101 protein-coding genes (1 of these 101 cut by a window edge) are annotated in these 102,705 nt (G+C 69.9%); 43 read left to right on the plus strand and 58 right to left on the minus strand.

What is annotated here, in order from left to right; all coding sequences use genetic code 11:
• Positions 1 to 3,247 carry the 3' portion of a thiol reductant ABC exporter subunit CydC gene (gene cydC, locus JOB34_RS01320; protein WP_208051030.1) on the plus strand. 86 nt of this gene lie to the left of the window's left edge, so only the last 3,247 of its 3,333 coding nucleotides appear in the window; its start codon lies beyond the left edge, outside the window; its stop codon occupies positions 3,245 to 3,247.
• The gene (locus JOB34_RS01325) at positions 3,216 to 3,626 is read left to right on the plus strand and encodes a BlaI/MecI/CopY family transcriptional regulator (protein WP_208051031.1); all 411 of its coding nucleotides are present in this window, start codon (positions 3,216 to 3,218) and stop codon (positions 3,624 to 3,626) included. The genes cydC and JOB34_RS01325 overlap by 32 nt, the downstream gene beginning before the upstream one ends.
• A 31-nt stretch (positions 3,627 to 3,657) precedes the next feature.
• Here JOB34_RS01325 and JOB34_RS01330 read toward each other — a convergent pair whose 3' ends face one another.
• The 3 genes from JOB34_RS01330 to JOB34_RS01340 all read right to left on the minus strand — a co-directional run bounded on the left by JOB34_RS01330 (position 3,658) and on the right by JOB34_RS01340 (position 7,938).
• The gene (locus JOB34_RS01330; RefSeq protein ID WP_208051032.1) at positions 3,658 to 4,578 is read right to left on the minus strand and encodes an alpha/beta hydrolase; all 921 of its coding nucleotides are present in this window, start codon (positions 4,576 to 4,578) and stop codon (positions 3,658 to 3,660) included.
• A gap of 58 nt (positions 4,579 to 4,636) precedes the next feature.
• The gene (locus JOB34_RS01335; RefSeq protein WP_208051033.1) at positions 4,637 to 5,515 is read right to left on the minus strand and encodes a M56 family metallopeptidase; all 879 of its coding nucleotides are present in this window, start codon (positions 5,513 to 5,515) and stop codon (positions 4,637 to 4,639) included.
• 98 nt (positions 5,516 to 5,613) lie between these two features.
• On the minus strand, positions 5,614 to 7,938 hold the full coding sequence (locus JOB34_RS01340) for an MMPL family transporter (RefSeq protein ID WP_208051034.1): 2,325 nt from the start codon (positions 7,936 to 7,938) through the stop codon (positions 5,614 to 5,616).
• A gap of 210 nt (positions 7,939 to 8,148) precedes the next feature.
• On the opposite strand from JOB34_RS01340, the gene bioB reads away from it, so the two are divergent.
• The 11 genes from bioB (at position 8,149) to JOB34_RS01395 (ending at position 18,667) form a co-directional block, all read left to right on the plus strand.
• Positions 8,149 to 9,168, plus strand: a complete 1,020-nt coding sequence (bioB, locus tag JOB34_RS01345; RefSeq protein WP_208051035.1) for a biotin synthase BioB — start codon at positions 8,149 to 8,151, stop codon at positions 9,166 to 9,168.
• A gap of 330 nt (positions 9,169 to 9,498) precedes the next feature.
• Positions 9,499 to 10,476 (plus strand): DUF4282 domain-containing protein, encoded by a 978-nt coding sequence (locus tag JOB34_RS01350; RefSeq protein WP_208051036.1) that lies wholly within the window; start codon positions 9,499 to 9,501, stop codon positions 10,474 to 10,476.
• 174 nt (positions 10,477 to 10,650) lie between these two features.
• The gene (locus tag JOB34_RS01355; RefSeq protein ID WP_208051037.1) at positions 10,651 to 11,967 is read left to right on the plus strand and encodes an adenosylmethionine--8-amino-7-oxononanoate transaminase; all 1,317 of its coding nucleotides are present in this window, start codon (positions 10,651 to 10,653) and stop codon (positions 11,965 to 11,967) included.
• Positions 11,964 to 13,082: an 8-amino-7-oxononanoate synthase gene (locus JOB34_RS01360; protein WP_208051038.1), complete on the plus strand. Its 1,119-nt coding sequence runs from the start codon at positions 11,964 to 11,966 to the stop codon at positions 13,080 to 13,082. Before JOB34_RS01355 ends, JOB34_RS01360 begins: the two co-directional genes overlap by 4 nt.
• Positions 13,079 to 13,774 (plus strand): dethiobiotin synthase, encoded by a 696-nt coding sequence (bioD, locus tag JOB34_RS01365; protein WP_208051039.1) that lies wholly within the window; start codon positions 13,079 to 13,081, stop codon positions 13,772 to 13,774. The genes JOB34_RS01360 and bioD overlap by 4 nt, the downstream gene beginning before the upstream one ends.
• A gap of 270 nt (positions 13,775 to 14,044) precedes the next feature.
• On the plus strand, positions 14,045 to 14,506 hold the full coding sequence (locus JOB34_RS01370; RefSeq protein WP_243757453.1) for a hypothetical protein: 462 nt from the start codon (positions 14,045 to 14,047) through the stop codon (positions 14,504 to 14,506).
• A 29-nt stretch (positions 14,507 to 14,535) separates the two neighbouring features.
• Positions 14,536 to 15,222 carry a DUF4142 domain-containing protein gene (locus tag JOB34_RS01375; protein ID WP_208051041.1) on the plus strand — a complete coding sequence of 229 codons (687 nt, stop codon included), beginning with the start codon at positions 14,536 to 14,538 and terminating at the stop codon, positions 15,220 to 15,222.
• A complete protein-coding gene (locus JOB34_RS01380) occupies positions 15,219 to 15,869 on the plus strand; it encodes a class F sortase (RefSeq protein ID WP_208051042.1) in 651 nt (216 codons plus the stop codon). The genes JOB34_RS01375 and JOB34_RS01380 overlap by 4 nt, the downstream gene beginning before the upstream one ends.
• 113 nt (positions 15,870 to 15,982) lie before the next feature.
• Positions 15,983 to 16,768, plus strand: coding sequence for a VOC family protein (locus JOB34_RS01385; RefSeq protein ID WP_208051043.1), 786 nt, complete (start codon positions 15,983 to 15,985; stop codon positions 16,766 to 16,768).
• A gap of 60 nt (positions 16,769 to 16,828) precedes the next feature.
• On the plus strand, positions 16,829 to 18,241 hold the full coding sequence (purB, locus tag JOB34_RS01390) for an adenylosuccinate lyase (RefSeq protein WP_208051044.1): 1,413 nt from the start codon (positions 16,829 to 16,831) through the stop codon (positions 18,239 to 18,241).
• A gap of 144 nt (positions 18,242 to 18,385) precedes the next feature.
• Entirely contained in the window at positions 18,386 to 18,667 is a 282-nt protein-coding gene (locus tag JOB34_RS01395; protein WP_208051045.1) for a metal-sensitive transcriptional regulator, read from the plus strand.
• 13 nt (positions 18,668 to 18,680) lie between these two features.
• Here JOB34_RS01395 and JOB34_RS01400 read toward each other — a convergent pair whose 3' ends face one another.
• From JOB34_RS01400 to JOB34_RS01425, 6 genes are all read right to left on the minus strand, one after another.
• A complete protein-coding gene (locus tag JOB34_RS01400) occupies positions 18,681 to 19,334 on the minus strand; it encodes a VOC family protein (RefSeq protein ID WP_208051046.1) in 654 nt (217 codons plus the stop codon).
• Between the two features lie 91 nt (positions 19,335 to 19,425).
• Positions 19,426 to 20,229 (minus strand): RNA methyltransferase, encoded by an 804-nt coding sequence (locus JOB34_RS01405; protein WP_347813681.1) that lies wholly within the window; start codon positions 20,227 to 20,229, stop codon positions 19,426 to 19,428.
• Between the two features lie 121 nt (positions 20,230 to 20,350).
• Complete coding sequence (locus JOB34_RS01410) at positions 20,351 to 21,679, minus strand: ROK family transcriptional regulator (RefSeq protein WP_208051048.1); 1,329 nt, start codon at positions 21,677 to 21,679, stop codon at positions 20,351 to 20,353.
• 22 nt (positions 21,680 to 21,701) lie between these two features.
• Positions 21,702 to 23,135, minus strand: coding sequence for an ABC transporter permease (locus JOB34_RS01415; RefSeq protein WP_208051049.1), 1,434 nt, complete (start codon positions 23,133 to 23,135; stop codon positions 21,702 to 21,704).
• Positions 23,132 to 23,851: an ATP-binding cassette domain-containing protein gene (locus tag JOB34_RS01420; RefSeq protein WP_233764634.1), complete on the minus strand. Its 720-nt coding sequence runs from the start codon at positions 23,849 to 23,851 to the stop codon at positions 23,132 to 23,134. Before JOB34_RS01420 ends, JOB34_RS01415 begins: the two co-directional genes overlap by 4 nt.
• A 206-nt stretch (positions 23,852 to 24,057) precedes the next feature.
• Positions 24,058 to 25,218: a substrate-binding domain-containing protein gene (locus JOB34_RS01425; protein ID WP_208051051.1), complete on the minus strand. Its 1,161-nt coding sequence runs from the start codon at positions 25,216 to 25,218 to the stop codon at positions 24,058 to 24,060.
• A 361-nt stretch (positions 25,219 to 25,579) separates the two neighbouring features.
• Between JOB34_RS01425 and xylA the strand changes: the two genes are divergently transcribed.
• The gene (gene xylA / locus JOB34_RS01430; RefSeq protein ID WP_208051052.1) at positions 25,580 to 26,773 is read left to right on the plus strand and encodes a xylose isomerase; all 1,194 of its coding nucleotides are present in this window, start codon (positions 25,580 to 25,582) and stop codon (positions 26,771 to 26,773) included.
• Positions 26,774 to 26,864: 91 nt separating this feature from the next.
• Positions 26,865 to 27,395, plus strand: a complete 531-nt coding sequence (locus tag JOB34_RS01435; RefSeq protein ID WP_208051053.1) for a helix-turn-helix transcriptional regulator — start codon at positions 26,865 to 26,867, stop codon at positions 27,393 to 27,395.
• Positions 27,396 to 27,454: 59 nt separating this feature from the next.
• On the opposite strand, the gene JOB34_RS01440 is transcribed toward JOB34_RS01435, so the two are convergent.
• Positions 27,455 to 28,372, minus strand: coding sequence for an SGNH/GDSL hydrolase family protein (locus JOB34_RS01440; protein ID WP_208051054.1), 918 nt, complete (start codon positions 28,370 to 28,372; stop codon positions 27,455 to 27,457).
• A gap of 185 nt (positions 28,373 to 28,557) precedes the next feature.
• On the opposite strand from JOB34_RS01440, the gene JOB34_RS01445 reads away from it, so the two are divergent.
• On the plus strand, positions 28,558 to 28,767 hold the full coding sequence (locus JOB34_RS01445) for a hypothetical protein (RefSeq protein WP_208051055.1): 210 nt from the start codon (positions 28,558 to 28,560) through the stop codon (positions 28,765 to 28,767).
• Between the two features lie 4 nt (positions 28,768 to 28,771).
• Here JOB34_RS01445 and JOB34_RS01450 read toward each other — a convergent pair whose 3' ends face one another.
• Positions 28,772 to 29,350 (minus strand): TetR/AcrR family transcriptional regulator, encoded by a 579-nt coding sequence (locus JOB34_RS01450; RefSeq protein ID WP_208051056.1) that lies wholly within the window; start codon positions 29,348 to 29,350, stop codon positions 28,772 to 28,774.
• A gap of 86 nt (positions 29,351 to 29,436) precedes the next feature.
• Between JOB34_RS01450 and JOB34_RS01455 the strand changes: the two genes are divergently transcribed.
• The 3 genes from JOB34_RS01455 (at position 29,437) to JOB34_RS01465 (ending at position 32,706) form a co-directional block, all read left to right on the plus strand.
• Complete coding sequence (locus tag JOB34_RS01455) at positions 29,437 to 30,318, plus strand: SDR family oxidoreductase (protein WP_208051057.1); 882 nt, start codon at positions 29,437 to 29,439, stop codon at positions 30,316 to 30,318.
• A 246-nt stretch (positions 30,319 to 30,564) separates the two neighbouring features.
• Entirely contained in the window at positions 30,565 to 31,944 is a 1,380-nt protein-coding gene (locus JOB34_RS01460) for an HNH endonuclease signature motif containing protein (protein WP_208051058.1), read from the plus strand.
• A 114-nt stretch (positions 31,945 to 32,058) separates the two neighbouring features.
• A complete protein-coding gene (locus tag JOB34_RS01465; RefSeq protein WP_208051059.1) occupies positions 32,059 to 32,706 on the plus strand; it encodes a dihydrofolate reductase family protein in 648 nt (215 codons plus the stop codon).
• Positions 32,707 to 32,715: 9 nt separating this feature from the next.
• Here JOB34_RS01465 and JOB34_RS01470 read toward each other — a convergent pair whose 3' ends face one another.
• From JOB34_RS01470 to serS, 3 genes are read right to left on the minus strand one after another with little or no spacing between them, the layout of a single operon-like run.
• Complete coding sequence (locus JOB34_RS01470; RefSeq protein WP_208051060.1) at positions 32,716 to 33,498, minus strand: HAD hydrolase family protein; 783 nt, start codon at positions 33,496 to 33,498, stop codon at positions 32,716 to 32,718.
• 34 nt (positions 33,499 to 33,532) lie between these two features.
• Entirely contained in the window at positions 33,533 to 34,156 is a 624-nt protein-coding gene (locus tag JOB34_RS01475) for a hypothetical protein (protein WP_208051061.1), read from the minus strand.
• 26 nt (positions 34,157 to 34,182) lie between these two features.
• A complete protein-coding gene (gene serS, locus JOB34_RS01480; RefSeq protein ID WP_208051062.1) occupies positions 34,183 to 35,490 on the minus strand; it encodes a serine--tRNA ligase in 1,308 nt (435 codons plus the stop codon).
• A gap of 121 nt (positions 35,491 to 35,611) precedes the next feature.
• Here serS and JOB34_RS01485 point away from each other — a divergent pair, with 121 nt between their 5' ends.
• Positions 35,612 to 36,544 (plus strand): diacylglycerol kinase family protein, encoded by a 933-nt coding sequence (locus JOB34_RS01485; RefSeq protein ID WP_208051063.1) that lies wholly within the window; start codon positions 35,612 to 35,614, stop codon positions 36,542 to 36,544.
• 3 nt (positions 36,545 to 36,547) lie between these two features.
• Here JOB34_RS01485 and JOB34_RS01490 read toward each other — a convergent pair whose 3' ends face one another.
• Positions 36,548 to 37,558 (minus strand): Lrp/AsnC family transcriptional regulator, encoded by a 1,011-nt coding sequence (locus tag JOB34_RS01490; protein WP_208051064.1) that lies wholly within the window; start codon positions 37,556 to 37,558, stop codon positions 36,548 to 36,550.
• A gap of 140 nt (positions 37,559 to 37,698) precedes the next feature.
• Here JOB34_RS01490 and JOB34_RS01495 point away from each other — a divergent pair, with 140 nt between their 5' ends.
• On the plus strand, positions 37,699 to 39,438 hold the full coding sequence (locus JOB34_RS01495; RefSeq protein WP_208051065.1) for an MFS transporter: 1,740 nt from the start codon (positions 37,699 to 37,701) through the stop codon (positions 39,436 to 39,438).
• A gap of 79 nt (positions 39,439 to 39,517) precedes the next feature.
• Here the strand turns inward: JOB34_RS01495 and pheA are convergent, their stop codons facing one another.
• On the minus strand, positions 39,518 to 40,450 hold the full coding sequence (pheA, locus tag JOB34_RS01500; RefSeq protein WP_347813682.1) for a prephenate dehydratase: 933 nt from the start codon (positions 40,448 to 40,450) through the stop codon (positions 39,518 to 39,520).
• A gap of 62 nt (positions 40,451 to 40,512) precedes the next feature.
• Here pheA and JOB34_RS01505 point away from each other — a divergent pair, with 62 nt between their 5' ends.
• Positions 40,513 to 41,142: a TMEM165/GDT1 family protein gene (locus tag JOB34_RS01505; RefSeq protein WP_208051067.1), complete on the plus strand. Its 630-nt coding sequence runs from the start codon at positions 40,513 to 40,515 to the stop codon at positions 41,140 to 41,142.
• Positions 41,143 to 41,192: 50 nt separating this feature from the next.
• Here the strand turns inward: JOB34_RS01505 and JOB34_RS01510 are convergent, their stop codons facing one another.
• From JOB34_RS01510 to JOB34_RS01520, 3 genes are read right to left on the minus strand one after another with little or no spacing between them, the layout of a single operon-like run.
• Positions 41,193 to 42,065: a DUF5926 family protein gene (locus JOB34_RS01510; protein ID WP_208051068.1), complete on the minus strand. Its 873-nt coding sequence runs from the start codon at positions 42,063 to 42,065 to the stop codon at positions 41,193 to 41,195.
• A gap of 43 nt (positions 42,066 to 42,108) precedes the next feature.
• The gene (locus JOB34_RS01515) at positions 42,109 to 42,525 is read right to left on the minus strand and encodes an ATP-binding protein (RefSeq protein ID WP_343048346.1); all 417 of its coding nucleotides are present in this window, start codon (positions 42,523 to 42,525) and stop codon (positions 42,109 to 42,111) included.
• A gap of 43 nt (positions 42,526 to 42,568) precedes the next feature.
• Entirely contained in the window at positions 42,569 to 43,390 is an 822-nt protein-coding gene (locus JOB34_RS01520; protein ID WP_208051070.1) for a glycerophosphodiester phosphodiesterase family protein, read from the minus strand.
• Between the two features lie 267 nt (positions 43,391 to 43,657).
• Here JOB34_RS01520 and JOB34_RS01525 point away from each other — a divergent pair, with 267 nt between their 5' ends.
• Both JOB34_RS01525 and JOB34_RS01530 read left to right on the plus strand, forming a co-directional pair.
• Positions 43,658 to 44,473 (plus strand): sigma-70 family RNA polymerase sigma factor, encoded by an 816-nt coding sequence (locus JOB34_RS01525; protein ID WP_208051071.1) that lies wholly within the window; start codon positions 43,658 to 43,660, stop codon positions 44,471 to 44,473.
• A gap of 142 nt (positions 44,474 to 44,615) precedes the next feature.
• A complete protein-coding gene (locus JOB34_RS01530) occupies positions 44,616 to 45,359 on the plus strand; it encodes a GAF and ANTAR domain-containing protein (protein ID WP_208051072.1) in 744 nt (247 codons plus the stop codon).
• A 4-nt stretch (positions 45,360 to 45,363) separates the two neighbouring features.
• On the opposite strand, the gene JOB34_RS01535 is transcribed toward JOB34_RS01530, so the two are convergent.
• The 4 genes from JOB34_RS01535 to JOB34_RS17275 all read right to left on the minus strand — a co-directional run bounded on the left by JOB34_RS01535 (position 45,364) and on the right by JOB34_RS17275 (position 49,780).
• Complete coding sequence (locus tag JOB34_RS01535) at positions 45,364 to 46,842, minus strand: UDP-N-acetylmuramoyl-L-alanyl-D-glutamate--2,6-diaminopimelate ligase (protein ID WP_208051073.1); 1,479 nt, start codon at positions 46,840 to 46,842, stop codon at positions 45,364 to 45,366.
• Between the two features lie 102 nt (positions 46,843 to 46,944).
• Positions 46,945 to 47,523 (minus strand): NifU family protein, encoded by a 579-nt coding sequence (locus tag JOB34_RS01540; protein WP_208051074.1) that lies wholly within the window; start codon positions 47,521 to 47,523, stop codon positions 46,945 to 46,947.
• Complete coding sequence (locus tag JOB34_RS01545) at positions 47,520 to 49,463, minus strand: ferrous iron transporter B (protein WP_208051075.1); 1,944 nt, start codon at positions 49,461 to 49,463, stop codon at positions 47,520 to 47,522. Before JOB34_RS01545 ends, JOB34_RS01540 begins: the two co-directional genes overlap by 4 nt.
• On the minus strand, positions 49,460 to 49,780 hold the full coding sequence (locus JOB34_RS17275) for a FeoA family protein (protein ID WP_343048345.1): 321 nt from the start codon (positions 49,778 to 49,780) through the stop codon (positions 49,460 to 49,462). Before JOB34_RS17275 ends, JOB34_RS01545 begins: the two co-directional genes overlap by 4 nt.
• Positions 49,781 to 50,037: 257 nt before the next feature.
• Here JOB34_RS17275 and JOB34_RS01555 point away from each other — a divergent pair, with 257 nt between their 5' ends.
• Positions 50,038 to 51,696, plus strand: coding sequence for an APC family permease (locus tag JOB34_RS01555; RefSeq protein WP_208051076.1), 1,659 nt, complete (start codon positions 50,038 to 50,040; stop codon positions 51,694 to 51,696).
• Between the two features lie 62 nt (positions 51,697 to 51,758).
• Positions 51,759 to 52,742 carry a cation diffusion facilitator family transporter gene (locus JOB34_RS01560; RefSeq protein WP_208051077.1) on the plus strand — a complete coding sequence of 328 codons (984 nt, stop codon included), beginning with the start codon at positions 51,759 to 51,761 and terminating at the stop codon, positions 52,740 to 52,742.
• A 28-nt stretch (positions 52,743 to 52,770) separates the two neighbouring features.
• Here JOB34_RS01560 and fumC read toward each other — a convergent pair whose 3' ends face one another.
• A complete protein-coding gene (gene fumC / locus JOB34_RS01565; protein WP_208051078.1) occupies positions 52,771 to 54,213 on the minus strand; it encodes a class II fumarate hydratase in 1,443 nt (480 codons plus the stop codon).
• 49 nt (positions 54,214 to 54,262) lie between these two features.
• Between fumC and JOB34_RS17985 the strand changes: the two genes are divergently transcribed.
• Positions 54,263 to 55,744: a cryptochrome/photolyase family protein gene (locus JOB34_RS17985; RefSeq protein ID WP_208051079.1), complete on the plus strand. Its 1,482-nt coding sequence runs from the start codon at positions 54,263 to 54,265 to the stop codon at positions 55,742 to 55,744.
• 54 nt (positions 55,745 to 55,798) lie between these two features.
• Here the strand turns inward: JOB34_RS17985 and JOB34_RS01575 are convergent, their stop codons facing one another.
• The 6 genes from JOB34_RS01575 to JOB34_RS01600 form a co-directional block, all read right to left on the minus strand.
• Positions 55,799 to 56,461 carry a class I SAM-dependent methyltransferase gene (locus tag JOB34_RS01575; protein WP_208051080.1) on the minus strand — a complete coding sequence of 221 codons (663 nt, stop codon included), beginning with the start codon at positions 56,459 to 56,461 and terminating at the stop codon, positions 55,799 to 55,801.
• Between the two features lie 77 nt (positions 56,462 to 56,538).
• Positions 56,539 to 57,471 (minus strand): aldo/keto reductase, encoded by a 933-nt coding sequence (locus tag JOB34_RS01580; protein ID WP_208051081.1) that lies wholly within the window; start codon positions 57,469 to 57,471, stop codon positions 56,539 to 56,541.
• 63 nt (positions 57,472 to 57,534) lie between these two features.
• A complete protein-coding gene (acs, locus tag JOB34_RS01585; RefSeq protein WP_208051082.1) occupies positions 57,535 to 59,514 on the minus strand; it encodes an acetate--CoA ligase in 1,980 nt (659 codons plus the stop codon).
• A 35-nt stretch (positions 59,515 to 59,549) separates the two neighbouring features.
• Entirely contained in the window at positions 59,550 to 60,152 is a 603-nt protein-coding gene (locus JOB34_RS01590; RefSeq protein WP_208051083.1) for an acetate uptake transporter, read from the minus strand.
• A gap of 323 nt (positions 60,153 to 60,475) precedes the next feature.
• Entirely contained in the window at positions 60,476 to 60,937 is a 462-nt protein-coding gene (locus JOB34_RS01595) for a hypothetical protein (protein ID WP_208051084.1), read from the minus strand.
• A gap of 55 nt (positions 60,938 to 60,992) precedes the next feature.
• Positions 60,993 to 61,694 (minus strand): metallophosphoesterase, encoded by a 702-nt coding sequence (locus JOB34_RS01600; protein WP_208051085.1) that lies wholly within the window; start codon positions 61,692 to 61,694, stop codon positions 60,993 to 60,995.
• A 121-nt stretch (positions 61,695 to 61,815) separates the two neighbouring features.
• Between JOB34_RS01600 and JOB34_RS01605 the strand changes: the two genes are divergently transcribed.
• Positions 61,816 to 62,511 carry a class I SAM-dependent methyltransferase gene (locus JOB34_RS01605; RefSeq protein WP_208051086.1) on the plus strand — a complete coding sequence of 232 codons (696 nt, stop codon included), beginning with the start codon at positions 61,816 to 61,818 and terminating at the stop codon, positions 62,509 to 62,511.
• 233 nt (positions 62,512 to 62,744) lie between these two features.
• Positions 62,745 to 63,362, plus strand: coding sequence for a hypothetical protein (locus JOB34_RS01610; protein ID WP_208051087.1), 618 nt, complete (start codon positions 62,745 to 62,747; stop codon positions 63,360 to 63,362).
• A 103-nt stretch (positions 63,363 to 63,465) separates the two neighbouring features.
• Here the strand turns inward: JOB34_RS01610 and JOB34_RS01615 are convergent, their stop codons facing one another.
• The 3 genes from JOB34_RS01615 to JOB34_RS01625 all read right to left on the minus strand — a co-directional run bounded on the left by JOB34_RS01615 (position 63,466) and on the right by JOB34_RS01625 (position 65,733).
• Complete coding sequence (locus JOB34_RS01615; protein ID WP_208051088.1) at positions 63,466 to 64,665, minus strand: ATP-binding protein; 1,200 nt, start codon at positions 64,663 to 64,665, stop codon at positions 63,466 to 63,468.
• Positions 64,666 to 64,795: 130 nt separating this feature from the next.
• Positions 64,796 to 65,239 carry a hypothetical protein gene (locus tag JOB34_RS01620; protein ID WP_208051089.1) on the minus strand — a complete coding sequence of 148 codons (444 nt, stop codon included), beginning with the start codon at positions 65,237 to 65,239 and terminating at the stop codon, positions 64,796 to 64,798.
• Between the two features lie 125 nt (positions 65,240 to 65,364).
• Complete coding sequence (locus JOB34_RS01625; RefSeq protein WP_243757456.1) at positions 65,365 to 65,733, minus strand: nuclear transport factor 2 family protein; 369 nt, start codon at positions 65,731 to 65,733, stop codon at positions 65,365 to 65,367.
• Between the two features lie 127 nt (positions 65,734 to 65,860).
• On the opposite strand from JOB34_RS01625, the gene JOB34_RS01630 reads away from it, so the two are divergent.
• Positions 65,861 to 66,610: a helix-turn-helix transcriptional regulator gene (locus JOB34_RS01630; protein WP_208051090.1), complete on the plus strand. Its 750-nt coding sequence runs from the start codon at positions 65,861 to 65,863 to the stop codon at positions 66,608 to 66,610.
• Positions 66,611 to 66,708: 98 nt separating this feature from the next.
• Here the strand turns inward: JOB34_RS01630 and JOB34_RS01635 are convergent, their stop codons facing one another.
• The 4 genes from JOB34_RS01635 to JOB34_RS17290 all read right to left on the minus strand — a co-directional run bounded on the left by JOB34_RS01635 (position 66,709) and on the right by JOB34_RS17290 (position 71,494).
• Positions 66,709 to 67,419 (minus strand): VC0807 family protein, encoded by a 711-nt coding sequence (locus JOB34_RS01635; RefSeq protein WP_208051091.1) that lies wholly within the window; start codon positions 67,417 to 67,419, stop codon positions 66,709 to 66,711.
• A gap of 101 nt (positions 67,420 to 67,520) precedes the next feature.
• Positions 67,521 to 70,055 carry an FtsX-like permease family protein gene (locus JOB34_RS01640; RefSeq protein ID WP_208051092.1) on the minus strand — a complete coding sequence of 845 codons (2,535 nt, stop codon included), beginning with the start codon at positions 70,053 to 70,055 and terminating at the stop codon, positions 67,521 to 67,523.
• A gap of 3 nt (positions 70,056 to 70,058) precedes the next feature.
• Positions 70,059 to 70,799, minus strand: coding sequence for an ABC transporter ATP-binding protein (locus JOB34_RS01645; RefSeq protein WP_179478149.1), 741 nt, complete (start codon positions 70,797 to 70,799; stop codon positions 70,059 to 70,061).
• A 440-nt stretch (positions 70,800 to 71,239) separates the two neighbouring features.
• Entirely contained in the window at positions 71,240 to 71,494 is a 255-nt protein-coding gene (locus JOB34_RS17290; protein ID WP_243757457.1) for a hypothetical protein, read from the minus strand.
• Between the two features lie 185 nt (positions 71,495 to 71,679).
• Between JOB34_RS17290 and JOB34_RS01655 the strand changes: the two genes are divergently transcribed.
• Complete coding sequence (locus JOB34_RS01655) at positions 71,680 to 72,036, plus strand: GNAT family N-acetyltransferase (protein ID WP_208051093.1); 357 nt, start codon at positions 71,680 to 71,682, stop codon at positions 72,034 to 72,036.
• Here the strand turns inward: JOB34_RS01655 and JOB34_RS01660 are convergent.
• Entirely contained in the window at positions 72,030 to 72,737 is a 708-nt protein-coding gene (locus JOB34_RS01660; RefSeq protein WP_208051094.1) for a L,D-transpeptidase family protein, read from the minus strand. The two genes, JOB34_RS01655 and JOB34_RS01660, sit on opposite strands and share 7 nt — an antisense overlap.
• A gap of 143 nt (positions 72,738 to 72,880) precedes the next feature.
• A complete protein-coding gene (gene pdxY, locus JOB34_RS01665) occupies positions 72,881 to 73,726 on the minus strand; it encodes a pyridoxal kinase PdxY (protein ID WP_208051095.1) in 846 nt (281 codons plus the stop codon).
• A 62-nt stretch (positions 73,727 to 73,788) separates the two neighbouring features.
• On the opposite strand from pdxY, the gene JOB34_RS01670 reads away from it, so the two are divergent.
• Positions 73,789 to 74,109 carry a rhodanese-like domain-containing protein gene (locus tag JOB34_RS01670; protein ID WP_208051096.1) on the plus strand — a complete coding sequence of 107 codons (321 nt, stop codon included), beginning with the start codon at positions 73,789 to 73,791 and terminating at the stop codon, positions 74,107 to 74,109.
• Between the two features lie 28 nt (positions 74,110 to 74,137).
• Here JOB34_RS01670 and JOB34_RS01675 read toward each other — a convergent pair whose 3' ends face one another.
• The 8 genes from JOB34_RS01675 to JOB34_RS01710 all read right to left on the minus strand — a co-directional run bounded on the left by JOB34_RS01675 (position 74,138) and on the right by JOB34_RS01710 (position 80,894).
• On the minus strand, positions 74,138 to 74,332 hold the full coding sequence (locus JOB34_RS01675) for a hypothetical protein (RefSeq protein WP_208051097.1): 195 nt from the start codon (positions 74,330 to 74,332) through the stop codon (positions 74,138 to 74,140).
• A 68-nt stretch (positions 74,333 to 74,400) separates the two neighbouring features.
• On the minus strand, positions 74,401 to 75,261 hold the full coding sequence (locus JOB34_RS01680) for an Fpg/Nei family DNA glycosylase (protein WP_208051098.1): 861 nt from the start codon (positions 75,259 to 75,261) through the stop codon (positions 74,401 to 74,403).
• 108 nt (positions 75,262 to 75,369) lie between these two features.
• The gene (locus tag JOB34_RS01685) at positions 75,370 to 76,071 is read right to left on the minus strand and encodes a DUF899 family protein (protein ID WP_208051099.1); all 702 of its coding nucleotides are present in this window, start codon (positions 76,069 to 76,071) and stop codon (positions 75,370 to 75,372) included.
• A 99-nt stretch (positions 76,072 to 76,170) separates the two neighbouring features.
• Positions 76,171 to 77,505, minus strand: a complete 1,335-nt coding sequence (locus JOB34_RS01690) for an MFS transporter (RefSeq protein ID WP_243757458.1) — start codon at positions 77,503 to 77,505, stop codon at positions 76,171 to 76,173.
• 58 nt (positions 77,506 to 77,563) lie between these two features.
• Positions 77,564 to 78,001: a MarR family transcriptional regulator gene (locus JOB34_RS01695; RefSeq protein ID WP_208051101.1), complete on the minus strand. Its 438-nt coding sequence runs from the start codon at positions 77,999 to 78,001 to the stop codon at positions 77,564 to 77,566.
• 87 nt (positions 78,002 to 78,088) lie between these two features.
• Positions 78,089 to 79,423: a hypothetical protein gene (locus JOB34_RS01700; RefSeq protein ID WP_208051102.1), complete on the minus strand. Its 1,335-nt coding sequence runs from the start codon at positions 79,421 to 79,423 to the stop codon at positions 78,089 to 78,091.
• Positions 79,420 to 80,073 carry an ABC transporter ATP-binding protein gene (locus JOB34_RS01705; protein WP_233764857.1) on the minus strand — a complete coding sequence of 218 codons (654 nt, stop codon included), beginning with the start codon at positions 80,071 to 80,073 and terminating at the stop codon, positions 79,420 to 79,422. The genes JOB34_RS01700 and JOB34_RS01705 overlap by 4 nt, the downstream gene beginning before the upstream one ends.
• Complete coding sequence (locus JOB34_RS01710; protein ID WP_179478127.1) at positions 80,070 to 80,894, minus strand: CPBP family intramembrane glutamic endopeptidase; 825 nt, start codon at positions 80,892 to 80,894, stop codon at positions 80,070 to 80,072. Before JOB34_RS01710 ends, JOB34_RS01705 begins: the two co-directional genes overlap by 4 nt.
• Before the next feature lie 176 nt (positions 80,895 to 81,070).
• On the opposite strand from JOB34_RS01710, the gene JOB34_RS01715 reads away from it, so the two are divergent.
• Together JOB34_RS01715 and JOB34_RS01720 are read left to right on the plus strand one after the other, a co-directional pair.
• A complete protein-coding gene (locus JOB34_RS01715; protein ID WP_347813683.1) occupies positions 81,071 to 81,739 on the plus strand; it encodes a YitT family protein in 669 nt (222 codons plus the stop codon).
• Positions 81,740 to 82,038: 299 nt separating this feature from the next.
• Positions 82,039 to 83,133 (plus strand): acyl-CoA desaturase, encoded by a 1,095-nt coding sequence (locus JOB34_RS01720; protein WP_208051103.1) that lies wholly within the window; start codon positions 82,039 to 82,041, stop codon positions 83,131 to 83,133.
• A 35-nt stretch (positions 83,134 to 83,168) separates the two neighbouring features.
• Here the strand turns inward: JOB34_RS01720 and fahA are convergent, their stop codons facing one another.
• Genes fahA through hppD form a run of 3 tightly spaced genes read right to left on the minus strand, consistent with a single transcriptional unit; the run spans position 83,169 to position 86,795 of the window.
• Positions 83,169 to 84,365 carry a fumarylacetoacetase gene (fahA, locus tag JOB34_RS01725; RefSeq protein ID WP_208051104.1) on the minus strand — a complete coding sequence of 399 codons (1,197 nt, stop codon included), beginning with the start codon at positions 84,363 to 84,365 and terminating at the stop codon, positions 83,169 to 83,171.
• Positions 84,362 to 85,567 carry a cupin domain-containing protein gene (locus tag JOB34_RS01730; protein ID WP_208051105.1) on the minus strand — a complete coding sequence of 402 codons (1,206 nt, stop codon included), beginning with the start codon at positions 85,565 to 85,567 and terminating at the stop codon, positions 84,362 to 84,364. Before JOB34_RS01730 ends, fahA begins: the two co-directional genes overlap by 4 nt.
• A 22-nt stretch (positions 85,568 to 85,589) precedes the next feature.
• Positions 85,590 to 86,795 (minus strand): 4-hydroxyphenylpyruvate dioxygenase, encoded by a 1,206-nt coding sequence (hppD, locus tag JOB34_RS01735; RefSeq protein ID WP_208051106.1) that lies wholly within the window; start codon positions 86,793 to 86,795, stop codon positions 85,590 to 85,592.
• Positions 86,796 to 86,925: 130 nt separating this feature from the next.
• Here hppD and JOB34_RS01740 point away from each other — a divergent pair, with 130 nt between their 5' ends.
• The gene (locus JOB34_RS01740) at positions 86,926 to 87,444 is read left to right on the plus strand and encodes an Lrp/AsnC family transcriptional regulator (protein WP_208051107.1); all 519 of its coding nucleotides are present in this window, start codon (positions 86,926 to 86,928) and stop codon (positions 87,442 to 87,444) included.
• Between the two features lie 162 nt (positions 87,445 to 87,606).
• The gene (locus JOB34_RS01745; RefSeq protein WP_208051108.1) at positions 87,607 to 87,903 is read left to right on the plus strand and encodes a hypothetical protein; all 297 of its coding nucleotides are present in this window, start codon (positions 87,607 to 87,609) and stop codon (positions 87,901 to 87,903) included.
• A gap of 34 nt (positions 87,904 to 87,937) precedes the next feature.
• Here JOB34_RS01745 and JOB34_RS01750 read toward each other — a convergent pair whose 3' ends face one another.
• From JOB34_RS01750 to JOB34_RS01760, 3 genes are all read right to left on the minus strand, one after another.
• Entirely contained in the window at positions 87,938 to 88,603 is a 666-nt protein-coding gene (locus JOB34_RS01750; protein ID WP_208051109.1) for an alpha/beta hydrolase-fold protein, read from the minus strand.
• A 31-nt stretch (positions 88,604 to 88,634) separates the two neighbouring features.
• The gene (locus JOB34_RS01755) at positions 88,635 to 89,372 is read right to left on the minus strand and encodes an MBL fold metallo-hydrolase (protein WP_208051110.1); all 738 of its coding nucleotides are present in this window, start codon (positions 89,370 to 89,372) and stop codon (positions 88,635 to 88,637) included.
• 163 nt (positions 89,373 to 89,535) lie between these two features.
• Positions 89,536 to 90,318, minus strand: a complete 783-nt coding sequence (locus JOB34_RS01760; RefSeq protein ID WP_208051111.1) for an alpha/beta fold hydrolase — start codon at positions 90,316 to 90,318, stop codon at positions 89,536 to 89,538.
• Positions 90,319 to 90,633: 315 nt separating this feature from the next.
• Here JOB34_RS01760 and JOB34_RS17990 point away from each other — a divergent pair, with 315 nt between their 5' ends.
• Both JOB34_RS17990 and JOB34_RS01770 read left to right on the plus strand, forming a co-directional pair.
• Positions 90,634 to 91,044, plus strand: a complete 411-nt coding sequence (locus tag JOB34_RS17990) for an ester cyclase (protein WP_208051112.1) — start codon at positions 90,634 to 90,636, stop codon at positions 91,042 to 91,044.
• A 64-nt stretch (positions 91,045 to 91,108) separates the two neighbouring features.
• Positions 91,109 to 91,315 (plus strand): hypothetical protein, encoded by a 207-nt coding sequence (locus JOB34_RS01770; protein ID WP_208051113.1) that lies wholly within the window; start codon positions 91,109 to 91,111, stop codon positions 91,313 to 91,315.
• Positions 91,316 to 91,369: 54 nt separating this feature from the next.
• Here JOB34_RS01770 and JOB34_RS01775 read toward each other — a convergent pair whose 3' ends face one another.
• Positions 91,370 to 93,169, minus strand: coding sequence for a glycoside hydrolase family 15 protein (locus JOB34_RS01775; RefSeq protein WP_208051114.1), 1,800 nt, complete (start codon positions 93,167 to 93,169; stop codon positions 91,370 to 91,372).
• A gap of 186 nt (positions 93,170 to 93,355) precedes the next feature.
• Here JOB34_RS01775 and JOB34_RS01780 point away from each other — a divergent pair, with 186 nt between their 5' ends.
• Positions 93,356 to 94,123, plus strand: a complete 768-nt coding sequence (locus JOB34_RS01780) for a glucose 1-dehydrogenase (protein WP_208051115.1) — start codon at positions 93,356 to 93,358, stop codon at positions 94,121 to 94,123.
• Between the two features lie 50 nt (positions 94,124 to 94,173).
• The gene (locus JOB34_RS01785; RefSeq protein ID WP_255696511.1) at positions 94,174 to 94,983 is read left to right on the plus strand and encodes an aquaporin; all 810 of its coding nucleotides are present in this window, start codon (positions 94,174 to 94,176) and stop codon (positions 94,981 to 94,983) included.
• Between the two features lie 55 nt (positions 94,984 to 95,038).
• Here the strand turns inward: JOB34_RS01785 and JOB34_RS01790 are convergent, their stop codons facing one another.
• Genes JOB34_RS01790 through JOB34_RS01800 form a run of 3 tightly spaced genes read right to left on the minus strand, consistent with a single transcriptional unit; the run spans position 95,039 to position 97,886 of the window.
• Positions 95,039 to 96,022, minus strand: coding sequence for an NAD(P)-dependent alcohol dehydrogenase (locus tag JOB34_RS01790; protein WP_208051135.1), 984 nt, complete (start codon positions 96,020 to 96,022; stop codon positions 95,039 to 95,041).
• A gap of 57 nt (positions 96,023 to 96,079) precedes the next feature.
• Positions 96,080 to 96,838, minus strand: a complete 759-nt coding sequence (locus JOB34_RS01795) for an iron-sulfur cluster assembly protein (protein WP_208051117.1) — start codon at positions 96,836 to 96,838, stop codon at positions 96,080 to 96,082.
• Positions 96,839 to 96,842: 4 nt separating this feature from the next.
• A complete protein-coding gene (locus JOB34_RS01800) occupies positions 96,843 to 97,886 on the minus strand; it encodes an amidohydrolase family protein (RefSeq protein WP_208051118.1) in 1,044 nt (347 codons plus the stop codon).
• A gap of 203 nt (positions 97,887 to 98,089) precedes the next feature.
• Between JOB34_RS01800 and JOB34_RS01805 the strand changes: the two genes are divergently transcribed.
• From JOB34_RS01805 to JOB34_RS01815, 3 genes are all read left to right on the plus strand, one after another.
• Positions 98,090 to 99,475, plus strand: a complete 1,386-nt coding sequence (locus JOB34_RS01805) for a helix-turn-helix domain-containing protein (protein WP_208051119.1) — start codon at positions 98,090 to 98,092, stop codon at positions 99,473 to 99,475.
• 21 nt (positions 99,476 to 99,496) lie between these two features.
• On the plus strand, positions 99,497 to 99,826 hold the full coding sequence (locus JOB34_RS01810; protein WP_208051120.1) for a putative quinol monooxygenase: 330 nt from the start codon (positions 99,497 to 99,499) through the stop codon (positions 99,824 to 99,826).
• Positions 99,827 to 100,075: 249 nt separating this feature from the next.
• Positions 100,076 to 101,140 carry a hypothetical protein gene (locus tag JOB34_RS01815; RefSeq protein WP_208051121.1) on the plus strand — a complete coding sequence of 355 codons (1,065 nt, stop codon included), beginning with the start codon at positions 100,076 to 100,078 and terminating at the stop codon, positions 101,138 to 101,140.
• A 75-nt stretch (positions 101,141 to 101,215) separates the two neighbouring features.
• Here JOB34_RS01815 and JOB34_RS01820 read toward each other — a convergent pair whose 3' ends face one another.
• The gene (locus tag JOB34_RS01820; protein ID WP_208051122.1) at positions 101,216 to 102,634 is read right to left on the minus strand and encodes an amidase; all 1,419 of its coding nucleotides are present in this window, start codon (positions 102,632 to 102,634) and stop codon (positions 101,216 to 101,218) included.
• Positions 102,635 to 102,705 lie beyond the last annotated feature (71 nt).

Genomic DNA, 102,705 nt, shown 5'->3' on the forward strand with positions numbered 1-102,705 from the left:
GCAGGGCATTGTCGCGATCGCTCAGGCCGTCGCGGTCGCCCACCTCGTGGTCGCGCTCGTCGAACGCCGATCCCTCACCGCCTGGGCCGTCACCGTGCTGACCCTGCTCGCAGTGCGCGGACTGCTCAGCGCGGCCGGGGAGGTCACCGCGGCATGGGCCGGCACGCGAGTGGCCGGGCTGCTGCGCCGTCGGGTGCTCACGGCCTGGCTGCACCGACCGGTCGACACGTCGCCCGACCCCACCACCATGCTGACCCGCTCCACCATCGGCGCAGGCAGCGTCGAGCCGTACGTCGCGCGCTACCTCCCCGCCCTGGTCAGCGCCGCCGTCGTGCCCCCATTGGCGATCGCCGCGATGGTCTGGGTCGACTGGGTCACCGCCCTCATCGTCGTGCTGACCGTGCCGCTGCTGCCGCTCTTCGCAGCCCTCATTGGGATGCACACGCGCGACGAGACACAGGCTCGCTGGGCCGAATCGCACCGGCTGGCAGGCCATTTCGTCGATGTCATGCGGGGACTCCCGACCCTGGTCAACTACCAGCGCGCCGACGCCCAGGTCGACGTCGTCGCGCAGGTCGGCGACCGGCATCGCCGGGCGACCGTGCGCACGCTGCGTACGGCGTTCCTCAGCTCCGCCGCTCTGGAGCTGCTTGCGACCATCTCGGTCGCCATCGTCGCGGTCGTCGTCGGCCTGCGGCTGACCTACGGCAGTATCTCGCTGACCGTCGCTTTGACGGCGATCCTGCTCGCGCCCGAGGCGTACTGGCCGATCCGCCGGGTCGGCCAGGAGTTCCACTCCGCCGCCGACGGCGCCGAGGCCGTCGACGGACTGCTCGCCGAGTCCGCGCAGCCGTCACGCCCCGCGCAGAGCGGATCGGCCGCCGGCACCACGGTGGTCGGTCTCTCCTACCGCTACCCCGGCACCGAGACCGACGTGCTGCAGGACGTGAGCCTGCACCTCCCCGCTGCGGGGATCACCGCCGTCACCGGCCCGTCGGGATGCGGTAAGACGACCCTGCTGGAGCTGCTCGCCGGACTGCGCACACCGACCTCCGGCGACGTGACCGCCCCCTCGTCGCATCTGGTCACCCAGCGCGCGTTCATCACGCCGGGGACGCTGCGGGACAACCTCGGCACCGCCGATCTCCCCGAGGGCACGAACTGGCTGCCGGCGCCGTTGCGGACGCTGCCCGCCGGGCTCGACACCCTCCTCGGCGACGACGGCTACGGACTGTCTGCAGGGCAACGCGCCCTGCTTGCGCTCACCCGCGCCCGCCTCGGCGACCAGCGGCTGATCCTGCTGGACGAACCCACCGCACACCTGGACGCTGCCGCGGCGTACGACGTACAGACCATGATCCGCGAGCTGGCGACCACGCGCGCGGTCGTGCTGGTCACCCACGACCCGGTGCTGATGGCGGTCGCCGACCGGCGCGTCGACCTTCCGCTCCGGCTCCCCGTCGCCACCGCCCGTCAGGGGGTGGAGCAATCGTCGAAGGGTGCGGATATGACCCCACCTCCCGGTGATGTCCCCACCCCCCGACGGGAGGAGCCTGCGGTGTGGGTCGGGCCGCACGCCCGCCGCTCGCTCCTGCGACCCGCTCCCGGGGTGCTGCGAGCCGCGGTCCTCGGCGGGTTCGCCGCCACCTGCGGGGTCGCACTGACCGCCACCTCCGGGTGGCTCATCGTGCAGGCCAGCACCCGGCCCGTCATCCTGACCCTGCTCACCGCGATCGTGGCCGTGCGCGCGTTCGGCATCGGCCGGCCGATCTTCCGGTACGTCGAGCGGATCCGCTCCCACGACGCGGCGCTGCACCTGCTCGCCGACCGGCGCACCGACCTCTACCGCACCCTCATCCCGCTGACGCCCGCGCGGCTGGGACGGCGCCGCCGCGCCGATCTGCTCGGCGCCGTCGTGCGAGACGTGGACGACGAGGTCGACGTGCAGGTGCGCGCCATCGTGCCGCTGCTGGCCGCCGCGATGACCTGTCTCGTCGCCACCTTCGCAGCCGCGATCCTCTATCCACCGGCGGCCCTCGTCGTCGTCGCGATCGCCCTGGTCGCGGCTCTGATCGGCGCGATCGACTGGTCCCTGGAGCGCGCCGGCCACGGCGTGAGCCTGAGCGCGCGGGGCGCCGTGACCTCCAGCGCCTCGACCATCAGCCTGAACAACGGAGCGCTGCAGGCGATGCGCGGAGGCGACGCCGAGCTCGCCAGGCTCGACGCCGCCCAGCTCGACCTGGAGCGCGCCGTGCGTCGGCAGGCCCGTGGGCGGGCGGCCGGCCTCGGTCTGAGCTTCCTGCTCACCGCGGCCGCGGCGATCGGGATCGCGATCCTCCTGCGGGGCGCCCTCGCGAACGGCGACGTCGCAGGCCCGTTCGCCGCGCTGCTGGTGCTCGGACCCGTCGCCCTGACCGACATCCTGGGCTCGATCCCGGACGCCGTCGGTGCGCTGGCCCGCGGCCAGGCAGCCCGCCGCCGCCTCGACACGCTCACCGGGCAGACGCCCGCCGTCCACGACAACGGACGCACCGCCGAGGTCCCCGCGCCGACCACCCTGCAGCTGTCGGACGTCGCCGCGTCCTGGACGGACGGGCCGGACCAGATCCACGGGATCGACCTGCGGGTCGCCCCGGGCGAGCACCTCGCCCTCACCGGGCCGAACGGCGTCGGCAAGTCCACCGTGCTCGCCGTCCTCGCCCGCCACCTCGACCCGAGCCGTGGTCGGTACGACGTCGTCGGGCGCGACGCCCTCGCGTGCCGGCCCGACGACGTACGCCGGCGTGTGGCCGTCGTCGACGATGAACCACACCTCTTCGCCGGCTCGCTGCGCGCCAACCTGCTGCTCGCCCGCCCGGGCGCGAGCGACAGCCAGGTGGCAAGCGCGCTGGTCGACGCGGGTCTCGGGCGGTGGGTCGCCGGGCTGCCTAACGGGCTCGACACGCTGCTCGGATCCGATGCCCGAGGGGTGTCCGGCGGCGAGCGCACCCGGATCGCGATAGCGCGGGCGGTGCTCGCGGACCGCCGCGTCATACTTCTGGACGAACCGGTGGCCCACCTCGATCACCCGACCGCGTCCGCATTGATGCGCGATGTGCACGATGCGACCCGCGACGCCTCGGTGGTCGTGGTCAGTCACCAGCAGATCGGCGTGCAGGGCTGCGACCGCGTGATCGAGCTCAGCCGCGAGGACATGGAAGACGGAGGTGGCGCGCATGCCCACGAGTGGGCGAGCGGAGCTCGGTGAGCTGGAGGGCGCGGTCATGTCCCGACTGTGGGACGCGCCGGCCGGTGGCACGTTGTCGGTGCGAGAGGTCTTCGAATCACTCTCTCGCGAGCGGGAACTCGCCTACACCACGGTGATGACGGTGCTCGACCGGCTGGCCAAGAAGGGCCTGGCCGACCGGGTCCGCGATGGACGCGCATGGCGGTACGCCGCCGCGGCCACCCGCGAGGAGATGACCGCCCGCGCCCTGCACCAGACGCTGGCGGCCCTCGACGGTGACGAACGGCAGGCGACGTTCGCGCACTTCCTGGGCGACGCATCGCACGCCGACCTCGCGGCTCTGCGGGCCGAACTGGATCGGATCGAGTCCGACGCACCCAAGCACGACGGCCGCCGCTGACCGCGGCCGCAGCACCTCTTCGTCGAGGGGTTCAGTCGGCCAGGAACGCGCGAACCCGCTGGCCGACCACCTCGTGCCGCCACAGACCCAGGTGGTCCGCCCCCGGCACCGCCACCAGCTGCGCGCCTGGGATGCGATCGGCCGCCGTCTGCGCCTGCGCGAACGGGACGTCGACGTCGGCGGTGCCGTGGATCACGAGGGTGGGCGAGCTGATCTGCTCGAACGGGTAGTCCGGCACGTCCTCGAAGAGGCGCATGTCAGCGGCGTACCCGGCCTTCCGGCGGTCGAATCGCACCGCGGCCGCTGCCACCGCTCGGCCGGGATCCGAGCGCGGCGTGACGAGCAGGTACCCGCCGATCACCGCATCGACCTGGGCCAGCCGCTCCCCGAGCCACTTGCCGACGCGCGCGAGGGGCTGCAGGGACGCGTACATCTCGTGCTCGGTGAAGGTCTGCACAAGCGACTCGATGAGCACCAGCCGGGCACAGCGGGAGGCGTGCCGCAGGGCGAACTGCACCGCGGCAGGGCCGCCGCCCGACACAGCGATGACCACGGCTGTCTCGATCCCGAGGGCGTCGAGCACCTCGGCGAAGAGGTCGGCCTGCTCCTCGGGAGTGGGACCGCTGTCCAGCGGGGTGCGTAAGTAACCGGGTCGCGACACCGACACCACCCGCCGGTCGTCGAGGCCGAGCCCGGAGGCGGTCACCTGAGCCAGGTCGTAACCGCCCGGTGTGCCGTGGACCACGACGACCGCCGGCTCGTCCGCCGTACGCCGGCCACCCGCCGGGACGCTGGAATCGCGCACCTCGACCGGCCCCCGAGACAGGTGCAGCACCCGGGCGCCCGCATCCTGTCGGTCCGCACTCACCCGACGCCACCGCTGCAGCCCGACAGCTGACGCCAGCAGGCCGACCGCGGCCGAGGCCAGGATCGACTCCCCCGTTCTGCGCATCGACCTCTCCTCGTGTCCGACGTACGACGACACCGGTCGGATGCCGCCCGCGCCGACCTCAGATATGCAGGATCACCAGCGCTGCCAGTGCCAACGGCGCCGCCACGGCAGCCATTCCGAGCAGCCCGGCACACGAGGCGAGGACGGGGTGATGCCGCTGCACCGTCAGCTGCTCCAGCCGGATGCGGGCGAAGTCCTCATGGCCGAGCGTGCCGTTCGGATGCTCGGACCGTGCGAGGGCCACCAGCGCCCGCGCCACCGGCACCCGGCCGACGGCGCGTTCGGCGCTGCGGTCCGCGAGCAGCTCGATCAGCAGGCGCACGGTCTCCAGGCCGCGGTCGCTGCGCAACCGCTGCGGCACCGCGGTGTGCCACACCGTGAAGAACTCCAGGACCAGGTCGTGGCGGTGGCGCAGATGCGCCAACTCGTGGGCGAGGACGGCGCGCAGCTCCGCCGGCGGAAGTGCCTCGATGGTGCCGCTGGTGAGCACGACCCGCCGTGAGGGCCCGGGGACGCAGTAGGCCGTCGCGGTGGGGTGGGAGAGCACGCGCACCTGCGCGGGGAGACCCTCGGCATGGACCGGTTCGTCGAGCAGGTCGACGAGCTCGCGGTGCTCACGGCGCACCTTCCGCAGCCGCCGGCCGACCACGTGTGCGCGTGCCAGCAGGCGGCCGATGAGCAACGCCGACACGAGGGCAGCGACCGCGGCGAGGGCGATGTGGTCGCGCGGAGCGGGCAGGCCGCGACCCACCCGCACGACGTACAGGACGGCCAGCGGCGCAAGCTCCAGGCCGGCGACCACCGCACCCAGCGACACTCCCTGCCACAGCCAGAGCGCGGGCCCGGGCACACCCCGCAGCGCGATCCACCGTGGAAGCAGCCGGGGTGCGGGCCAGGCGAGAGCCACTGTCAGCAACAGCAGCCACCCGAGGTACACCCCCGCATTCTGCGGCAGGCACCTCGCGATGAGCGCGCCGGCCGCGCAGGTCGCCGGCCGAACGCCCGGGAGACGACCTGCGCAGTCGGCGAGACGGGTCAGACCGGTGAGTTCTCCGGCTCGGCCAGGTGGGCGGGGTGCCGCTGCTCGTGTGGCGCGCCCGCGCCGGTGAGCTTCTCGCCCTCGACGTCGACCTTCGGCAGGATCCTGTCCAGCCACTTCGGCAGCCACCACGCGCGCTCGCCGAGCAGGAAGAGCAGCGCGGGCATGAGCGTCATGCGCACCACGAACGCGTCGAAGAAGACCGCGACCGCGAGGGCGAAACCGATCGACATGATGAACGAGACGCCCTGCAGGATGAACGCCGCGAAGACCGAGATCATGATCGCCGCCGCGGCCGCCACCACCCGGGCGCTGTTGCGGAACCCGTCGACCACGGCGTCACGCGCCGACATCCCGTGCACGTGCGCCTCCCGCATCCGGGTCACCAGGAAGACCTGGTAGTCCATCGCGAGCCCGAAGACGATGCCGATCAGGATGATCGGCATGAAGCTGACCAGTGGCGCGCCCTCGACGATCCCGAAGCGGCCCTTCTGGAAGACCTCGACGGTCGCCCCGAGCGTGGCCAGGATCGACAGCAGGAAGCCCAACGTGGCGACAAGCGGCACGAGCACCGACCGGAAGACGACCATCAGCACCAGGAACGCCAGCCCGATGACCACCGCTAGGTAGATAGGCAGCGCGCCGGTGAGCCGGTCGGACACGTCGGTCTGGATCGCCACCAGCCCGGTGACGCCGACCGTCGTACCCGTCGACTTCTCGATGCCGGACTGCCCGTCGCGCAACGCGTGCAGCAGCGACAGCGTCTTCTCGTCGTCCGCCCCCGACTTCGGGGTGATCAGCACCTGGGCGCCGGTGCCCGCCTTGTTGAGGCCGACGATCTGGGCGTTCGCGACGTCGGGCTTGGTGCCCGCCCAGGTCGCGACCTTCCCGTACGCCGTCGTACGCGCCTTGGCGCCTCCGGTCACGTTCGTGCCATCGACCACGACCAGCAGCGGCGCGGCACGACCCGGCCCGAAGGCCTCCGCCTGCAGGTCGGCGGCCTTGCGCTGGGTGGTCGACTTCGCGGCCGTGGAGTCGCTGGGCAGCGCCAGGTGCAGGCTCTTCGCGGGCACGGCGATGGCGCCGAGCACCACCACGACGAGCGCGACCACGATCGCCGGCTTGCGGCCGATCAGGCGGGCCCACCGGGTGCCGTTATTGACCGCGTGACCGTCCGCGTCGCGCGGGTCCTCGCGCTTGCGCACCTGCGCGCCGAACGCCTTGGACTTGAACATCCCGAGGACGGCGGGCAGCAGGGTGAGCGCGACCAGCACGGCGAAGAAGACGGTCTCTGCCGCGGCCAGACCCATCGCGGTGAGGAACGGGATGCCCACCACCGACAGCGCGATCAGGGCGATCAGCACCGTCAGGCCGGCGAAGACGACCGCCGTCCCCGCCTTGCCGACGGCCAACCCGACGGCGTGCGCCCGGTCGTCGGTCGTGCGCAACTCGGTGCGGTATCTGGACAGGATGAAGAGCGTGTAGTCGATGCCGACCGCGAGGCCGATCATGCTCGACAGGATCGGGGTCGTCGTGCCGACCGTGGTGAACGCGGTGGCGAGCTGCACCCCGATGGTGCCCATGATGACGCCGACGAAGGCCGACAGGATCGGCATACCGGCGGCGATGAGCGAGCCGAAGGTGATGATCAGGACGACGGCGGCGAACGCCACGCCGATCAGCTCACTGCTGCCGCCGGGATCGGGCGCGATCTGCATGCCGGCGCCGTTGACCTCAGCGGTCAGACCGGACGCACGCGCCTTCTTCAGGTCGTCGACGACCTTGTTCTGCGTCGCGGGCTTCACGTCCTGCACGGTCTTCACGTCGAACGCAAAGTCGATCGTGCCGATCCGCCCGTCCGGTGAGAGCGGCAGCAGCGCGTTCGCGTTGCGCTCGGCGACCGCCTTCGGCGTGCCCTGCTTGGCCGCTGCCGAGGTCGCCGCCTTGAACTGCGCGGCCGAGGCCGTCACCGGGTTGACCAGCTTGGTCTTGGGCATCTGCGGGACCTTCTGCAGGTCCGTGATCAGCGCGTCGACCGCATGGGAGTACTTGGCCTCCTTGAGGGTGTGCCCCTTCGGAGCACCCACCACCACCGAGACGCCGGCCTGGTTGACCGCGTCGCCGGTGCCCGGGAAGAGCTTCTGCTGCATCGACTGCGCCTTGAGCGACGGGATGCCCGGGATGGAGAAGGTGTCGACCAGCGGTTTGTGGATCGCCTGGGACAGTCCGCCCAGCCCGCCAAGCACAACCACCCAGCCGACGAGGAACAGCACCCAGTGCCGGTACGCCGTCCGGCCGAGTCGATACAGAGCGGTCGCCATCAGATGCCTTTCGTGGAAAACGTTCGGACGCACCAACGACTTCTCGCGCCCCTGCATCTCATGATGGGTCGCGGTGCGCGCTGGGCCAACCCGAGAGCGGCTCCCACGGAAGAATCGTGACGACTGTCACGCGTTCGGTGGTGCTGGCACTACCGGCGCGTACGCGACCACGCCGTTTCGCGGGTCCGGCCATGCAGCACAATCGCGTCCATGACTTCGACGACCACCCCTCGCGACACCTCCGTCCTGGACCGCGCCCGTGAGGTCGTGCTCGACCGGGGCGAGGCCCTCGGGTACGACGACATCGTCGCCGTGCTGAACACTCCCGACGAGCTGCTGCCCGACCTGCTCGCCCTGGCCCACGAGGTGCGCCTGAAGTACAACGGCGAGGAGGTCGAGGTCGAGGGCATCGTCTCCCTCAAGACCGGCGGATGCCCCGAGGACTGCCACTTCTGCAGCCAGTCGGGCCAGTTCACCTCCCCCGTGCGCTCGGTGTGGCTCAACATCCCCGAGTTGGTGCGCGCCGCCGAGCAGACCGCCGCCACCGGCGCCAGCGAGTTCTGCATCGTGGCCGCCGTCCGCGGACCCGACGCGAAGCTGATGAGCCAGATGCGCGAGGGCGTCAAGGCCATCAAGGAGGCCGTCGACATCGAGGTGGCCGCCTCACTCGGCATGCTCAGCCAGGAGCAGGTCGACGACCTCGTCGACATGGGCGTGCACCGCTACAACCACAACCTCGAGGCCGCGCGCTCCTACTTCACCAAGGTCGTCACCACGCACTCCTACGACGAGCGCTGGGACACCTGCACGATGGTCAAGGAGTCCGGCATGGAGCTGTGCTGCGGCGGCCTCGTCGGGATGGGCGAGACCGTCGAGCAGCGCGCCGAACTGGCCTCGCAGCTGGCGGAACTGGAGCCGCACGAGGTGCCGCTGAACTTCCTCAACCCGCGCCCCGGTACGCCGTTCGGCGACCTGGAGCCGATGGGCTCCTCGGATGCGCTGCGCACGATCGCGGCGTTCCGGCTCGCACTGCCGCGCACCATCCTGCGGTACGCCGGCGGCCGTGAGCTCACCCTCGGCGACCTCGGCACCCGCGACGGGCTGCTCGGCGGCATCAACGCCGTCATCGTCGGCAACTACCTGACCACCCTGGGCCGCGACCCGCGCGAGGACCTGGCGCTGCTGGACGAGCTGCAGATGCCGATCAAGGCGCTCAACGCGACGCTGTGAACCGTCCTGCCGACGCCACGGGCGCATCCGATGCTGCCGATCGCGGCGCGCCGGATGCGCCCGATCAGGGCACGCCGGCGGCGTACTGCGGGCACTGCGGCGCTCCGGACGAGGACGGTCCGCACCCGGCCTGCGAGCGCGCGCTCGAGCTGGAACCCCCGCGGTTCTGCGCGGTGTGCGCACGGCGGATGAAGGTGCAGGTGACGCCCACCGGCTGGAGCGCCGAGTGCTCCCGGCACGGCGAACGTGCCGCGCCGGGCGCCGACGTTGCTGGCAATCCCCGCTCAAACCCACGACGATGGGCCCAGCACACGACCCAAGGAGGTCCGCATGTCACAGCCGACGAACGGCGAAGGTAGGTCCGGGGAACACTCCGGCGGATACCAGCAGGGCGGAAGTCTCGGCCAAGGCTGGGAGCAGGACGAACAGTCCGACACGCCGTACGACGCGCAGAACACCGGGTGGGACGCCACGCAGGCGGTCCCGGCGGCCCCCCAGGAGGACGGCGCGCACGGCGCATCGCCGGCCCAGGGCAGCGAAGCCGCCGACGTCGCGGGCTCTGCCGACTCGGGTCCGTCGTCAGCCGGCGAGCAGGGATACGCCGCCGGTGACCAGCAGGGCTACAGCCAGCCGAGCGGCCAGGAGCCGACCGGCTACGCGCAGTCCGGCAGCTATGGCCAGCAGGGCCAGCCCGACTCCGGGTACGGCCAGCAGGGCCAGTCCGACTCCGGGTACGGCCAGCAGGGCGGCTACGGCCAGTCCAGCTACGGCCAGCAGGCACCCTCCGACGCGCAGGCCCAGCAGGGCTGGGGCCAGCAGGACCAGCAGGGCGCTTACGGGCAGCAGTCTCCGGCGTACGGTGCGAGCCAGCCGGGACAGGCGGGTCAGCAGGGCCAGACCGACCAGTCCGGCTCGAAGGGCCGCGGCTGGGGCCGTCAGAGCGGTCAGCCGCGCGACCCCAACAGCCCGCAGGCGCAGGTCAGCCAGGTCGTCGGCGGTGCCGGTGACGGCGTCGGCGCGCTCTTCAGCGACCTGCAGTTCAAGAAGTCGCTGACCGAGCGCATCGCGTCGCTGATCTTCCTGGTGACGATCGTCTGGGCGGTGCTGCACTTCCTGGCCAACACGATCTACAACTTCAGCAGCGAGAGCGTCGGCAACGGCATCTCGGTCAAGCACATGGGCACGGGCAACGCGCTGATCCACCTCCTGACCGACTTCGTGGCGCTCGTGCTGACCGTCGGGGTGACCCGGCTGCTGCTCGAGCTCGCGGTGCACGTCTCCCGGATCGCCGGGCGCACCAAGGACTGAGCACCACCTGCACCCCCGGCATCACCTCTTCGTCGAGCGGAGGGGTTCGCGCGGGAGTGGAGGGGCTTCGGCTCCTCCACTCGGCGCCGGACCCCTCCGCTCGACGTTCGAGGTCTACCGGCAGGTAGGAGCGCGCATTTCGGAACGAGCCCGGCCGGCTGATTGGATGCGGGGGTGTCCGACCCGTCGCAGCTGCTGTCCTACGACCGTGACCACCTCTGGCACCCGTACTCCTCGGTCATCGAGCCCGCGCCGACCCGCCTGGTGGAGTCCGCGAGCGGGATCCGCCTGACGCTGCGAGACACCGACGGCACCCGCCGCGAGGTCATCGACGGCATGTCCTCGTGGTGGTGCGCGATCCACGGGTACGCCGTGCCCGAGCTCGACGCGGCGGCCCAGCAGCAGCTCGGCCGGATGAGCCACGTGATGTTCGGCGGACTCACCCACGAGCCGGCGATCACCCTGGCGCGCAAGCTGATCGAGCGAGCCCCGGCATTCGACGGGCAGGCCCGGCTGGAGCACGTCTTCCTGGCCGACTCCGGCTCCGTCAGCGTCGAGGTCGCCCTGAAGATGGCGTGGCAGGCGCATCTGACCGGCGGTCGGCCCCGGCGCAAGATGTTCACCATCCGCGGCGGTTACCACGGCGACACGCTGGCCCCGATGAGCGTGTGCGACCCCGTCGGCGGCATGCACCGCCTCTTCACCGGCGTGCTCCCCGAGCAGGTCTTCGCGCCCCTGCCGCCGGCCGGGCTCGACGGTGACGACACGACCTACGACGAGTGGGAGAGCGCCACCCGCCGGCTCTACGAGGAGCACGCGCCCGACATCGCGGCGGTCGTGCTCGAGCCGGTCCTGCAGGGCGCGGGCGGCATGCGCATCTACCCACCGCGCGCGGTCCGGTTCCTGGCCGCACTGGCGCGCGACCACGGTGCGCTGGTGATCTTCGACGAGATCGCCACCGGTTTCGGCCGGCTCGGGACGATGTGGGCCGCCGACCAGGTCGAGGTCGTGCCGGACATCCTGTGCGTCGGCAAGGCGCTCACCGGCGGCTACCTCACGCTGGCCGCGGTCCTGTGCACCGCGGACGTCGCCCGGGCGGTCAGCGGCGGGGAGGCCGGTGCGCTCATGCACGGGCCGACGTTCATGGGCAACCCGCTGGCCTGCGCGATCGCGTCGGCCAGCATGGACCTGGTGACGCCGACCCGCATCGGCCGCGCCCGGCAGATCGAGGCGGAGCTGCGCGGTGCGCTGGAGCCCGCGCGGGCGCTCGCGAGCGTGCGCGACGTACGCGCCATCGGAGCCGTCGGCGTCATCCAGCTGCACTCCCCCGTCGACACCGAGGCAGTCACGCGGATCGCGCTGGAGCGGGGCGTGTGGCTGCGACCTTTCCGCGACCTGGTCTATGCGATGCCACCCCTCGTGAGCGATGCTGATGCCATCGAAACCATCGGCGGGGCGATGGTCTCCGCAGTGGAACAGGTGCATGGATGAGTACATTCGAGCAATACCTGCAGTCCCAGGCTGCGGAGCGTGATGCGGCGGGGCTGACGCGTCGGGTGGTCGCCGGTGTGGGCCACCAGGCGATCGACCTCGCAGGCAACGACTACCTGGGCCTGCGCCGCGATCCGACGGTGATCGACGCGGCGGTGGCCGCCCTGGAGTACTTCGGATCCGGAGCCGGGGCATCCCGCCTGGTGACCGGCACCTGGCCCATCCACGAGGACCTCGAGACCGCGCTGGCCGAGCACCTGCAGATGGAGTCGGCGCTCGTTTTCTCCACCGGCTACCAGGCCAACCTCGCAGCCATGACCGCGCTCGCCGACGACGACACCCTGATCGTCTCCGACGCGCACAACCACGCTTCGATCATCGACGGGGCGCGCCTGTCCCGGGCGGCCGTCGAGGTCGTCCCGCATGGTGACCTGGCGGCGTACGAACGCGCCCTGCAGGAGCGCACGCAGGCCCGCGCCGTCATCGTGATCGAGTCGATCTACTCGGTCTTCGGCGACACCTCCCCGGTGGCCGAGCTCGCCGAGATGGCCGCCCGGTACGACGCGCTCCTGGTCGTCGACGAGGCGCACGGCCTCGGGGTGGTGGGCGACCACGGCGAGGGTCGGGTCGCCTCCCTGGGGCTGGCGGGCGCTCCGCACATCGTGGTGACGGTCAGCCTGGCCAAGGCACTGTCGTCCCAGGGTGGCGCGGTGCTCGGATCGGACCTGGTGCGCAGCCACCTGATCAACACCGCGCGGGCCTTCATCTACGACACCGGCCTGGCACCGGTGTCCGCGGGCGCCGCGCTCGGGGCTCTCGACGTGCTGGTCGAGCGACCCTCCCTGGCCAAGGAGGTCCGCGAGATCATGGGCGAGCTGGCCGCGGCGTGCGGTGTCTCCACACCCGCGGGCGCCGTCCTGTCCGTCGCCATGCCCGGCCCGCGGGAGGCACTGGCGGCGGTCGACGTGTGCGCGGCGCACGGCGTGCGCATCGGCTGCTTCCGCCCGCCGTCGACGCCTGACGGCAGTTCCCGGCTGCGGCTGACCGCACACGCCGGTCTCTCGTCCAAGGACGTCGAGCACTGCGCGCGGGTGCTGCGCACGGTCTCCCGGTGAGCAGCCCCTGCCCGGTCATCTGCATCAGCGGCACCGACACCGAGATCGGCAAGACCATCGCCACCGCTGCGATCGCAGCAGCGCTGACCGGTCACGGCCAACGCGTGGTCGCGGTCAAGCCCACCCAGACCGGGCTGGCTCCCGGTGAGCCCGGGGACGCCGACGAGGTCGCCCGGCTGACCGACGTCGACGTGCGCGAGTACGTGCGTCTTCCCGAACCGCTCGCGCCCGACATCGCGGCGCGGCGTGCCGGTGTCTCCCTGCCGACCGTCGCCGAGCACGCCGCCCGGGTCGCCGACCTGACCCGCAGCGGCGAGTACGACGTGGTGCTCGTCGAGGGCGCCGGCGGACTCCTGGTGCGGCTGGACGCCGACGGCGGCACCCTCGCCGATCTCGCGACCGCGCTGGGGCGCGACGGGGTCCGCGCGGGGTTCGCGATCGTCGTACGCGCCGGCCTCGGCACCCTCAACCACACCGCGCTCACCCTCGAAGCCCTGGAGGCCCGCGGCCTGGATCTCGTCGGGCTGATCGTGGGATCCCTGTCCGAAACACCGGATCTGGCGGCCGAGACCAACCTGGACCAGCTGCGCGACCTGGCCGACGACCGGTGGATCGGCACCATCCCGGCGGGCGCCTCACGCCTGGAGCCCCGGGTATTCCGCCGCGCCGCCGCCGACTGGCTGGTGCTCTAAGAGCCACCGATCGGTGCGCTCGGCCCGGGCTGGCCCTACGGATTTAATGTGCAGCGCTCGTCATTAATGAGTAGCGCAGCACACTAACGTGCCGATCGGCTGCATAAGCCTGCCCGCACGGGGGTAAACGCAGTGGTGGCGGCGGTCAGATCGCCACCGCATCCGCACCAGCCGACAACAGAAAAGTGAAATCCCGTGTCCCAAGGAACCAACCTCCTGTCTCGATCAGCGCACGATCTCTCCCTTGCCACCTGGTTCGGAGGATCTCTGATGGGAGCTGTGGGCCTCAACGGTGCGACCGCGAAGGCCAAGGACCCCTCCGAACGGCTACGGCTGTCCACCCTCGGGTGGGCTCGCTGGACGCCGATCCAGATCGCCGCTGCCGGCGTGCACACCCTCGGCGGGCTCGGCCTGATCGCCGGCAACCGCTCGCGTGTCGCCCACGACTCCGGCGCGCAGGCGAACACGGTCGTGAAGACCGTCCTCACGGTCGCCGCGATGGGCGCGACCGGCTACTCCGGCTATCTCGGCACCAAGATCGGCAAGCACGCGCACGAGGGAGGCGCCGGCGCGACCGAACCGTCGTCGTCCGCGTCGAAGGAACTCGCCTCCGCGCAGAAGCAGCTCGCGATCGTGCAGTGGGTCATCCCTGCACTGACCGGGGTGCTCGTCGTGCTCGGAGCCCAGCAGGGCGAACAACAACGCGGCCTACGCGGCCTGCTCGATGTCTGAATTCCACTCTCACACGTAGGAGTCTGATCATGTCGATGCATCGCACCCGTTACATCACACTCGCCGGGGCGTCACTCGCCGTCGCGGCGACCTGCCTTCCCGCCACCGCCTTCGCGGCGACATCGCCGAGCACGGCCGACAAGACCTTCGTCACGGCCAACGAACAGGTCAACCTCGCCGAGATCGCCATCGGCCAGCTGGCCATGACGCATTCGTCGTCGGCCGCCGTGCGCACCCTCGCGCAGAAGACGATGTCGGATCACATGGCCGCCAAGGCCAAGCTGACGACGGTCGCCGCGAACCTCGGCCTGCCGCTGCCGAGCGCGCCGAACGCCATGCAGCAGGCCCAGGCAGCCCAGCTGAAGGGACTGACGGGGTCCTCGTTCGACCAGCTCTATCTGCGTGACCAGGTCGCCGGACACGAGACGTCGATCGCCGGGACCGACACCGAGATCAGGACCGGCTCCAGCGCAACCGTCGTGAGCTACGCGCGCGGCTACCTTCCGGTCGCGCAGATGCACCTGCGGATGGCGCAGGCAGACCTGGCGTCCTCCTCCGGCAGCGGGCCCGGCAGCGTGCAGGCCGGCTCGGGTGGGCAGGCCGCCACCAACGAGGGCACCGATCTGCGGCTGGGCTGGACCGCCGGCGCCGTCGGTCTGGCGCTGCTCGGCGGAGGCGCTGTGTACGCCGACCGCAGGAGGCGTGCGCTGCGGTGAGACCGCTGCTGACGCTCGGGGTCGGGCTGCTCGCCGCCGCGATCGGCGCCGGGGGCGTTGCGCTCTCGCAGCATCCGGCGAACACGGTCCCGCGCGATTTCGGATCGGTGGCGTCCTCGACCGGGACGCTGCCCGGTCCGGTGAGCGCGACACCGCGTCGTGCACCGGGGATCGCCCCGGTGCACGACGCGGTGCCCCCGGCTGCCCCGGTGCGGATCACGATCCCGTCGCTGCGCGTCTCCGCACCGCTGACGAAGGTGGCGCTGGACGGCGCGAACTCGCTCGTCGTACCTCGGGATCCGCACGTGGTCGGGTGGTGGCAGGCGAGCGCGCTCGCCGGGTCGCCGATGGGCACCACGGTGCTGGACGGTCATGTCGACACCGCGGCGCAGGGACCCGGCACGTTGTTCCGCCTGCAGGACCTCCGAGCGGGCGCCACGATCGTCCTACGGGCCGCGAACGGCCACGAGTACACCTATCGGGTCACGACCCGTCGGGTCCTGAAGAAGTCCGGTGGCCTCCCGGCGAGCCTGTTCAGCCCGACCGCACCGGGGACGCTGGCCGTCGTCACCTGCGGCGGACCGTTCGACCGCGCCGTCCACCACTACGTCGACAACATCGTGGTGCTTGCGAACCCGGTGAGCTGACCGCGATTGCGAACCGACCCGTCGATGCGTACGGCGGGCCGGTTCGCCGGGTCGGTAGGGTCGGTCGAGTCCGCCCGCCAGCGGTGGGCCCACCCTGCGAAGGAGCACTCCCGATGCCCGTGCGAGACGTCAACTGGCCGGTCGGCAGCCCCTGCTGGGCGGAGTGCTCCTTCGAGCCGGAGCACCGCGGCATGACCCATGCCCGCGACTTCTACGAGAAGCTCTTCGGCTGGCGTACGGAAGAAGGCGTCTCGGGCAGCGGCGGCGCCGGGAGCGCGGCCTACGTGACGTGCTTCAAGGACGAGCGCGCCGCGGCCGGGCTCTCACCGATGCTGGCCGAGGGTGAGCGCCCGTCATGGCTGACCTACCTCGCCACCGACGACATCGAGGAGGCCGCGCAGGCGGTGCAGCGGGCCGGCGGCATCGTGCACGTCCCGCCGGCCGAGGCGGGCGACCTCGGGCGGCTGGCGTTCTGCACCGACCCCACCGGCGCCTACTTCGCGCTCTGGCAGGCGGGCACCCACAAGGGCTTCAGCATCGTGGCGGAGCCCGACGCGGTCGTGTGGCACACCCTGCTGACCCGGGATCTGGCCGGGGCCAAGGCCTTCTACGGCGAGGTCTTCGGCTACACCTTCGAGGACCGCGCGCCCGACCTCAGCATCGCGAAGCTGCCAGGCGGCGCGGAGGTGGCCGGGTTCCACCAGGCCGACCAGCTGGCCGACGACGTCCCGGCCAACTGGCTGGTGCACTTCGCGGTGAGCGACCGCGACTCCTCCGCGCAGATCGCGCAGAGCCTCGGCGCGCAGGTGCTGATGACCAGCGACTCCCCGATGGGGCCCGAGGCGCTGCTGCAGGGCAAGCACGGCGAGGTCTTCACCGTCGTGCAGGTCACCGACTGACACGCGCCGTCACACTCGGCGATTCGTCGGGTACGACGGCGGGCTGAGAGGATGACCGCCATGCGTTCGCTCGCCTCCGCCACCCCGCCGATCGCCCTCGGCGCCCTCGACGGCCGGTACCGCGGAGTCGTCTCCGCACTGGTCGACCACCTCTCGGAGCCGGCGCTGAACCGGCAACGCGTGCACGTCGAGGTGGAGTGGCTGATCCACCTCACCACGGTCGGCGCCGTGCCCGGCGTCCGCGCTCTGACCGAGGCCGAGCAGGCTCAGCTGCGCGCGATCCCGCAGGACTTCGACCTCGCCGACATCGAGGAGCTCGCCGAGATCGAGCGCGAGACCGTGCACGACGTCAAGGCAGTCGAGTACTACCTCAAGCGCCGCCTGCCGGCAATCGTCGGCGAGCAGGACGCGCCCGCGCTCTCGGAGCTGATCCACTTCGCCTGCACCAGCGAGGACATCAACAACCTGTCGTACGCGCTGATGGTGCAGGGCGCGGTCACCGGCGTGTGGGCCCCGAAGGCCGCGCGCCTGGTCGAGCAGGTGGCCGACATGGCGCGCGAGCTGGCCGACGTGCCGCTGCTCGCGCACACCCACGGCCAGCCCGCCACGCCCACCACGATGGGCAAGGAGATCGCCGTCCTCGCCCACCGCCTGGGCCGGCAGCTGCGCCGCATCAAGGGCGCCGAATACCTCGGCAAGATCAACGGAGCGACCGGCACGTACGGCGCACACACCGCCGCCGTTCCCGGCACCGACTGGATCTGCATCAGCCGCGACTTCGTGGAATCGCTGGGCCTGCAGTGGAACCCGCTCACCACGCAGATCGAGAGCCACGACTGGCAGGCCGAGCTCTACGCCGACGTCGCGCGCTTCAACCGGGTGCTGCACAACCTGTGCACCGATTTCTGGACCTACATCTCGATGGGCTACTTCGCGCAGGTGCGCGGCCAGGGCACGGTCGGGTCGAGCACGATGCCGCACAAGGTCAACCCCATCCGGTTCGAGAACGCCGAGGCCAATCTCGAGGTCAGCAACGCGCTGCTCGACGTCCTTGCCGCGACCCTCGTGCAGTCGCGCCTGCAGCGCGACCTGACCGACTCCTCGATGCAGCGCAACATCGGCACGGCGTTCGGCCACTCGATGCTGGCATTGGACAACGCGGGTCGCGGCCTCGCCGGGCTCGATGCCGTCCCCGCAGCGATGGCCGCCGACCTCGACCGCAACTGGGAGGTGCTCGGCGAGGCGATCCAGTCCGCGATGCGCGCGCTGGGAGCGGCCGGCGTCGAGGGGATGGATCAGCCCTACGAGCGCCTCAAGGAACTCACCCGCGGGCGCCGGATCACCGGCGACGACCTGCGCAGGTTCGTGCGCGGGCTCGGCTTCCCGCCGGAGGTGCAGGAACGGATGCTGGCGCTGACGCCCGCGTCGTACGTCGGCCTCGCACCGCAGCTGGTCGACTTCCTCGAGCGCTGACCGCCGGGCGACCGGCACGCTCCTGCCTCGCTCGTGAGGGCCCGCTCGGCCCGAACGACCCGCCCGCGCCCTCTATGCGATACCCCCGGAGGGTACCCTGGGGGTGACAGCAGCAGCACCGCGACAGCTAGAGGATTGGTCGAGATGGCCGGCTATTCAGGCAGCAAGCAGGACTACCTCACCCGGCTGCGCCGGGTGGAGGGACAGGTCCGGGGCATCCAGCGGATGGTCCAGGAGGACACCTACTGCATCGACGTGCTCACCCAGGTCAGCGCGATCACCAAGGCGCTGCAGTCGGTGAGCCTGGGGCTGCTCGAGGACCACATCGCACACTGCGTGGTCGATGCCGCGCGGGAGTCCGAGGAGGCCGCCCACGACAAGGTCGCCGAGGCGTCGGCGGCGATCGCCCGGCTCGTGAAGAGCTGAGCGACGCGCCCGGTCAGATGGTGACGGGACCGTCAGCGGTCTCGAAGCTCACCGAGATCAGGCCGGGCGTGCCGTGCGGGGCGGCGAAGTCGAAGGTGATGCCGGGCTCCCACTCGTCGCGATCGACACCGGGCTCGCCGTTGAGTCCGAGCCAGTCGCGCACCCGCACCGGCGACCCGCCGATCTGCAGACGGGTCAGGCTGGCCCCGGTCGGACCGTCGCCGGAGGGGTGCGGCACCCCGTCGGCCCACTGGATGAAGTAGGGCACCTGGGCGTCGGAGGTGAGGCCCTTGACGCCGAGCTGCTTCCAGGACAACTCGACCCCGTCGGGACGGTGCCGGTTGCCGGGCGCCGCGGCGCGGCCGACCAGTCCCTCGGCGATGCCGATGTCGTTGACCCGCACGACCCAGGCGAGCCATCCGCCCCCCGCCTCGGAGCACGCGCGCACGGCCTGGCCGAAGGGCGCCTTGTCCGATGCGGGGTGGTCGAGCACCTCCACGACCTCGACGAACCGGTCGTTCTTGAGAGGAATGATCATGTTGCGGGTGCCGAACCGAGGGTGGATCCCACCGTCGTTGGGTTCGACTCCGAGAAGGGCCCCGACCCGCTTCGCGGTGGAGATCAATCCGTCTGCAGCGGCGGCGTACACCACATGGTCGACTCGCATGCTGAGCATCGTGCCACCCGCTGCCAGGTGGCTCCAAGCTGGGTGTGGGATAGCGGCTCCGGCGCTCTCAGCGGGGGGTGTGCGGGGCGGCCTAGCGGCGCTGGCGGACGGCCTCGTACAGCAGGATCGCCGCAGAGGTGGCGACGTTGAGGGAGTTGGCCGTGCCGGACATCGGGATGGCGACCCGCTCGTCGGCTGCGTCGAGCACCGAGCCGGTCAGGCCCTCCTTCTCGGTGCCGACGGCGATCGCGACGGCGCCGGTGAGATCGACGTCGGTGTACGACGTGCGGGTGTCGGGGGTGGCCGCGACCAGCCGCACGCCGCGGGCGCGCAGCCACGCCAGCGTCTCCGCGGTGGGCGCCGTCGCCACGGGCACCGCGAAGACGGTGCCCTTCGAGGCGCGTACGACGTTGGGGTTGCCCCAGTCGGTCACCGGGTCGGCCGAGACGACGGCGTCCACGCCGGCGGCGTCGGCCGTGCGCAGCATGGCGCCGAGATTGCCCGGCTTCTCGACACCCTCTGCGAGCAGGATCAGCGAATCATCTTCGGTCGCAACGTCGTCCAGCGCGGTCCCAGCGAGTGCGGCGACGGCCACGATGCCGTCCGCGCCCTCGCGGTAGGCGATCTTCTCGAACGCCGCGCGGTTCAGCCGGGCGATCTGCGCTCCGCGCTCGCCGGACTCCCGCACGAGCTGCGCCACCTCGGCGCCGGCGGACGCGAGCTCGGGGCAGTACAGCAGCTGACGCGGCACCACCCCGGCGTCGACCGCGAGCCGCAACTCGTCGTACCCCTCGATCAGCGTGAGGCCGAGCTCGTCGCGCCGCCGCCGCTTGCGCAGTGCGACGACGTCCTTGAGCCGCGGGTTGGACGGCGAGGTGATCAGGAGTTCGGACACGACGACGACCCTACGGTCGTCACGGGACCGGCCGCGCCACCTGCCGCGAACGGGGGTCGACCGCCCCGTCCGTCTGGGATCGGCGCACACGGACTCGTGATCGGTTTCGGCCGCCTGGTCCTCATCCCGCTGACGACGACTGCCGGCCGGCTCGTCCTTCACCGGCTCTGACCGCGGGCCGTGCATGGCGGCTCCGACCGCGCGACTCCCGGAGCGGGACGGCATCGAGGCCGCCCAGCACCTCGGTCTGGCCGCGGTGTGCCGATGCCGTCGCCAGCGGAGCCTCCAGCAGATCGGTGAAGACCAGCTCCGCCGCCCCCAGCAGGGTCGCGTCCTCGCCCAGTCCCCCGAGGCACACACGCGCCGGTTCACCGGGTGCTCTGGCCATCAACGTGTCGAGGGAGGACTGCAGATCCTCCTGCCGCTCGTCCAGGAGCCGGCTGAGGGAGCCTCCGATGACGATGAGCTGCGGATTGACCAGGTGGGAGATGCTCGCCAGCCCGACGGCCAACCACTGGCACACGTCGTCGATCGCGGTCTGGGCGAAGACGTTGCCGTCATCGGCATCCTTCATGACCTCGCCGATGCCGAATGCCGACGTCTGACCGGAGAGGCCGGCACGGGCGAAGAGCGCACGCTCACCGACGACCTGCTCGAAACACCCCTGGTTGCCGCAGTAGCACAGCGGCCCTCCCGGCTGTACGACGATGTGGCCGATCTCGCCTGCCAGGCCGTGCGCGCCGAGGAGCGGCACACCGTCGACGAGAAATCCCGCCCCGACACCCACCCGTGCGATGAGGTAGGCGACATCGTCGACGTCGCGCGCGACCCCACGCAGGTGTTCGGCCACGACCCCGAGGTTGGCGTCGTTGCCCAGATGGATCGGGATGTCGTCGCCGAATGCGACCTGCAGCATCCCCACCAGGTCGACGTCGTCCCAGTGCAGGTTGGGGGCTGCCAGGATCCGCGAGTCGCGCCGTCGTACCGTCCCCGGCACGCTCACCCCGACGCCGATCAGCCAGCTCTGCCCGGGGATGCTGTCGGCCAGGGCACCCACGCCCGCGACCACCTCCGCGACGATCTCCTCCGGCGCGATGACGTCGGCCAGATCGATGGAGTGCCGTGCCAGCACCCGCCCGCCGAGGGCGACCGCCGCCACCGTGAGGTGACTCACGGCGACGTCGACCGCCACGGCGTACGGGCCGTCGGTGCGCGGTCCGACGATCGGTGAGGGCCGACCCGCCGTGCCGCGTGCGGCGGGTGCGTACTCCGACACCAGCCCCAGCTCCTCGAGCTGCGCGACCAGCACCTTGATCGTGCTGCGGTTGAACCCCGTCACGCGCGTCAGCTCGGCGCGCGACAGACGCCCGCGGCGGTGGATCTCGGACAGGACGATGCGCAGGTTGTGACTTCGGATGGACTGGTGGCCGGATGAGATCTGTCGTGCCATCACTCCTCCCCCCGCCAGGAGGTCACAGGCCGGAGGAACCCGCCCGACGACGGGACAGAGCGTCGACGGCGGCGGCCAACATGAGCACCACTCCGGTCACGATGTACTGCACGGCCGCACTGTTCGTGCCCTTCACGAGGTTGGACATGCCGTTGTAGATGACCTCGACGACGGCACCACCGACGATGGCGTCGATCATGCGTCCCTTGCCGCCGAAGAGGCTCGTGCCACCGATCACGGCCGCACCCACCGCCAACAGCAGGGTGTTGCCGCCGTAGTTCGCGACACTCACCGACTGCACGTTCGAGCCGATCATGATGCCGCCGATGGCGGCCATGGCCGAACACAGGACGAACACCGAGATGCGGATCCGGTCCACGGGGATACCGGCCCGTCGGGCGGCCTCCTCGTTACCACCGACGGCGTACACGTGACGGCCGTACCGGGTGCGGCTCAGCACGAACGTCCACACCACGAAGAACGCGATGATGATCGGGACGACCCACGGGACTCCGGAGAGCTCCTGCGCGGCCACCTTGACGAGCTTGCCGTCGACCGTCTTGAAGCCGGCCGCCTGGTTGATCGACCGGTTCTGGTTGAGCGCGTAGACAGCGAGGAACGTGCCGACCGCGATCGCACCGACCTTGAAGGCGATGACCGCGATGGGCTCGGTGTTGAGACCCTGGCGGCGTCGACCGTTCTGGGCGAGGAACTTGACCGCGGCGTACCCACCCACGATGAGGACCGCGAGCAGCCAGCCCGCCCAGATCGGCATCTGATTACCGTCGAAACCGTTGACCACCGAGTCGGTGATCGTGATGTCGCCCTTCTGACCCTTGCCGTTGTTGGCGATGTAGAGCGCCACACCCTGGAACGCCAGGAAGAACGCGAGGGTGACGACGAACGACGGGATGCGCACCTTGGCGCGCAGGAAGCCGATCAGGAGACCGATGATGACGCCGGTGATGATCGCGGCGCCGATGGAGACCGGCCAGGGCGCGTGGTACCCCACCATGAGGCGCACCATCACCGTGGCGCAGACGCCCGCGGCGAAGCCGGCGGACAGGTCGATCTCACCGAGCAGCAGGACGAAGACCAGACCCATCGCGATGAAGATGGGTCCTGCGCCCTCCGTCAGCATGTTGCCGAGGTTGAAGAGCCCCTTGAACGTCGGCTGCAGGATGCTGAAGACGATGACGAGCAGGACGAGCCCGGTGACGGCGGGCAGGGAGCCCATCTCGCCGCCGCGCAGCCGTTGCACGTAGTTGGTGACGTACGCCGACACGCTGTTGCCGGTCGGCACCGTCGTGGCCACAGCCTCCAGCGAGCCGGCCTTCGGCGCGGCGACGTTCCGGCTGGCGCCGGTCGTACCTTCTGCGCCCTTGCTGCCCTCGGTGCCGTCGGTGCCGTTCGCGTCGGTGTCCACCGAGGCAGGGGGCTTGTTGATGTCGTTCATTCTGCGACTCCCGTGGTCATCGCCGGCACGCCAGCGGTCTTGCCGGTGGTGATGAGTTCGACCAGCTGCGTCTGGTTGACCTGGGAGCGCTCGACCATCGCGGCCATCTTGCCCAGGTACAGCGTGGCGATCCGGTCGGAGACCTCCAGCACGTCGAGCATGTTGTGCGAGATCAGGACCACGGCCAGGCCACGGTCCGCCAGCCGGCGCACCAGTGCGAGGACCTGCGCCGTCTGCGCGACGCCCAGCGCCGCGGTCGGCTCGTCGAGCACGACGAGCTTGGAGTTCCAGAGCACCGCCTTGGCGATGGCGACCGTCTGGCGCTGGCCACCGGAGAGGCTGGAGACCCGCTGGCGCACCGACTTCACCGTGCGCACCGACAGCGACGCGAGCGTCTCCTCAGCGGCGTGCTCCATGGAGTTCTCGTCCAGGACCGCCTTCTGCACCCGTTCACGACCCAGGAACATGTTCTGCACGATGTCCAGGTTGTCGCACAGCGCCAGGTCCTGGTAGACGATCTCGATCCCGAGCGCCGACGCGTCACGGGGGGTGTGGATGTTGGTCGACGCACCGTCGAAGGAGTACTCGCCGGAATCGATGGTGTAGGTGCCACTGATGCACTTCACCAACGTGGACTTGCCGGCTCCGTTGTCGCCGACCAGAGCCGTGACCTCACCCGCGCGGGCCTCGAAGTCGACGTCCTGGAGGACGTGCACCGGACCGAAGCTTTTGTTGACACTGCGCAATTGCAGTAGTGGCTGATCGGGCACTGCGGCGTTACCTCCGGTTCGATGGGTGCCGGGCGGCTGCCGAAGGGGCACGACCCGGTTGCGTCCGCCTCCGGGCCGGCCGGCGAGATGCCGACCGGCCCGGACGCTGGACCTTCAGTGCGCCAGTCCGCAGGAGCTACTGGCGCGGGGCGTCACTTGACGCCGTTGGAGGTGCACATGGCGGCGAAGCTGCCGGTGCACACGGTGTTCTTCGGAACGTAGCCGTCGTTGATCGGACGCGCGACGTTCGCCTTGGTGATCACGATCGGCGTCGCCAGGATCGACGGCACCTTCGCCTTGGTGGACGGGTCCTCGACGGTCGCCGTGGTGGACGGGACCTTGCCGGTCACCAGCTGCGCGATCGCGTTGATGGCCGGACCGGCCTCCTCGGTGGTCGGCTTGTAGATGGTGAAGCACTGCGAACCGTCCATGACGCGCTGCAGACCGGCCGCCGAAGCGTCCTGCCCGGAGACGGCGACCTGGCCGCTCAGGTGGGAGTTCTTCAGGTCCGTGATGACGGCGCCGGCCATCGTGTCGTTGGCGACCATGACGGCCTTGATGCCCGGGTGGGCTGCGAGCATGGTGCTGAACTCACGACCCGCGGTCGGGGCGTCCCAGTTGCCGTCCTGCTCGGCGACCTTGGTCCAGCCCTTGGTCTTGCCGAGGACGCTCTCGTATCCCTGGCGGAACAGCGTGGCGTTGTTGTCCGTCGACGCACCGTCGATCTGGGCGTACTGCACGGAGCTCTTGCCCTTGACCTGCGAGCACTGCGTGAGGGCCGTGCCCTGCGCGACACCGACCTTGACGTTGTCGAAGGAGATGTAGAGCGACGCGCCGCCACCGGGGGTGAGCCGGTCGTAGTCGACCGTCAGGACGCCGTTCTTCTTGGCCTGCTGCTCGATCGCCGCGCCGGAGGCCGGGTCGAGGTTGACGATCATCAGGACCTTGACCTTGTTCGCCAGCATGCCGTTGGCGATGGTCTTCATCGTCGCGGCGGAGCCGTTGGCGTTCTGGATGTCGCAGTTCAGGTTGTCGGCCTTGCAGTCCGCCTTCAACGCCGTGGGATCGGCGGTGATCCAGCGCGGCGAGGAGGTGGTGTCCGGCAGGATGATGCCGACCTTGGCCCCCTTGCCGTCGAACGTGCCGCCGCCACCAGCTGCCGAGCTGGAGGAACCCGAGGACGACGACGAGCTCGACGAGCTCGACGAGCTCGTGCCGGCAGCGCTGGAGCTGCTGCCGCCGCCCTTGCTCGAGCTGCCACAGCCGGTGAGAGCCATGGTCCCCACAGCCCCTGCGGCGATGAGGATGTTCATGCCTTTGCGCATAGATCCCGCCCTTTCGCGGTTGTCTGAACGCGCCGGCCGCTCCGGTCGACACGCTGATGTAACGCCGCACAACATATGGCCGTAGTGTCGGCACTGGAAGCATCCCCGCGGAAGCGTGACCGACCTGTGACCTGCGCCACAGATCGCCCTCGTTGTGCAACGGTGGGTAGCGACGTCGTACACCGTCGCCACCTCGCCCGAACGCTGTGTTCAGTGGCTGAAAACAAGCTGTGGGCGCGATCCGCCAGTGAACTTTCGCGGCGCGGCGACCCGGGTCTGACGCCCCGGATCGAACGCCAGGACGAACCGGACCGAACTGCATCCGCACACCGACGCATGGGAGTTATGTATGGCACTCATCCCTACCCGCGAGGACAAGTTCAGCTTCGGGCTGTGGACCGTGGGGTGGCAGGCCCGCGATCTCTTCGGTGAAGCCACCCGGCCGGTGCTCGCCGGAGTCGAGGCGGTCCACAAACTCACCGAGCTGGGCGCGTACGGCATCACCTTCCACGACGACGACCTGATCCCGCCGGGCAGCTCGACCGCCGAGCGGGACCGCATCGTCGCCGAGTTCAAGCAGGCCCTCGCCGACACCGGCATGGTCGTCCCGATGGCGACCACGAACCTCTTCGGCGACCCGATCTTCAAGGACGGCGGCTTCACCAGCAACGACCGTTCGGTGCGCCGCTACGCGCTGCGCAAGGTGATGCGCAACATGGATCTGGCTGCGGAACTGGGCGCCGAGATCTACGTGTTCTGGGGTGGCCGGGAGGGATCTGAGGTCGACTTCGCCAAGGACGTCCGCTCCGCCCTGGACCGCTACCGCGAGGGCATCGACCTGCTCGCTCAGTACTCCATCGACAAGGGGTACGGGATGCGGTTCGCCATCGAACCCAAGCCCAACGAGCCCCGCGGCGACATCCTGCTCCCCACGATCGGACACGCGCTGGCGTTCATCTCCCAGCTCGAACACGCCGACATGGTCGGGATCAACCCCGAGACCGGCCACGAGCAGATGGCCAGCCTCAACTACACCCATGGGATCGCGCAGGCGCTGTGGCAGGACAAGCTCTTCCACATCGACCTCAACGGTCAGAAGGGTCCGCGCTACGACCAGGACATGGTCTTCGGGTACGGCGACCTGCTGCAGGCGTTCTCCACCGTGGATCTGCTCGAGAACGGCGCGCCAGGCGGCAGCCCGACGTACAACGGTGACCGCCACTTCGATTACAAGCCGCTGCGCACCGAGGACATGGACGGCGTCTGGGAGTCGGCGCTGGCCAACATGGAGCTCTATCTGGAGCTGCGCGAGCGGTCCAAGGCGTTCCGGGCCAGCCCGAAGGTCCAGGAAGCCCTGGCGGCGTCCGAGGTTGCCGAGCTCGCTCAGCCGACGCTGAACAAGGACGAGACCTGGGAGATGCTCGTGGGCGACGACGCCTCGTACGAGGGCTTCGACCGCGACGCCGCGGCCACCCGGGGCTACGGCTTCGCACGTATCCAGCGGCTGGCCGTGGAGCACCTGCTCGGCGTCTCCTCGGACTGACCCCCGACCCACGTCCATCCCCGTCACGGCGCGACCTGTGGGGTCGCGCGATCCGGTGGTGGACGTGGGTGCCGGTCGCTAGATTGCCAGCATGACGGTGCTACCCGTTTTCGACTTCCCGCAGTTCGTGGCCGCCTTCGACGCGAAGCGGCGCGAGCGTGGCCTGGACTGGTACCAGTTCGCCGGGGAGCTGTGGGAGCAGTCCTCTGACCTGAACGCCGAGCGGGAGGACGACCATCCCCTCTGCGGTGGCGCGGTGTCCCGGCTGGGCGCGCGGGGCGAGACCTCCTGCCAGTACGCGCTGTTCATGCTGCGCTGGCTCGACGAGGCTCCCGAGACGTTCCTGACCGGCCCGGTCGTGGACGTCGGTGACACCCACCTGCCCGAGCCGGGCCCGGACCGCAGACTGCGGTGGGACCTGCCCCGGATGCACACGGCGTTGAACGACGCGCGCCGTGAGCAGGGACTGACGGCGGCACAGCTGGCGGAGCAGATCGGATGCACCCCCGCCCGGCTGACCAACCTGCGGTCCGCTCATCAGGCCGACATGGCACTGGTGATGCGCGTGACGCAGTGGTTGGGCAGACCGGCCGCGGCGTTCGTCCACTCCGCCCGGTGGTGAACGGACGATCCCGGGGCCGATCAACGCAGTGATCGGCCCCGGGATCGGTCAGTGGCGGGTCAGCGACCCGCGTGGGCGCGAATGCACAACTGCAGCAACGTCTGACGCGCCATGGCTGCCTCACCCACGGCGTTCGGGTGCACCGGGAAGGCGTTGACCGGACCGACCGCCGGCTCGATCCACCGCTTGCTCTCGGGCTGGCACGCGTCATGGCCGGTGGAACTCGGCGCCATGTCGATGAAGCGCGATCCGGTCTTCAACGCTGCGCGCCGTACGACGCTGTTCAGCACGTTCTCCTCGTGGTGCAGCCACGGCACGTCACCCAGCGAGATCGGCATCGCCGGGTAGCAGGCCAGCGAGCCGGTCGCGGGCAGGATCTCGGGGTATCCGACGATCGCGACGGTCGCGTGCGGAGCCCTCTCGTGCACCGCACGCAGCGCGGCCACCAGGTGCGGGTAGGTCTGGTTGACGATCTCGTCGGTGAACGTGGATCCGTACTTCTTCTGGCAGGGGTTGCCCGTGATGTCCGTGGATGAGATGGCGGCACAACCGAAGAACGAGTCGACGAACACGTCCTCGTCGTTGCCGCCGATGGTCATGGTCACCAGGCGGGTCTTGTTCGTGACCGCGTCGAGCTGCGGGGCGACGCCGGCCGACTGGGAGGAGTAGAAGTCCGAGGTCTTCGCGCCGCTGCACGTGACGTCGGTGAACGAGGTCGGCTTCGTGACCGCAGCGATGTCATGGGCGTAGTTCAGGGTCGAGCGGCTGCAGACGGGCGGCGATCCCACCACGGACGGCTGGACGCCGGCCGCCGAGGAGTAGCTGTCGCCGAGCGCGACGTACGGGGAGGTCTTGACTGCGTCATGGTGGGGGTGCCCCCATGCCGGGGCTGCCGACGCGGAGGCGGGTCCGGCGGCTACGACTCCCATCGCGGCGGCGAACATGGTGGCGGTGAGGACACTGGTGGTGCGACGCATGAAGATCTCCGATGACCGTCTGAGAAATCGTTCCTGACCGCGTGCCCCGGGCCAGTAGGCGCTCGAGACGCCCGCATCGCAACGTAGCAAGCACCCACACACCAGGCAACGGCCCGCTCGGCGCATACCGAGCGGCTACTCATCGGCGCCGCGAGACCACGTGCAGCCAGACCGGCGTCCGCGAGGTGGATCGCCTGGGTCCCCTGACCGCATCCGACGTCGAGTGCGGTGCCGAGCCCGTCCAGATGCGCTGCGAGCTGCTCTGCGATCAGGTGCTGAGGGACGGCGTTGCGCAGCCCGCCGAGTCGCTCGACCCAGACTCCCTCGACCTCACCGAACGACGCCACCGGTCCAGTGTGCTCGGACCCTCCGACACCGCTCGGCTCGATGGGTGAGCACTCATCCCAACGAGGAGGTCGCCGCTCGCAGGTCGTCCAAGGCGGCCACCGCGTGATCGGCGAGCCCTTCACCGTCCGAGGGATCGCCTTCGGACCACGCGGCGAAGCCGCGCTTGAAGGCCAGGACCCCCAGCTCCGCGGCGAGGTGGGCCGTCGGGTCCGGGACGCCTCGCGCAGCGAGGGCCTCCGTCATCGCCGCTGCGAGACCGACGCTCTTGAGGGCGTCGCGTTCCTGGAGTTCCGTGCTGGCCGCCACCGCCGCCTTGATGCGCGGGCCGATCTCGCGGTTCGTGGGACCCATCGCGCCCGACGCGCGCCGCAGTCCGGCCGCAACGGCCTCCAGCGGGGTCGCGCTCGGCGGCGCTTCGGCGATCCCGTCGGCGAGCAGTCGGCTCAGGGTCTCCTGGCCGGCGACCAGCAGCTCCCGTTTGTCGGAGAAGTGCCGGAAGAAGGTGCTCTTGGTGACTCCGGCCCGTTCGGCGATCTGCGCGACGGTCGTGGCGTCGTAGCCCTGCTCGGTGAACAGATCGACCGCCGCGACGACCAGCCGCTGGGTCGCGCCGGGTTGCCATCGAGCCATCGCCACATCCTAGGTGATGGGACATCGGTCTCATCATCGGTGTAGCGTGATGGGACAACAGTCCCTTCACTCCCCAGGAGCACCCAATGCAGGTATTCGTCACCGGAGGCACCGGCACCATCGGTTCGCCCGTCGTCGCCGAGTTGCTCGGTCACAACCACACCGTCCTTGCACTGGCCCGTTCGGAGGAGTCGGCACGGGCTCTGGAAACCGCGGGCGCCGAGGTGCTGCGCGGCACCCTGGCGGACCTCGACATCCTGCGGGCCGGTGCCGCGCGATCCGACGGGGTCATCAGCCTGGCGTTCGGGCGCGACTACGGCACGCCCGAGGCGCTCGCCGCCGGCGTCGCCGAGGAGAGCGCGGCCCTGACGGCGCTGGGCGAGGAACTCATCGGGAGCGACCGCCCGATCGTCGCGGTCTCGGGCACTCCCTGGATCCCGGGCCGTATGTCGACCGAGGCCGACCCGCTACCGACCGACGGCCCGGTGGGCGGTCGGGGCCGTTCGGTCAACGCATTGCTGGCGTTGGCCTCGCAGGGCGTCCGGAGCACGGCCGTCCGGATGCCGCGCACGGTCCACAACGAAGGAATGGGCGGGTTCGCCGGACTGCTGACCGACACCGCGCGCCGCAACGGCGTGTCCGGCTACCCGGGTGACGGCACCCAGCGCTGGCCGGCCGTGCACGCGCTCGACGCGGCAGCACTGTTCCGGCTGGCCCTCGAATCCGCGGAGCCCGGCACGGCCTGGCATGCCGTGTCGGACGAGGGCGATGCGGTGCGTGACATCGCGACGGTCATCGGCGCTCAGCTCGACCTCCCCGTCGAGTCGGTGCCAGAAGCGACGTACGGCCCGTTCGGCGTGATCTTCGCGATGGACCAGCCGTCATCCAGCGCGTACACCCGCGACGCCCTCGGGTGGCGGCCGACCCATCCCAGCCTGCCCGAGGACCTGCGCAACCTGCGCCCCTGACTCGGTTCCCGCGCGGCGACCGCATCTGCACGGAATCGCATCTGCCAACGCGCTACCAGGTGACCCGCGGCGGGTGTGGATAACCCTTAAAACCCCCACCTCGGGGAAGGGGGATGTGGATATGTCGAGCCGAATCTTCATTATTTACAATGAGATTCGGCTCATTAATCCTTGTGCTACACATCGAACACGCGTATGATACAGGTTATAAGGATGTGGTAGGGATCAGCAGCCGCAGGAGGGGCCATGGCGCAGTCGACGACCGACACGCAACGCCCTGCTGCGCCGGGCTCTGGTACCCGGTTGTTGAGTCTGCTGCGGGAGTTCGCGACGTCCTTGGACCATTGGCCCGATGCGGTCTACCAGCTGAGCGAGCCCGAACTGGGCGAGGTCGTCGGGACGATGCTGCGGATCGGTCTCCGGGCAGAGAACGTCGCCGCACTGGCCACCGCGGATGCCCTGACCCGGGGGACGGTCGCGAATTCCACCGCGACGGGTGCGCCGGCGTGGGTGGCCCGGCAAGCGACCGGGGTGGACCCGGCCGTTGTGCGCCGGGTGGGCTCGGTGGGTATCGAATGCGCCGACCCCCGCAACACCCTCATGACAGATGCGTTGGCGACCGGGTCCGCGACCGTGCCGGTGGCTGCCGTCGCGGTGCGGGAAGTGCCACGGATCGGCCGGCAACTGCCCACCGTGGATCGCGACGAGCTGATGGGGCGCTACCTGTCCCTCTCGGCGTACGGGCCGCGCGCGTTGCGTGAACTGTCGACCCGGATCCGAGGCCAGTACGCCCCCGAACAACTAGTCCGCGACGAAGAGGTGCAGCAGGAGTGCGAATCGGTGCGATGGTATGGCCTGCCAGGTGGGCTGACCCGGTTCGAGGCCGACCTGTCCACCGGGAACGCCGCCATCGTCAAACACGCCCTACAAGCATTGTCAGCGCCCGCGCCTGCGGCACCGGACGCCGAGACCGGTGCACCCGAGCGCGACACCCGCACCCCCGCCAAGCGCCGGGCCGATGCGCTCGTGAGGCTGGTCGACACCGCTGCAGGGATCCTGGACGGCACCGCACCGCGGCCGGTCGGGGAGTTCGGCGGGACCGCCAAGATCCTGGTCACCATGGACTACAACACCCTCTACGAAGGGCTTCAGAAGGCCGGCCGTCTCGGCCAAAACGGTCCAAATGAAGGCGGATCCGCGCCGACGTACCTTCCCGGAATCGGACGGACCACCGACGGGGACCACTTGGACGCCGGGACCCTGCGGCGGCTCGCCTGCGACGCCGATCTCATCCCCGCGGTCCTCGGTGGCGAGTCCGAACCCTTGGATGTCGGCCGCGCCAGACGCCTGTTCACCGGGGGCCTACGGACCGCGATCATCCACCGCGATCAGCACTGCACCTTCCCTGGATGCGATCGACCACCGGACTGGTGCGATGCACACCATGTCGTGCCCTGGTGGGCCGGCGGCGAGACAACACTTACCAACGCAGCGCTGCTCTGCGCGCGCCACCACACCATCGTGCACCGCCACCTGCTCAGCGCCACCGTCACACCCACTGGCGTCACCTGGGACCTCACCGCAGGACTCATGCCCACCCGCCTCGGCCGACATCCAGCAGCATGACCGGCGAGCATCACGGTCGGCGACTCGATCCCGTCCCCCACGTCCTGAGTCCCTCGTGCCGAGCGCGCCGCTACGGTCGGGTGCGTTCGTCCCCACCACCACGGAGGCACCAGCATGTCGAAGGTCCGGGTCCACAACTTCGCCGTGTCACTCGACGGTTTCGCCACCGGCGAGGGGCAGACGCTGGAGACGCCGTTCGGCCACGCAGGGATGCGGCTGATGCAGTGGGCATTCGGCACCCGGACGTTCCGCGCGATGCAGGGCCGCGAGGGTGGGACCAACGGGGTGGACGAGGCGATGGCCTCTCGCTGGCAGACCGGCATCGGCGCGGAGATCATGGGCCGCAACAAGTTCGGCCCGCAGCGCGGACCGTGGCAGGACGAGGAGTGGACGGGCTGGTGGGGTGACAACCCGCCGTTCCACACGCCGGTCTTCGTGTTGACCCACCACTTGCGGCCGGATCTCACGATGCAGGGCGGCACGACGTTCCATTTCCTGGATGAGACGCCGGAGAAGGCACTCGAGGCCGCGCGCGAGGCGGCCGGCGGTCTCGACGTCCGCATCGGCGGCGGACCGTCGACCGTGCGCGAATTCCTGGCGGCCGATCTGATCGACGAGCTCCACCTCGCGCTGGTCCCCATCGTCCTCGGCCGGGGCGTGCGGCTGTGGGACGGCCTGGAGGATGTGCAGGACCGCTTCGACATCGAGGCGGTGAGCACGCCCAGCGGCGTCACGCACCTGAGCATGACGCGGCGGGCGTGACGCCCGCGCTCACAGGAGCGAGAGCAGCACCGCCGCCAAGCCGTCGTCCTCGACGGTGCCGGTGACCTCATCCGCGACGGCGAGTACGTCGTCCGGCGCCTGTCCCATGGCGACGCCACGGGCAGCCCAGGCGAGCATCTGCACGTCATTGTGGTGGTCGCCGACCGCGACGGTGTCCATCGGCTCGACGCCGAGCGTGCGGCGTACCTGCTCCAGGGCGGACGCCTTCGAGACGCCCTCGGGGTTGATGTCCAGCCACGCGGTGAAACCGATCGCGTAGTTCACCTCGTGCAGGCCGAGGCGATCCGCGAGCGCCATGAAGTCCTCCGAGGTGCCCGTCGGTGAACGGAACGTCACCCGCGTGGTGCGGGTGTGCAGCAGCTCCTCCCACGACACGACGCGCTGCTCCCCCAGCAGCTCACCCTCTGGGAACGGCGCGCTCACCAGGTATCCGACGCCGAGCTGTTCGCTCGCGACGACCCCGTCGGCCCACTGCCCCTCCAGCGCGGCGAGCGCCCGGCTCGGGTCGAAGGTCACCGACTCCACGACGTCGTAGCCGCCGTGTCCGTCGAGCATGATCGTCACCGCACCGTTGGAGCACACCGCGTACGCCGCGCCCAGGCCCAGCTCGGTCGCGATCGGCACCGTGCCGATGAGCGAGCGCCCGGTGGCCAGGACGACGTGGTGCCCGGCATCGCGCACGCGACCCACGGCGTCGCGTACGACGGGTGACAGCGAACCGTCGTGGTGCACCGTGGTGCCGTCGATGTCGAGTGCTATCAGGAGCGCCATACGCGCCACCCTACGGAGCACGAACCGCTGCTGCTCACAACCTGATTCGTAGCAGGTCGGCGTTGCGTTCACGCACCAGCACACCGACCGCGATCGCCAGTGCCAGGAACCCGACCAGCAGCTCGATCCACAGTCCCCAGCCGACCGAGAAGGTCGCCCTGTTGCCCAGGGCACGGGCGTTGCCCGCCACCTTGTCGAAGAAGTCGCCGGACTGGTTGTTGACCCGGACCGCGGAGAAGATGACTGCCGCGATCTGCGCCAGCGCAGCCACGGCTGCCACGATGCCCGCGGGTCCGGACCAGATGCGCAGACCGCGCAACGCACCCGCCATCAGAAGCACTGCTGCGCTGCCACATACCAGCCAGGCACCGAGGCTCGGCCCGTGCCCGGGTGCGGCGCCGGCGTTCGGCAGATCGGTGCTGACCGAGCCGAACCCGTTCAGATACAGGTGAAACTCCTGGCCCGTGAACACGCCGGAGAGGCCGAACGCGATCGACGCCCATGTGGCGAAGCACAGCAGCACCATGACCAGCGCGATGGGCACCAGCAGCCACGACCCGACGTTGCGCCCTACCGGTGCCGTCCCCTCGGCGTCGTCGACGTCGTCGGAGTCGACCTGCGGTCCTGCGTCCTTGCGCGTGCTGCCCTCGTCCGTCACGCGATCGAGGGTAACGAGCAGGCCTGTCAGACCGGCCGCAGCACCTCGAGGCCGAGGAAGGGCCGCAACGCATGCGGCACCACGACCGAGCCGTCGGCCTGTTGGTGGTTCTCCAGGATTGCGACCAACCAGCGGGTGGTGGCCAGCGTGCCGTTCAGCGTGGCGACGGTCTCGGTGCGGCCCTCCGGCGTGCGGTAGCGGGTGTTCAGCCGACGCGCCTGGTAGGTGGTGCAGTTGGACGTCGAGGTGAGCTCGCGGTAGCGACCCTGTGTCGGCACCCACGCCTCACAGTCGAACTTGCGCGCCGCCGGATTGCCGAGGTCGCCGGCCGCGGTGTCGATGATCCGGTAGGGCACCTCGATCTTGGCGAGCATGTCCCGCTCCCACATGAGCAGTCGCTCGTGCTCCTGCTCGGCCTCCTGCGGCTCGCAGTAGGAGAACATCTCCACCTTGTGGAACTGGTGCACCCGCACGATGCCCCGGGTGTCCTTGCCGTACGACCCGGCCTCGCGGCGGTAGCAGGCCGACCACCCGGCGTACCGCTTGGGACCGCCGGTCAGGTCGAGGATCTCCCCGGCGTGGTAGCCCGCGAGCGCGACCTCGGAGGTACCCGTGAGGTACAGGTCGTCGGCCTCCAGCCGGTAGACCTCGTCGGCGTGCGCGTCGAGGAAGCCCGCGCCCTGCATGACGTCGGCCTTCACCAGGGTCGGGGTGATCATCGGGGTGAACCCGTGGTGCACCGCCTGCGCGATGCCCATGTTGAGCAGCGCCAGCTCGAGCTGCGCGCCCACACCGGTCAGGAAGTAGAAGCGCGAGCCGCCCACCTTGGCGCCGCGTTCCATGTCGATGGCGCCGAGGCGCTCGCCGAGCTCCAGGTGGTCCAGCGGCTCGAAGTCGAACGTCGTGGGGTCACCGTCGACCTCGCGGACGGTGAAGTTGTCCTCGCCACCGGCCGGCACGCCGTCGACGATGACGTTGCCGATCTTGCGCAACCCCTGCTCGTACGCCGAGCCCGCCTCGCCCGCCGCGGCCTCGAGCGCCTTGACCCGCTCGCTGAGTGCCCCTGCACGCTCGCGCGCCTGGTTGGCGGCGGCCTCCAGCTCGGCGGTGTCGCCGCCCTGTTTGCGGGCGGCGCCGAGCGCGCCCATCGCCTTGCCGACGTCCTTGCTCACGCTCTTCTGCTCGGCGCGGGCCGCCTCGAACTCCTGCAGAGTCGACCGCCGACGCTCGTCGGCGCCCAGCACCTCGTCGACCAGTCCTTCGTCGTCGCCCCGGGCGCGTTGGCTCGCGCGCACCAGGTCGGGGTCGTCCCGCAGCAGTTTGATGTCGATCACGCGGGTCAGGCTACTGGCGTACCGATCCGCGCTCCCAACCCGTTTCGTCCGGCCGCCCCGGTCGGACCGACGCTCGGGTAGGTTTCCCCTCAACTACCGAGACGATGGAAGAGGCTGACACGTGCGACAGGCCGCCGTCGTCGTCAACCCCAGCAAGTTCCGGCGGTTGGACCAGCTGAAGGTGCTGCTCGAGCACATCTTCCACGACTACGGCTGGGCCGAGCCCCTCTGGCTCGAGACCACGGTCGAGGACCCCGGCGCCGGCCAGGCGCGCGAAGCGCTGGCCAAGGGCGTGGACCTGGTGTGCGCGCTCGGCGGAGACGGCACCCAGCGGTGTGTGGCTCAGGGCCTGGCCGACTCCGGGATGCCGCTCGGGATCCTCGCCGCGGGCACCGGCAACCTGCTCGCCCGCAACCTCAAGCTCCCGCACCACCGGTTCGCCGACGGGCTGCGGGTCGCGCTGTCGGGGCGGGACCGCAGGATCGACCTGTCGATGGTGCAGTTGGACGTCGACGGCGACGGGGTCTGGACCGAGCCCGAGGTCGGGCTGGTGATGACCGGGATCGGCCTCGACGCCGAGATCCTCGCCTCCGCCGACGACACCCTGAAGGACCGGGTCGGCTGGCTGGCCTACCCCGCGGCGGGGATCCGCTACATCGCGCACGACCGCATGCAGGCCACCATCGCGCTCGACGGCGACGGGGCAGGCCCGCCGGAGCGCATGTCGAGTGTGCTCATCGGCAACTGCGGGTTGCTGACCGGCGGCATGCGTCTGATGCCCGATGCGGTCATCGACGACGGCATCCTCGACACCGCGGTGCTGCGGCCCTCCGGCCTGCGGGGCTGGCTTCCGCTCATCGGCCAGGTGGCGGTGGGCTCCAGCCGCGAGACGCGCACAATCGGCCGGCTGCGTTCCTCCAGCATCGAGGTCCGGTGCGCCGCACCGGCCATGGTCGAGGTCGACGGCGACGTGCTGGAACGCGCGTACGCCGTCCGGGTCACCGTCGATCCCCTGGCGGCGACGGTCCGGGTCCCCCGGACCCGCAGGAACTAGGCCTCAGTTCGCGAGCCGGCTGCGCTCGACGAGCGCGCCGGCCTGCTTGACCGTCCGCATCCGGGGCGAGACCTCCAACGTGGCGATGCCCGGCACGGCCCCGACCTGTCGCGTCACGAGCCGGTAGAGATCCTCGTGATCACGGCACACCACCGCGGCCATCAGATTGTGCGGGCCGGTGATCGCGGCCGCGAAGGTGACGCCGGGGATGCGGGCCAACGCCTGCCCGCACGCCTCCAGGTCCGCCGGCGCCGCCGTCATCCACAGCTGCGCCGACACCTCCCACCCGAAGGCCTCGGCGGAGATGTCGACGTCCAGGTGCGCCAGTCCGCGGTCGAGCAGGACATGCAGCCGACGTGCTGCCCGCCCCTCCGTCATGCCAGCGGCCGCCGCGAGCTGGGCGTACGTCGACCGGCCGTCGATCACCAACCGGTCCAGGATCGCCTGGTCGCCCGGGTCGAGCTGGGTGACCGCGGCCGGTACGGCGGTCTGCTCGTCACCGACGGACGCGCGCAGCCGGCGTTCCTGGTCCGGCGTCAGCTCGTGTTCCAGCCCCGCCCAGTCGTCGGCGCGACCGGCGAGGTACGGGTGCAACGTCATGGCAGCGGTCACCCCGAGCACGGGCGCCGTCTGGGCCAGGCGCTCCAGCAGGAGATCCTCCCGCGCCTGGGCGGTGCGCGAACGTACGACACAGACCACTTCGGCGGCTCCCCCGCTGATCGACACCCAGCCCACATCGGCGCGTTTCGCAAGCGCCTGGGCCAGCACGGCCGTCCCGCTCGGCTTGCACTGGATGCGCACGACCCAGTTGCTCTGTCCCAGCGCCTCCGTGCTCAGCACCGCGGTCACGCGCACGACCCCTTCGCCGCGCAGGCGTCGATAGCGGCGCGCGACCGTCTGCTCGGAGGTGCCCAGCACGGCGGCGTACAGGCTGAACGCCGCGCGCGGCGCCAGCTGGAGGCAACGAACGAGTGCCCTGTCCAGGACGTCCAAAGTGGCAGATTCCACGCTCACATGATCTTGTGTAGCAGAAATCCTCACAGACCTCCCTCGTGAGCGTGGGCCTGTCACCGGTCGGGCGGATGATCGATACCAAGCCGATGTACCGCACCCAGCGCACGCGTCGGCACCGTCAGCCGACCAAGGAGCACCTCATGAGCACACCACGTGCCGACGCCGCGCCGCCCGGCGCCTACCACCCCGCGCATCTGGCCGCCAGCGACGCCACGGACACCGCGGACGCCACAGCGACCGATGCAGGGCCGGTGAAGGGACACCCGGCCCACCTGGCCCACTCCACCGACTCCGACAACTCTCCCTCAGCGCCCGACGAAGCTCGGCACGCGGAGACCACCGCTCCCGGGAACGGCAAGTGGTGGACACTCGCCGCCGTGTGCTTCGGCACGTTCATGCTGTTGCTCGACGTGACCATCGTCAACGTGGCGCTGCCGGACATCCAGTCCTCCCTGGGCTCCAGCTTCTCCGATCTGCAGTGGGTCATCGACGCGTACGCGCTCACGCTCGCCTCGCTGCTGCTCACCGCGGGCTCCCTGGCCGACATCTTCGGCCGCCGCCGGCTCTACATCGTCGGCCTGATCCTCTTCACTGCGGCGTCCGCACTGTGCGGGGCCTCCCAGAGCACCCTGATGCTGCAGTTGAGCCGAGGCCTGCAGGGCGTCGGCGGTGCCGTGATGTTCACCGTCTCCCTCGCGCTGCTCGCGAGTGCGTTCCACGGCAAGGACCGCGGCACGGCGTTCGGCATCTGGGGCGCCATCACCGGCGTCGCCGTGGCCATCGGTCCGGTCTTCGGCGGACTGCTCGTCTCCAGCCTGTCGTGGCGTTGGATCTTCTTCGTCAACATCCCGGTCGGCGCGGCTGCCCTGGCCATCACGATCTGGCGGGTGGCCGAGTCGCGCAACCCGAAGGCGAAGCGTCCGGACTGGATCGGGTTCGTGCTCTTCACCGCGTCGCTGAGCTCGTTGGTCTACGCGCTCATCGAGTCCGGCCGCACCAGCTTCACCGACAGTGTCGTGGTGGGCTGCTTCGTTGCTGCGGTCGTCCTGATGGCGCTGTTCGTGGTGCTCGAACTGCGTTCCAGCAAGCCGATGCTCGACCTGAGCCTCTTCCGACTGCCCACCTTCTCCGGCGGTGCGATCGCGGCGTTCGGGATCAGCGCGGGCATCTTCTCGATGCTGCTCTACCTCACGCTGTACCTGCAGGACGTGCTGCGCTTCAGCGCCCTGGGCACCGGCCTGCGGCTGCTGGTGCTGTCCGGCGCGATCCTCGTGGTGGCCACCGTCTCCGGACGCGTGAGCTCGCACCTGCCGGTCCGGTTCCTCATCGGACCGGGCCTCGCGCTCATCGGCATCGGGCTCCTGCTCATGCGCGGCATCGACGCCTCGAGTGAGTGGACCCACCTCATCCCGGGCATGATCATCGCGGGGATCGGGATCGGCATGGTCAACCCGCCGCTCGCCTCGACCGCCGTCGGCGTGGTCCCGCCCCGCCTCGCCGGGATGGCGTCGGGCATCAACAGCACCTTCCGTCAGGTCGGCATCGCCACCGGTATCGCCCTGCTCGGCACCCTCTTCGCCTCCCGGCTCGACGACGCGATCCGCGCTGGTGCCGCGGGCGGTCCACTGGCGGGGCGCAGCGGGTCACTCGCGTCCGCCGTGCAGTCCGGTCAGGTGTCGGCCGCGCTGGCGAAGCTGCCGAAGTCGCAGGTGGCCATCGCGCAGCACCTGGCCGCCGCGGGATTCACCACGGCGCTGGACCGGATCCTGCTGATCGCCGGGATCATGACCCTGGTGGCGGCGGTGGCGTCGTTCCTCCTGATCCGCACGAAGGACTTCCACACGCCCGGCGAGGGCGAGCAGGCGGCCGAGGCCGCCTGAGTCAGGCACCGTCACTCGACGGTGTCACAGATAGAGCCGAGGGACGCAGGTCTACCTGCGTCCCTCGGCCCTTACTGCGTCAGTGTGGGCGCTCGCCGCGCAGGTCTGCCAGCCAGCGGTCGGCGTCTGCGAAGGCGTCGTCGGTGGCGGTGAGCTGGATGCTCGCCTGCTGGCCGTCGGCGCGCGGATAGGAGCCGAGGAAGCGGACATCGGCCGCCACCCGGCGCAGCCCGGTCAGTGCCTCGCCGACCCGGGCGTCGCGCACGTGCCCCTCGAAGTCGATCGAGAAGCAGTAGCGGCCCATCACGTCCCCGGTCGGACGTGACTCCAGGCGCGAGATGTTGATGCCCCTGGCCGCGAACTGCTCCAGCAACTCCAACAGACCGCCGGCGTGGTCGTCGTACTGGTAGACCACGACGGTCGTCTTGTCCGCTCCCGTGGGTTCGGGCAGCTCGCCCGGTCGCGCGGCGAGCACGAACCGGGTGACGGCCCCCGAGCGGTCCTCGATGTCGCTCGCCAGCACCTGCAGTCCCGTGCCCTGCGCGGCGACGGGCGCGCACACCGCGGCCTGATAGCTGTCGACCAGTCCTGCTGCGAGGTCGGCGGCTGCCGCGGCCGTCGACAGCGTCGGCACGTAGACGGCGTCCGGCAGTTCCGAGCCCATCCAGCCGCGCACCTGGGCCCAGCCGTGCGGGTGGGTGCCGACGGCGCGTACGTCGTCACGCGTCGTGCCCGGGCGTACGGCGAGCACGAAGGTGATCGGCACCAGCACCTCACCGACGACCGTGAGGGGATCGCCGGTGTGCAGGGCGTCGAGTGTGGCGGATACCCCGCCCTCCACGGAGTTCTCGATCGGCACCATCGCCGCGTCGATCTCCCCCTCTCGCAGCGCTGCGAGCGCCTTGTCGACGGAGGAGAAGGCCGTCTGCTCCCGGCCCTTCGCCGCGGGCCACCCGGCGAGGGCGGCCTGGGTGAACGTGCCCACCGGGCCGAGGAATCCGTAGTGCGTCACAGGTCTCGCCATTCGTTGCGAATCACGTGCGCAGGGTAGTCCGCGTTAGCGTTGCCGCCGCCATGGATATCGCCTTGCTGCTCACGGTCTTCGTCACGATCTTCCTCGTCGAACTGCCCGACAAGACCTTCATCGCGACCCTCGTCCTCGCCACCCGCTACCGCCCGCTGCAGGTGTGGATCGGGGTGTGCGCGGCCTTTCTCATCCAGACCGTCATCGCCGTCGCCTTCGGCGGGCTCATCGGCCGGCTGCCGAAGACACCGGTCCACGTCGCGGTGGCGCTGCTCTTCCTCGCCGCAGGCATCGTGCTGCTCGCCGGTGCCGCCAAGGCCGCATCGGAGGAGGCCGAGACCGAGGCGGAGTTCTCCGAGAAGGCCCGCGCGGACGCCATCGGCTTCCGGGCCATCAGCGCCAGCTTCCTGATCCTCTTCCTCGCCGAGTGGGGCGACCTGTCGCAGCTGGCCACGGCAGGCTTCGCCGCCCGCCGCGGCTATCCGCTGAGCGTCGGGATCGGCGCGTTCCTCGCGCTCGCCGTGGTGTCAGGACTCGCTGCCGTGCTGGGTCGCGCGCTGCTGCAACGCGTCTCGCTGGTCCTCATCCGACGCCTGGGCGGGATCGTCTGCCTGATCTTCGCGCTGACGCTGGTGCTCGACCTGGCCGGCGTATCGCTGCCCGGCTGGCTCCCCATCTGACCGGGTGCGCCCGGTCCCTGCGGCGACAGCCAGCCCGCCGAACGGAGCGATCAGCGCAGGGTGATCTGCCGACTCGAGATGCCCGACCGGGCGCGCCGCTCCTCGACGGTCAGCGGGGTGTCGATGCCCACCGCGTCGTCGAAGCGCGCGGCCAGGGCGCCGAACGCGTCGTCGAACGACGCGGGCTCGGCGTCGGCGTCCACTTCCCAGACCGGCACGAGCAGGCCGTGGGCACGGAACGCACCGAGCAGCCGTCCCTCGTCCAGGCTGCTGGAACCGGCCGCGTGCAGTCTCGCCAGCGCGTCGGTCGCCTTGTCCTCCTCGTGCGGGAGCACCCAGCGCACATAGGTGCGGGCGCCGATGCGGCACCAGTACGCGTGCTCGGCCGACGACAGCGCGACCGTCGGAGTGATCGCCTCGTTCGCCCGCTGCAAGGACGCCGCCCCCTCCGCGTCGAGTTCCTGGCCCTCCACCCAGAAGTCGAACCCGTCGTGCAGCTGCACGATGAAGTCGGTGTTGGTGAGCAGGTCCTGCAGACGCGGACCGCCGGCCGTCGTACGCGGTGCGGCCGTGAGCGGCTCGCCCGGCTCGAGCGCGGCGGTGGCGAGCAGGGTCTGCGCGACGTCACGGCTCGGGTCGCTGGACGCACCGCCGGTCTGGAGCGCGACGAAGAGGGTGCCGTCAGCGCGGTGCAGCCCGGGCCAGGCCAGTGGGAGCACCGAGGCGACCGTCGCCTCCCGGGGCGCCCCGTCGAGCGTGAACGTCACCGAGGCGGTGGCGGCCGGCACGATCTCGCGCATCGCGACCCAGCCGGCCTCCCCCGGGAGCCCTTCGTAGGGACGACGGACGAACGCCGGTGACTGCTGCGTCGGATCGATCGGCTGACGTGTGCGCTCGCCCTTGCGGCGGGAGGCTTTACCCATGGCCGGGACTGTAACGAGCCGGTGCGCTCGCCTGTCGGGCCGGTCAGACCCGGCGGCGCGAGGGGCCGCCGAGAGCGGCCCAGACCGTCACCCGGTCGTCCTCCTCGTTGACGCCCCATTCGTGAGCCACCGAGCGGACGATGCGCAGCCCGCGTCCGCCCTGCGCCCAGACGGAGGGCCGGCGCGCGGCCGGAGCGGTCACGCCGCCACCGTCGGTGACCTCGATCTCCACCCGATCGCCGCGCACGCGCCAGTGCAACCGGACGGTGTTGTCGTACAACGGTTTCCCGTGCAGGATCGCGTTGGTGACGAGCTCGGATGCGACCGTCTCGGCCTCACCGACCAGCTCCTCGGGTAGCCCGCCACTGCCCAGACTCTCGACGAGTGCCGTGCGCGCCGCGGGCACAGAGTCGATGGTCCACGGAAGCCGGAGGGTCTGCACCCAGTGCTCATCGCTCACCGGTGTCCCCTCCCGTCCCCGGACCACATCGCGGTCGATGGTCTCATTGCAGGACACCAGTGGACCACGCCGCGTCAACGGCCTCCCGCACCATGGCAGGTCGGTTGGTGATGATCGCATCCACCCCGAGCTCCAGACACAGGTGCACGTCCTCGAGCTCGTCGACCGTCCACACGTGCACCTGGTGGCCGTAGTTGTGCTGGCGCTTCACGAAGGCGGGGATGCGGCGTACGACGGCGATCCGGGTGCCGACCATGTGCACGTTCGGCGGCAGTGCGTCCATGAAACGCAGCGCCGTCGGAAGCTCGGTCAACTGCACCCGCTCCAGGTGCGGTGCGAGGCGCGCCATCCGCTGAACCGCCATGCTGGAGAACGACATCAGCCGCACGTTGATCCGTCCGGGGCGCAGCAACTCGAACTCCGCGAGCAGCGCCACCAGCGCGCGCTCGACGTCTCCGGAGTAGCGCGTCGGGTGCTTGGTCTCGATGACCAGGTCCAACTGCCGCTCGGCGCGCTGGACCGTGCGGATCAACTGGCGCAGGGTCAGGATCTGCGCCTTGTGCTGCAGCGGCATCTCGTCCTCGTCCAGGTGCGAGGCCTTCCAACTGCCCCAGTCCAGGCCCTCGAGCGCGGCCAGTTCGAGGGCTGACACCACGCCCGCGCCGTCCGAGGTGCGGTCGACGCGGCGGTCGTGCACGCACACCAGGTGACGGTCTGCGGTCAGACGTACATCGCACTCCACCCCGTCCGCGCCATCGCGGATCGCGCGCTTGTAGGCGCCGAGCGTGTGCTCGGGTTCGATACGGCTTGAGCCACGGTGCGCGATGACCACCGGAGGGCCACCACGCAGGGTCTGCGCCGGCATTCGCACCCCACCATCGTGCCTCAGTACGACCCGTCGTGCACAGCGGACTCGCCAAGTTCGCGGAGCTTCTCCCGACGGGCCCGTTCTTGTTGGTCCGCCGAGTTCCCTTGCCAACGAGCCTGATTCGCGCAGAGACATACATCGAGAATCGAGATGTCCGTGTTCTGGAACTTGTCCAGGGTGGGGGTATGTGCTTTGCTCCGAAGAGAGCCGGCTCAAACAGTGTGGTTGGCGCTTCCCTTTCCGTTGTGCTGCCGAAAGTGTCGCGTGAACGATTCCGCTGTCAATGCCGCCACCCACGCCGATCCGCCCGATGACCGTGAGAGCCGGACCAGGGCCCTGCTCGAACGCGCCCGCGAGACCGCCGACGAGGTCGAAGCCGCCCGTCTTCGAGCCCGTGCGGTCGACCACAACTACGCGCTCGCCTGCGGCATCGCACGGAGGTACGCCGGTCGCGGCATCGAGACCCAGGACCTGCAACAGGTCGCGCTTCTGGCGCTGGTGCTCGCCGTACGCCGGTTCGAGCCGGGCGACGGACGCAGCTTCTCGGCGTTCGCGGTCCCGACCATCACCGGTGAGCTGAAGCGGCACTTCCGCGACCACGGGTGGATGGTGCGCCCGCCACGGGGCCTGCACGAGACCTACCGGGAGACCCAGACGACGCGCCGGGAGTTGGAGCAGATGGGCATGCACGCACCGGGGGTCGTGGACGTCGCCGCGCGAATGGGAGTGCCGGTGGACGTGGTGCGAGCCGCTCAGGCGGTCGAGGGCTGCTTCCGCCCCGCATCGCTCGATGCACCCGTGCGCGATCGACCCGACGCGACCCTGGCCGATCGGCTCGACCTGGGCGCCGAGGACGAGACCGACGGGTTGGCGTCCTCGATCGCGATCCGCGAGATCGTGCGCGACTTCCCAGCCCGTGAGCGCGCACTGCTGCGGTTGCGCTTCGAGTTGGACCTGACCCAGCGCGAGATCGGCGACCACCTCGGCATCAGTCAGATGCAGGTGTCGCGGCTCCTGACCGCGACGCTGCAGCGGCTGCGCTCGATGCTCGACACCGAGATCCCGCACCTCGCCGGTTGAGGGGCGGGGCCGCCGCCCGGAGGGGGTCGTACGCGCGGGCACGTCATGGGGAATGATCGGGACCGGAAGGCCCGTCGAGATCACGCCGGAGCCGACACGCGCGTCCCACCTGAGGCGGGTGCGAAGAACGGTTGGAGGCAGCATGGATGACCGCATTCGCGACAACAGCACGGACCGAGCAGCGGACCAGGTGGCCCGCGACCTGCAACGCCCGCGGACGACGGCCGAACGCATGCAGCGCGGGGTCGACCTCGCGGTGGAGCTTCTCGAGGGCTGCGACCACGCCGGCATCACTCTCGTGCGTGGCCGCACGCTGACCGCCGGACCCGCGACCGACGACATCGTCGCGCTCGGGGACCGCCTGCAGGACCAGCTGGGCGAGGGTCCGTGCCTGGACACGGTGCGCCAGAGCCGCACGATGTACACCGCCGACCTGCGGCACGACAAGCGGTGGGAGACGTGGGGGCCCCAGGTCGCCGACAAGCTGGGGGTGCGGTCCCTGCTGTCGTTGCTCCTCTACACGCATGACCGCTCCTACGGGGCGCTCAACCTCTACTCCGAACAGGTCGACGGTTTCACCGCCGAGGACCTCGTCGTGGCCGACTCGCTCGCGACCCACCTGGCCGTCGCCATGGCCGACGGCGAGGAGATCGAGCACCGCGGAGTGGCGATGATCAACCGGACGGTGATCGGGCAGGCCGAGGGCATCCTGATGGAGCGACTCGGGGTGCTCCCGGAGGAGGCGTTCGTCTTCCTGCGCGGGATCTCCCAGCGCTCCAACCGCAAGCTGCTCGACGTGGCGCGCGAACTGGTGAGCACCAGGGTCCTGCCGTCCGGGGTCGACCGATCCATCGCCCGCGGGGACGCGCAGCCCGACCCGGTGTGACGCCTCAGGTGAGGTGCGCGGCGTCCTGCGCGATCGGCACGAGCAGCTCGCGCACCACGGTCGCGTCGTGGAAGTCGACGTCACCGGTCGGCAGGTGCTGCACCCGCTCATGCCCCTTGCCCGCCACGACGACCACGTCCCCCGGTCGGGCCAGGCGAAGGGCCGCGTCGATCGCCGTACGCCGGTCCAGCTCGATCGTCGTACGAGCTGCGTCCGCACCGTCCAGGACCTGCTGCGCGATCCGAGCGGGTGACTCGGTGTACGCGTCGTCGGTCGTGACGATGCCGATGTCGGCGAGCTGGGAGGCCACCTCGCCCATCAACGGCCGCTTCGCCTTGTCGCGGTCGCCCGCCGCGCCGTAGACGCAGATCAGCCGGCCGCCCGCGGCGTCCGCGACGCCGCGGGCCACCTGTAGCACCTCACGCAGACCGACGTCGGTGTGCGCGTAGTCGACGATGACCTCGAAGCCCCGGTCGACAGCGGCCGGTATCCGCTCGAATCGGCCCGGAACCTGCTTCATCTCCCGGATCGCACGGACGAGCGTGCTGTCGTCCATCCCCGTCTCGAGCGCGATGGCGGCGGCGCCGGCGACGTTGTGGACGTTGTAGTCGCCGAGCAGCGGCGTGGTGAGCGTGAGGTGTGCGCCGCCGGGCCGGCTCAGCCGGAAGACGGTGTGCAGACCGTCGACGCGCTGGTCCTCGATCCGGTAGTCCGCCTGCGCCGAGGTGCCGAAGAGCAGCGTGCCGGGGATGTCCCGGGCCAACCGCGCGCCGTACTCGTCGTCACCGTTGGCGAGCCTGGGCCCCGAGGTCCACTCGAAGAGGGTCCGCTTGACCCGGTAGTACGACTCCATGTCGCCGTGCAGGTCGAGGTGGTCGCGGGTGAGGTTGGTGAAGAGCGCTGCGGCGTAACGGGTCCCGTCGACCCGATGCAGGTGGATGCCGTGCGAGCTGGTCTCGAGGACGACGTGGGTCACGCCGCTGTCGCGCATCCGCGCCAGGTTGCCCTGGACGACGGGCGCCTCCCCCGTGGTGCGCACCGCCGCCTCCCGATGGGTGCCGACGACGATCTCGGCGGTGGTCAGCAGCCCGGTGGCCCGCTCGCCGTACGCCGCGGTCAGGATCGAGTGCAGCACGTAGGAGGTGGTGGTCTTGCCGTTCGTGCCCGTGATGCCGTAGACGGTGAGGTCGCGCGAGGGGTGGCCGGCCAGCTCGGTGGCGAGGGCCGCGAGCGCGATCCGCGCGTCCGGTACCACCGCGGTGGGGACTCCCGGGATGTCGTGCTCGGCGACCACGAGCACGGCGCCGGCGCCCACGGCCTGCTGCGCGTAGCCGGCGCCGTCGCTGGTGAAGCCCTTGATCGCGACGTACGCGGTACCGGTGGCGACCGCTCGCGAGTCGTTGGTGACCGCCTGCACCGGGCCCGTCAGCTGCGGCACCGCCGTCGCGAGAAGGTGCGATATCTCGGTGCTGTCCAGGCTCACCGGTGGACTGTAACAAGCCGTCGGGGACTGGAGGATTCCGTTGTCTCGGCGATTCTCAGGCGAATGTTAGAGAGCCTGAGACGGGTGTATCGACGGTGCCTTTCAGCCCGCGCGTCGGCGCCCGATGCTCAGGAGCACCCGCTCGCGGGCGCCCGGCGTCTCGTGGGCCGTCAGCTCGCGCAATCCCGGTGCGAGCGCGCGGATCTCGCCTTCCAACCGCTCGTGCAGCGTGATGCCGGCGGCCGGGCAGTGCGAGCAGGTGCCGCTCAAGCGCAACTCCACCCGACCGTCGTGGGCGGAGATCACCTCGGCGTGGCCACCGTGCGAGCGGATGTAGTCGCCCGCGGGCCCCTCGAGCACCTCGTCCACGGCGGCCCGCAGCTCGTCGTCGGCACCGACCTCCCGCTGCGCACGCCATCCCGCCGGCTCCAGCAGCGCCTGCGCCAGAGACGCGCCCACCCGCGCGCCGTACTCGCGCCAGGCGCACCCGTCGGCCAGGACGATGTCGATCCCGGTCGCGCGCACGGTCACGGTGCGCAGGGTGCCGTCGGCCAGCAGTCCTCCGAGGTCACCCGGTGCTGCGACGACCTCGCCGAGCACCTGCACGCTGCCCGACGGCACCACCCAGTGCACGGTCTGCGGGTCGGCGGTGGCCTCGGCGTGCAGCGGGACGGCGCTCATACCAGCCACCCCACAACGGCATGGGCGAGGAACGCCGCACCCCAGGCGAGCACGAACATGTAGCCGAACGCGATGCCCGGCCACTTCCAGCCGCCGGTCTCGCGGCGCATCATGCCGATCGTGGACATGCACTGCAGCGCGTACATGAAGAACGCCAGAAGCGCCGCGATCGTGCCGGCGGTGAAGAGCCGCTGACCCTGGTGCGGACCGTCCTGGAACTTCATCGCCTTGAGCGCGTCCCGAGGATGGTCGGGGTTGTCCGCGGCGGCGACCTGGCCGAGGGTCGATACGAACGTCTCGCGCGCGGACAGCGAGGCCAGCACCCCGATGTTGATGCGCCAGTCGAAGCCCAATGGCGCGAACACCGGCTCCACCGCCTTGCCGAGGTGGGAGGCGAGGCTGTGGTCGAGCACGTACGACGAGGATGCGGTCTTGTCGGCGGGGTTCACCCCCGCGCTGCGCAGCTCACCGGCGTCGCGTCCCGGAAGGTTCAGCAGGGCCCACATCACGATGGTGACGACCAGGATGATGCGGCCGACCTTGGACAGGAAGCCCTTGCAGGAGTCCCAGACGGTGACCAGCACGCTGCGTGCCCGCGGCAGCTTGTAGGTCGGCATCTCCATGTAGAACGGCAGGACCGGTCCGTGCTTGCCGGTGATGCGCTTGAAGAACCACGCGGTGGCCATCGCGGACACCGCGCCGCCGGCGTACAGCAGGAACATCACCGTGCCCTGCGCGCCGACCGGCCCGATGCTGGCCGACGACGGCACGAGCAGCCCCACCAGCAGGATGTAGACGGGCAGCCGCGCCGAGCACGTCATCAGCGGCGCGCCCATCATGGTGGCGAGGCGGTCCTTGGCCGACGGCAGCGAGCGGGTGGCCATGATGCCGGGGATCGCGCACGCCATCGACGACAGCAGCGCCACGAACGCGCGTCCCTCGAGCCCCGCCCGGGCCATCAGCCGGTCCATCAGGAACGCGGCGCGGGAGAGGTATCCGCTGCCCTCCAGAAGGGAGATGAGCAGGAAGAGCAGCGCGATCTGCGGCAGGAAGACGAGCACCCCGCCCACACCGCCGATGATGGCCTGGGACAGGAAGCTGGAGACCCACTGGTTGCCGACGTGGTCGGTCACCACCACGCCGAGCCGGTCGAACGCGGCCTGCACGCCGTCCTGCAACGGCGCCGCCACCGTGAAGATGATCTGGAAGAACGCGAACATCGTGGCCAGGAAGATCAGCGATCCCCACAGCGGGTGCAGGAGCACCTTGTCGATGCGTTCGGTGCGCGCATCGACGTCGGGGCTGCGGTACGCCGCGCTGTCCAGCACCGAGCTGACCCATCCGCGCGCGGCCTCGCCCTCGGAGGGCGGCGGGAAGACCGGCCGCGCCCAGGAGTCGACGTCGGTGAGTGCGTCCTTCAGAGCGCCGAGGTCGTCGCGGGAACCGCTCGTGACGGCGACGACGCGGACCCCGACCGCTCGCTCGAAGCGCGCCAGGTCCAGACCGCCGCCGCGCCGGGCCAGTTCGTCCTGGAACGTGAGCACCACACAGGTGGGCAGCCCGCGCGCCAGCACCTGCGCGAGCAGGCCGAGCGAGCGGCGCAGCGTGGTCGCGTCGAGCAGCATGAGCACGGCGTCCGGCGTCTGGAGGGTGCCTGAGTCGACGTCCAGCACCTCGTGCACGACCTGCTCGTCGGGGCTGATCGGGTCCAGGCTGTAGGTGCCCGGCAGGTCCTCCACGACCACGTCGTGGCCGTCCACCCGGACGATCCCCTCGTACCGCGCGACCGTGACGCCCGGGTAGTTGCCGGTCTTGACCCGCAGCCCGGTCAGGGCGTTGAAGAGCGTGCTCTTGCCGCAGTTGGGGCTGCCCACGAGCGCGACGTGCAGTCCCGTGGCGACCGACGTCGCCGTGGACGCCGCGCCGTGGTGCCCGCTCACGCGAGCGGGCCCACCAGGATCCCGGCGGCCTGCCGGGCGCGTAGGGCGATCTCGTAGTCGGCGACCCGGAAGACGATCGGGTCGCGCATCGGCGCGCGTCGTACGACGGTCACGGCCTCACCGGGGGCGAAGCCCAGGTCGGACAGGCGACGGGCCGTGCGCGGGTCGACGGCGTCGTCGTAACCGAGCACCATCGCGTCGCTGCCCGGGCGTACGTCGGCGAGCGTCGCCTGCTGCACGGAGCCGGTCAGGCCACGGTCGACGACATCACCGGAGCGCGGTCGGCTGCGCTGGGTGAGCACGGACGTCAGTGACACGATCGGTCCCTTCGGGCTGTGAGGTGCGCCTAAGTTAGCCAAGGCTAACCGCACCTACGTCCCCCACGTCAACTCGGTGTCCACCGGGCTGGTCGATAGCCCGAGTACCGAGCGATGGGCGCCGTACCCAGCGAAATCCCAGCCAGATTTAACACGACGTGCGATGCGCGAACACGGCTGAACTGCCAAATTGGTTTGGTTATGGATGCGGGAGCCGCAGTAACGGGCCCCACCGAATCGATGCCAAGGGGTTGCCGATGACTACAGCACCACCCAAACCGCAGGCAGAGGGTCAGCCCGGCCAGTTGCAGCGCAGCGTCGGCTTCTACGGGCTGATGTTCGTCTCTCTCGGGTCGATCATCGGGTCCGGGTGGCTTCTGGGCGCGTTGAACGCCTCCAAGCTGGCAGGGCCTGCCGCCATCCTGACCTGGGTCATCGGCGCCGCGATGCTCGCGCTTCTGGCACTGGTGTACGCAGAGCTCGGCGCGACCTACCCCGTCGCCGGCGGGTCCGGACGGTTCGCCTTCTACTCCCACGGTCCCGTCGCAGGATTCCTCTCCGGATGGGCGTCGTGGCTGCAGGCGGTCTTCATCGCGCCGATCGAGGTGCTCGCCGCACTGGCGTATGTCAATTCGGTGAGCTGGGTCGACAAGCACTTCCCGCTGCTGCACGACGGCGGCCCGAGTCAGGGTCTTCTCAACGCGCGCGGTGTCATCATCGCCATCCTGCTGATGATTCTGTTCACCGGTATGAACCTGGCCGGCGCCAAATTCATGTCGGACAGCAATTCCATCGTCGTCATCTGGAAAGCCGCGGTCCCGCTGCTCGCCATCGGCGTGATCGCCACGACGTCGTTCCACGGAGGCAACTTCACCGCAGGCGGCGGCTTCATGCCGCACGGCATGCACGGGGTCTTCGCGGCGCTGACCGGGGGCGTCGTGTTCGCCCTGCAGGGTTTCGAGCAGGCCGTGCAGCTCGCGGGCGAGGCACGCGATCCCAAACGGGACATCTCCCGCGCGGTACTGGTCGCGATGGGGATCGGAGCCCTGATCTACACCGCGCTCCAGGTCGTTTTCATCGCCGGGGTGAGCCCGAGCCATGTCGCGAAGAACTGGGACAACCCCCTCAAGGCCGGCGACTACGGCGCCTACTACACCCTGGCCATCGCGATCGGTGCGACCTGGCTGGCCACCGTCCTCATCATCGACGCGGTGGTCTCACCGGCGGGCACCGGAATCGTCTATGTCGGAACCAGCGCACGCCTGTCCTACGCAATCGGCACGGAGCGGGAGATGCCGACCGCCCTCGCCAAGACCGATCGACGCGGCGTTCCGTGGGTGTCGATCCTGGTCGCCGCCGTCATCGGCATCGCGGCGTTCGGACCGTTCAAGAGCTGGAACGAGCTGGTGAACGTCGTGACCGGCGCTACGGCGATCATGTACGCGTTCGCGCCCGTCGCGCTGGCGTCGCTGCACAAGAACGATCCCACCCGGACCGCGAGCTATACGGCGCCCATGCCGAAGATCCTGCTGCCGGCGGCGTTCTGCTCGGCGAACCTCATCATCTACTGGGGTGGTTTCGAATACACCTGGAAGCTGCTCTGCGCGATGGTGGTCGGGCTGCTCCTCTTCGGAATCGGCTCCACCCGACACGGCGGCATGTCGCTGCTCCACATCAAGCGGGCCCTGTGGATCGCGCCGTGGCTCGCCGGTCAGTTCGTCATCTGTTTCTGCGGTCGGTACGGGGCCGGTGCGAAGAACTACCTGCCGAACTGGATCGACATCCTGGTCGTCATCGTCTTCTCTCTCGCGATCTTCTACCTCGCCGTCAACATGTCTCAGAGCACCGCTGAGATCGAGCGCGCTGTCGAATCTGACCGCGCGCACGACCCTCTGGAGGACCTGGTCACCTCCTGACGTCGGCGCACGGCCCGGCTCAGCCCACGGTGGATGCGGCGGCCCGGCATACGATCGGCGCAATGAGCGATGACCTGTGGGACTCCTGCTCCGGACCGGACATCACGCCGGTGTGCGATGCCGCGTCCGCCGTGCCCGAGCGGCACGCGCACAGTCATGGCGTACGGCCCGGCGCGAACGTCCGATGGCTGTGGCTGGGGCTCGGTCTGCTCACCGCGTACCTCGTGGCCGAGGTCGTCGTCGCGCTCCTCTCCCGCTCTCTGGCACTGCTCTCCGACGCGGGGCACCTGCTGACGGATGTCGGGTCCCTCGCGGTCGCGCTCTGGGCGATCCGGTTGGCGGCTCGTCCCGCGCGCGGCGCCATGACGTACGGCTGGAAGCGCGCCGAGATCCTCTCGGCGGCCGGGAATGCCGCGACGCTGCTGGTGGTCGGCCTGATCGTCCTGATCGAGGCCGTACGGCGCCTCGTGCACCCGCCGCACGTAGACGCCGCCCCTGTGCTGATCACCGCGCTCGTCGGCATCGGCGTCAACATCGTCGTCGCGTGGGCGGTGGCCCGGGCCGACCGGTCGAGTCTCAACGTCGAGGGTGCCTACCAGCACATCCTCACCGACCTGTTCGGCTTCCTCGCCACCGCGGCGGCGGCCGTGGTGATCCTCGCGACCGGATGGCAACGCGCAGACGCCGTCGCATCGCTCGTCCTGGTGGTGCTGATGTTCCGGTCGGGGCTGACCCTCGCTCGGCAGAGCAGCCGAATCCTGCTGGAGGCAGCACCGCCCGGCGTGCGGATCTCGGACATCCGGGAGCACCTGCTGCGCGTCGACCATGTCCGCGACGTGCACGACCTGCACGTCTGGACGGTCACCTCCGACGACCACGCCCTGTCGGCGCACGTCGTGGTCGACGAGGGGTGCTTCGCGGACTCGCACGCGCCGCAGCTGCTGGACGCGCTGCAGGCCTGCCTGCACGAGCACTTCGACATCGGGCACTCCAGCCTGCAGCTGGAGCCGCCGACCCACGCGGCCCACGAGACCGCCATCCACTGACCCCAACGGGGCGCCTCTTCCCGCCGACTCAGCCGGGGTGGATCATCGCGGCCGGGTCGACCACCCGGTCGAAGTCCTCCCCGCTGATGGCACCCGAGGCCAGCGCCGCCTCGCGCAGCGTGAGGCCCTGCTCCGAGGCGGTGTGCGCGATGTGCGACGCCTGGTCGTAGCCGATCACCGGCGACAGCGCCGTCACCAGCATGAGCGACCGGTCGAGGTACTCCTGGATCTGCGGGCGGTCGAGCTCGATGCCGTCGATGCAGTGCTCGCGCAGCAGGTCGCACGCGTCGCCCAGGATCAACGCCGAGTGCAGCACGTTGTTGATGATGATCGGGCGCATCGCGTTGAGCTCGAAGTTGCCCTGCGAGCCGGCGAACGTCGTCCCCAGGTCGTCGGCGATCACCTGGATGCAGACCATGACGGTCGCCTCGCACTGGGTGGGGTTGACCTTGCCCGGCATGATCGAGCTGCCCGGCTCGTTCTCCGGCAGGATCAGCTCGCCGATGCCGCACCGCGGGCCGGACGCGAGCCAGCGGATGTCGTTGGAGATCTTCATGATCGGCACTGCCAGGGCCCGGATGCCGGCCGAGGCGCCGACCATCGCGTCGAGGCCGCCCTGGGCGGCGAACTTGTTGGCAGCAGTGACGATCGGCTCACCGGTCATCCGGGCCAGCTCGTCGGCGACCTCCTCGGCGAACCGCTGCGGCGCATTGATACCGGTGCCGACGGCGGTCCCGCCGAGCGCCACCTCGTACAGACCCTCACTGGACTGCTGCAGCCGCTCGATCGCCTGCTCGAGCTGCGCGGCGTAGCCCGACCACTCCTGACCGACGGTCAGGGGTACGGCGTCCTGCAGGTGGGTGCGGCCGGTCTTGATCACGTCGGACCACTCGTGCGCCTTCGCGTCGAACGACGCGTGCAGCCGCTGCAGGCTCGGCAGCAGCTGGGTGCGCAGCTGCAGCAGCGTGGCGATGTGCATGGCCGTGGGGAAGGTGTCGTTGGAGCTCTGGCACATGTTGACGTCGTCGTTGGGGTGCACCGGCTTCTTGCTGCCGAGCTCGCCGCCGAGCAGCTGGATGCAGCGGTTGCTGATGACCTCGTTGACGTTCATGTTCGACTGGGTGCCCGAGCCGGTCTGCCACACGTAGAGCGGGAAGTGGTCGTCGAGGTCGCCGGCGATGATCTCGTCGCACACCCGCGCGATCAGGTCGGCCTTCCACTGCGGCAGGCGGCCGCCGCGCCCGTTCGCTATCGCGGCGGCTTTCTTCACGTAGCCGAACCCGCGACACACGGCGACCGGCATCCGGTCCTCGCCGATCGCGAAATGCACCAGCGAGCGCGCGGTCTGCGCACCCCAGTAGCGGTCGGCGGGCACCTCGATCGCACCCATCGAATCGGTCTCGGTGCGGGTGCCCGTGGCCTCGATCCCGACCGGGACGTCGTGGACGGTGGGGGCGGTCTCGTCGCTCATCCCCCGAGTCTGGCACCGGCCCCCGGCCACCATCGGGCAGACTGGCAGGGTGCCCCGCGCCGAAGCTCGTGTGCGACTCGTCTACCCCCATCAGCTCTTCCGTGCGCAGCTCGACGTCCCGTCCGGCACCCGGCACGTCCTGGTCGAGGACGACCTCTTCTTCCGGCAGTACCGCTTCCACGCCCACAAGCTGGTGCTGCACCGCGCGAGCATGGCGCGCTTCGCCGACCTGCTGCGGTCCGAGGGGTTCGATCCCATCGTGGTGGAGTCGTCGGCCGACATCACGTCAGCCGACAGCCTGACGAAGGTGCTGCGGACGCTGCATCTCGGCGAGGTCACGGTGTACGACGTGGTCGACGACTGGCTCTTCCGCGACTGTGCAGCTGCCGTTCGCGCCGCCGGTGGGGAGCTGCGCGATCAGGACGTGCTGGAGACGCCGAACTTCCTCACGACGCGAGCGCAGCTGCAGGAGTGGTTCGGCGACAACGCCGCGCAGATGCAGTACTTCTACCGCTGGCAGCGAAAGCGTCTCGACATCCTGCTCGACCACGGCCACCCCGTCGGGGGCAAGTGGTCCTTCGACCCGGAGAATCGCAAGAAGCTGCCCCGCGGCCACCCGGTGCCGGAGCCGGTCTGGCCGGAACGGACGCCCGCGGTGCAGGAGGCGATCGAATGGGCGGACCGTGAGTTCCCAGACGCGCCAGGCGATCCCGCAACGTTCGTCTGGCCGACCTCGCACGAGGAGGCGGAGGCGGCGTACGACCTCTTCCTCGCCGAACGGTTCGTGGAGTTCGGCCCGTACGAGGACGCCATCTCCAAGACCCACCCGGTGCTCTTCCACGCCGCGCTCAGCCCCTCGCTCAACCTCGGCCTGCTCGACCCGGGCGAGGTCGTGCACCGTGCGTTGGATGCGGCCCACGAGTACGACGTGCCGCTGGCCTCGCTCGAGGGCTTCGTGCGGCAGGTGATCGGGTGGCGGGAGTACATGCGCGCGACGTACCAGCTCTACGGCCGGCGGATGCGCGGGATGAACGCGCTGCACCACACCCGCTCGCTCGACGACGGCTGGTGGACCGGGCACACCGGCCTCGGCCCGGTCGACCACGTCATCGGTCAGGTGCTCGAGCGCGGCTGGGCCCACCACATCGAGCGGCTGATGGTGCTCGGCAACGCGATGTGCCTGCTGCGGATTGACCCGGAAGAGATCCACGAGTGGTTCATGGCGATGTTCGTCGACGCCTACGACTGGGTGATGGTGCCCAATGTGTATGCCATGAGCCAGTATTCGACCGGGCCAGCGATCACGACGAAGCCGTACGTGTCGGGCAGCAACTATCTGCGCAAGATGTCCGACCTGCCGCGGGGCGACTGGGACCGTGACTGGGACGCGCTGTACTGGACCTTCGTCGCCGACCATCGCGACGTCTTCGACAGCAACCGGCGTTCGCAGATGATGACCCGGATGTGGGACGGCATGGATCCCGCGAAGAAGTCAGGGCACGTACGCCGCGCCCGCCGGCTCCTGGCCTGACCCCCACCCGCCGAGGACTTGCGTGAAGGGAAGCGAGCTATCCAGCGCGTCCGTTCATACGGCTTCGTCGCGGCGGACGTGCAGGACCGCGTCGTCGCGCGTGCCCGGCTGACCCTCCGGACCCGGGAAGTCACGCGGCACCCGCTCGTTGCGTACGACCGTCCACCCTTCGCGCGGCAGACCGACGGACGCGAGCAGCTCCTCGGGAGTGGCGAAATCCACCTCGTGCGGCGACTCGGTCATCCAGGTCGGCCACCCGGTGTGGCTCATCACCATCAGGCGACCGCCCGGCGCGACGGCCTGCATCGCCTGCCGCAGGATCGTCGTCCGCTGACTGTCCCCCGCGACCGGGGTGTGCAGGAACTGCGCTGACACCAGATCGAATTCACCGTCCGGGAACGTCGCCGACAGGTCGTGCTGCTCCCATCGGGTGCGGTCGCCGACCCCCGCGACCTTCGCATGCTCAGCGCCCTTCGTGAGAGCGGTCGAGGACACGTCGACGCCCAGCACGTCCCACCCCTGTTGGGCCAGCCAGATGACGTCGCCGCCCTCGGCGCACCCGAGGTCGAGCGCGCGCCCGGGCTGCAGATCGGCGACCTCGGCGGCAAGCAGATCACTGTTGCTCGGCACCGCCTCGGCGGGAGTCGCGCGCTCCAGGTAGATGGGTTCCCAGTAACTCTCGGCCGTCGCGTCGTCCGGCACCTGCGGCATCGTCATACGAGAAGCATCCGCCGGCCGCGCCTAGAAGAGCAAGCCACGTTGCCGGAACGGCAAACAGGCCGACTCAGGGAGCATCAGGCATCGAGGGTGGCCATCTCGTCCGCGGCCAGCTCTATCTGCATCGCCTCGACAGCGCTGGTCAGCTGCTCGGGTCGGCTCACTCCCACGATCGGGCGCACCGCGGGATCACTGTGCCGCATCCACGCCAGCACGATCTGGCCGTGCTGTGCACCGTGCGCCTGTGCGATCGACGCGAGACGCTCGAGCCGGTCGTGGGTCCCGGGATGGTCGTACGACGGCGGCAGCGGTGTGTCGGCCTTGTCGTAGAAACCGGTGAGCAGCGCTGTGTAGCCCCACAACTCGACGTCCGGGTTCTCGTGCGCGTAGTCCAGCGTCTCCGGGGTCATCATCCCGTACGGGTGGTCCTCACCCTCGACCTCGATGTCGGGCCGGGGGTGCAGGTAGGACCACCGCTGCTGGATGGCGGTCGGCGCGGGCATGCCCGCCGCGACCGCGATGGCGCGGGCCCGCTCGACCCGCCATACCGGGTGGTTGGACCAACCGACCTGATCGACCAGCCCCTGCGCCTGCGCCTCGCCGAACACCGCGACGCTCTGCGCCAGATCGATGCCGCGATCCTCCTTGTGCGCCCAATACAGGTCGACGCGGTCGGTCTGCAGACGTGTCAGGCTGGCGCGCAACTCCTGCCGCACGACCGGCGCGGACAGACCTTCGGTGCCGTCACCCGCCGGCGTCGCCCCGACCTTGGTGCCGATCAGCACGCGCTCGCGCATGCCCGGGCGGGCCGTCAGCCAGTCCCCGATGACCTGCTCGCTCTGACCGCTGGCACCGGCCGGGTCGTTCCAGAACGCGTAGCAGTTCGCGGTGTCGATCCACCGGCCCCCGGCATCGACGTACTGGTCGAGCAGCGCGAAGGATTCGTCACGCCCGACCCGGGTGCCGAAGTGCATGGTGCCGAGGGCCATGGCGAGCCCGCCGTCGTTCATGGGGAGATCCTGACGTCGTGGGGTGGTCGCCCCACGATCTCACCAACGACGGCGGGCGCGCGGTCACTCGTCGCCGGACCCCTTTCCGACGCCCTCCTGAATCTGGTCCATGACGGAGGAGTCCGCCAGGGTCGTCACATCACCGACGTCGCGGTGCTCGGCGACGTCCCGCAGCAGGCGCCGCATGATCTTGCCGGACCGGGTCTTCGGCAGCTCCGGGACGACCAGGATCGACTTCGGCTTGGCGATCGCGCCGATCTCGGACGCGACGTGGTTGCGCAGCTCGGTGATCAGCGCGTCCGGTGCCTCCTCGCCACCCTTCAGCGCCGACTCGCGCAGGATGACGAACGCGTTGATCGCCTGCCCGCTCTGCTCGTCGGTCGCGCCGACCACTGCAGCCTCGGCCACCTTCGGGTGGGAGACCAGAGCCGACTCGATCTCGGTGGTGGAGAGCCGGTGGCCGGACACGTTCATCACGTCGTCCACGCGACCGAGCACCCAGATGTCGCCGTCGTCATCGAGCTTGGCGCCGTCCCCCGCGAAGTAGTAGCCCTTCGCGGCGTACCGCTCCCAGTAGGTCTCCTTGAACCGCTCGTCGTCGCCCCAGATGGTGCGCAGCATCGCCGGCCACGGTTTGGTGACGACCAGGTAGCCGCCATTGCCGTTGCCGACGCTCTCGCCGTCGTCGTCCACGACGTCCACCGACACACCAGGGATGGCCTTCATGGCCGAACCCGGTTTGCCCGCAGTCACTCCCGGCAGCGGGCTGATCATGTGCATGCCGGTCTCGGTCTGCCACCACGTGTCCATGACCGGCGTCTTCCCACCGCCGATCTGGTCGCGGTACCAGATGTAGGCCTCGGGGTTGATCGGCTCGCCGACCGAGCCGAGCAGCCGCAGCGACGACAGGTCGTGCTCGGCCGGGATGTCGCGGCCCCACTTCATGAAGGTGCGGATCGCGGTCGGGGCGCAGTAGAGCGTGGTGACCTTGTACTTCGCCACGATCTCCCACCAGCGGCCCTTGTGCGGGGTGTCCGGTGTGCCCTCGTACATCACCGACGTCGCACCGTTGGCGAGTGGTCCGTAGACGATGTAGCTGTGCCCGGTGACCCAGCCGATGTCGGCGGCCGTCCAGTAGACGTCGGTCTCGGGCTTGAGGTCGAAGACCGCCCAGTGCGTCCAGGACGTGCCGACCAGGTAGCCGCCGGTCGTGTGCAGGATGCCCTTCGGCTTGCCCGTCGTGCCGGAGGTGTACATGACGTAGAGCGGGTGCTCGGCGTCGAACGCCTCCGGCGTGTGGTCCGTGCTCGCCTGGCCGACCGTGTCGTGCCACCACTTGTCGTGCTGCTCATCCCACGCGACGTCCTGCCCGGTGCGGCGTACGACGAGCACGTGCTCGACGCCGGGGCACTGGGAGACCGCCTCGTCGACCGCGGGCTTGAGAGCGGACGGCGCACCCCGGCGGTAACCGCCGTCGGACGTGATCACCACGTGAGCGTCGCAGTCCTGGATGCGATCGCGCAGCGCGGAGGAGGAGAACCCGCCGAACACCACGGTGTGCGGCGCACCGAGGCGTGCGCACGCGAGCATCGCGACCACCGTCTCGGGGATCATCGGCATGTAGATCGCGACCCGGTCGCCGGTCTTCACCCCGAGCTCGACCAGCGTGTTCGCCGCCTGACAGACCTGATCCTTCAGCTCCGCGTACGTGATGTCCCGGGTGTCGTCGGCCGGTTCGCCGACCCAGTGGAACGCCACCCGGTCGCCGTTGCCGGCCTCGACGTGCCGGTCCACGCAGTTGTAGGCCGCGTTGAGCTTGCCGCCGACGAACCACTTCGCGAACGGCGGGTTGTCCCAGTCGAGCACGCGATCCCACGTGGTCTCCCACGAGATGCGCTCGGCCGCCTTGGCCCAGAAGGCCTCCGGGTCGGCGTCCGCCTCGTCGTACGCCGCCGCGGTGACGTTGGCGTGCTCGGCGAGCTCCTTCGGCGGTTCGAAGCGACGCTCTTCGTGGGCCAGGTTGGCCAGGGTCTCGTTACTCATCGGGTCTCCTCAGCGGTCCTGCAGGACGGGCGGGCTCAGCGCGGGCCGACAGGCAGCAGCGGCCGCTTGTGCGTGAACGACAGGACACCGGCGAACGAGACGTACCACGCCGCCAATGCCGTGAGTAGTCCAAGGTATCCGCCCGTTTTGTGGATGGAGTCCGAGGTGGCGAATTCACCCCACGCCAGCACCAGGAAGGTCAGCGTCAACAGGGCGAACACAGCGAGCACACCGAGACTGACCCGACTGGCGGCGACCGTCATGTACAGCGTGAAGATTCCCCAGACCAGCAGATAGAGACCCACGCCCTTTCCGGCGTCCTTGGCCGGGATCTTGTCCAGGCCCGAGTGGCCGGTGAGCCACCAGAAGGACACCCAGAACGCGCCGTACGACGAGAACGCGGTGGCGCCGAAGGTGTTGCCCTTCGCGAATTCCCACATGCCGGCGGCGAACTGGCCGATACCGCCGTATGCGAGTGCGAGCCCGAAGACGACCGGTTCTACTGTCGCCGGCACCCATCCGGCGTTGACCGCGCTCAGCACAGCCGTGGTGAGCGCGAAGGCGGCGAGCCCCAGCGGTGCCGGGTCGGCGAAGTGCGCCCCCGGTTGCATGGTCGGCGTGGGATCGTTCGTTGCCATGGGATCTCCTCGTGAGGTTCAGCATGGGTATGGACTTGACCATGGCCACCGGTGAATCTCAGCGGTACGGCCCCTGCAGGCCTCCCGACCGAGGCCACCGCAGCGTGACCATGTCCTCACCGTAGGGCTGAGGAGCGTGCCGTAGGGCTGTGATCGCCAACAACCGATCGACCGGCCGATCCTGAGCCCGGCGTTAGAGGTGCCGAACTGTCCGAACGGACAGTCAGTGGTCGGCTGTTCCGTGGTGAGCTCGGCGTCCCGGCGCCGCTTCCCCGGTCGGGACGCGGCTCAGCGCAGACCGGCGGCGGCCCGCCCCACTCGTGTCAGGGCGTCGGAGCGGGTGCCGTGACCGTCGTCGTCGCAGTGCTGGTCGCGGTGGTGGTCGACGTCTCGGTGGTCGTCGACGGCGACCCCGTCACCGTCGTGGTGGACGTCGACCCCGACCCCGTCACCGTGGACGCGCTGCCCTGGCTGGTGACGGTCGTGGTCGTCGCCGGGTTCGAGCCGCCGCCGGACGAGGTCGCCGAATGCAGCAAGAAACCCACGACACCGCCGACCACCAGTGCCAGCGCGATCGCCGAGGTGAGGACGCCCCCACTGATGCCGGAGCGACCGGGGCTCGTCGGCGGGTACTCACCACGAGGGGCGCGCGCTGGCTCACCGGGACCTTGCGTATACGCCGGATCCGGGGTGCCGCGGTAGTCCGGGCGACCCTGCGGCAGACGCTGGGTGCGGTCCGGATCACGGTCGTCGTATCCGTCGCCAGGGCCATAGCCGTTGCTCATCGCCCCACGATGACACGTCCGCCTGTCTCCGCACGGACCGCACGGTGCTCGATCGTCAGGCGTCGATGAGCCGCGCCGAACTCGTTCCTTCCTCATCGAGGTCGACGATCAGAGCGCCGGTCGGAGCGCCGTGCGGTGTCCACTCCTCGCCGTCGTGCGCGATCCCGTAGAAGGTCGCGGGCGCGCCGTACAAACGCACGCAGCCGATGGTGTCGTCGTAGGCCTGGTGCAGGTGTCCGCTGAGCAGGATCAACGGTGTTCGGTGGTCGCGCAGCCGTTGCTCCAGCGCGGCGGCACCACGCAGCGTGAACCAGGGATGCGCGCTGCGCGACCGCACCGGGTGGTGCATCAGCACGACCGTCGGGCCGTCACACTCGCCCAACAGGTCCAGCACCGGGTCTGCTCGACCGGCCACCTCGCCGGGCACGTTGGTCGCTGCGCCGCGGATCGTCCACGCACCGACCCGCACGAGCGCAGTCCCGAACACCTGGGCGACGACGTCAGTGTCGTCGTGGTTGCCGGGCACGGCCACCACGATCGTCGCAAGCGGACGCACGAGGTCGTGAACACGTCGGACCGCGTCACCGGAGCCGTCATCGGAGATGTCGCCGGTCACCACGACCGCGTCGAACGGCCCTTCGGCGGTTGCCGCTGAGAGCACCGCGATCAGCCGCTCCTCCGGATCGATGTCCGGATGCGGTGATGTCGACCCCGGCCCGAGCAGATGGGTGTCGGAAAGATGCAACAGACGCGCCATGAACGTCACTGTTCCACGAGACGTTCGGACGATGTCTGACGAGCGGCGCCGAACGCCGGGGGTCCGTGAGCGCGACGTGGTGATCGGGCGCCCTGCCCAGCCGTGCGATCTACGCTGCGGCATGGACAGCGAACGTCGACCGGGACGCCCCGCGGGCCGAGGCAGCGGCACGATCACCTCGGACGGTTGTCCGGTCGAGATCTACGCGGCACTCCCGCCGCACGGTGAAGCGGACATCGTCCACGCTGCCCTCCCGGCCGGCGCGGCGGTCCTCGACCTGGGATGCGGGCCCGGGCGCATCGCGAATCCGCTGGTTGCGTTGGGGCACCGGGTCGTCGCGGTCGATGACTCTCTGGGCATGCTCGCGTATCTGCAGGCGGCCGAACCTGTCCACAGCACCATCGAGACGCTGCAGCTCCCCGAGCGCTTCGCCGGGGTCGTCCTGGCAGGCGTGCTGATCAACACCTTCGACCCGGCGCAACGGTCGCAGTTCCTGCGGGCCGCCGTACGTCACATGACGCCCGACGCCACCCTCGTGCTGCAGCGGCACGCTCCGGGTTGGGCCGAGGCAGTGACCCCCTCGGTGTGGAACGACGGCCCTGTCGCCCTGGAGCTGAAGGACGTCGTACGCCATGGGGACGGGCTCGTATCGGCGACGTTGATGCACACGTTGGGGGAGCTCGTGGAAGAACAGGACTTCACCGCACGAGTGCTCGATGACACGCAGCTCGCGTCGGTGCTGCGCGACGCCGGGCTCGTCTTCGACCGCGTCCTCACCCCCGACCAGCGCTGGGTGTCCGCTCACCTCCCGCGCTGAGACCAAGCGGCAGGATCACCCCATGCCCACTACCCCCCCTGATCCGGGGCACTGTGGTCCACCCCGGCGCCACCAGCCACACCGACGGCTGTCCGAGCGACTCCCCCATGGGCGCTCACACCCTTCGGCACGGTCGAACCGTTGCGTCGTGGACCGGGTCGATACCTAGCCAACCGAACCGACGGGCCCTGCGTCTGAGAGTCACGACACACCGTCGCTGACACAGGGGAACCATGAACAACCTTCGCAAGGTCTTCGTCGGCACAGCCGGCGCACTCGTACTGGCCGCTACGGCCGGCTGCAACTCCGGCGGGGCGGGCGCCGCATCAGCCACCAAGTCTGCGTCCACGCCGGCGACCACGACCACCGTCACGGCGACCTCCACGGTCACCGTGCCGAGCACAGGGCACCCGAACACCGTTGCGGCTTCGCCGAGCTCGCGCCCGTCGAGCACTGGGACGACACGGTTGCAGACCTCGTCCGCCGGCGTCCCCACTCTGGGACTGGAAGGCTGGGGGACCGGAGTCCCGAACACGCGCGGATTCGGTGACGTCCGGCCGCACGTGATCGACAACGGAGGCGATCCCACCGGCATGGTCCAGGACGTCACCTGGTCGAACTGGGGCGGTCCGACCGCGGACGGCCGCGGATTCGGCTACTTCGTTCCCGCGAATGAGCCGGTTTCCGGGGGCATGCGGGTGCCGGCCCAGATCCGCGCGTACGACCTCACCACGTGCGGCGGCCACCCGGCGTACCGACACGTCACCTGGTGGTTCCCGAGCAAGGGCGAGACCTACAAGTCGGCACTGGCGCACACCACAGAGGCCTACGACCTGTGCGACGGGCGCTGAAATCCCGGGCACGCGACGTACAGACGTGAGCGCGGCATCCGGACGGGTCGAGGTCTCGGCCGGATGCCGACGCTTCCAGGACCGGCGGCACCGGGAGAACCGATCAGGTCTGCGAGCGCAGGTAGCGGCCGAAGTGCGGCACGGTGAAGGCGATGCGGCCGCGCTCACCGGAATAGATGAGGCCCTTCTTCAGGAGGGCGTCCCGCGCAGGTGACAGCGACTGCGGCTTTCGATCGAGGACGTCGGCCACCGCGGCCGTGGTGACCGACTCGACCTCGTCGGCGTCAGCGAGGTCGGCGGCGGCGTCCGCCATCCCTCGCAGATACTCACGCTCGCCGGGAGTGGCTCTCTCGTAACGTGATCCGAAGAAACCCACCGCCAGCTCGGCATCCGCCTCCGGCGCGGCGACCGCGACGTCCGCCACCGTGATCGGCGAGCGCGGCGCGAGGTCCCAGGCCACCTTGCCGTAGGCCTGGATGAAGTAGGGGTATCCGCCGGTCACGGCGTACATCGCGTCGAGGGCGTCCGGCTCGAACGCCGCGTCCTCGTCCTGCGCCGGCGACTGCAGCGCGCGGTCGGCGGCGTCACGCGGCAGACGGTCGATCCGCGCATACCGGAAGAGTCGTTCGGAGTAGGACTTGGATGCGCTGAGCACCGTTGGCAGGTGGGGAAGTCCGGCGCCCACGACGATCACGGGCAGACCCGCCTGGCTGATCTCGTGGCAGGCCGCGCACAGCGCCGAGACGTCGTCGGGGTGCAGATCCTGCATCTCGTCGACGAAGAGCGCGATACCTCGGCCGATGTCCGCGGCGAGACCGCCGACGTCGGTGAGCAGCTCCACCAGGTCGATCTCGATGTCGCCGGAGTCGGCCCGTCCGGAGACCGCGGGCGCGTCGATGCCGGGGTTCCACTTCTCGCGCAGCTTGGAGCCCGGAGGGGTGTCCCGCTGAGCGAACGCCTTGATGACACCGAGCACCTGCTGCACGTCATCGGCCTGGGTGTGTCCGAGCTCGCGGACCGCGACGTGCAGTGCCGCGCTGATCGGGCGCCGCAGTCGCTGCTCCGGCCGCGCCTCCCACTTGCCGGTCCCCCACTTGGCGCGCACGGCAGCGGACCGCAACGCGTTGAGCAGCACCGTCTTGCCGACCCCGCGCAAGCCCGTGAGCACGATCGAACGCTCCGGCCGCCCACGGGCGACGCGCTCCAGCACCACTGCGAACGTGTCGAGTTCGCCGTCCCGGCCGGCGAGTTCGGGCGGCCGCTGGCCGGCGCCGGGCGCGTACGGGTTGCGTATCGGATCCACGATCGGACTGTATGCGCATATCTAGCTTCTGCCCGATACATCCGTAGCGTGTCGCATCGTCTGTCGTGGGTGTGCGTGGTTGTCCGCGGTTTCGTGGCGCGGGTGCCACGCCACCGCGGACTATCGAGCGCTAAGCGGGCGAGAAGAGCGCGTCCTGCACGGGTTGCCATTCCGAGGCGCCTGGCACGCGGTAGGTCTTCGACCACGACCAGCCGTCACCGACCCTGCAGATGACGAGCCGGCTGCTGCCGCGGGGGGTGTCGCGGTCCAGGACCAGTTCTCCCTCGCGCCACGTGCCGCGCGCCGGAGGGTCGGCGGGGAAGCCGGCGCTGTCGTAGGCGTAGTAGAGGTACTCGCCGGTGGCCGGGTCCGTCATCCACACGCCGAGCGACGCGAACGACTCGGCGCCGTCGCGGTACTGGGTATAGCGCTGGACGATGATCGATCCGTCGAGTTCGACCTCCCCACTGATCGTGCTGGTCGCAGTGCCCGCCGGCGCCCACGCGGACGCATGCATCGTCTCGGCGCCGTCGTACCGGCCTACCAGGAAGGGCAACCCTCGCGCTGTGGTCATGTTCGTTCCTCTCATACGCACCTCAGCACGCGGCGCACCCTGACGGCGTTTCGCGTGGCTGACGGCGTTCGAACGCCGTCAATGGTCGCGAACGCCGTCAGCGTGGCGGATGCCGGAGGCAGGGATCAGGCGGGCACCTTGTCGAGGAACCCGAGCACGCTGTCGATTCGACCGTCGTCGTCGGTGACGACCACGTCGAAGCCGACGATCACCGGCTCGGCGTCCGCCGGGCCGAGGCCCCAGGTGAAACGCGCCTGCCGGTGATGGGCGTCCACCGGACCGGCGGGCGTGAAGACGAAACCGGGGAACTGATCCTGAACGGCTCCGATCGTCGCGTCCACGGCGTCGCGGCCGCGCACCTGCGCCATCGGGTCGGAGTAGCTCGCCTGCTCGGTCCAGTGCTGGTCGATCAGTGTGCGCCGGGCCGCAGGGTCCGTCTCGTTCCAGCAGGCGAGGTAGGTGTTCATCAGGTCGTTCATCGCAGTGCCTTTCATCGAAGGGTTGTTGGCGTGAACGATCCTGAATCGCTCCGGGCGAGAGCGCGATTCCCTCATAGGTAATGCCACTCGATGACGTGCGAGGTAATCGCCGGAGGTACGTCGTTCGGCTAGCGTCGCGTCGGTGACCACCACTGCACCGTCCGCCCGGCCGGTCGGCGAGTTGCTGCGTGGATGGCGCGAGCGGCGCCGCCTCAGCCAACTGGACCTGTCGATCCAGGCGCAGGTCTCCACCCGGCACCTGAGTTTCGTCGAGACCGGGCGTGCCAGGCCGACGCCCGAGATGATCCTGAGACTGACCGATCACCTGCAGGTGCCGCTCCGCGAGCGCAATCAGCTGCTCCTCGCCGGCGGGTATGCACCGGCCTACCCTCAGCACGGCTTCGACGCCCCGGAGCTCGCCCGCATCGCCGACGCGCTGCGGTCGGTGCTGGGAGGGCATCCGTATCCCGCGCTGGTGATGGACCGGTGGTGGGACATGCTCGATGCGAACGACGCGACGCTGGCCCTCACGACCGGGTGCGCCGCCCACCTGCTCGAGCCGCCCGTCAACGTGCTGCGCCTCAGCCTGCACCCGGACGGACTTGCGCCGCGGATCGTCAATCTCGGGCAGTGGCGCGGGCACCTGATGACCCAGCTGCGGCAGCGCATCGAGCGCACCGACGACCATCGGCTGCGAGCGTTGGAGGAGGAGTTGCTGGGTTATCCCGGTGGCACCCTCGAGCGCGCACCGGCGGCAGGTGTCGTACTCCCGCTGCGGCTGCGCACCGATGTCGGCGTGGCGTCGTACTTCTCGGTCGCCGCGGCGGTGGAGACGGCCACCGACGTCACGGTCGAAGAGCTGGTCCTGGAGACGTTCTACCCGGCGCCCTGACCTGCGTCGGCCCCGACTGCACGCTGACGGCGTTTCGCGCCGTTGACGGTGTTCGAACGCCGTCAACCGATGCGAACGCCGTCAGGGTCGCGTGCGTCTCACGAGCTCGCCGGCGCGGACGCGATCTGCGGCTGCGGATCCGAGGCCTCGCGCGACAGCCTGCGGGAACGCTCGACGAACCAGACGTTCCAGCCGATGCAGATCGCGAAGAACACCAGCGACACGACGTTGGTCGCTGCCACCGACTGATCGAGAGTGAGGGTGTAGATCAGGACGATCTGCGCGGTGCCCGACAGGATCAGGCCGACACCCCAGACGATGCCCATCAGGTAGAAGCCCATCCGGAACGGCGCCGACGTCGCCCAGCCCTGTTTCAACCCGGCGGCGGACGTCTCGTCCGACCCCGCGAGCCGCCCCGCGACCGCGAAGGTGAGCGGTCGGCGTACCGCGACCGAGCCGAGGAAGACCAGACCCGACAGCACGGTGAGGGCGGCGCCCTTGAGGAGCAGGAAACGCGGATCGCCCGTGATCAGCGACAGCGTGAGCCCGCCGGCGAAGAGGAAGAGCATGAAGATCGCGAACGCGTCGGCCCGTCCCTGGCGCCAGATCAGCCAGCACAGCCGGAGCCCGGCGAGGACGGTGGAGATGAGCAGCGCCGCGGTCATCCCCGCGCCGAGAGCCCGGGCCAGGTAGTAGCCGCCGACCGGGATGGCGATGTCGAGGGTGAGCATCCGCAGCAGCCCGGACATCCGGATCGAGGGTGCGAACCGACCGGCCTGCGCCATCTGCTCGTCCAGCGGTGTCCTCACGCGGCTCATCCTGACAGGAGCACGCACCCGCCGTGCGCGAATGGAGTCGCCGCGCGCTCCATAGGGCGCGCGGCGACTCCACTCGCGCGCGCCGGAACCCCTCAGGCGTCGACGATGGCCGCCAGCGGTGGGGTGCGCGCAGCGCGCACCCCCGGCCACAGCGCCGCCAGCACGCCGACGATCCCGGCGACGACCAGGAAGCCCAGCGCCTGGGTCCAGGGGATGACCAGCACGCTGAGACCCTGGTCCTTGAGCAGCTTGGTGAAGAGCACGCCGTAGACGATCCCGAGCGCGAGCCCGAGCAGCGCACCGAACACGGCGATGAGGAACGACTCGAGGTAGATCGTGCGGCGCACCTGCCGTCGCATCATCCCGACCGCGCGCATCATCCCGATCTCCCGCCGTCGCTCGACCACCGACAACGCCAGGGTGTTGATGATCCCCAGGATCGCGATGACGATCGCGAGCGCGAGCAGAGCGTAGAGCAACCCGAGCAGGGTGTTGACCTGTGCCGCGATCTGTCCCTTGAACTGGGTGCGGGTGTCGACCGAGACCACGTAGTACGGGTTGGTCGCCTTCTCCACCCGCGCCTGCACCTGTGACAGGTCGGCCCCGGGCGCGACCCGGATGAGGCCGACCTCCGCCGCTCGCTCGTCCGCCGGAGTGAGGCTGCGGTACGTCGCGCCGCTCACCAGCCACGCCCCGGCGAGCTGGCTGTCCTGGTAGACGCCGACCAGCTTCAACCGCACCGACCCGACGCCCGGGTGGGTGAGCGTGTGCATCGAACCGATGGTCCAACCGCGCTCACGCGCTTTGGACTCGCTGGCGACCAGGTTGTCGCCGGTGGGCGAGATCGACCCCGAGACCGGTGTCAGGGCCAGCACCGCGGAGAGTGGACCGTCGACGCCGCTCCCGGTCTCCTCGGCTCCGTCGAGCAGACCGAACGCGAGGTGGAACTGCGTCATCGATCCGACGCCGTCCTGCTTGGCCGCAGCGTCGATCGCCGGCTGCGGCACCGTGCCCTGCTGGCCTGCGGTCAGCACGAGGTCGGCGCGCACGTTGTTGTCGAAGAGGTGGTTCACGCTGCCCTTGGCGGACGCACCGATCACCGAGATGCCGCTGACGATGAGCAGTCCGAGGGTCAGCGCGAAGGCCGTGGCCGCCGTACGCCGCGGGTTGCGGACCGCGTTCGAAGGCGCCAAGGTACCCGGCCGGCCGAACGGCCGCCCGGCGACCCACCCGATCGGGGGGATGACGATGCGCGCGAGCACCGGCGAGAGCATCAGCGCTGCGCCTCCCACTCCCAGCAGCCCGGCGCCGATCAGGGCGGACCCGTGCGACGTGGAGGACGAGGTCGCTCCGAGCACTGTGAGAACCACGCCGAGGACCAGCAGCGCGAGACCGAGGATGGTGCGCCGGGTGGAGCTGGAGGCCGACGGGATGGCGAACTCCTCGCGCATCGCCTCGACCGGGGCGATCGACGACGCGCGTCGGGCGGGGATGTACGCCGAGAGGAGAGTCACCCCCACCCCCAGGACAAGGGCCACGACGAGCGTGCGCGGTTGCAGCAGCAACGTGCCGGAGGGCAGGCCGACGTTGAACGCGTTCAGCAGCTCGCGCAACCCGATCGCGAGACCCACCCCACCGACGATGCCGAGCACGCTGCCGATCACTCCGGTGAACAACGCCTCCAGCAGCACCGACCGGCGCACCTGCTTGCGGCTCGCACCGACCGCCCGCAGCAGCGCGAGCTCGCGCAGCCGCTGGGCGACGATCATCGAGAAGGTGTTGTAGATGATGAAGGTGCCGACGATCAGGGCGATGAATCCGAAGGCCAGCAGCAGGTAGTTGACGAACGACAACGCGGTCTGGATCTGGGCGTTCGTGTCGTCCCGCAGCTTGGTGCCGGTCTCGACGGTGAGCCCGGAAGGGAGGACCTTGGCGATCCGCGACGTCAGCTCGTCCTCGCTCACGCCGGGCTTCGCCGACACGTCCACCGAGGTGTAGTGGCGCCCGTCCGACAGCACCCGGACCGCTTGAGCGGGGCTGAGGAGCACCCCGATGTAGCCGCCGCTCTCGGTCTTGGTGCGGTAGATCCCCGACACCGTCAGTGTGAGCACCGGCCGGTTCGACAGCACGATCCGCACCCGGTCGCCGACCTTGATGTCACCCTTGCGCGCCGCCCCGGCGTTGATCACGGCCTCCCCCGAGGAAGTCGGCGGCCCGCCGGACTCGAACTGGGTCGGATCGCCGATGCGGTCGGCGGGCACCGTCCAGGTGTCCGCGACGCTGGGCGCTCCGCCGCTTGCGACCTTGGTGCCCTGGGAGTTGACCAGCGCGGCAGGTCGCTCGACGCCCGGCGCGACCCGATCGACCCCCGGCACCCGCCGGATCGTCGCCAGATCACCGAAAGGGACACCCGCGTCGTAGCTGTGCGCCGGCTCCACGTGGGTGGCGATGCCCTTGTACGCGTCGTTGAAGATGCCGGTGAAACTGTGCTTGAGGGTGTCGGTGAAGACGTAGGACCCGGTCACGAACGCCGTGCCGAGGATCACCGACAGCACCGTCAGGATCAGCCGCACCTTGTGCGCGCGCAGGTTGCGGATCGACACCCGCCCCATCGGGCGGCGCGGCACGGGTCAGTCCTCCATCGTCTTCATCAGGTCCAGTACCCGCGCCTCGGTGGGGTCGCGCATCTCGTTGACGATGTCGCCGTCGGCGAGGAAGAGCACGCGATCGGCGTACGCCGCGGCGCGCGGGTCGTGGGTGACGACCACGACCGTCTGCCCGAGCCGGTCGACGGAGCTGCGCAGGATCCCGAGCACCTCCGCGGAGGAGCGGGAGTCCAGGTTGCCGGTCGGCTCGTCGCCGAAGACGATGTCGGGCTGAGAGGCGAGCGCCCGCGCGCACGCCACCCGCTGCTGCTGACCACCGGACAGCTCACTCGGGCGGTGCCCGAGACGGTCGCGGATGCCGAGGGTGTCGATGACGTTGTCGAGCCACTCCTTGTCCGGTTTCCGACCGGCAAGGTCCATCGGCAGCGTGATGTTCTCCAGGGCGGTCAGTGTCGGCACGAGGTTGAAGGACTGGAAGACGAAACCGATCCGGTCGCGCCGCAGTGCGGTCATCTTGTTGTCCGACAGCCCCGACAGCTCCGCGTCGCCGATGCTCACCGACCCTGACGAGACCGAGTCGAGACCGGCGAGGCAGTGCATGAGCGTCGACTTGCCCGAGCCGGACGGCCCCATGATCGCGGTGAACTCGCCCCGCACGAGCTCGACGTTGACGGCGTTCAGCGCCTGCACCGTGGTGCTGCCGCTGCCGTACGTCTTCACCAGGTCGACGGCGCGCGCGGCGATCTGGGTGGTCGTCGTGGTCATGAGAGGGAGCCTTCCCGTGGCAGCCGTACATCGGTGGTGCCGGCCGTCGTGAACCGTGCCTGATGATTGTCACCCATGTCGCCGACACCCGTCGGCGGTCGCCGCGACGATGTCGCACCCCCTGGCTACGGTGCCCGTATGCCGATCGGTCCCGCGCCCAGTACCGTCACCACCGCGCGCCTCACGCTGCGACCGATGACGGAGGACGACGCGTGCGATCAGCGGGTCCTGACCTGGCACACCGATCCTCGCGGATACGAGCTGATGTACGAGCAGCCCTACCCTGACGCCGCGACAGCGTCCGCTCGGCTCCGGTCCTGGGCGGACCGGTGGAGCAGCGTCGGCGTCGGCTACTGGATCGCGGAGCGCGACGGCGTCCCCGTCGGCATCGGCGGGATCGATCCGCTGACGTTCGAGGGCCGCGACCACCTCAACCTCTACTACCGACTGGATCCCTCGGCGCGCGGGCAGGGCCTGGCCCGCGAGATCGCCGCGGCCGGTACGGCGTACGCCGCCGAGTGGTGGCCGGACCGCCCGGTGCTGGCCCGGATCGCACCGACGAATGCGCCGTCGGTGAAGGTCGCGCGGGCCGCCGGACTCCTGGACGTCGGCGCGCGGCGAGCACCGCAGGACCCGAAGGACCAGCCCGCGCCGAGGCTGCTGCGTTCGCCCCTCGCTCGGGTGGGGCCGGTCACCGCCGGCGACCCGGCGTACGACGAGCTGCTCGACCTGTGGTGCCGGGTCAACGACAGCGGTGGGGCGGTCGGGTTCGAAGCCCACGCACCGCGCGAAGCAGTGGCCGACGTGCTCGAGCGGCACCTCGCGGACGCGGGCACCACCCTCGTGCGACTGCACGCCCCGACGTCCCTGGGACGAGACGATGGGACGAGACGATCCGTCCCCGACCGGACAGCTGCTGGGGTTCGGATTCGTGGTGCAACCGGCGCATGTCGCGGTGCGGCACCGGTGCTCGCTCATGCGGGTGATGACCGATCCGGAGCAGCGAGGAGCGAATCTGGGGCGCCTGCTGATGGGAGCGCTGCACGCGCACGCCCGGTCGCAGGGATGCGAACTGGTGCAGATCGACTACCGCGGCGGCACCGGTCTGGGTGCCTTCTACCAGCGCTGCGGCTACGTCGAGACCGGCCGGGTGCCCGGTGGGCTGCGCTTCAGTTTCGGCGACCGCGACGACGTGGCGATGACCCGTCGCCTCGACGGGCTGCCCCTGCGTCAGTAGACGGAGACCAACTCACTCATCTGCAGACCGCCGCCGGAGATGAGGTAGTCCTGCGCGGCCGTCGACACCCGGCAGCACCCGTGCGAGTCGGGGTAGGGCGGGATGCTCGGCGAACCGTGCACGGCGATGCCGCCGACGAAGTAGTAGGGCTTGTACAACCCGCCGAGCGGGCCGTAGACCCAGCCCGTCGTCGTCTTACGGTAGATCTTGAAGTTCCCGGACGGGGTGCGCGCGATCGCCGGGTGCCCCTCGTACTCGAACGTGCGGCCGGAGCCGGTAGAGGTGTTCAACGTGATCGCGCTGCGTCCGCCGCGCGCCACCATCAGCAACTGGCGGGTCTTGTCGATCTCGATGTGATTACCGGCGTAGCGCGGCCATGCACGGTGCTGGCTGTCGATCGCGGTCCACGTGGGGGCGTCGATCTCGCCGGTGGTGGGGATGCCGTTGGCCTTCTGCACGGCCCACACCGCCTGCTGCACCACGAACCCGAATTGCCCGTCCATGCCGCCGCACCAGTACCCGGCGTTCCACATGGCGTGCTGCGCCGACAGCACCCAGCTGCCGGTGGACCCCATCTTGAGCACCGGCCGGGTCGTGGTCGCCGCGTCCGCGGGGGCCGCGAGCATCGCCCCGCCGACGATCGCGAATGCGGAGGAACCGATGGTGGTGGCAAGCAGAGTCCGTCGATCGATAGCAGTCATGATGTCCCCTGTGACGTGAAGAATGTCGGACTCGAGTGCGACCCGCGCCTCGTACCCGTGTGACGGGGAGGTCCCGTACCACACACATTAGACGGTGCGCAGGGTATTCCGGTTGGATTTCTGGAACCCGAGCCGGGGGAATCTCAGACCGGCCGAGCCTCGAATCGTCCACGAGGGTGCGCGATCTCGTCCTGGGCACTGATCAACTGCAGCTCGCGAGTGCCCGCCGCGTGCGTTGCCTCGATGATCGCGAAGACCGAGTCGGCCGTGGTGGCCAGCGCGTGCGCCACGCCCTCGGTCATCACCCGCGCCAGGAAGATCGCGGCGGTCGCGTCACCGCACCCGCTCACATGCAGAGGCATCAGCGGTGTGGTCACCTGGAACGCCCCCTCACGGCTCACCGCCACCATCTGCACCGAGTCGGCCGGCGTCTGGTCGGTCTGCACCGAGGTGACCAGGACCGTGTCGGGACCCTGCCGTCGTAGCGCCTCGACAGCCGCGAGCAGATCGGCCACCGAGCGGATCGAACTGCCGGTGAGGTACTCCAGCTCGAACTGGTTCGGGGTGACGATGTCCGCGGCCGGCACGATCCGGTCGCGCATGAACTCCGGGATCCCCGCCTGCACGTAGAACCCACGGCCCACGTCCCCCATCACCGGATCGGCGCAGTACACGGCCGCCGGGTTGGCCGACTTCACCCTGGCCACCGCGTCCAGGACGATCTCGCCCACGGGCGGCGCGCCCTGGTAGCCCGACAGCACGGCGTCGCACTCGGGCAGCACGCCGCGTTCCTCGATGCCGGTGATGACGTCGCCGACCGTCTGCGGCTCGAAGACGATGCCGCGCCACTCGCCGTACCCGGTGTGGTTGGAGAAGTGCACGGTGTGAACCGGCCAGACCTCGTGCCCGAGGCGCTGCAGCGCGAAGACAGCCGAGCTGTTGCCGGCATAGCCGTAGGCGACGGAGGACTGGATGGACATGACCTTCACCAGCGCAGGGTATGACGCCCTGTGCCGGGTGCACCGCTGCCGGGATACGGGACAATCGCAGGATGAGTGAATCGACCACCCCGCAGCAGCTGCCCGACGACGCGGTCGTCCTCGATGTCCGCGAGCAGGACGAGTGGGACGCGGGTCACGCGCCGGGCGCGGTGCACATCCCGCTCGGCGACCTGCCCACCCGTCTGGACGACCTGCCCCCGGACGACACCACGCTTCCGGTCATCTGCCGATCCGGCGGCCGCTCCTCGCAGGCGGTCGCGTGGCTGAGCCAGCAGGGATTCGACGTCGCCAACGTCGACGGCGGCATGCGCGCCTGGGCGTCGGCCGGCAAGCCGCTGACCGCCGACTCCGGGGAACCGCGCGTCATCTGAGCCGGGTCATACCCGGCCGGCGTGCGGGTCAGGTGCGGTTCTTGGCCACCGTCTTGCCGATCACGGTGGCGACCACGAAGGTGATGACGGCCACCACCACGAAGAAGATGAGCCCGACGCCGATGGCCGCCCCGACGCCCGTGCCGGTGGCGATGGCGATGACCGCATAGATCACCCCGGCTATGACGCCGGCGATGAGTCCACTGCGCATGTTCGGATTCATGAGTCCTCCATCGGATCGGGCCCATGACACTAGTGGCGCGCGGCCGTCCGTGTGTCCGGTCGGCGCCACTACTTCAGCAACCGTGACATCCGGCGGTCCGCCAGCACCTTGCCCCCGGTCTGGCACGTTGCGCAGTACTGCATCGACCGATCCGCGAACGACACCTCGCGGACGACGTCTCCGCAGACCGGGCAGGCCTCTCCGGTGCGTCCGTGTACCCGCATGCCCGCCCGTTTGGCATCCTTCAGGTCCTTCGCCGGCTTGCCGGACGCCGTCGCCACCGCACCGCGCAGGATCTGCTCCAGCGCGTCGTAGAGCACTGAGACCTGCTCCTCCGACAGCGAACCGGCGACGGCGTACGGCGAGAGCTTGGCCGCGTGCAGCACCTCGTCGGAGTAGGCGTTGCCGACCCCGGCGATGACGGACTGATCGCGCAGCAGGCCCTTGATCTGGGTGCGGCGACCCTCCAGGATCCCGGCGAACACGTCACGGGTGAAGGACTCGTGCAACGGGTCCGGGCCGAGCGAGGCGATGCCGGGCACGTCCTGCGGCGAACGCACGACGTACGCGGCGAGCCGCTTCTGGGTGCCGGCCTCCGTGAGGTCGAACCCCGCGCCGTCGGAGAACCGCACCCGCAGCGCGATCGGGGACTTGCCCGGCCGCAGCATCGTGGCCGGCGACTGCTCGGACCAGCGCAGCCAGCCGGCCCTGGCCAGGTGGAAGATCAGGTGGACCCCGTCGGCGTCGATGTCGATGAACTTGCCGTGCCGCTCCACCCCGGTCACGAGCAGACCCTGCAACGCCTGCGGCGGCGGGTCGAAGGTCTTCATCACGCTGAACGACCCGACCTCGACACCGGTCATCGCGAGGTCGACCACACGGGCGCGCAGGAAGTCGGTCAGACCTTGCACCTCGGGCAACTCGGGCACGTCGACTCCTCCGACCGGCGATGGCGGCGGACCGGCGGGCACGCCTCGAGCATGACAGTAACGATCAGGTCCGACGGGCGAGGGAGAACAGGCACCGAGCCCCGAGCCTCAGCCGTACGTCGGCTCCTGCGGCCAGCCGGTCGGGCTGTCCTCCCAGTCCTGCTGACGGCCGTAGCACGTACGGTCCATGATGTGCGCGACCGGCAGGATCGCCTCGGTGCCGCGGGCGGTGGTCATGTAGGTGAGGTAGGGGACACCGTGGCGCAGCAGGTAGTAGGAGTATCCGGGCAACTGACCTTCCCTGCCGGAGTCGTCGGTCCGGGTCCAGCCCCAGTCGTAGTGGTAGCTCGTCTTGTACGACGAGACCCACCGGTGATCCCAGCCGCGCCCCTTTGCCCACGCCTGGAGCTTCTCGATCGGTGCCTGCGACACCATCGCGAAGGAGATGCCCTCGTCGGCCAGCCGACTCATGTTCGCGGGCAGGTTGTCGACGGCCCACGTGCAACTGGGACAGCCCTGCTCCCACCCGGGGTCGAACATCACGTTCTGCACCAGGAGCAGATAGTGGTCGCCGAACAATTCCACCAGGCGCACCGGGCCGCAGCGCCCCGCGAACACGTAGTCCTCGACCTGCACCATCGGCAGCCGCCGACGCGCTGCGGACACCCGGTCGCCGTGCCGGGTGACCTCTTTCTCCAGCGCGACCTGCTCGGCGAGCGCGGTGTGGAACTCGGCGCGCCCCACGACCGGGGGCGCTGCCTCCGGCGCACGGGTCCGGTCGACGGCCTGGGCGGTGTCCTGATCGGCCATGGTGTCCTCCGACGATGCTCGACGGCCAAGGAACCGTTCGACGATACGCGCCGGCGAGGCCGTCCGGGAGGGGGATTCGCGCTGATACGCGAACGCGGTTCAGCCGCGGATCGTGCTCTGGTCGTGCTCCCGCTCGAAATCGTCCACCGCGGCGGCGGCGCCGCCGAGCTCGTCGCCGACCTCACCCGCGACCCCCGCGTCGTCCCCTGCGTGGCGGTGCCCGTCCTCGTCCATGCCGCGATCGGCCACCGCCAGGGTGCGGTGCGCGGTGGACAGCAGCACCGCGGCGATCACCGCGGACACGGCTGCGAGCGCGAACGGGACGTGCAGGTTGTAGTGCTCGACGAGCTTGCCCGCGGCGAACGGGGCCAGGCCGCCGCCGATGAAGCGGACGAATCCGTACGCCGCGGAGGCGACCGGGCGCTCGACCGGCGAGATGACCATCACGGCCTGGGTGGTGAGGGTGTTGTTGATGCCGATGAAGATGCCCGCGACGACGACGGTCGCGATCAGGACGGTGCGGTTGGTGGGCCAGATAGCGATGATCGCGAGGTCGACCGCGAAGAGCCCGAGGGCGACATAGAGGGTGGGCGCGGTGCCGAAGCGCCGCTGCAGATTGGGGGCGCCGAAGACCGCGAAGAGGGCCACGAGGATGCCCCAGGCGAAGAAGACCAGCCCGAGCTTGATCGCGGACAGATGCATCGGGAACGGCGCGTAGCCGAGCATCGTGAAGAACGCCCAGTTGTAGAAGAGAGCGGCCAGGCCCATCGTCAGCAGACCGCGGTGCCGTAGGGCCGCCAGCGGCGCCATGATCGAGGTGCGGTGTTCCGGTTTCGGGGTGGCGGGCAGGAAGAGCACGGTCGCCACCAGAGCGATCGCCATCAGCACCGAGACGCCGAAGAACGGTCCGCGCCAGCTCACCGTGCCGAGGAGACCGCCGAGCAGCGGGCCCACTGCGATACCGACGCCGAGCGCCGTCTCGTAGAGGATGATCGCGCCTGCGAACCCACCCGTGGCGGACGAGACGATGACGGCCAGGGAGGTGGCGATGAAGAGCGCGTTGCCGAGTCCCCACCCGGCCCGGAAGCCGACGATCCCGCCGATGGATCCGGCGGACCCCGCGAGCGCGGCGAAGACCACGATGAGCGCCAGGCCGGCGATGAGGGTCTTCTTCGCCCCGATGGCGCTGGAGACCGCATTGGTGACGAGCATCGCGACGGCGGTGACGACCAGGTAGCTCGTGAAGAGCAGCGTCGTCTGGCTCGGAGTGGCGTGCAGCTGGCTGGAGATGGCCGGCAGGATCGGGTCGACCAGCCCGATGCCCATGAACGACACGACGCATGCGAAGGCGACCGCGTAGACCGCCTTGGGCTGGTGGAACATGCCGGAGTCGCCGGTCTCGGGAGATTTCGCGTGCATCGCCGTCCTCGTCAAGTGCATAGTTTTCCTATACGTTAGCTCCGAACAGACGCCAGGCAACCCCGCCGGCGGATCAGTCCGCTTTCTCCTCCGACCTGGCGATGATGCGCTCGATGAGCGCGGTGGCCCTCGCCACCGACTCGCGCTCGGAGTCCGACAGCGTGTCGAAGACCGGAGCGAGGGTGGCCCGACGCGCGGTCCGCACCTTGTTGAGGACGGCCCGGCCGGCAGGGGTGACATCGATCAGCGCCACCCGCGCGTCGCCCGGATCCGAACGGCGCCGCACCCACCCGGCCGCCTCGACGCGCTGCACCTGGGTAGTCATGGTCGGCTGGCTGCAGTGGTCGGCGGCGGCGAGATCGCCGATCCGTGCGGGACCGATCTCCTCCACCAGCGACAGCAGCCGTGCTTGAGCAGGCGGCGTGTCGAAGTCCGCGTGCCGCGTCGCCCAGCGATTGAGGCGGGCGACGGCCATCAGCAGCCGGGCGCCGGTGTCGTCGACATTCGTCATCGGCTCAGCTTATAGATCCGCTATCCAGGCCGAGCCTGTTCCGCGGGACCGACACGCTGGGATCCGCGCCGTCCGTGAACGGTCCGCTCAGCGCGGGTGTGCCGGCGCGAACTGCGACGAGGTCCGCGACCACGCGAGCGAGGTGAGCAGGAGTGCCGCGAGCAGCGCCTCCGACGGACCGAGGACACCGGCAACGGCGACCACCGCGACCGCCATCGTCGGGTGTGCGACCCACAGCAAGCCGATGCCGCGGCCCCCGCCAGTGCCCATCAGCGCCAGCGGCGGTGGCCCCTTGTGCACGTAGAGGAGCTGGCCGGCCACCAGCGCGACCATGACCGCGGCCGCGTGGGCCAGCGCGAGCGGTGCGGCCACTCCGGTGACCACCGCCGTCACGAACGCGACCACGAACTGCAGGACAGCGACCGGCGCGAGGTGGAGCACGGTCTCGGCCTGCCACGAGATGCCGAGGATGGACGGCTCGCCTGCGGTGCCGGCGTGGTGTTGCAGACCTCGGGTCAGACCCGACGTGGTGAGGTGCGCGAGGACGAGGACCACCGGGAGTACGAGGGGCGAGCGGCTGTGCACCACCGGCGCGATCGAGGCGAGCGCCACCGCGGCGATCTGCACGATGAGCCAGCCCAGTGACACCCAGCCGAGCCGCAGCAGGCCGGCGACGTCCGCGCCGATCGTCGTACCCCACCGCCCGAGCGGCTTGATCCGCAAGGGGTTGTGCCGCAGCCGCAAGTTGAACGCCTGGGCGCGGGCCCGTCGGGTGTCCCCCGCGACCAGTGCCGAGCTGACGCTGTCGCTCATCAGAGACTGGGTGCGCAGCAGGCTCATCGGCAGCGAGTCGAGCAGGGCGGCCACCGACGGACCGCCGGCGTGGCCCGCGGCCTCGCCGCGCAGCCAGGCGTAGAGCAGCGCAGGAGCACCGACCAGGGCCAGCAGGACGCCGAAGACGAGCGCCCACGCGGAGCCTCCGGCCATCACAAGACCACCGGGGACGGCGACGCCCAGCCCGAGCAGGCCGGCCGCCACCACGACGCAGGTGCTGCGCCAGGCGTCGCGCAGGGTGAGTGCGCGCGGCAGGTCGGTCGCGCTCACGAACTCCAGGTGTCCGGGCTCCGGCACCACCGGACCGCGGCGCCTGCCGGCACGTCCCGCGAGCAGCGCGACCACCGCGACCAGCAGGACGGCGGCCAGGGCGCACAGCAGCGGATGGTCCTGCACCCGGTGCCGCGCCACGGGCCAGGTCTGGAAGACGTAGTGCGAGGCGAGCACGCCGTACACGATGCCGAAGAGCCCCACGACGTACGCCGTGAAGAGCGCCGAGCGCAGCTGGGTCCCCTCGCCGCGGTAGCGCAGGTGGTAGGCCTCGGCGAGCCGGTGGTCGTCGGTCGGTGCCTGCGGCGAGACGCTCACGAGTGCTGGGGGAAGCGTTCGATGCGGGTCGCGGTGCGCTCGGCCAGCTCCTGGTCGTGGCACACCCAGACGACGGAGGACGCGGCATCGACCCGCTCGCGCAGCACGTCCGACAACAGCTCGCGCCGGCCGGTGTCCAGGCGCTGCTCGGGTTCGTCGAGCACCAGCAGCGCGCTCGGTCGCAGCAGCACGATCGACAACTCCACCAGCTGGCGCTGCCCGGAAGACAGCTGGGACAGGTAGCGGTCCCGGAAGTCGTAGATGTCGAGGCGTTCGAGGATCGCGATGATGCGTTCGGCGGCCCCGGCGCGGTCGCCGCCCCAGGTCTGGTCGACCAGGATCAGGTGGTCGCCCACGGTGAGGTCGCGGTAGCCCGCGATCGGCCCGATGAGCGGCGCGATGACCCGGCGGATGGTGCGGTCCCGCTCGTCGACGCGGGTGCCGTCCAGGGTGATCGTGCCCGCGGTCGGCAGCATGTTGCCCGTCAGGATGCGCAGGAACGTCGTCTTGCCGGCGCCGTTGGGGCCGGTGATGACGACGTTCTCCCCCGGCCGCACCGTCAGGGAGGTCTCCGGGAGCATGCTCACTCCGTCGACACTCGCGGTGACGCCGTCGGCGACGAGTTCCTGGAAAGCAGTGCCCGCCGTCACCGGAGCCAGCCGATGTGGTCGTGCAGCAACGAATAACCCACGAACGAGACGATATCCAGGATGGAGTGGGTGATGATCAGCGGCAGTACCCGACGGGTCCTCAGATAGACGGTGCCGAGTATGAGACCCATCACGATGTTGCCGACGAAACCGCCGAAGCCCTGGTAGAGGTGGTAACTGCCGCGGATCAGCGCGGAGCCCACCACGACGACCCACAGCCGCCCGCCCGCCTGGGTCCACCGGGTGAAGAGATAGCCCACCATCACCACTTCCTCCAGCACCGCGTTCTGGATCGCCGAGGCGATCAGGACCGGCACGGTCCACCAGTGCTCGCCCAGTGCCGAGGCGACCACGGTGGTGTTGGCACCGAGGTCGCGCGCCACGACGTACAGCACCAGGCCGGGTATGCCGATGCAGGCGGCGAGCAGCGCACCCAGTCCGAGATCGCTAGGCAGTCGGGTGCGGTCCAGACCGAAATATGCCCTGCCCGAACGTATCTCGCGCCCGATGAGGTGGATCGCGAGCAGTGCCGGCACGACGCCGAGGCCGATGCCGACGACCTGGTAGGCGAGGTCGAGCCAGGACTGCTGCGCCTGCGAGGCGTTGAGCGTCGAGGTCTGGTGACCGAGCGAAACGGTGCTCTGCAACGACTTGATGATCGACAGGATCGAGTAGATCGCCGAGGCCCCCAGACTGAGCAGCAGCAGGTACGCCGTCTCGGTCACCAGCGTGCGGGGTGGGTAGGGAGTGGCCGGCACCTGGAGTGGCCCACGCCACAGTGCGGCGATCGTCGCGCGGGCACCCCGCCGCTCGCTCGTCATGCCGCCATCCTCACCTACGAACATGGGCGAGCGCGCCGAGTTGCGCGGCGTGCCGTGGGTGCCTCATCGTGTGCGCATCACCCCCCTGTTTTTCCGCCGGCTGCGCCGGTCGGAGCTGCGACTCTGCCGAATCGCGGCTGCGACCGCGTGGTCGGCCAGTGTGTAGGAGACCTGACGTGACCGGCGTGCTGACCGCCACTCCGCCCGCCCCGACCGCCGCACCCGCGCGGCCGGAGCCGCAGACTGCCGTCGGGCAACCGCACACGGCGTTCGAGGACGTCTTCGGGATGGCCACCGGTGCGATCGTGGTGTCGCTCGGGCTCTTCCTGCTGAGGTCGGGGCATGCGGTGACCGGCGGCACGGCCGGGATCGCCCTGCTGCTCAGCTACGCCACCCACCTGGCGTTCGGCGGCGTCTACCTCGTGGTCAACCTGCCCTTCCTGGTGCTGGCCTACTTCAACAAGGGCCGCAGCTTCACTGCGCGCACCCTGATCGCCGTCGCCGCCGTGTCGGCACTGACGGCCCTGCAGCCGTATGCCATCTCGACCTCACACCTGAACCCGGTGTACGCCGTGCTGCTCGGCAACCTGCTGGCCGGCATCGGGATGCTCATCCTGTTCCGGCACGACTCCAGCGTCGGCGGTCTCAACACGGTCGCGCTGATCGTGCAGGAGCGCTTCGGCGTGCAGGCCGGATGGGTGCAGATGACCTCCGACCTGTGCATCATCCTGCTCGCGCTGACCGTCGTGCCCGCGCACATCGTGGCGCTGTCCGTCGCGGGCGCTGTGCTGCTCAACCTGGTGCTGGCGATCAACCACCGACCCGGTCGCTACCTGGGGATCTGACCCTGACACAGGGAGAGCCGACAGCCACAGGACGACCTGAGGCTGTCGGCTCTACCTGCGTCAGGGTGGCGACGCCGGCTCCCGTGAGGGCGCCGACCGCCGTACGTGACGCAGCTCTCACTCGGGTAGGATCGATGCTCAGTGGGCGCCTCCCCGGACCCGGATCTCCCTGTCATCACAGCACGATCTGCGTGGTCCTCTACGGTCGCCATCTCCCTCGCTGAACCCAGCGACACCGGCCCGACATGGCTTTACGCAAGGGTCGCCGCGCTCCCAGCCGGCCCCGGAAAGTCACGACCATGGCCGGCTCACCCACCAGCGCCAGCACGTTGCCCCCGCCCAGGGCCGCGAGCGCGAACCCCACCAGCTCGTTCACCGCGCTGGCTCGCCAGGTCACCGATCTGGGGCTGATGCGCCGCCGGTACGGCTACTACTGGAGCAAGCTGGTCGGCGCCGTGCTCGTGCTGGCCGGATGGGTCGCCGCGTTCATCTGGATCGGCGACAGCTGGTGGCAGCTGGCCTGGGCCGCCGTGCTGGCCGTGATCCTCACCCAGATCGCCTTCCTCGGCCACGACGCGGCGCACCGGCAGATCTTCAAGTCGGGCCGGTGGAACGACTGGGTCAGTCTCATCGTGGCCGACCTGCTCGTTGGGATCAGCCACGGCTGGTGGCGCGGCAAGCACAACCGGCACCACGCCAACCCCAACAAGGAGGGCTACGACCCCGATCTGGCCATCGGCGCGCTGGCCCTCACTCCCGAGGCGGCCACCCGCCCGCGCCCTCGTGCGGTGCGCTGGCTGCTCGACCACCAGGGCTGGTACTTCTTCCCCCTCACCCTGCTCGAGGGGCTGTCCCTGCACTGGAGCGGCATCCGCCGGGTGGCCTCCCGCGAGAAGATCGAACGACGCTGGATGGAGGTGGCGTTCCTGGCGGTGCGCCTGCCCGTGCTGCCCGCGCTGTTCTTCTGGGTGCTGTCGCCCGGTAAGGCGCTCGCCTGCCTGGCGCTGCAGCTGGCCGTCTTCGGTGTCTACATGGGCGCCTCGTTCGCGCCGAACCACATCGGGATGCCGCTGGTGTCCGCCCGGCTGAAGCTGGACTTCCTGCAGCGTCAGGTGCTGGTCAGCCGCAACATCCGGGGCGGGCCCGCGGTCTCGATCGCGATGGGTGGGTTGAACTACCAGATCGAGCACCACCTCTTCCCCTCGATCGCCCGCCCGCACCTGCGCAAGATCCAGCCGCTGGTGGCCGCGCACTGCGCCGCCGAGGGCATCCCCTACACCCAGACCGATCTGTGGACGGCGTACCGGCAGGTCATCGGGCACCTCAACACCGTCGGCGTCCGCGGGTCCGACCCGTTCCTGTGCCCGCTGGTCGCCCAGCGCCGCGCCCTCTGAACGGACCCGACAAGGCCCGCCACCGGGATGGCGCGTTACGTCGACGACCGGCTGGGGTGCACGACGCCGCGGACCTCGCCCAGTGAGATGCGGGTGCCTTCCGCGCCCGGCGCGGTCGCGCTGATCACGACCTCGTCGCCGTCCTGCAGGAACGAGCGCGTCGTCCCGTCCTGCAACGGGAACGGCTCGCGGCCGCCGTTCGAGAGCTCCAGCATCGACCCGGACTGCTTCTGCCCCGGGCCGCTCACCGTGCCGGACGCGTAGAGGTCGCCGCTGCGTATCGACGCACCGTTGACGCTGAGGTGCGCGAGCATCTGCGCGGGCGTCCAGTACATCCCGGCGTACGGCGGCTCGCTGATGACCTCGCCGTTCAGCCGCACCTGCAGTTGCAGGTCCAGACCCCACGGCGGCATGCCGCTGTCCTCGAGGTAGCGCAGCAGCGGCACGTCGCGCACGGGCGGGGCGACGCGGGCGTGCTCCAGCGCGGCCAGCGGCACGACCCACGGCGAGATGGACGTCGCGAACGACTTGCCGAGGAACGGGCCGAGCGGCACGTACTCCCACGCCTGCAGGTCGCGGGCCGACCAGTCGTTGACCAGCACGATCCCGAAGACGTGCTGGTCGAAATCGTCGAGACCGACGGGCTCCCCCAGCGTCGACGGCGTGCCGACGACGAAGCCCACCTCCGCCTCGATGTCCAGGCGGGTCGAGGGGCCGAAGACGATCTCGCCGTCCGGCGTACGCCGCTGTCCGCGCGGCCGCACGATCGGGGTGCCTGACGGCACGACGGTGCCCGCCCGCCCGTGGTAGCCGATCGGCAGGTGCTTCCAGTTCGGGGTGAGGGCATCGCCGTCCGGGCGGAAGATGCGCCCGACCGCGGTCGCGTGCTGCTCGCTGGCATAGAAGTCGACGTAGTCGGCGACCGTGAACGGCGCCAGCATCCGCACGGCGTCGGCCGCATGGAAGTGGACGTCCAGGACCGCCCGCGCGCGTGCGTCGTGCACCCAGCTCTCGACCGCGGACCGCACCGTCGCCCAGACGTCCGGCCCGCCCGCGAGCAACGCGTCGAGCGTGCCCGACGCGAAGACCTCGGCGTACGCCGGCAACAGCTGGGCCGACACCGCGCTCACATCGAGCACCTGATTCGCGACTGCTACGCCGACCCGCGGTCGAGGGTCCTGGGCGGTGCTGAAAGAGCCGTACGGCAGAGTGCGCAGACCGAAGGACGTCATCCCCTGGGTCCGCGCCCGGACCAGGACCACGCGTACGCGCCGTCGTCGGATGCGGTGCCGCCCTCGCCGAGCGCGAGCGGCCGGAAGGTGTCAACCATGACGGCCAACTCGTCGAAGTACTCGACGCCGAGGCTGCCCTCGATGGCGCTCGGCTGCGGGCCGTGGCTGTGCCCGCCCGGGTGCACGCTGATCGAACCCTTGCCGATGCCGCTGCCCTTGCGGGCCTCGTAGTCGCCGTCGACGTAGAACATGATCTCGTCGCTGTCGACGTTGGAGTGGTAGTACGGCACCGGGATCGACAGCGGGTGGTAGTCGACCTTGCGCGGCACGAAGTTGCAGATCACGAACCCCGAGCCTTCGAAGACCTGGTGCACCGGCGGCGGCTGGTGCACCCGACCGGTGATCGGCTCGAAGTCGGCGACGTTGAACGCGTACGGATAGAGGCAGCCGTCCCAGCCGACCACGTCGAACGGGTGCTGGGGTACGACGTGCACGGTGCCCGCCAGCCCGCCCGGACCGTCGCCGCGGTGCTTGAGGTAGACCTCGACGTCGGTCTCCTCCACGACCCGGGGCTCGGTCGGCGGACGCAGGTCGCGCTCGCAGTAGGGCGAGTGCTCCAGGAACTGACCGAACTTCGACAGATACCGCTTCGGCGGACCGATGTGCCCGTTCGCCTCGATCGCGTACAGCCGCAGCGGGCCGTCACCGCTCGGCACCCACCGGTGGGTGGTCGACCGCGGGAGCAGCACGTAGTCGCCCGGTCCGACCGTGAGGTCGCCGAACACCGTCTCCACCACGGCGGTGCCGGCCTCGACGAACACGCACTCGTCGCCGACCGCGTTGCGGTAGAGCGGAGAGGTCTTCCCCACGACGGCGTAGCTGATCCGGACGTCGCCGTTGCCGAGCACCAGCCGGCGACCGGTCACCGCGTCCAACGACCGCCAGCCGTCACCGGGGAAGAGGTCGTGCAGCTTCAGGTGCCGGGGCAGCAGCGGCTGGTTGGGCGTGGTGCTCTGATCCGGCAGCTCCCAGGCGCGCACGTCGACCAGGGACGACGGCACCCCCGCGTGGTAGAGCAGGCTCGAGTCGGAGCTGAACCCCTCCTCGCCCATCAACTCCTCGCGGTAGAGGCTCCCGTCGGGTGCCCGGTGCTGAGTGTGGCGCTTGGGCGGGATCGAGCCCGCCGCGCGGTAGTGGGCCATGTCTCCTCCGGTCCGCGGGCGATCAGGCGTTGCCGCGTAGTTCCTGCTCGCGCTCGATGGCCTCGAAGAGCGCCTTGAAGTTGCCCTTGCCGAAGCCGAGCGACCCGTGCCGCTCGATGAGCTCGAAGAACACCGTAGGGCGGTCGCCGAGCGGGCGGGTGAAGATCTGCAGCAGGTAGCCGTCCTCGTCGCGGTCCACGAGGATGCCGCGCTTCTGCAGCTCCTCGATCGGCACCCGCACCTGCCCGATCCGCTCGCGCAGCTCGGCGTCCTCGTAGTAGGTGTCGGGGGTCGCGAGGAACTGCACGCCTCGTGCGCTCAGCACGTCGACGGTCTGCAGGATGTCGTTGGTGGCGAGCGCGATGTGCTGAGCACCCGCGCCGTCGTAGAACTCCAGGAACTCATCGATCTGGCTCTTGCGCTTGCCAGGGGCCGGCTCGTTGAGGGGGAACTTGACCCGGTGGTTGCCGCTCGCGACGACCTTCGACATCAGCGCGGAGTAGTCCGTGGCGATGTCCTCGCCGATGAACTCGGCCATGTTGGTGAAGCCCATGACGCGGTTGTAGTAGTCGACCCACTCGTCCATCGCGCCGAGCTCCACGTTGCCGACCACATGGTCGACCGCCTGGAACAGGCGCTTGGGCGAGCCCTCCGGGCGCACGACCTGGGTGGTGCGCCCGACGTAGCCGGGCAGGTAGACGCCCTTGTACGCCGACCGGTCCACCAGCGTGTGGCGGGTGTCGCCGTACGCCGCGATGGACGCCATGCGCACCGTGCCGTGCTCGTCGGTGAGGTCGTGCGGCTCCTCCAGGATGGTCGCTCCGACCTTGCGCGCGTGCTCGATGCAACGGTCGACGTCGGTGACCTGCAGGGCGATGTCGCTGATGCCGTCACCGTGCTTGGCATGGTGATCGACGAGAGGCCCGCCCGGTCGCACGGACCCCTCGATCACGAAACGCGCCGCGCCCGAACGCAGTACGAAGGACGTCTTGGACCGTTCCCCTGTCTCCGGCCCCGCATAGGCGACCAACTCCATGCCGTAGACGACCTGCATCAGCTGCGCCGTCGCGGTGGCGTTGCCGACCACCCACACCAGCGCATCCCATCCCACGATGGGGAAGTTGTCGGCGGACGCGTCGTAGTCCACCAAGCCGACCAGCTTCTCGAGCTGCTCGTGGCTGAGCCCGGCCAACTGCTCCTGGTCGGTGAGGGTGTCCTGGATCGTCATCGCGCCTCCATGCGGTTCGTGCTGTGTGGCAGGTCACAGCCATTCCATCGCTCGTCGCCGTCGGTGCGCAAGTCAGGCATCCGCGGGTGTCTCGATTGCGCAATCGGCACGCTGCTCGCACACTTCCACTATGCAGAGTGCGCATCCCGATGCCCGGCCGCTGCTGGACAACCTCGACGTCACGCTGCTGGAGCTGCTGACCGAGCATCCGCGCATCGGCGTGCTGGAGCTGTCCCGGATGGTCGGGGTCACTCGCGCCACCGTCGGCTCCAGGATGGACAAGCTGCGCGCGTCCGGGGTCGTCACCGGGTACGGCCCGCAGCTCGACGTGGTCGCGGCGGGTTATCCCGTGCAGGCGATGGTGACCCTGGAGATCGCCCAGGGCGACCTCGACACGGTGGCAGCGCTGCTGCAGGAGATGCCCGGCGTGTTGGAGGCGTACTCGACGACCGGCACCGGCGACGTCGTGGTCCGCCTCGCCGCCGCGTCGAACGACGACCTGCAGCAGTCACTGCTCGTGCTCGGCCAGTCCGAGGCGGTACGCCGCTCGACCTCGGTCGTCGTCCTCGCGACAGTCGTCAGCGCACGCGCCCTGCCGCTTCTGCGCCGCGACGTACCGCCGACGCGCGCCTCGACCAACCTCCGCTGAACCCGGTCGACGCGATATCGCGCACGACGGCCGGTACGCCCGCGTGGTGCGACGGATCATCAGCGATCTGCGGGGTCGCACGGTTCATCGCTGCGCGGGGGACAGCCAAGGGGTTTCCCGTGGTCGCTGTGCACCTTTGCCGGAAGGCCGATACTTCACCACATGATGCGTCGTGCGTGGTGGATCCTCGGCCTCGTGCTGGTGGGCGGTGGCATCGCCCTGGCGCTGTCGTCTCAGGCCGGCCCGAGCGACTTCGGTTGGTTCGCCTACGCGCCGCTGGACGGCGGCTCCGGTGGGCACCTGGGCGCGAGTGGTTCCTGGTGGGACGGGTCGGCGTCGATCGTGACCCGATGGCAGATCGTCGGCTGTGCCGTTGCCGTCATCGGACTGATGGTCCTCGCCGCCGGCGTCGGTTTCCGTCTGGGACGGCGCCGGGCATCTCCCGAGGAGCGGGTGTGAAGCTCCGCCGTCGCGTGCCTCGGAATCGACCCGGTCACGGTCCGAACGCCCACGCGACCATTCGGGGGAACTCGGCCGCCCAGAAGGGGTCGCCGTGTCCGCCGACCCGCTCGACCATCACGACCTCCGCACCGGCATCCCGCAGCGCGTCCGCCCAGCGGATCGCGTTGTCACGGAAGAACGGCTCCCGCGTCCCGGCGACGAGGTAGGTGCGTGGCAGGACACGCGGCATCACGTCGGGCGGGCGGTAGCCGCCTCCCGGGGACGCGGAGAACACCGCACCGTAGACATCCGGGCGACGAAGCCCCATGGCGATCGAGAACTCCCCACTCGCCGACACACCGCACACGGCGGTCCGCTCGGCCGGCATCGTGATGCCGAAGCGCGACCGCACCCACCGGCGGATGTCCTGCACGAAGAACTTCTCGTGCGCCGCGAACCGCTGCTCGTCGAAGGTCGGCGAGTACTCACGGATGCGCGCCATCTCGTCCTCGTCGTCCGTTCGGTGCGCGCCGACGATCATGACGGGCGGCACGTCGGCCGCCTCGAGATACCCGCCCCACTGCGAGATCAGCTGCCCATCGCCGGCGAACACCACCGCTTCGGGCGGGTCCGGCGGCACGTACACCGTGGCCTGCCGCCCACCGTCGTACTCGAAGGTCTCCGTGACGAGTTCCCCGGCGATCGGATCAGCCCGCACGGGATCCGAACCGTTCACGCCCAGAGCCGCTTCAGATGTCGATCGTCAGGCCTGGGGTGGCCACGGCGATCTCTCCGGAGAACTCTCGGCGGGCCGCGTGCTCCAACCGGTCGAGGCGCGTGCCCGGCCACACATGACACAACACGAGCCGGCCGACCCCTGCCTCGGCGGCGACCGCCCCGCGGTCGCGGGCGCTGCTCAGTCCGCTGGCCGACTCCTCGGGCACCTCGTCGACGAAACTCGCCTCAGCCAGGAGGACGTCGGCACCACGAGCCAGGTCGACGGCCTGAGGACTTGCGCCCGCATCGCCGGTGTAAGCGAGCAGGCGGCCGCCGACGCCGAGGCGTATCGCCAGATTCGGGACGAAGTGCGGGAGCTCGACCGGAGCCACCGTGAACGGACTGATCACCGCCTCCTGACCCGGCGAGAGATCGGTCAACGTCCAGTCGTCGACGAGCATCGGCCCGTCGAGACCGAGCAGCGGCCCGAGCGCCCCGGACGGAGCGTGGATCGGCAGCGCGGCGGGTGGATCGTCGGCGAGGTGCCGCGCGCGGAGCAACGGATTCAGGTCAGCGCAGTGATCGGCGTGACCGTGAGTGACCAGCGCGGCGTCGACGTCCTCGGGCGCGACGTGCTCCACGAGCCGCGACATGGTGCCGTGTCCGGGGTCCACCAGCAGGCGAAACCCGTCGTGCTCGATCAGGTAACCGCTGCACGGACGTTCCGGAGTGGGGTAGGCACCACCACCTCCAAGCACGGTCAGTCGCATTCTCGGAGGCTACGCCGGTCACGGTGCATCACGTGTGGCCGCGCGGCCGCATGCCGCCGGAGGGGGCTACGGCGGCGGCGTCGACCGCTCGAAGTCGTGGCACCGCCGAGGGATCCGCCTGGCGGTGAGCATTGCTGCCGCCGGTCGAGCAGGGCGGCCGACCTCACTCGGTGCTGTCGAGAATCAATCGGACCGCTTCGTGGGGAGCGTCCCACTGCGGGAAGTGACCGCACCGCTCGAACCAGTGCAGCACTGCGTCGGGGAACAGCTCGGTGGCGCGTGCGGCCTGTCTCGGCACGGTCACCAGGTCACGGCGGCCCCACCCGATCGTGACCCGGCCGGGCACGGTGCCAGCCGGAGCGCCCTGCTGCTTGGGCCCTTTGGTCAGGGCATCCATGGCGGCCCCGGTCGACGGCGCGTCGGCCAGCCCGCGTACATCGGGCAGCACGGTCTCGCGCGAGAGCGCCCAGGGCCGTGCCGAGAACTGCGCCAGCAGAAGGGTCCTTCCCGCAGAGCTACCGAGCAATGATGGCAACCTGCTTCGCAGCACCCGGACCAGGGCGATCGACGGCCGCAGCGTGGCGCCGAAGACGGCGACCTCGCGGTCGCTCCAGAAGCCGCCCGGGTCCAGCGCCACGGTGTCGCCGCCGACTCCCCGCCGCGCCAGCTCGAGCACTATTCGTCCGCCCATCGACTGGCCGACGGTAGAGACCCCGTCCAGCCCCTGTTCGCCGATGAAGTCCGCAACGGAGTCGGTCAGGGTGGCGATGGACACCTCGCCGGTCAACGGTGGCGTGTCGCCGAACCCCGGCAGGTCGACGGCGATGACCTCACGGTGCTCAGCCAGTTCGTCGAGGACCGGCGCCCAGGATCGCCCCCCTGCACCTAGACCGTGCACGAGCAACAAGGGGGCGCCGCTTCCGCGTCGAACATGATTCAACGTCACGTCCACGACGCTACCCCGCCCGAGTCCAGGTGGGCTGGTCACCGTGAGCGGGCCCCCGTTCGGCGCAACGAGCACGCCGCCGTGCCGCCCACGCTTGATGCCTGCATCACCGACGCGGCCATCGACAAGGCGTCGCAGAAGAACAACGGTTCGACTCACGTGCCGACGGGTACAGACCCCACGGCGACGATCGTCGACGTCGCCCCCGGCCCGACTGGGCGTGGTCGACGAGATCCTCCACCGCTCCACCGAGCAGAACGCAGCCGCAACGGTCGCGTTCGGACCACCTGGCATCAACACCAAGGAGACACTCACGTGTTCGACAAGAAGACCAACATCGCCTCGCAGGAAGCCTTCGGCGAGGCGGTCAACACCGGCAACCTGGACGCGTTCGATCAGCTCGTCGCCCCCGACGCCGTCGACCATGACCCCGCTCCCGGCCAGGGCAACGGTCCCGAGGGCTTCAAGGCGATGTTCACCGACATGCGGACCGCGTTCCCCGACCTGCATGTCGAGGTCGAAACCCTCGTCGCCGACGACGACCAGGTCGCGTTCGCCTACACCCTGACCGGGACCCACAACGGGCCGTTCCAGGGCCACGACGCCACCGGCAAGGCGTTCAAGGTACGCGGCGTTCAGATCAGCAAGTTCGCCGACGGCAAGCTCGTCGAACGATGGGGCAGCAGCGACGAGCTCGGCATGATGACCCAGCTCGGCCTGGCCTGACCCGGTCGCACGACACCCGCCGACTCACAGCGCTGATGGTCTCCGACGGAAGAGGAGTTCCGTCATGCCGAACGGGTTCCTACGCGGCGCGATCACCGGGGCGACAGGCACGACCGCACTCGACGCGACGACGTACGTGGACATGGCTGTCCGCGGACGAGGCACGAGTTCGGCACCTGAGGATCTGGTGGAGGCGGCGGCGGGCAGCGCCGGCGTCGCCATCCCCGGAACGGGTGACGAACGGGACAACCGTCTCACCGACGACACGTAAGCCGGCTTCACGCGAGCCCGGCGTCCGTGAGCGACGCCCCGCACGCTCGAGTGGTCATGAACCACGGATGGGGTGCTGGCTGTGGTGCGCTGTGCCGGCGTGCAGTTGAAGCGCGCTGGTGACGAGCGGGAAGTGACTGAACGCCTGAGGGGTGTTGCCGAGTTGGCGGCCGGTGGCTGGATCCCATTCTTCGCTCAGCAGGCCGACATCGTTACGCAGGTCCAGGAGCCGCTCGAAGAGTTCGGTGGCCTGTTCCTGTCGCCCAGCGAGGTGCAGGGCGTCGACGAGCCAGAAGGAGCAGGCGAGGAACATCCCTTCCCCACCGGTGAGTCCATCGTCGGAGCCCGTGGTGTTGTAGCGCTTGACCAGCCCGTCCTCGGTGAGCTCGTTCTGGATCGCGGTGATCGTGCCGAGCACTCGGGGGTCGTTCGGGGGCAGGAATCCGACGCGGGGGATCATCAACAGACTGGCGTCCAGGCCGGGTGCGCCGTACGACTGGGTGAAGGTGTTGCGAGCGCCGTCGAAACCATGGGCGAGTACGTCGTCGTGGATGGTGGCGCGCAGGGCCTCCCACTTCTCGACCGGTCCGTGCAGATCGGGGTGTGAGCGGACGGTGGTGGCCATCCGGTCGGCGGCGACCCAGGCCATGACCTTCGAGTGGGTGAAGTGGCGGCGGGCACCGCGCATCTCCCAGAGGCCGTTGTCGGGCTGGTTCCAGTTGCTCTCCAGGTGCTCCATCAGTGCGGTCTGCAGGTCCCAGGCGTCGTCGTGGTCGGCGAGACCGGCGTTGCGGGCCAGCGCGAGACCGTCGAGGGTCTCCCCCCACACGTCGAGCTGAAGCTGGTCGGAGGCGGCGTTGCCGGTGCGAACGGGCGTGCTGCCTTCGTACCCGGCCAGCCACGGGAGTTCGGCTTCGGGTAGTCGGCGCGTGCCGTCCAGGGAGTACATGATCTGCAGGTCGGCGGGGTCGCCGGCCACCGCGCGCAGCAACCATTCCCGCCAGGCTCTGGCCTCGTCGAGGTACCCGGCGGAGATCAACGCCTGGAGGGTGTAGGTGGAATCGCGCAACCAGCAGTAGCGGTAGTCCCAGTTGCGGGGACCCCCGATCTGTTCTGGCAGTGAGGTGGTGGCCGCTGCCACGATCCCACCGGTCGGTTGGTAGGTCAGGGCCTTCAGGGTGAGCAGCGATCGGCGTATCGCCTCGCGGTAGGGACCGATCACCGGCGTACCGCGCTCGGCCCAGTCCGACCAGAACGTCGTCGTGTCGACCAGGGCCTGCTCGGCGTCGACGGTCCTCGGCGGGGGAAGGTGGCTCGGATTCCAGGTCAACACGAACGGCACCCGGTCCCCGGCCCGGACGGTGAACTCCGACACGGTGGCCAGGTCACGGCCGACTGTCGGCGCAGGAGTGCGCAACCGGACCCGGTCCGGGCCGGCGATCGCCTCCATCCGGTCACCGTGATGACGGACCCATGGCATCACCCGCCCGTAGTCGAACCGCAACCGCAGCTCGGACCGCATCGCGACCGAGCCCGAGACACCCTCCACGATGCGGACCACATCGGGTGCGTGCCCGCGCGGAGGCATGAAGTCGATGACGCGCACCGTCCCCTCCTGGCTGCGCCACTCGGTCTCCAACACCAGGGTCTCTTCGACGTATCTGCGGGTGCTGCAGACCCCGCCCGTCGCGGGCGCGAGAAGCCAATGACCGGCGTCGGGAGTGTCCACCAGCGCGGCGAAACAGGCGGGAGAATCGAAGGCCGGCAGGCACAACCAATCGATCGACCCGGTCGTACTGACCAGGGCAGCGGTCTGCAGATCTCCCAGTAAGGCGTAATCCTCGATGCGGCTCACCGACTGATCGTGCCAGCCGCTTGCCCTCTACGGGGTCGGGTTCGTTCCTGGGTGCGCGTTCAGCCCCCTGTGAAACAGTCGCACCGCCGTGATGCAGGTGCTGTCGTCATCGACTGATTGCGTGCATCGGCTGAGTGGCACGTCACCGAAACCCGGTCAGCACCTCGACCACCACTGGGAGTTCTCATGATGTTGCAAGGCAAATCGATCGTCGTCACCGGCGGTAACAGCGGTATCGGGGAGGCGATCGTGCTGGCCGCAGCTGCGGAGGGTGCGAACGTGGTCATCGACTACGTCGCAGACCCGCAGGAGACCACCGCACTGATCGCCAAGGTCGAGGCGGCCGGGGGCCACGCCGTCGGAGTCCAGGCTGACATCACCCAGGCAGCCGACCTGCAGAAGATGATGCAGACGGCCGTGAGCACCTACGGACGCCTGGACGTGCTGGTCAACAACGCCGGCGTGGAGACGCGCACCTCCCTGCTGGAGACCACCGAGGCCGACTTCGACAAGGTCATGGCGATCAACATGCGCAGCGCGTTCTTCGGGGCCCAGGCCGCAGCGAAGCAGTTCGTCGCCCAAGGCGGGGGCGGGCTGATCCTCAACATCTCCTCGGTCCACGAGGATTGGCCGATGCCGGGCAACATCGCCTACTGCGTTTCCAAGGGCGGGATGCGCATGCTGACCCGCACGGCCGGCGTCGAGCTCGGTGCACACGACATCAGAATGGTCAACATCGCCCCCGGGGCCGTCTCCACCCCCATAAACGCCTCCACCGAGGCCGACCCCGACAAGATGAAAGCACTCGATGCGGCCATCCCCCTAGGGCGGATGGCGAAGTCGTCGGAGATCGCCGACGTCGCGGTGTTCCTGGCCTCCGGGAAGGCCGGCTATATGACCGCCACCACCGTCGTCGTCGACGGCGGAATCATGCAGGGCAGCGTCGGTCTATGAGTCACGACGAGCTCATCCGACTTTTCGGCAACCCCGGCTGAACGCCCGCATTGATCCCATCAGCTTCGGAGACTCCAGCACGGGGTGGTTGGCACTGGGCACCCTGGGCGTGCGAATTCCTCGGCACCGCACTCCTCTTGGTTGGCGGCCTGTCCGCGGTGTTCCTGGATTTCGGGCCGTCCAGCCCGGTGGTCGGACATCTGCCCAGCACGTCGGCGCGGCTGCTGTTGACCGGGTTGCTCTTCGCCGGCACCGGCAGCCTGGTCGCAATCAGCCCCTTGGGACGGCGTAGCGGGGCACACTTGAATCCTGCTGTCACCCTTGCGTTCTGGACCCAACGCAAAGTGCATCCTCACGACCTCGCTGGATACATCGCCGCCCAACTGTTGGGAGCGATCGCCGCTGCGGCCGGACTGCGCCTGGCGTGGGGACATACCGCGCGGGTACTGCACCTGGGCGCGACCCAGCCAGGCCACGGACTGAATGCCCTCGGTGCGGCGGGCCTCGAGATGCTCATGACAGCCGCCCTGGTGCTCATGATCTTCTTCTTCACCTCTCACACCCGCACCGCACGATGGACGCCGATGGGCAACTGGGTGCTCGTCGCAGCCCTCGTGTGGCAGGGCGCCCCGTACACCGGCACCAGCCTCAACCCGGCCCGCAGCCTCGCCCCTGCCCTCCTCGCCCCCCAGCTGAACGACCTGTGGGTCTACCTCCTCGGTCCCCTGACCGGGGCGCTCCTCGCCGCAGTGGTGTTCGCCGCGTTCAGAGACACCACCCCATTGACCGCCAAGCTGTTCCACGATCCCCGTTACCCCAGCACACTCGCCAGCACCCTGCCCACCTCGCCGACCCGGTAGTCGCACGCCGCGGCGCACCGGCTTCACGCCAGCGGCAGCACCCGGTGAGCACGGGTCAGGGGATGAGGATCGCGCGGCCGCGGACCCTTCCGTTGTACAGGTCGTCGATGGCCTTCTGGAAGTCGTCCAGCGGGTACTTCGCGGTGTGCAGCGTGACCTTGCCCTGCGCGGCGAGGGCCATCAGCTCAACCAGGTCGTTGTAGCTGCCGACCAGGTTGCCGATGATGTTCACCTCGGTGGAGACCAGGTCGATGGTCGGCACGTCGATGTTCTCGCCGTACCCCACGATCAGATAGTCGCCGCCCTGCCGGGTCATTGCGATGCCCTCCTTGGTCGAGCCGCCCTCGCCGACGAAGTCGATGACGACCTCCGCGCCCTTGCCGCCGGTCAGCTCCATGACCTGGTCGACCTGGCTGCCGTCGCCGACCACCGCGTGGTCCGCGCCGATCGACAGCGCGAGCTTCACCGCGTCCGGGTTGCGGTCGACGACGATCAGTTCGGCCGGTGAGATGGCGTGCATGACCTGAATCCCGATGTGCCCCAGGCCTCCTGCGCCGATCACCACGCACTTGTCGCCTGCCCGCAGGCGCAGCGCCGCCTTGGCCGCGGCGTGGTAGGCCGTGAGCCCGGCGTCCGCGAGCGCTGCGACGTCGGCGGGCTCGAGTGCGTCGTCGATCCGCACGCAGCTGCGCGCCGAGGTCAGGAGGTACTCGGCGTACCCGCCGTTGGTGTCGATCCCGGGGAACTTGGAGTTCTCACAGTGCACGTCGTCACCGGCGCGGCACGCGCGGCACAGCCCGCAGGTGACCAGCGGATGCAGGATCACCTTGTCCCCCACCGCGACGTTCGTCACGGCGGACCCGATCGCGTCGACCCAGCCTGCGTTCTCGTGGCCGATCGTGTAGGGCAGCACGACCTGCGACTTCTCGGCCCACTGCCCTTCCAGGATGTGCAGGTCGGTGCGGCACACCCCGGCCCCGCCGATCCGTACGACGACATCGTGCGGGCCGTCGGCGGTGGGTTTGTCGACTTCCCCCATCTCCAACGGCTGGTGGTAGCCGGTGACACGGACTGCTCTCACGGCGAGACCTCTTTCTCAGGACAGGACGGACAGGGGCAGCAGCGGGTGGGCATCGTCGGCACGCGGGACCTGGTCGTCCTCCGCGCCGGGATAGCGGGTGGCGAGCAGCCCCCGGCAGAAGTGAGCGTTGCCGTCGACCGAGATGCGCACCGAACGCGCCCGCCGCAGAACGGGACTGGCCTGCTCGCGGGTCGGTCTGGTGCCGTCGTCGTTCAGCAGCACCGGCGCGTCGGCGTCGACCGGCAGACCCAGGGTCTCGCGGCGGCGTACCAGAGCTTCCGTGCCCGGATCGTCCGGCAGATCGCCCAGGCGTACGTCGGCCAGGTCGGCCTCGGTGCGCGTCGGGTCGGCGCGCAGGTACGCCGTGAGCGCACGCTCCATCGCCGCCGTGTGCGCCTTGCGCTGGAAGGTCGCCCGCAGCTCGTCCAGGTTGTCGAGCGCCTCGTGCTTGAAGGTGCCCCGGTAGCCGGCGCCGGCCGCGAGCCCGCGGTTGATCAGGTCGGAGTCGTGGTGGTCGTCCAGCTGGACGACCACATGCTCCACCCCGTCGACCGCGGACACCGCGTCGTACGCGTCCGACACCATCAGCCACGCGAAGTTCGGCGAGCAGAACGACGTCGGCAACCGCAGGTGCACCTCCACGCGCCGGCCGTCGACCACCAGCGACGCCACGAACCCCAGGTCGGTGACCGGTTCGTCGAGCTCGGGATCGATCACGGTGTCGAGCGCGCGGCGGACGTCGTCGTACCGCGCCCCGGTGAGTACCGCGCCCATCCCGTCAGACCGAGGCCAGGTCGGCGGACTCCGGCTCGCGCGGGCCCGTCTTGGTCTCGTCGGCGTCCGGCACCTGCAGCTCGGTCGGCACCGGGATGTCGTAGAGCTTGGCGGCGTTGAGGCCGAGGATCTTCTTCTTCTGCTCCACGGTCAGCTGGCCGTACTCCGTCATGTCCGACGGGATCTGGAAGTCCACGAACTGCTCGACCAGCCACTTCGGCGTCCACAGCGCGTAGTCGCTGGAGAAGAAGATGCGGTCCTCGCCGAGCCAGTAGATGAGTTCGCCGATGATCTGGGCGAAGTAGCGCGGCCGGGTGTGGATGAACGGCATCGCGACCGCGAGCCCTGCGTAGACGTTCGGCTCCTGGGTGGCGATCCAGCAGAAGTCCTCCAGCCGCGGCAGGCCGCAGTGCTCGACCACGAAGTTGAGGTCGGTGAAGTCGGTCGCCGCGTGGTCAACGTCGGAGACGTCGAACGCGTCCCGGTCCAGGGGGCGGATCGTCGGGCCCTTGTGCACGTGAATGTTCTTGATGCCGAGCTCCTGGCAGAGCTCGAAGTACCGGTAGGCCCACGCGTCGGACAGCTTGTAGCCGCGCGAGTCCCCGTGCCACTCGGCGGTGTAGAGCTTCACGCCCTGGAGGTCGAAGCGCTCCGCGTCGGCTCGCAGCTGGTCCAGGCCGGCCTCGCCGTTGCGCGGGTCGAAGCTGTGGTTGTAGGTGAGCTTGTCCGGGTGTGCCTTCGTCAGCGCGGACGCCTCGTCGGTCTGCCCGAAGCCGTTCTTGTAGAACTCGCCCAGGTAGGCGGGCTGGAAGATCGCGTGGTCGACGTACCCGTCCTCGAACAGGTCCTTCATCAGCCGGTCGCCGCCCTGGTAGAGGTAGTCCTCGTACGGCCAGACCTCCGACTCCGGGCTGAGATTGCGGTGGTAGTCGTAGAAGCAGTCGATGAACTGTTTGCCGTGCACGTTGAGCTGGTTCTCCGGGCGGGCATCCCACAGCGCCACGTGCGCATCGAGGATGAAGTAGTTCTCGCCGTCCTTGGTGTACATGGATCCTCCTAGACCTGGGGTTCGCAGCAGCAGGGGACAACGCGCGCGAACGGGTTCACACTGGAGACGCTAGGTGTGATGCACGCCACACCGACCAGGTGCGGTGTCTCACTTTGAGACAGGGTGCGAAGGGCACGTCCGTGGGCGAAGAACTCTCCGGCTCAGGCCCGGGCGGACTGCTCGGATCAAGCAGGTCAGGTCGGATGCGCGCGTCCTGGGCCCGCAGCGAGCAGTACGGCGTCTCCCCCGAGGAGGTCGCCGAGGTGTACGCCGACGAGTTGCCGACCGGGTCGCTCTTCTTCGAGTGCGGCGCTCGGGTGCTGCAGGGGCTGCGCACCACGCTCGCCGACGAGCCGGTCGGTGTGATGCTCACCGACCCGCACGGGCTCGTCCTCACCCGCTGGTCCGACGACAGCCGCATCGAGCACTCGCTGGACCGGGTGCACCTGGCGCCCGGTTTCTACTACGACGAGCGGACGGCGGGGACCAACGGCCTGGCACTGGCCCTCGCTGATCAGGTGCCGGCCCTGGTCCGCGGAGGCGACCACTACGTGGCGCCGCTGCGCCGGTACACCTGCGCGGCCGCCCCCGTGATGGACCCTGGCGACGGGCGGCTGCTCGGCTGCATCAACCTCACGACCTGGTCGCAGACCTCCTCGCACCTGTTGCTCGCCCTCGCGCAATCGGCGTCCGCGAACACCACGTCGCTGATGCAGGTGCGCAGCGTGGGCCTGCACGAGCAACCCGCGCCGCGCGGCGAGGTCTTCCACGTGCTCACCGGCGAGCGCCCGCTCGGCGCGGAGGACCCGTGCGTCTCGATCGGGTGGAGCGCCGCTCGCGCCGAGACCATAGCGGCGCTGGCGACCGGAGGCCTGGTGGCGGTCGTCGGCGAGTCGGGCAGCGGACGTACGACGCTCGCGATGCTCGGCAGGCGCGCGGGCAACCGTCGGGGCAGGGTGCTGGTCGCCCGAGCGCCTCGACCGTCGGACGTCTCCGGCTGGATGGCGCTGTGGTCACCGGAGCTGCGGGCCGACGACATCGGGGTCGTGATCTCAGCGGCAGACACCCTGCCGTCCTGGGCGGCCGCGCAGCTGGTGGCGGACGCCGGAGGCCGGGATCGGCGCCCGCATCCCCTCACCGTCACCGCCAGGTCGTACGAGACGATCCCCAGCCCGTTGAGGGAGGCTGTGCACACAGTGGTCGAGGCGCCGCCGCTGCGGCACCGCGCCGACGACGTGGCGCCGCTGGCGGCGTTCTTCGCGCGGCAGTTGCGCCACCGCGACGTCGGCTTCACACCGCGGGCCATGCGGGCGCTCGGCGCCGCATCGTGGCCGGGCAATGTCGCGGAGCTGCGCACGGTCGTCCGCGACGCCGCCGCGCGCAGCGACCTGGTCGACGTCCGCCACCTGCCGGCCGGGGTGGTGAGCGGCGGCGACCACGTGCTGACCCGGATCGAGGCCTTCGAGCGGGATGAGATCGTGCGGTGCCTGGCGGCGCCGGGCGCGACCGTCGCGCACGCGGCGACCGAGCTGGGGATATCGCGCGCGACCCTCTACCGCAAGATCTCCCGATACCGGATCGCGCTCTGATCCCGCGGTTACAGTCGATCGATGATCTTCATCGTGGTCAAGTGGACCGTCCGGCCCGAATCCGCGTCGCGCTGGTTGGACATCGTGGACGATTTCACGCAGGCGACCCGCGCCGAGGACGGGTGCCTCTTCTTCGAGTGGGGCCGCAGCGTGGACGTCGACAACGTCTTCACCCTCGTGGAGGCGTTCGAGGACTCCGATGCCGGCGCACGGCACGTGCAGAGCGAGCACTTCAGGACGGCGACCGCGATGCTCGGCGACCATGTCGCATCGACACCGCAGATCGTCAATTTCGAGACGCCGCAGCATGGTTGGGGCGAGATGGGCGAGGTCACCCCTACCTCCGCGTAGGAGACCGTGGACCGCGCCGGAGCTTGAGAGCGTCGTTCCTCGACCTTTTCGGGACTCGCCGACGCGGTTGGCACGACGCAGGCGTCGACTCGACCATCATTCCTGACACAGGGGTCGGGGGCCGTCAGCGTCCACCTGAGACACACAGTGCAAAGGCATGTCACCACACGTCGAGGTGGTGGACCATGGGTCTGAGCTGCAGCCGTGCTCGACGCGGCTCGGACTGACGAACACGACCGGGAGGTTTGTATGTTTGAACAAGCGTTGGCGGATCTGGACGTTGCGGAGTTCTGGCGCAAGGGGTACGCGATCCTGCCCGACGTCTACACCGACGCGGAGGTCGAGCAGATGCGCTCGGAGGTGCGCGAGCACTGCGGGTCCGGCGGCGGGGAGCTGGCGACCTCGCCGATGCGGCACGTCCTCGCCGATGGTCGGATGGCCGCGGTCGCGAAGAAGCTCCTGGACACCGACGAGGTCCTGTACGGCGGTGACAGCTCGGCCACCATCAACGGCGTCATCCGTGCCTGGCACAAGGACAACACCGACCGCCTGGACCCGGACGCGCCCGACTGGGACGACCGGTACACGCAGCTGCGGTTCGGCATCTACCTGCAGGACCACACCGAACACACCGGCGGGCTCAACCTGAAGGTCGGATCGCAGGACATCTGCGACCTGGAGACCGGACCGACGCTCTACTGCCAGAACAGCCCGAACGACCTGTTGGTGTGGAGCATGCGGATGACCCACTCCGGCGCGGGCACGCTGCTCAAGGACCCGAGCGCGCGGTTCCCCGAGCCGGAGGAGTGGAACGCCTTCCCGCCGGAGGAGATCGCACCCGCCCACGACGAGCGGATGGCCGTCTTCGCCCACCTCGGCGCGAACGACAAGCACGGGCGCCGGTACCTGGACTACCTCAAGACCCGCACCTACATCGTCGACGCGTGGCGCCGCCGACCGTTCACCCCGCAGATCGTCGACGAGCTCGCCGCGGTCGGAATCGTCGTTCGCGACATGCCCGCCGAGGTCAAGGACGACAAGCGCGCGGGCCTGTCGAAGCTCTGGGCGCCGTACTGGTACCCGGGCAAGGCTGAGCCGGTGGCCGCCGCACCCGAGCCGGCCCCCGCCGCCGCTCCGGCTGCCGCCCCCGCACCGGCTCCCGCCGCCCCGTCGGGGACGGCCCCGAGCCAGGCGTTCGCGCGGCGCTACGGTCGCGCCGTCAAGCGCCGGGCCAGTGGGATCGTCTCGGGCGCGAAGCAGGGCTGGCACGATGCCGAACCGAAGGCCAAGAAGGCAGTGCGCGCCGGCCGGTAGCAGTCCCCTCCGGCCACAGCCGCCGTATCGACAGCGAGCCGTCGGACGGTGACGTCCGACGGCTCGCTCTTTCGGTCAGTCCTGGATACGACGCCAGGGGTGAGCGGCCTCCACCTGCAACGCCAGGCGCAGCAGCAGTGCGTCGTCGCCGTGGGTGCCCGACACCATCGCGCCGATGGGCAGGCCGTCGGCGGTCTGGCCCACCGGCAGGGAGATCGCCGGCGCACCGGTCGCGTTGTGCAACGGGGTGAACGCGCACAGGTCGACGAGCCGTTCGAAGTGCAGCGCGGGATCGATGTCCGCGCCGAGGTAGCCCAGCTGGGGCGTCGTACCGGTCAGCACCGGCGACACGATCAGGTCCGGACCGCGGTGCATCTGCACCCGTGAGACGACGTCGGAGGCGAGCAACCGCGTCAGCGAGACGGGCATCTTGAGCAGCCGCTTCCTGCCCTGCGCGCCCAGGTACTTGCTGAGCCCCTCCAGCCGCTCGGGGTCGTACCCCTCACCGAAGACCCGGTCCGTGCCGCTGGAGGCCAGCAGCCCGAGCAGCATCCAGTACGACGAGAAATCGTCCTTGAAATAGGACGGCAGCTTCAGCTCGTACGGTTCGACATGGTGGCCGAGGCCCTCCAGCTGGCGCGCGAATCCTTCGACGGCAGTGCGGGTTTCATGATCGGTGCGGGTCTGCACGGCCGGTGAGTCGATGAGCAGCCCGATGCGCAACGGCCTCGCCTGCGGCTGGTCGACCAGCCCCATCGGCTTGAGCAGCCGGTTGCGGTGCACCTGCTCGGCGGCCGCGAAGAAGCCGGCGACGTCGCGCACCGAGCGGGCCAGCACCGACTGGCTGACGACGCGTACGGGCATCACCCGGTCCGCGGTCTCGATCCGCAGCCTCCCACGGGTCGGTTTCAACCCGATCAGACCACAGGCGTGCGCGGGGATCCGGATGGAGCCACCGCCGTCGTTGCCGTGCGCGATCGGCACGACACCCGCCGCGACGTACGCCGCCGAACCACCCGAGCTGCCGCCGGAGGAGTACGACGTGTGCCACGGGTTGTGGGTGCTGTACTCGAGGGTCTCGGTGGAGCAGGTCCACCCGAACTCCGGCATCGTCGAGGTGCCGATCGGGATGAGCCCGGTTGCCCGGAACTGGCTCGCGACCGGGCCGTCCTTCGGGTGCGGGGTCATCGCGAACGCGCGAGACCCCTGGGTCATCGGCATCCCGCCGACCATGATGTTGTCCTTCAGCAGCGTCGGCACTCCGGCGAACGCGCCGCCGGCGCCGTCGGCCGCCCGTTCGCGCGCCCGGTCGAAGTCGTCGAACCGCAGTCCGCTGAGGTGCTGCTCGACGGCCTCGCTGCGGGCGATCGCGGCATCGACCGCCTCGCTCGCGCTGATCGCACCGGACGCGATCCGTGCCGCGACACCGGTGGCGTCGTCCTGCCCGAGAGCGTCGTCGGTGAAGGCGTGCACCCGCTGCGTCGTGGTCTCCATCCGCTCAAGCTACCGGTGAGTACGCCGTCGTGGGCCTGGTTCACCGTGGCACAGGTATGACCGAGAGCCAC

Source organism: Allobranchiibius sp. GilTou38 (assembly GCF_017565325.1).
In the GTDB taxonomy this organism is placed as follows: Bacteria; Actinomycetota; Actinomycetes; order Actinomycetales; family Dermatophilaceae; genus Allobranchiibius; species Allobranchiibius huperziae.

Excerpts from the sequence above, each read along its gene's own strand:
- JOB34_RS01530 (WP_208051072.1), top strand. The coding sequence starts at position 44,616 with ATGGATGACCGCATTCGCGACAACAGCACGGACCGAGCAGCGGACCAG.
- JOB34_RS01625 (WP_243757456.1), bottom strand. The coding sequence starts at position 65,733 with ATGAAAGGCACTGCGATGAACGACCTGATGAACACCTACCTCGCCTGC.
- JOB34_RS01425 (WP_208051051.1), bottom strand. The coding sequence starts at position 25,218 with ATGAACATCCTCATCGCCGCAGGGGCTGTGGGGACCATGGCTCTCACC.
- purB (WP_208051044.1), top strand. The coding sequence starts at position 16,829 with ATGCGTTCGCTCGCCTCCGCCACCCCGCCGATCGCCCTCGGCGCCCTC.
- JOB34_RS01340 (WP_208051034.1), bottom strand. The coding sequence starts at position 7,938 with ATGGCGACCGCTCTGTATCGACTCGGCCGGACGGCGTACCGGCACTGG.
- JOB34_RS01645 (WP_179478149.1), bottom strand. The coding sequence starts at position 70,799 with ATGACCACGACGACCACCCAGATCGCCGCGCGCGCCGTCGACCTGGTG.
- JOB34_RS01415 (WP_208051049.1), bottom strand. The coding sequence starts at position 23,135 with ATGAACGACATCAACAAGCCCCCTGCCTCGGTGGACACCGACGCGAAC.
- JOB34_RS01325 (WP_208051031.1), top strand. The coding sequence starts at position 3,216 with ATGCCCACGAGTGGGCGAGCGGAGCTCGGTGAGCTGGAGGGCGCGGTC.
- JOB34_RS01755 (WP_208051110.1), bottom strand. The coding sequence starts at position 89,372 with ATGCGACTGACCGTGCTTGGAGGTGGTGGTGCCTACCCCACTCCGGAA.
- JOB34_RS01745 (WP_208051108.1), top strand. The coding sequence starts at position 87,607 with ATGATGCGTCGTGCGTGGTGGATCCTCGGCCTCGTGCTGGTGGGCGGT.
- JOB34_RS01360 (WP_208051038.1), top strand. The coding sequence starts at position 11,964 with ATGAGTACATTCGAGCAATACCTGCAGTCCCAGGCTGCGGAGCGTGAT.
- JOB34_RS01510 (WP_208051068.1), bottom strand. The coding sequence starts at position 42,065 with ATGGGTAAAGCCTCCCGCCGCAAGGGCGAGCGCACACGTCAGCCGATC.
- JOB34_RS01540 (WP_208051074.1), bottom strand. The coding sequence starts at position 47,523 with ATGAGCGCCGTCCCGCTGCACGCCGAGGCCACCGCCGACCCGCAGACC.
- JOB34_RS01610 (WP_208051087.1), top strand. The coding sequence starts at position 62,745 with ATGAACAACCTTCGCAAGGTCTTCGTCGGCACAGCCGGCGCACTCGTA.
- JOB34_RS01440 (WP_208051054.1), bottom strand. The coding sequence starts at position 28,372 with ATGCGTCGCACCACCAGTGTCCTCACCGCCACCATGTTCGCCGCCGCG.
- JOB34_RS01330 (WP_208051032.1), bottom strand. The coding sequence starts at position 4,578 with ATGCGCAGAACGGGGGAGTCGATCCTGGCCTCGGCCGCGGTCGGCCTG.
- fumC (WP_208051078.1), bottom strand. The coding sequence starts at position 54,213 with ATGAGCGACGAGACCGCCCCCACCGTCCACGACGTCCCGGTCGGGATC.
- JOB34_RS01560 (WP_208051077.1), top strand. The coding sequence starts at position 51,759 with ATGAGCGATGACCTGTGGGACTCCTGCTCCGGACCGGACATCACGCCG.
- JOB34_RS01385 (WP_208051043.1), top strand. The coding sequence starts at position 15,983 with ATGCCCGTGCGAGACGTCAACTGGCCGGTCGGCAGCCCCTGCTGGGCG.
- JOB34_RS01375 (WP_208051041.1), top strand. The coding sequence starts at position 14,536 with ATGTCGATGCATCGCACCCGTTACATCACACTCGCCGGGGCGTCACTC.
- JOB34_RS01605 (WP_208051086.1), top strand. The coding sequence starts at position 61,816 with ATGGACAGCGAACGTCGACCGGGACGCCCCGCGGGCCGAGGCAGCGGC.
- JOB34_RS01670 (WP_208051096.1), top strand. The coding sequence starts at position 73,789 with ATGAGTGAATCGACCACCCCGCAGCAGCTGCCCGACGACGCGGTCGTC.
- JOB34_RS01470 (WP_208051060.1), bottom strand. The coding sequence starts at position 33,498 with ATGGCGCTCCTGATAGCACTCGACATCGACGGCACCACGGTGCACCAC.
- JOB34_RS01370 (WP_243757453.1), top strand. The coding sequence starts at position 14,045 with ATGGGAGCTGTGGGCCTCAACGGTGCGACCGCGAAGGCCAAGGACCCC.
- JOB34_RS01555 (WP_208051076.1), top strand. The coding sequence starts at position 50,038 with ATGACTACAGCACCACCCAAACCGCAGGCAGAGGGTCAGCCCGGCCAG.
- JOB34_RS01660 (WP_208051094.1), bottom strand. The coding sequence starts at position 72,737 with ATGACTGCTATCGATCGACGGACTCTGCTTGCCACCACCATCGGTTCC.
- JOB34_RS01400 (WP_208051046.1), bottom strand. The coding sequence starts at position 19,334 with ATGCGAGTCGACCATGTGGTGTACGCCGCCGCTGCAGACGGATTGATC.
- JOB34_RS01460 (WP_208051058.1), top strand. The coding sequence starts at position 30,565 with ATGGCGCAGTCGACGACCGACACGCAACGCCCTGCTGCGCCGGGCTCT.
- JOB34_RS01620 (WP_208051089.1), bottom strand. The coding sequence starts at position 65,239 with ATGACCACAGCGCGAGGGTTGCCCTTCCTGGTAGGCCGGTACGACGGC.
- JOB34_RS01685 (WP_208051099.1), bottom strand. The coding sequence starts at position 76,071 with ATGGCCGATCAGGACACCGCCCAGGCCGTCGACCGGACCCGTGCGCCG.
- JOB34_RS01795 (WP_208051117.1), bottom strand. The coding sequence starts at position 96,838 with ATGGGCGCGGTACTCACCGGGGCGCGGTACGACGACGTCCGCCGCGCG.
- JOB34_RS01350 (WP_208051036.1), top strand. The coding sequence starts at position 9,499 with ATGTCACAGCCGACGAACGGCGAAGGTAGGTCCGGGGAACACTCCGGC.
- JOB34_RS01740 (WP_208051107.1), top strand. The coding sequence starts at position 86,926 with ATGCAGAGTGCGCATCCCGATGCCCGGCCGCTGCTGGACAACCTCGAC.
- fahA (WP_208051104.1), bottom strand. The coding sequence starts at position 84,365 with ATGACGTCCTTCGGTCTGCGCACTCTGCCGTACGGCTCTTTCAGCACC.
- JOB34_RS01435 (WP_208051053.1), top strand. The coding sequence starts at position 26,865 with ATGACGGTGCTACCCGTTTTCGACTTCCCGCAGTTCGTGGCCGCCTTC.
- JOB34_RS01505 (WP_208051067.1), top strand. The coding sequence starts at position 40,513 with ATGGATATCGCCTTGCTGCTCACGGTCTTCGTCACGATCTTCCTCGTC.
- JOB34_RS01805 (WP_208051119.1), top strand. The coding sequence starts at position 98,090 with ATGCGCGCGTCCTGGGCCCGCAGCGAGCAGTACGGCGTCTCCCCCGAG.
- JOB34_RS01495 (WP_208051065.1), top strand. The coding sequence starts at position 37,699 with ATGAGCACACCACGTGCCGACGCCGCGCCGCCCGGCGCCTACCACCCC.
- xylA (WP_208051052.1), top strand. The coding sequence starts at position 25,580 with ATGGCACTCATCCCTACCCGCGAGGACAAGTTCAGCTTCGGGCTGTGG.
- JOB34_RS01655 (WP_208051093.1), top strand. The coding sequence starts at position 71,680 with ATGGGACGAGACGATCCGTCCCCGACCGGACAGCTGCTGGGGTTCGGA.
- JOB34_RS01730 (WP_208051105.1), bottom strand. The coding sequence starts at position 85,567 with ATGGCCCACTACCGCGCGGCGGGCTCGATCCCGCCCAAGCGCCACACT.
- JOB34_RS01410 (WP_208051048.1), bottom strand. The coding sequence starts at position 21,679 with ATGGCACGACAGATCTCATCCGGCCACCAGTCCATCCGAAGTCACAAC.
- JOB34_RS01575 (WP_208051080.1), bottom strand. The coding sequence starts at position 56,461 with ATGACGATGCCGCAGGTGCCGGACGACGCGACGGCCGAGAGTTACTGG.
- JOB34_RS01455 (WP_208051057.1), top strand. The coding sequence starts at position 29,437 with ATGCAGGTATTCGTCACCGGAGGCACCGGCACCATCGGTTCGCCCGTC.
- acs (WP_208051082.1), bottom strand. The coding sequence starts at position 59,514 with ATGAGTAACGAGACCCTGGCCAACCTGGCCCACGAAGAGCGTCGCTTC.
- JOB34_RS01710 (WP_179478127.1), bottom strand. The coding sequence starts at position 80,894 with ATGACGAGCGAGCGGCGGGGTGCCCGCGCGACGATCGCCGCACTGTGG.
- JOB34_RS01590 (WP_208051083.1), bottom strand. The coding sequence starts at position 60,152 with ATGGCAACGAACGATCCCACGCCGACCATGCAACCGGGGGCGCACTTC.
- JOB34_RS01790 (WP_208051135.1), bottom strand. The coding sequence starts at position 96,022 with ATGGGGGAAGTCGACAAACCCACCGCCGACGGCCCGCACGATGTCGTC.
- JOB34_RS01695 (WP_208051101.1), bottom strand. The coding sequence starts at position 78,001 with ATGACGAATGTCGACGACACCGGCGCCCGGCTGCTGATGGCCGTCGCC.
- JOB34_RS01395 (WP_208051045.1), top strand. The coding sequence starts at position 18,386 with ATGGCCGGCTATTCAGGCAGCAAGCAGGACTACCTCACCCGGCTGCGC.
- hppD (WP_208051106.1), bottom strand. The coding sequence starts at position 86,795 with ATGACGATCCAGGACACCCTCACCGACCAGGAGCAGTTGGCCGGGCTC.
- bioB (WP_208051035.1), top strand. The coding sequence starts at position 8,149 with ATGACTTCGACGACCACCCCTCGCGACACCTCCGTCCTGGACCGCGCC.
- JOB34_RS01595 (WP_208051084.1), bottom strand. The coding sequence starts at position 60,937 with ATGAGCAACGGCTATGGCCCTGGCGACGGATACGACGACCGTGATCCG.
- JOB34_RS01600 (WP_208051085.1), bottom strand. The coding sequence starts at position 61,694 with ATGGCGCGTCTGTTGCATCTTTCCGACACCCATCTGCTCGGGCCGGGG.
- JOB34_RS01450 (WP_208051056.1), bottom strand. The coding sequence starts at position 29,350 with ATGGCTCGATGGCAACCCGGCGCGACCCAGCGGCTGGTCGTCGCGGCG.
- JOB34_RS01780 (WP_208051115.1), top strand. The coding sequence starts at position 93,356 with ATGATGTTGCAAGGCAAATCGATCGTCGTCACCGGCGGTAACAGCGGT.
- JOB34_RS01815 (WP_208051121.1), top strand. The coding sequence starts at position 100,076 with ATGTTTGAACAAGCGTTGGCGGATCTGGACGTTGCGGAGTTCTGGCGC.
- JOB34_RS01720 (WP_208051103.1), top strand. The coding sequence starts at position 82,039 with ATGGCCGGCTCACCCACCAGCGCCAGCACGTTGCCCCCGCCCAGGGCC.
- JOB34_RS01580 (WP_208051081.1), bottom strand. The coding sequence starts at position 57,471 with ATGAACGACGGCGGGCTCGCCATGGCCCTCGGCACCATGCACTTCGGC.
- JOB34_RS01770 (WP_208051113.1), top strand. The coding sequence starts at position 91,109 with ATGCCGAACGGGTTCCTACGCGGCGCGATCACCGGGGCGACAGGCACG.
- JOB34_RS01465 (WP_208051059.1), top strand. The coding sequence starts at position 32,059 with ATGTCGAAGGTCCGGGTCCACAACTTCGCCGTGTCACTCGACGGTTTC.
- JOB34_RS01520 (WP_208051070.1), bottom strand. The coding sequence starts at position 43,390 with ATGCCGGCGCAGACCCTGCGTGGTGGCCCTCCGGTGGTCATCGCGCAC.
- JOB34_RS01820 (WP_208051122.1), bottom strand. The coding sequence starts at position 102,634 with ATGGAGACCACGACGCAGCGGGTGCACGCCTTCACCGACGACGCTCTC.
- JOB34_RS01810 (WP_208051120.1), top strand. The coding sequence starts at position 99,497 with ATGATCTTCATCGTGGTCAAGTGGACCGTCCGGCCCGAATCCGCGTCG.
- JOB34_RS01800 (WP_208051118.1), bottom strand. The coding sequence starts at position 97,886 with ATGTACACCAAGGACGGCGAGAACTACTTCATCCTCGATGCGCACGTG.
- JOB34_RS01675 (WP_208051097.1), bottom strand. The coding sequence starts at position 74,332 with ATGAATCCGAACATGCGCAGTGGACTCATCGCCGGCGTCATAGCCGGG.